The organism is Anaerotignum lactatifermentans DSM 14214 (assembly GCF_900142265.1).
Taxonomy (GTDB): domain Bacteria; phylum Bacillota; class Clostridia; order Lachnospirales; family Anaerotignaceae; genus Anaerotignum; species Anaerotignum lactatifermentans.
In genome coordinates, this window is record NZ_FRAH01000003.1 from 1 (window position 1) to 115,343 (window position 115,343).

Consider the following 115,343-nt stretch of genomic DNA (forward strand, 5'->3'; position numbering starts at 1 on the left):
AACTAACATGTGTATATGATTTGAACAACACTCCGCCTCTACAATATTTACACCTTTCCTTTCACATAATTCTCTTAATATCCTCCCAATATCTGCTTTTAACTTTTTATAAATCACCTGTCTGCGATATTTAGGTGCAAAAACAATATGATATTTGCATCTCCATTTGGAATGTGATAAACTTCTTATGTCATTCATTGACAAAACCTCCTGCTTCTATAATTTTGGTTGCCAGACCATTTTCATTATAACGCAGGAGGTTTCTTTCTTATACTAAAGTATTTTTACCTACCCCCAGTTGAACTGGGGGTTTTGTCATACCTGTTCGGCGTACAATAAAAACAGAGCCTGTGTTTCCACAAACTCTGCTCCGTTCTTTTCGCCCCTCGTCAAAGGCTTGAATGAAATGAGCCTTTGACGAAATTATTTATGATAAGGTTCTTTCCGGTTAATCCGCTCTGCCCGATAAATCTGTTCCAGCAAAATCACCCGCATCATCTGATGGGGAAATGTCATAGCAGAAAAACTCAAAGCAAAGTCTGCCCGTTTCATGACCTCTTTAGACAATCCCAGAGAACCGCCGATAACAAAAGCCATATGGCTGACACCGCCAACGGCTTTCTTTGCCATAAAGTCTGCCAGACCTTCAGAAGTCAATCCTTTTCCCTCAATGGCAAGGGCTACCACAAAAGCGTCGTCCTTGATGGCTTTCAGAATGCGCTCCCCTTCTTTTTTCTTCACTTCTTCTTCCTGTGCCGGACTCATGGTTTCCGGCGCTTTCTCGTCGGGCAGTTCCACGATTTCCAGTTTATGATACCGGCTCAAACGCTTGCTGTATTCCGCGATGGCGTCCTGCCAGTATTTTTCTTTCAGCTTGCCCACGCAAACAATGGTAATCCGCATGGCTTCTCCCTCCTCAAATGGTGACTTTTGCCCCGTTGGAATTTCTGGCAGCCATATCCATTTTCAATGCGCCGCCCAGTTTGATGCGGTTTTGCTCCAGAATTTCCGCCACCGTTTCATAAGCAAGGTAGGGGCTGTTATTTTCTTCGCTCAAATGTCCCAGAAAAATATGTTTCATTTTGCCGCTCATGATTTCTGCGAGAAGTGCGCCTGCGGTACGGTTGGACAGATGCCCTCTTTCCCCCAGAATACGCTGTTTCAGATTCCAGGGATACCGCCCTTTTTTCACCATTTCCTCATCATGGTTGGATTCCAGAAGCAAAATATCGCTGTCGGTAATATTCTCCCGAATGGTATCTGTCACATGTCCAATGTCTGTAGCCACAGTGATTTTCTTTTCTCCCGCAAAAACGCTGTAGCCCACTGGTGCTGCCGCGTCATGGGGAATGGCAAAGGGTTTCACACACAGGTCATTGATGACGCAAGGCTCCCCTTCGTATACAAAACGCTTATTGCGTGGGGCAATCTTGCCCAGACTGCCTTCCATGGCGTCCCACGTTTCCATAGTTGCATAGATAGGCACGTCAAACTTTCTAGAAAATACCCCTGCTCCCTTCACATGGTCGATATGCTCATGAGTGATGAACAGAGCATCAATCTGGTCACCGGTAAGGGACAGTTTTTCCAATCCTTCCAGTATCCGTTTGCCGCTGACGCCTGCATCAATGAGAATTTTCGTATGTTCTGTGCCCATAAAGATGCTGTTGCCGCTGCTGCCGCTGGCAATGGTACAAAAATCCAAGGGATTCCCCTCCTTTCCAAAATATTCCATAAAAACAGCCGCAAAAGTTCCGCCTTCCGCTCCCTCTTACGGCTGTCAAAAAATTTCTTATGCTTTCACACGGGTGATATTTGCGCCCAGTGCATTGAATTTATGTTCGACTTCTTCATAACCTCTGTCGATGTACTTCACGCCGTCAATGACGCTTTCGCCTTCTGCTGCCAGTGCTGCCAGAATCATGGCTGCCCCTGCACGCAAGTCTGTGGCTGTCACATTTGCCCCATGGAAACGGGGAATGCCGTCAATGCGGGCAACTCTGCCGTCGATCTGCACCTGTGCGCCCATCTTCCGCAGTTCGTCGATGTACTGATAACGGTTGTCCCATACGTTTTCTGTAATAACGCTCTGTCCCTGACAAACACTCAGCAGTGCCGCAATCTGGGGCTGCAGGTCTGTGGGGAAACCGGGATAACTCATGGTCTTGACATTTGCGCAGTGCAAAGGTCTGTTTGCTGTGATACGGATGGAATCGTCATGTTCCTCAATGGTCACGTTCATTTCATCCAGCTTTGCTGTCAGAGAATCCATGTGCTTGGGAATGATGTTCTTCACCAGCACATCGCCACCGGTAATGGCTGCTGCGATCATGTATGTTCCTGCCTCAATCTGGTCAGGAATAATGGTATACTGTGCGCCGTGGAGTTTTTCCACACCTTTGATACGGATCACATCTGTACCAGCGCCTTTGATATTGGCCCCCATCATGTTCAGATAGTTTGCGGTATCTACAACATGTGGTTCTTTTGCCGCGTTTTCAATGGTTGTCACGCCTTCTGCCATAGATGCAGCCAGCATGATATTGATGGTAGCGCCTACACTTACCTGGTCCATGTAAATGGATGTGCCCACCAGTCTGTCTGCGTAAGCACGAACCATGCCGTTGCCTTCTTCCACTGTTGCACCCAGGGCACGGAAGCCTTTCAGATGCAGGTCAATGGGTCTGACACCAAAGTTGCAGCCGCCGGGCAATGCAACTTCCGCTTTTTTGTATCTGGCAAGCATCGCTCCCAGGAAATAATAAGAAGCTCTGATCTTCTGTACTTCTTCAAAAGTGGCACAATGGGCTGTTCCCTTATCACAGTCGATTTTCAATGTATGCCCATTATCCAAATAGGTGCATGTGCCACCCAGTTTTTCGATGGTGTGACAGAGATTGTTCACATCCTCAATGCGGGGCAGGTTTTCCAATACACTGACGCCCTCTGCCATGATAGCTGCGGGAATCACTGCAACAGCCGCGTTTTTGGCACCGCTGATGTTGACTTCCCCTACAAGACGTTTACGTCCCTGTACAATCAATTTATCCATAAACAACATTCATCCTTCCAAATCATTCGCCAAAGGACTTTCTAAATTTCGCCCTAACATTCAGATTATATCACGAAACACCCCTACTGCAAAGCTTTTTTTGCTTTGTTTCGGGCTTTTGCGCCTTTAAAATCCTTTGTCCGCCCAAAAAGGACAAATTCATTCCACATAAATCATTCTCTTAGTCATGCCGCCGTCTACCACCAGATTGATGCCGTTGATAAAATCACTTTCTGCTGCTGCCAAAAACAGACATGCCCGCAGAATGTCGGCAGGTTTCCCCACCCGTCCCGAAGGATGCTGTTTATGGTCTGCTTCCGTCAAAGCGTCATAATCTCCCGTTTCAATCCAGCCGGGGCTGATGGCGTTCACTGTCACCGCCGTATCCGACAAAGATACGCAGAGGCTGTTGGTAAGAGAAACCACGCCGCCTTTGGATGCGCCGTAAGCCTCCCATCCCGCTTCGTTCTGATGCCATCTGGTAGATACGATGTTGATGATTCTGCCGTATTCCGCGCTTTCATTGGCACGAAGGAAATTTTGACAGCACAAAAAAGTCCCCCGCAGGTTCGTATGAATCACGTTGTCGAATTCCGCTGCTGTCAATTCCCATGGGGATTTCTGCAAATGACTGATGGCGCCGCAGTTCACCAGCACATCAATGACGCCGTACTTCTGCCGCGCATGTTCAAAAAACTGTTTTATGTCTGTTTCCTGCCGTAAATCCATGGGCAGGTATACGATGTTTTCTCTTGTAAAATCTGCTGTTTCGGGCAAATCCGTGGCAATGACAAAATACCCTGCCGCCGCAAAGCCTTCCGCCAGCGCATGTCCGATGCCGCCTGTGGCTCCCGTAATAACTGCCTGCTTCATGGGAACCCCCTCCTCTCTATTTGGTTTCATTATACAACAAAAGAAAGGCGGCAAAAAGGCAAAATTCTGCCAAAGTGTCTTGGCAAAAATTACACGACAAAAATGCCCGACTTTTCAGAAGCCGAGCATTTGAAAAAATTTATTTTTGTTTTGGATGCCAGATAGCTTTTTCCAGTTCCACCAGAGGCAAAGGTGCCAGTGCAAGGGCTGCTGTCAACAGCCACTGTTCCCCATTCAGGGGCACCACCTGGAAAACACCAGCCAGCGGCGGCATCATAATCACAACGCACTGCAAGGTTGCCCCAACCACAAATGCCATAAGAAGCCACTTATTGGAACAGAAAGGCAGTTTCCCTAAAGAGCCTTCTCCCCGCATATTGAAGGCATGCACCAACTGAGAAAGAGAAAGTACCGCAAAAGCCATGGTACGCCCTACGGCATAGCCATTCTCCTGATCGAAATACACATGCCCAATGCCGAAAGCCAGCAACGCCAAAACGCCAATCATAACCCCTTCTAGCAGGATTCTGCCGCCAAGTCCATCCCCAAACAAACTGCCCGTATTTTTCCGCGGCGGGCGTTCCATGATGTTTTCCTCTGCTGGCTCCATGCCAAGGGCAATGGCAGGCAAGGAGTCCGTCACCAGATTCACCCACAAAAGCTGGATTGGCAAAAGAGGTGCTGCCCAGCCCAAGAGCATTGCCACAAAGATCGTCAAAATCTCCCCGATATTGCTGGAAAGGAGGAAATGGACAGCTTTGCGGATATTGTCGTAAATGCCACGTCCTTCCCGTACCGCTTCCACAATGGTGGCAAAGTTATCGTCTGTCAAAATCAGGTCTGACGCCCCTTTTGCCACTTCCGTGCCGCTTTTGCCCATAGCACAGCCGATGTCTGCCGTTTTCAGAGCCGGTGCATCGTTGACGCCGTCCCCTGTCATGGCAACTACATTTCCTCTTTTCTGAAATGCTTGCACAATGCGAACTTTATGTTCCGGTGCCACTCTGGCAAATACCGTGCAGGTTTCCGCCGCCGTTTCCAGTTCTTTGTCGCTCATTTTGTCTAGTTCCGCCCCTGTGACAGCGCAGTCTCCTTTCTGGTAGATGCCCAATTCCCGACCGATGGCTTCTGCCGTCAGCACATGGTCCCCTGTAATCATGACAGGACGGATGCCTGCCTGTCTGCAAAGATGTACCGCCTCTTTCACTTCCGGTCTGGGCGGGTCTACCATACCTGCCATGCCCGCAAAAACCAGATTCCGCTCCAAGGCTTCTTCTGTCAAAGGTGGTTTTTCCGACCACTGGCGAAACGCCACTGCTACCACTCTAAGTGCCTGTGCCGCCATTTCCCCGTTAACCATCCGTGCCATGCTTTTTCGCCTATCGTCAAAGGGAACCTGTCCACTGCCCTCCATGCAGAAGGCACATTTTTCCAGTAAAATATCCGGCGCACCTTTTGTGACAGAAATCCAGCCATCCTCTGTTTTGTGGAGGGTGGTCATGCGCTTTCTTGCCGAAGAAAAAGGAATTTCTCCCACCCTTGGCATGTCCCGCCGGAGGGCGGCAAAGTCGATACCCGTGCTTTGTGCGTATTCCCCAAGGGCTTTTTCCGTCGGTTCTCCCTGCAAATTCCCATCTGACACATTGCAGTCATTGCAGAGGGCAAAAAGATTTGCAACCGTTTCACGCAAGTCCACATTCTTCGGTTCTCTATGGCTGTAATCTGTCCATGTGGTGACCTGCATACGATTTTGTGTTAATGTGCCTGTTTTGTCAGAACAAATGACTTGTGCACCGCCCAATGTTTCCACTGCCGACAGCCGCCGGACAATGGTATGTTTTTCCGACATACGGGATGTGCCCATAGCCAATACGATGGTCACAATGGCAGGCAGCCCTTCGGGAATGGCTGCCACCGCCAGGCTCACTGCCGTCATAAACATGGAAAAAGGCGGTTTCTCCTGCAAAATCCCCATGCAGAAAATGAGGGCGCAAATTGCCAATGCACCAATACCCAACTGTTTTCCTGTCTGTTCCAGTTTCTTCTGCAAAGGCGTCATGCTGTCAGATGTATGGGAAAGCATAGCGGCAATGCGCCCCATTTCCGTATCCATGCCCGTTGCTGTCACCAGCACTTTTCCTTTGCCATAAACCACATAACCTCCAGCGAGGACCATATTCTTCCGGTCACCTGTTGCCGTTTCTTCAGGCAAGCCGCCTACTGATGTTTTTTCTACAGGCAGCGCTTCCCCTGTCAGGGCGCTTTCTTCTGTTTTCAGACTGCGGCTTTCCACCACACGTCCATCAGCACAAACAGCGTCCCCTGTTTCCAGCAGCAGCAAATCCCCCGGCACCACTTCCGCCGCCGGAATTTCCCGCACAATGCCGTCCCGAATGACACGGGCATGGGGTGCTGCCATTTTCTTCAGGGCTTCCAGTGCCTTTTCCGCTTTGCTTTCCTGAAAAAGCCCCAGTACGGCGTTGAGCACCACGATGCCCAGAATCATCACCGCATCCAGCACATCATTTTCTCCGCTCAACCTAGAAATGACCACAGACACCACTGCCGCTCCCAGCAGCAGCAATATCATAAAGTCATCAAACTGTGCCAGGAACCGCCAGAACAGACTTTTTTTGCCGTCCGTTTCCGCCAGCTCATTCCGACCTTTTTGCGCCAGCCGCTCCGCCGCCATTTGGGAAGTCAATCCCTGTTTCTCGTCTGTTTCCAGACGACGTGCCGCTTCTTTCGTTTCCATTTGCCACCAATTCATATCCTCACCCGTTTCTCTCGTTGTCTTTGGTTGTCCTGCTTTTCCATTCTATGCGCCTATGACCAAAAACATGACTGCGGCATATCATAGCCACAGGAGGTGTTTCCCATGATTCTTTCCTTTCTGCTGGCACTTTCTCTCAGTCTGGACGCACTAGGCGCAGGTATGGCATGTGGACTGAGGCGAATTTCCCTGCCTGTTTTCTCCCGCATCGTTTTGGGGCTGGAAACGGCTGGGCTATTGTTTCTTTTTCTCAAAGCAGGTACCTTTCTGGCTGCCTGTCTGCCGCCCCACTGGGCAGAGCGAGGGGCAGCGTTATTTCTGGTGGGCTTTGGTCTATTTCTCTTGTTTCAAGGATGCCGCAAACAGACAGACAGCCCCTCTCCCCTGAAATTTCTGCGCAGCCCTTCCCAATGTGACACCGACGGTTCCGCAGTGCTGGAAGCAGGCGAAGCTTTGCTGTTAGGGCTGGTGCTTTCTGCAGATGCCTGCGGTGTTGGGCTTAGTGCCGCTGCGGCAGGTTTTTCCGTATATTGGCTGCCTTTTTTCGCTGCTCTTTTACAGACATTTTTCCTTTCCGTGGGCGCAGGGGCAGGAAAACGGCTTATGGAAGCGGCACCCATGGCGGAAAACCGCTATACCCTTTTGTCCGGCGGCATTTTCCTTGCCATGGGGCTGCTGCGGCTGTTCTGGTAGTCAGACATTTGTTCTTTTCATTTTGGAAGAAATATGCTATGATGGAAAAAAGCGTAAGGACGGCAAACAGGAGGCGATGACATGTTCACATCTTTCAACAGCGTGGAACTGATCACAGTTTCTTCACTGGAAGAACAGACCAAGCTGCGGAATCTGCTGACCCAAGGGGGCGTGGAACATATGGTGTCAGTGAAAGATCCCCATCAGACCAGCGGTTTTTTTCCTGTGCCTGATCCCGAAACCATGATGACACAGCTCATGGCTTATACTTTTTATGTGCATAAAAAACAATTGCAGCAGGCAATTTCTCTGCTGGAACAGGAGGGGTTTGTATGATTAACGTATTCAACAGAAAAGAAGTCTGCATCACTTACGACATGGCAGAACAGGCACGTGTAAGAGATATTTTGAAACAAAACAACATTGAGTATGATCTGGACACCAAGCGCATTGAATCTCCGTTGGGTGGACAAAGCCTCATCAGCTCATCCACTTCCCCTCTGGGCGCTCAGGTCAGTGTCAACAGCGACATGAGCAATCGCTGTCTGGAACACAAAGTATATGTCAAAAAATCTGATTACGAACTGGCAAAAAAACTCATTGAAAAGTAAGCATATAAATGCCGGATGTTCCTTTTGGAATATCCGGCATCTTTTATATATAACAGAAAAGCCGAAAATCTCTGCATCAACAGAAATTTTCGGCTCTTTTTTTATTTTCTCAAACAGACTGTGACAGATTAACCGTGGAACAGCTTTTTGGTCTGATAAATGGGTTCACAGGTCAGGTTCACACCCAGTTTCTGGAACACATTTTCATCTACCGCGGAAAGGATAACGGAAGAATGGACTTCGCAGCATTTCAGTTTTTCCAGCTGCTGCATCGCCAGTTCCGCTTTTTCGTCTGTTGCAGCACAGATACACAAAGCAATAAGGATTTCGTCTGTGTGCAGTCTGGGGTTATGGTTGCCCAGATGGGACACTTTCAAATGCTGGATGGGTTCGATGATGGTGGGAGAAATCAGCTTCACATCGTGATCCAGATTTGCCAGTTTCTTCAGTGCGTTCAGCAGCATTGCGGAAGACGCGCCCAAGAGAGAGCTTGTCTTGCCGGTAACGATGGTGCCGTCAGGCAGTTCGATGGCTGCCGCAGGTGCGCCGGTTTCTTCGGCTCTTTTCATGGCTGCTGCCGCTACGGGACGGTTGTCCACGCCAGTGCCTGCCTGTTTCATGAGCAGTTCCAGTTTATAGATGGATTCTTCGCCGCCGTTGCCTTTTCTCTGTTCACACAGGGCTTTGTAATATCGGCGAATGATTTCATTTCTGGAGGCTTCTTTGACAGCTTCATCATCGATGATGCAGTTGCCTACCATATTTACGCCCATATCTGTGGGGGATTTATAGGGAGATTCCCCGTAAATCTTTTCAAACATAGCGTTCAGTACAGGGAATACCTCTACGTCACGGTTATAGTTGACAGTGGTTTCGCCGTAAGCTTCCAGATGGAAGGGGTCGATCATATTCATGTCGTTCAGGTCAACGGTAGCCGCTTCATAAGCCAGGTTCACGGGGTGCTGCAAAGGTACATTCCAGATGGGGAATGTTTCGAATTTCGCATAGCCAGCCTTGATGCCACGTTTGTTTTCATGGTACAGCTGGGACAGACAAACTGCCATTTTGCCGCTGCCGGGACCGGGTGCTGTTACAACCACCAGAGAATGTTCTGTTTCGATATATTCGTTTTTGCCGAAGCCGTCTTCACTAACGATGAGGGGCACATTGCTGGGGTAGCCGGGGATGGTGTAATGACGATACACCTTCAGACCCAGATTTTCCAGTTTCCGCTGATAAGCCACTGCGCTTTCCTGACCGTTAAACTGTGTCAGTACCACGCTGCCCACATACAGGCCGTAGCCGCGGAAAGCGTCGATGAGGCGCAGTACGTCCATGTCGTAGGTAATGCCCAAGTCGCCGCGGACTTTGTTCTTTTCAATATCACCGGCATTGATGACCAGAACGATTTCTACGTCCTCTTTCACCTGCACCAGCATGTTGATCTTACTATCCGGCTTAAAGCCCGGCAGTACCCGGGAAGCGTGATAGTCATCGAAAAGCTTGCCGCCGAACTCCAGATAAAGTTTGCCGCCAAACTGTCCGATTCTTTCTTTGATGCGTGTTGACTGCATCTGCAAATATTTGTCGTTATCAAATCCAATCCGTACCATTTTTTAATCTCCCAAATCTATTGTCACATCCGTTAACTGTTTCATTTACGGTACAAAATTATACTATTTTTTTTCACGATTTACAAAGGAAACCTTGTTTTTTTTCGAAAATCTCCCACTTGCATGAAAACTTTTGTCATTTCTTAGGTTTTTTCTATGGAATTCTGTTCAAAATCCTCCTCTTTGCAGACCACCGATAAGCAGTATATACGAACCTCCGCCGCTCCTGCCCGCAAAAGGGTACGTGTACACTCCTGTAGTGTGGTGCCTGTGGTGAAGATATCATCCAGCAGCAAAACATGTTTTCCTGCAATGACATCTTTCTTTGCCGCACCAAATACGTTCTTCAGGTTTTCCTTTCTCTGTGCCGCCTTCAGACTGTTTTGGGGCAAAGTATCCACAAGTCTTTCCAATACACCGGGCACATGATGCATTCCCGTTTCCTTTGCCAGTCCTTCACAGAGGATTTCCGCCTGATTGAAGCCGCGAAACCGCAGTTTATTGGCATGGAGCGGTACTTCTGTCAGCACATCTGCCCATGTTGCCCAGCCAGGATGCTCCTGCAAAAGATATTCCGCCATCAAATGACTGAGCCGCTCCCCTTCATGGCGATACCCATGAAACTTAAAAGCGGCAATCTCCTCCTGCATGGTTTCATAGGAAAATGCCGCTGTGCCCGCTGTAAAAAGAAAATCCTTATGGCGGCACCGATGGCAAAGAACGTCATTGTCCACAGGTCTGCCGCAGATACGGCATTTTTCTCCTGTGAGAAAAGGCGGATGTGCCAGACAATCGGGGCACAACAGCCGTTCTTCTTTCTCCAAAGGCAAAAGACTGCCGCATACAGCGCATCTTGGCGGAAAGAGAAATTCCTTCAAGGTTTCTTTCACACTTCTCATTCTCCCGCCTCCGCCATAAAGTCATAAAGATTCCGTATGCGCTGGGCAAGACCTGTATACCGTCCCACTTCTCTGTCGTTGTTTACCATGGCGGAAATGGTTTCCTGTATGCCCACCAGCACCACCAATGTTTTGGCACGGGTCACCGCTGTATAAAGCAGATTTCTTGTCATGAGCATAGGCGGACCGCTGTGAACAGGAATGATGACAACAGGATACTCACTGCCCTGAGATTTATGGATGGTGATGGCATAAGCCAGTTCCAGTTCTTCCAGCTGGGAATAATCGTAATCCACCACTTTCCCATCATCGAAAACCACCTGCATGGTTTCGTTTGCATCATCGATCTCTCTTATCATACCCGCATCGCCGTTAAATATGCCTACGCCTTCATCACAGCGTTTTCCCATGGCATTATACATGCGCCAAGCAATATTATAGTTATTTTTGATCTGCATGACCTTGTCCCCTTCCCGGAACACAATCTGACGAAATTCTTTTTCCGCCCGTTCTTCCGAGGGTGGATTCAAAGCCGCCTGCAAAACGGTGTTGAGATTCTGCACACCCAAAACGCCTTTTCGCATAGGTGTCAGCACCTGCATATCTCTAAGACCATCGCAGCCTGTAAACTTCGGCAGACGGGTCAGCACCAAATCCCGAATGGTACGCACCACATCTTCCCCGAAAGCTCTTTTCACAAAAAAGAAATCCGTACCGTTTTCATTGAGGACAGGATCATCCCCTCTGTTGATGCGGTGAGCGTTCATGATGATGGCGCTTTCCTGTGCCTGACGGAAAATATGCTCCAGTCTGACTACCTTCAGCCGTTCACTGCGAATCATGTCTTTCAGTACATTGCCGGGGCCAACGGAAGGCAGCTGGTCCACGTCCCCTACGAAAATCAGACGGGTTCCCGGTGCCACCGCCCGCAGCAGGGCATGCATCAGCATAATATCCACCATGGAGGTTTCGTCAATGATGATGACATCCGCTTCAATGGGATTTTCCTCATTTCGATCAAAGGTCTGTCTGCGGACATCTTCTCCCAAAAAGGTGCTTTCCAGCATACGGTGAATGGTCTGGGCTTCTACACCTGTGGCTTCGCTCATGCGCTTTGCCGCTCGTCCTGTGGGTGCCGCCAGCACTACCTCACAGCCCTCATCTTTTAACAATCGCAGAATGGTATTGATGGTGGTGGTTTTCCCGGTACCGGGACCGCCGGTGATGATGAGCACACCGCAGCTCATGGCTTCCAGCACTGCCGCACGCTGTTCTTCCGCCAAAATGACACCTGTTTTCTTTTCCATGCGGGCAATCTCATTGGCAACGCCTTCCATATTGGTGCACATATACTCCTGGGAAAGTTCCAGCAGCCGTTTTGCCACTGCCATTTCCGCATAAAAATAAGTATTCAGGTATACGCTGTCCATACCGTTCATGGTTTCCTGCCAGATTTGGCTGTCCACCTGCAATTCCCGGATGGCGTTTTCCACATGGTCGGGATGGAGCTGCAACAATTCTTTTGCCTGCTCCATAAGGCTTTCTTTAGGCAGATAGCAATCCCCGTTGGATGCCGCATTGGTGAGGATATATTTCACTGCCGCCTTCACACGATTGGGGTCGTCCGGGGAAATGCCTGCCGATGCTGCCATTTTATCCGCCATACGGAAGCCAATGCCCCAGATGTCGTCTGCCAGCCGATAAGGGTTATGCTTCACCACTTCAAAAGTACGAGATTTATATTTCTTATAAATCCGCATGGCATAGGTAGGGGAAACGTCAAATTCCTGCAAAAACAGCATGGCTTTCCGCAGTTCATGCTGTTCCCGGAAAACCTCGGAAATCCGCTGGGCTTTTTCATAAGTCAGCCCTTTGATTTCCGCCAGCTGTTCCGGTTTTTCCTCAATGACATAAAAAGAAGCTTCTCCAAAACGGTCTACAATTTTCTTTGCAATCTTCGGACCAATGCCTTTGATAAGTCCAGAAGATAAATATTTCTCAATACCGGCACAGGTGGTAGGCATGGATTTTTCATAGCTGGTCACTTGAATCTGTCTGCCATAAAGAGGATGGATAGACCAATGCCCCGTAATCTCCAGACTTTCCCCGGCGTGAATCTGGGGCACAATGCCCACGCAGGTCACCTCGTCATCCTCTGTTTCCAGCGCAAAAACCGTATAGCCGTTGTCGGCATTTTGATAAATGATGCTTTCTACTTCGCCTGTGATACGGATTTCATCCATGTCCTTCCCTCCTTTGCCGCACAATATAAAAAGTATAGCACATTCTCCATAAAAAGAGAACAGCCGTTCCCAAAATTCCCCCGAAGCCTTGACAAAATCCAAAAATCATGTAAAATGAACATTGTTCAACTTGAAAAGAAAAGGAGGGATTTCATGCACCCCAATGTGACTTCCAAAGAAAAACTGCTCCTTGCCGCCAAAGAATTGGCAAAAACAGAGGGGCTTTCCGCTTTGCAGATGCGTTCCCTGGCTTCTGCGGCAGGCGTTGCCGTTGGTTCCGTTTATAATTATTTTCCCAACAAAAACGCCCTGCTGACGGCAGTGGTTGCCAGCATCTGGTTTGATATGTTCCATAACGACACAACAGAAAACACCAGAAACATGGGCTTTTGCGATGCTGTTTCCCATTTGTTTGCACAAATACAGAAAGGCATTGCCGCTTATCCGGACTTTTTTGCCGTCCATCGGGTGATTTTCGATGAGGGAGAAAAAGAAAACGCCCTGAAGCTGCGGGAAAACACTTTCTCTCATATTGAAAAAAATCTGCTGAACGCGCTGGAAACCGACCCACGTATTCGTCCCGATGCCTTTGACGGCAGTCTGACACAAAAAGCGCTGGTATCCTTCACATTCACCCACCTGCTGGCATTGTGGAACAGCGGCGCAAAAGACTGCGACACCCTCATCGCCATTCTTTCCAAGATACTTTACAGCGCATAGGAGGTGCGTCCATGATACCCAAAAAATACTTATTGCTGCTGGCTGGGCTTGTCTGGGGTGCGGCTGGTTTCAACATCCTGCGGCTTGGGCTGCTGGCTTATGTTGGGCTAGTCAAACCCTTGTATCTGCTCCTGTCTGTCGCCGTTTTCGTGATTTTTCAGAAAATGGTATTCGGTAAACTGGTACAAAAACACACTGCCCGCATCCTTGCTTATGACGCACCAAAAGTCTGGTTCTGGCACTTTTTCGACAGGAAATCCTTCCTCATCATGGCATTTATGATGACCGTGGGTATTTCCCTGCGGAAATTTTCACTGGTGCCCATGGACTTCATTGCTTTTTTCTACACTGGTCTGGGGGCATCCCTGCTGCTGGCCGGGATACTGTTTCTGCGGCAGTTTTTCCTGACACTGACTGACAACACAAAGGAGGTTATTCATATGGATTTTCAAAAACTCATTTCTTCTTCCTTCCATTATGCCATTGCCGGGCTGACATGCGGCGTATTTTACCGTGAATTTACAAAGTTTAACGCTTTTACAGGCAAAACCACACTGGCATTCACCCATCTGCACCTGCTCGTCATGGGTACACTGCTGTTTCTGATTCTGGCAGCCATTGCTCTTCATACAGATTTGGCGGAACAGGCGCGTTTCCAGCAGTTCCGCAAGGTCTATGCCGTTGCCCTGCCTTTTATGGTTGTGATGTTCTTTGTCCGCGGCATCCTGCAGGTATTGCAGACACCCCTTTCCACAGGGGCAAACGCTGCCATTTCCGGCATTGCGGGTATTTCCCATATCCTTATGACAGCCGCGCTGGTGCTGCTGTTCCTGGCTCTGCGTCGCTGCACACCGAAAAAGGCATAAGCATTTCTAAAAAGTACAAAAAGCCCACTTCCAACAAAGTGGGTTCCTTTTGAAAGTAACTTGAACGATGTTCATATTCATGAACAGGAGGTTTTTATGCAGGCAATTATGGAAACTTTGTTCGATATATTTTATCTCACCAGCGTGATCATGCTAGGCATTCTCATGGCAAGCAAGAAACAAACCCAGAAGCAATATCGCCTCTTTGGCATCATGGCAATTTTACTGGGCTTTGGTGATGCCTTCCATCTCATTCCCAGAGCCTTTGCCCTTTGGACAACGGGGCTGGAAAACCACGCCTTTTCTCTGGGCATGGGCAAACTGATTACATCCATCACCATGACCATCTTTTATGTGATTCTCTACCATGTCTGGCGGATGCGCTACCACATTACAGAGCAAAAAGGGCTGACTGCCATCATTTATATTTTGGCGTTTCTCCGCATTATCCTCTGTCTTTGCCCTCAGAACGCTTGGACAAGCCCCGCTGCCCCCTTATCTTGGGGCATTTACCGAAACATCCCTTTCACCATCATGGGGATTCTCATGATCATCCTCTTCTACAAAAGCACCCGTCAGCACCATGACAGTTCCTTCAAAAACATGTGGCTGACCATACTGCTCAGTTTTGGATTTTATATTCCTGTGGTGTTATTTGCCGATACCATTCCGCTCATGGGTATGCTGATGATTCCTAAGACGCTGGCATACCTTTGGACTGTCTGGATTGGATATCAGGCTATGAAAACAAATATGTAATTTTTTCACAGCCCATTTTCTCTGGGCTGTTTTTTCATTTCAATTGTAAACCATTATTATTAAATATTGTTGACAATAGATTTTCCCAGTGCTATATTGAAACACAAAATTTGCAAAGGCGGTGTTTCTTTGACTCTCACAAAAACAAAAACACAAATCCTCTGCGCCCTTTTTGCGGCGCTCATTGCCATTGGGGCGTTTCTTCGGGTGCCAGTGCCGCTGGTACCCTTTACCCTGCAATTTCTTTTCACCACATTGGCAGGGCTTCTATTAGGAAAAAAAGCCGGCAGTGCTGCCGTATGGCTTTATGTACTGCTGGGGCTTGTGGGACTGCCCATATTTGCCGAAGGCGGCGGCATTTCCTACATCTTCAAGCCTACCTTCGGCTATCTCATCGGCTTTGGGCTGGGGGCTTATGTGACAGGCTTTCTCACCGAACAAAATACCTCCTATAAACAGCTCATTCTGGCAAACTTTGCTGGACTTTTGGTGGTATACCTCTGCGGCATGGCTTATTACGCCGCCATCAGTGCTTTTTACCTCCACAACCCCATTGGATTATTCCCCTTGTTCCTCTACTGCTTTTTACTGGCAGTGCCCGGGGACATTGTCCTTTGCGTTGTTGCGGCAATACTGGCAAAGCGGCTCATTCCCATTTTCAGATACGACAGGAGATGAATTTCATGGATACATTGGAAACATTGACACAACAGGTCATGGGCGGACACAAAGTCACCAAAGAAGAAGCCCTCTGGCTCTCCACGCAGCCCTTAGAACCTCTGTGCAGACAGGCAGACAAGATTCGCCGTCATTTCTGTCAAAACACCTTCGACCTATGCACCATCATCAACGGCAAAAGCGGCAGATGCAGTGAAAACTGCAAATTCTGCGCCCAATCTGCCCACAATCACACAGACGCAGACACTTACCCCCTGCTTTCCAAAGAAGAAATCCTCGCAGACGCCAAAAAACAGGCGGCGCAAGGGGTTTTGCGGTACTCCATCGTCACTGCTGGAAAAGCTCTTTCTGACGAAGAAATCGACAGCATGTGCGACACTATCCGGCAAATCCGACAGGAAACCACCCTCTCCATCTGTGTTTCCTTTGGACTTTTGACAGAACCACAGTTTCGCAGACTGAAAGAGGCAGGTGTAAGCCGTGTACACAACAATCTGGAAACATCGGAAAAACATTTCCCCAATATCTGCACCACCCATACTTTTGCCGACAAAGTATCCGCCATACAGGCAGCACAACGGGCAGGGCTGACCGTATGCAGCGGCGGCATCATGGGTATGGGTGAAACCATGGCAGACCGCATCGACATGGCACTTTCTCTGCGGGAATTGGGTATCACCAGCGTTCCCGTTAACGTGTTGAATCCCATCCCCGGCACGCCTTTTGGAGAATATCCCACTTTGTCAGAAGAAGAAGTTCTGCGGATTCTTGCCCTTTACCGTTTCCTTTTGCCTGCCGCTTCCATCCGTATGGCTGGAGGACGTGGTCTTTTACCGGACGGCGGAAGAAGCTGTTTCCTTTCCGGCGCAAACGCCGCCATCACAGGAGATATGCTCACCACCGCAGGCATTACGGTACAAACAGATTTACAAATGCTCACAGAACTTGGATACGAGGTGAAACTAGATGAAACAGCTGATGATCATCGGCACTGACACGGACGTAGGTAAAACTTATGTCAGCGGGCTGATATTGAAAAAACTCCACGAAAACGGCAAAAAAGCCGCTTATTTCAAAGCAGCCATGAGTGGCAATATCCGTCTTTCTGATGGTTCCCTTTTGCCCGGTGACGCGGACTTTGTGAAAACCACTTCTGGCATTTCCCAGTCCCTTGCTGACATGTGTCCCTATGTATACGAAACCGCTGTTTCCCCTCATCTGGCGGCGCAGATAGAAGGAAATCCCATCGAATGGGAAACGATACAAGAAGCATACGATACCCTTTGCGGCACATACGACTTCGTCACTGTGGAAGGCTCCGGCGGCATCCTCTGTCCCCTGCGTCATGACGAAACTACTTCTTTTTCTCTGGCGGACTTTGTCCTGTCCCAGCATCTTTCCTGTCTTTTGGTGGCAGACGCAGGACTGGGCACGCTGAACTATGTGGGCTTGACGGCGGCGTATCTGAAAAGCCAAAACATCCCCTTGCAGGGCATCATCCTGAACCGCTTCCAGACAGGAAATCTTTTGCATGAGGACAACAAGCGCATGTGCGAAATCCTGACAGGCGTTCCCGTCATTGCCTGTCTCCCAGAAGGTGCTGCAGACCTGCCCATTTCCATCGAAACCCTAGTATCCCTTTATACAGAAAGGAAGGAAAACCCATGCTCTGGTATCCCTACACACAAATGAAAATCATGGAGGAACCCATTGAGATTCTGGATGCCAAAGGCGTCTGGCTTTATACGAAAGAAGGAAAACTCATTGACTCCATTTCCTCCTGGTGGAGCGTCATCCATGGCTACAGCCACCCGAAGCTAAACGAAGCCATTCTGTCACAGGTACCTCATTTTTCCCATATCATGCTGGGTGGCTTGACCCACAAGCCCGTGCAGGAACTTTCGGAAAAACTGGCAAGCTGGCTTCCCGGCAGTCTGAACCACTGCTTTTTCTCCGACTCCGGCAGTGTTGCAGTAGAAGTTGCTCTAAAGATGGCATTGCAGTATTACATCAATCAGGGCAATACCCAACGCACCATGGTCTTGGCACTGGAACACGCCTACCACGGGGACACCTTCAAAACCATGGAGATAGGCGATGACCCGGATTATCACTTTGTGCTGAACGCCTACGGCAAAAGCCCCCATGTGGTACATATCCCAACCACTATAGGCGCACTGGAACAGGCTTTTGCAAAATATCATCAAAAACTGAACTGCATGATTGTAGAACCTCTTTTGCAGGGTGCCGGCGGTATGCGCATGTATGATATTTCTTTTCTGGAACGTGCCAGAGAGCTTTGTGACCAGTATGGTGTGCTTCTCATTTTTGACGAAGTTGCCACAGGCTTTGGCAGGACAGGACACCGCTTTGTTGCTGATGTGGTAGAGCCGGACATTTTGGTGCTGGGAAAAGCATTGACTGGCGGTTATCTGGGACACGCTGTCACCGTTGCCAACGACCGTGTTTTCACCGCTTTTTATGACGATAATCCCGACCATGCCCTTATGCATGGGCCAACATTTATGGGAAACGCTCTGGCTTGTCGCGTAGCATTGGCTTCTATTTCCTTATTTGAGGAAGAACATACCATGGAGAAAATCCATCGCATTGAGGAAATCACCCGCCTTGAAATGGCGGGCTTCACAGACCCTCGCATCCGTGAAATCCGCATCCTAGGCGGCTGTGTGTGCATCGAAGTCTATGACCCTGCTGTTTTGAAGGGCTATGCCGCTTTTGCCCGTGAGCGCGGTGTATTCAGCAGACCTTTTCTTTCTTATCTTTATGCCATGGTGCCTTACATCATTTCTGAAGCAGAACTGGTGCAGGTGTTAGACACCATGAAAGCATGGTTTCAAAAAGACTGACTCTACGCTGCGGCGGTTGACCTCTCCTGCCTTTCTGGTATCATATAGGACAGGAGGTGCATCCAATATGGACAGGGAAAAAATCGGCGCACTGCTGCGGCAGCTGCGTCTGGAGAGAGGCATGACACAAAAAGAAGCGGCTCACAGGCTGCAAATCAGCGACAAGACCATTTCCAAGTGGGAACGCGGGGTTTCACTTAGATAAAGATACCACACCATTCCCACGCTGACTTTTGCTCAACCGATACAGCCGGAGGGCTGGATAACAAGAAAAGGCGGTATGCGCCCCGTGGAGGGGTAGCGTACCGCCTTTCCTTGTGGGGGTTTCCAAAGGGGGCAACGCCCCCATTTGGCACACGACTTTGCGAAGCAAAGTGTAGTGTGTTATACGCTCTGTCGGCGTTGTCGTGAAAATGCCGTTGCCGCCGGGGAGGGCAAGGGCATTTGAAGCGGCAAGATTTGAAGCGGCAAGAAAACAGGGCTGTGCTTGCGTGGCGTGGAGCCGCAAGCGCAGGTCTGGTTTCATCAGCAGACAGGGCGTATATGAAAGCCCCCGTCCCTCGTCCTACGCTCCGACTTGTGGACAAAGTGTCCCGAAGTTGTGGCCACACTCCCGGAAAAGTAGCAGGACAGCGGGCAACCGTCAAGGCTGAAATGAACGGGGTTACACCCGGCCTTGACCGCCGCCCGCCGCCCCGCTGGATGGGTGGACAAGGCGGCCAATCCCTCAAAGTGCTTGGCCGCGCTCTTTCTGATTTTGAGGTATTCAGTTTTTCAAAATTGAATAATCAAAATAAATTTTTTCGATTGAAAAAATTTTATTTGTTATCATCTTCAATGCCATATTTTTTCTTTTGCCGAATCACATAATTACTGATTTTTTCATCATATAGTGGATACTGGTAATCCAACTGGCATGCCACTTCTGACGAAACCTCCCGGAACAATGCCATACATTGTTCAAAGGATTCCCACATATGGGGATAGGAATCCATATTATAAGTAGACATAAGTCGTTCCCACAATTCCTCTGGGACATATTGCTTCATAAATTTATAGTTTTTTCCCAAACTGAAATGAAATCCCTGTTTGATACCAATCAGCCAGGAAATCATGCGAAGCAATTCTTTTCGTACTATATCATTCATATGGTCAATAGCAAAAAGAATTTCTTTGCGGCATAAGCCCTTTACTACATATGTTGTAGTATTCCAAAATTCATTACAGCAATCGTCAAACATTCTTTGAGTAGGCTTCTGCAAGTGGTAGTCTATATCCGTTGGTATTGGCGGCTTTACGATACGGTTGTCTTTATCCAACAGTAACTTTACCAGTTTATCCCATGTAAAATACTCGTCTATCAGTTCCAGCGGCAGCAAAGTTAAATCTATCTTAACATCATCAGTAAACAGCATTAAATATGAAAATCCCTTTTCTACAGCTGGAAATAATTCCATATCTTCCGGCTTTTGCAGAATCAACCTTTCACCAAATATATCTAGCCATTTATCATCACTTGTGAAGCTGTCCATATCCGTAACAAAAAAAGTAATATCAAAATCCTGAAAATCATCAGGCGGAATATTTGTATTTGTTCTAGATCCTTCCAAAGTAACCATGCGAATGCGTTTGTCTGTTTTTGCAAAATTCAAAACAATATCATAAACTTCCTTTTCTGATCTCATTTTTATCTCCTCCAATTATTGAAATAGGTGTGAAGCCATTTTAGGGCTTTCCCGCCTTGATTACCCTTTAGCAAAGACGGGCGGGACTGTCAACGGCGGCGCATGAAATGCGCCGTTCATCTTGACCGTTGACTGGCTCGGCTGGCTTTGCTATTTTCTCGATGAAAAACAATTTATTCGTATTTATTTCCATCATTGTCATAGTAAGCCACATGAATGGAATACTCTTTTTCTGGGTTTTTAATTGAGATAATATCCATATCATCTGTGTTGTATCTCAATGTATCTTGCACTTGTCCATTTATTGTATAAGTGATTTCAGCATACTCTGTTTTAGCACCATTAAACCAAATTAAATCATACCATTCTCCGTTTATTGCAACGCCACCGACAATAATCTCATCACTATTTCGGTTTGTTGATGTACTAAATTTGTAGTCTCCATTTCCTGTTGGTTCAAAGATAGCAAGTGTAGATTTATTATCTGTACTGTATGCTCCACTCACGATATAACCGCCAAGTTCCAGTTCTTTTGCGATAGTCCATTCATTCCCTTTTGAAATTGCGGTGTTCAATATGCTTTCTCTGCTGGTAATGGTATCTCCTTTGGGAGTTAAACTAAAGAAATATAAAAAAGCGGCAGCAACGCAAATAACAGTCGCTGAAATTATCAGTAACCACTTTTTCATAACCAATACCTCCATATAATCTGATTTATTATTCTCTTACTTGCGTCCCCGCTGCGGCTTTGGATTTTTCAGCAAATCCGATTTCTGTGCAATCTTTTTCAACCACTTCTTTTCTTCCTCTGACAGTTTCCCATAGTTCAGCTTGAGCCGCTTACAGATAAATGCCATAGCCGCCTGCTCCGGGTCGCTGTCCTCTCTGGTGGTTTCCTCTGCGGTCTGCAAAAAATCTTCCAGAGGATTGTCCTCCGGGACGCTGAAAAAATCGTCCTTGTGGGCTTCCCGCAGGTCGAAGGCTATCTTGTTTATGTCCTGCTGTATCACATAGCGACAAAAGCTGTCATCGTCAATATGGGCGGCGATAAGCTGTCGCAGCTGTGGGTCAGTCAAGCCGGGATTGTGTTGTTTCATAATCGTTGCACTCACAGCGTCCACAATGGCGTTTGCGCTCTGCACCTGCTTTCCCGCTACGCCGTTCACATAGATTTCAAGGTCGGCCATGAGCCGGGGAAAATCCGGGTGGGTCGCCAGTTCACACAAGAGGGAATTGTCCACCCGCCCGCTTTTCAATAGTTCAATCATATCGTCGCTCAAACGCAGGTCTGCAAGATCGGCGTTTGGGTGATTTTTTGTTTGGGAACGGCCCAGCAGATAATCAACAGTCACTTCGTAAAACTTTGCTAACTCAATAAGGGCATAGTGGCTGATGTCCTTATACTCGTCCGCTTCATAGCTGCCAAGCGCAGATTTGGAGAGGTGCGTCTGTTCCGCAAGCTGTTCCAGCGTCAAGCCACGCTCCACACGCAGGTCTTTTAGTCGTTCTTGAATAGTTAGGGCCATACTCTCCCCCCCTCTGTCCTCTGTTCTAAAATATCATCCAATCTTACCACGACTTTTTGATTTCTCTTAATAAAGCAACCGTAATATCTTTGGCAATACTTGATGCTTTTGCACAGTTTCCGTCAAAATTATCAACTCCGCTGTGTTTTTCAGTATCGGTCACACACCGAATGGCGATAAACGGTATGTCATTTGCATAGCAGACATGAGCGATACTGGCAGTTTCCATGTCAACCGTCAAGGGAGCAAATTCATCGTTTATTTTTTGCCGGCTCTCATCGGTTATAAACGATTCTCCCGTTACCATACGGCCCCAAACTACCTTTCCAGAAGTTGAAAGCTTGTCAACAGCAGACTTTGACATATCTATCAGCTTTGGGTCTGCCACAAAAAACACAGAATTCATCCACGGATGAAATTCCGTTAAAATGTCTGGCGCTACATCGTGGTAACAAACTTCTGTGGAGATAACTGTATCGAATATTTCAAGTTCTGGCTCCATACCGCCCGCTGTCCCTGAATTGATAATTATATCCACGCAAAATACATCTATCAAAAGCTGAGCGGCTATGGCGGCATTTACTTTGCACACGCCGGAAAACAGGGCGACAACTTCTACACTATCAATCTGTCCAGCATGGAATTTCAGCATAGCTTTTTCCGTTATCTTACAGTTGCTTATCAAGGGCAAAAATGGGGCGAGTTCTTCGTCACCCGCACATAAAATTCCGATTTTCATAGATTATTGTCCTCCTATGGCTTGAAAGCCAATTTTTATGTTTATTTTACCATAATTCCGAGAGCACGGAAATAGCCTGTTTTTTAAGCCGATTTCCTACCTTTCGGATATACGGGACGGGCGGTCATTTAGGTGTAGACTTAGGGTAGTTCATCGATGGACAGCACCTTGAAAACAGAATGACCGTCCAAAAAGGAATACCCCGGCTGGGGAAGCACTGCAAGGAGCCAGCTTCTGGACACTTTGTCCAGAGGTCACTTCGGGACAAGTTGTCCCGAAGTTGCGGGGAGCGTGCCTCGTCGCCGCAAGCTGCGTATCATTCGCTTCCGCCAGAGGGCGAAAGCTCACTCGCTCCGCTGCGGCTCCTCTCCCCACAAAGTCTGACGACTTTGCGGGGGCCCCTGTTGGGAACACGCCGCAGGCATGGGGCAAGAAACCTTTTCGGGGAGAACGGCAACGGAAAGCAAAATGGAGGGAACGCATGAGAGATAACCCCTATAAAGACTTGCCGCCGCTGGAACGCAGGCCGGACGGTTCCCTTTACCGCATGACACCGGCGCAAAGGAAACAGGCGGCCAGCCTGATACGCCAGGAGTGCTGTTGCTGTGAGGACGGCAACTGCATTGTCCTTGATGATGGGGACACCTGCACCTGCCCGCAGACAGTTTCTTTCTCGGTCTGCTGTAAGTGGTTCCGCTGGGCGGTCTTGCCGCTGGACGGGACGCTGGAAGCGGAGATTTTCCGGGATAAGGACTTGAAACGCTGTGTGGTCTGCGGCGGTGTGTTCGTCCCCAAATCCAACCGGGCAAAATACTGCCCCGGCTGTGCCGCCAGAGTTCACAGGCGGCAGAAAACAGAAAGTGAACGGAAAAGGAGGTCTGCTGTGGACAGTTAGGAGCGAAAAAAGCCTTGATTTATTAGGCTCCGCAAGCCCCAAACCGGGGCAGGTGGTATAAAGTATCGCCCGCCCCGGAAAACGGGCTTCTAACCGTCCACAAAACACGATATGACAAACACGATTTACATTCATCAGCCGGAAAAGGCGTTCAGCTTCACCCGGCTCCCGAATTTTCTCTTTGAAGCCCCCACATTCAAGCCCCTGTCTAACGAGGCAAAGGTTCTGTACACCTTTATCCTGCGCCGGACAGAGTTATCCCGCAAGAATGGGTGGGCGGATGACTGCGGACGGATTTTCCTGTATTACCCTATCTGCGAAGTGGTTGACCTGCTCCACTGTGGGCGGCAGAAAGCGGTGAACACCCTGCGGGAACTGCAATACGCCGGACTGGTGGAGATCCAGAAGCAGGGCTGTGGAAAACCCAACCGCATTTTTCCAAAATCCTATGAAGCGGTTCCAAACACCGACTTCAAGAAATCCCGTTCTGGTACGCCGGAGGACTGAAAACCGTACCCTTGAAGTACGGAAACCGCCCCCCTAAAGTACGAAAACCGGACGGTATATAGAAATACAAAGATTAAAATGATTTATTTATATCCATTCCATTCCTATCGTATCAGAGATAATTCTGGCAGGATTTTCCCTGTGGAAAACCCAGGATAGGAAAGGAATGGGGAAAGGAGCAGAATGGCACAACACGCAATTTTGCGGTTTGAGAAGCACAAGGGCAACCCGGCAAGGCCGCTGGAAGCCCATCACGAAAGGCAGAAAGAACAATACGCCAGTAACCCCGACATTGACACAAGCCGGAGCAAATACAACTTCCATATCGTCAAGCCGGAGGGACGCTATTACCACTTCATTCAGAGCCGTATCGAGCAGGTCGGATGCCGGACAAGGAAAGACAGTACACGGTTTGTCGATACGCTGATAACCGCCAGCCCGGAGTTTTTTAAGGGGAAATCCCCAAAGGAGATACAGGCGTTCTTCCAAAGGGCGGCAGACTTCCTCATTGGCCGGGTAGGACGGGAAAATATCGTGTCGGCGGTGGTACACATGGACGAGAAAACGCCCCACCTGCATTTGACCTTTGTTCCGCTGACAAAGGACAACCGCCTGTGCGCTAAAGAGATTATCGGCAACCGGGCAAACCTGACGAAGTGGCAGGACGATTTTCACGCCTATATGGTGGTGAAATATCCCGACTTGGAGCGTGGGGAGAGTGCCAGCAAGACAGGCCGGAAGCATATCCCCACCCGGCTTTTCAAACAGGCGGTTTCCCTCTCCAAACAGGCCAGAGCCATTGAAGCCGCCCTTGACGGCATTAACCCGCTGAACGCCGGAAAGAAAAAAGAGGAAGCCCTCTCCATGCTGAAAAAGTGGTTCCCGCAGATGGAGAACTTCTCCGGGCAGTTGAAAAAGTACAAGGTCACAATCAATGACCTGCTGGAAGAAAACAAAAAGCTGGAAGCAAGGGCAAAGGCCAGTGAGCAAGGCAAGATGAAAGACCGCATGGAACGGGCAACGCTGGAAAGCGAATTACACAATCTCCGCAATTTCGTTGACCGTATCCCGCCGGAAGTGCTGGCGCAGGTGAAACGGCAGCAGCGGCACACAGTAAAGGAAAGGTGATAGATATAAGCAGAAATTTTCGCCGCCCCTGTGCGGCATTGTACCTTGAAAACTGAATATGGAGGACACTGGATGGCAAAAAGCGAAAGCGATATTTTTACGCCCCGGACAGGGCAGGTCATACAAACAGAGAACGGCACGCAGTATTTTGTATGTGGGAACAACCGTATAAAAATCTCCGAACACTTCGCCGCAGGCGGGAAGCCCCTCGGTGATCTGATTGTAGATGTGGTGCGGCATACCGCAGAAAAAGCCGCTTCAACCTGATAGCCCATCATTGATAACACGCCCACGCTTATGATATAATTGCCATAGAGCAAAAGTATTGTAAGCGTGGGTTGTTTCTTTAAGAAGGAGGATTTTTAACGGTGAAACAACCTTACAATACTACGATTTACAACACGGCGCTTTATATGAGATTAAGCCGGGACGATGAAAACTATGGTGACAGCGTAAGCATTGAAACACAGCGGACAATCCTGCAACAGTACGCAAAGGAACAGGGACTTCATGTAGTCGGTGAGTATGTGGACGATGGCTGGTCGGGGACGAACTTTGAACGCCCGGATTTTCAGCGCATGATGGACGATGTGGAAGCCGGAAAAGTAAACTGCATTGTCACGAAAGACCTTTCCCGTTTCGGGCGGGAACATGTGATGATGGACTACTATCTGGAATTTCTGTTCCCGGAAAAACGGGTGCGCTACATCGCCGTTGCGGAGAATGAGGACACAGAGAAAGGGCTTTCCGATTTTGTCCCGTTCAAAAACCTGTTTAAGAACATAAGCTGTTTGGGAAGGGTGTTCTGCTGAATCACTCTTTTTCGACAAAACGATGCGGTTCAATCGCAAACCGTTTTCATAGAATGTTGTCAGGTGTATGCCCGGACTGCGGATGCAGCCGGGTCTTTTCTTTTTCCCATTATACCACACCAACAAAGCGGTAAAAGATTTTAATGTCCTGACGGCGCTGACCGTCTATAACGGAGCGTTCTCCGATCTCGATGTGGTCAATCAGTTCCTCAACGATTTCCCGGTCAAGCTCCTGCACATTCAGGTAGCGGCGGACGATGCCTGCCCACTGTCGGATATTTTCAACCTCCTGCCGGGCTTTTCGTTCCTCTGCCAGAAGAACCTCCAGACGCTCTGCCTTTTGGATGCGTTCCTGTTCACTTTTTTGAATCAGGACAGCAAAGGTGTCGTTGTTGATTATGCCGCTGACCTTATCTTCATAAAGTTTAGCGGTCATGTGTTCCAGCTCTCCGATACGCCGCCGCAACCGGCTGATTTCCAGTTTGGAATCCTCCTGTCTGGCTGCGCTTTCGGAAAGTATCTGCTGTTTCAGCTTGTCCAGCACGGCATTTTCATCCTGTGCTACCGCCCGGCTGTGCGCCCTGATTTCATTCAGCACCAGCGTTTTCAGCGAGATTTCATAAATCCGATGCCAGGAACAGGCGCTGCGTCCGGTGGTGGCAAAGTGGGAGCAGATATAGGAAACATATCGCTTGGATGTCCCATTTTTTCTGCGCTGGGTCTCGCGGGTGGCTGCCAGAGGATGCCCACAATCGGCACAGACCAGTTTGCCGGTGAACAGGGCGGGCAGAGGGGCGGCATGATTTGCCACCTGCTGTTTGACTGCCCGGTTCTTTTCCTGAACCGCCTCCCACAGTTCCCGGTCAACGATTGCTTCGTGGGCATCCTCGTGGCAAATCCATTCCGTTTCCGGCTTCTGTATCATGGTTTTGTCCTTGTAGGAATGGGAGCCGGTGCGGTTCTGTGTGACTATGCCGAGATAAACAGTATCGTTCAGGATGTTTTTTACCGTGGCATAGGTCCAAAGTTTGGAGTATTTGCAGCTGCCCTTTTTTCCGTAGTGCAGTTCCCAATGCCAGCGGGGAGAAAGGATGCTTTTCTCGTTCAGTGCCGCCGCAATCTTGCCGTAGGCCATGCCGGAGCAGCGCATCCGGTAGATTTCCCGCACCACAGCGGCGGCTTCTTCATCCACCACCAGCCGGTGTTTGTCCTCATCGCTCTTGCGGTATCCGTAAGGAGCGTAGGCGGTCAAGTATTGGCCGCTTTTCTTTTTGGCGTACAGCACCGATTTGATTTTTCCCGACAGGTCTTTCAGATGGTAGTCGTTCATCAAACTGCGGAAGTGCAGCATATCGGTGTTGTCGCCCTCGCTGTCCAGACAGTCCAGCACAGATACAAACCGGCAGCCCAGGGACGGGAAAATCACATCCGTATAGCGGCCCACCTTCACAAAGTCACGCCCCAGGCGGGACAGGTCTTTAACCAGAATCAGGTTAATCAGGCCGTGGCGGGCGTCCTCCAGCATTTCCAAAAATCCGGGCCGCTGAAAATTCCCGCCGCTGTACCCATCGTCCCGATAGGTCTTGACCTCGATCCAGCCGTTGAGCATGACAAATTTGGAGAGAATTTCGTACTGATTTTCTATGCTGGCCGATTCATCGCCGGGGATATAGTTCTTTGCCTTTGCGGAATTGGAGGCATCGTCCACGCTCAGGCGGCAGTAGATGCCGACCTTATATTGCTTCTTCAAGTGGCTGCCTCCTTTCCTCCTGTGACAGCGCCGCGTCCACATTGCCCACATAGCGGTAGTAAACACGGAGGTCACAAATCCGCTGTCCGCCCAGTTTTCGAGTTTCTCCAACCTCAATGCGGTCCACCAGTTCAAAGAGGATGGATTCGTCCAGCTCCGTAATCTCTGTGTACCGGCGGATAACGGTCAGCCAGCGATTTGCGTCCGTGCGGTTCTCCAGGTAGCTTTTGACCTTGCGCTCCAGTTCCGGGATGGCTTCGGACTTTTCCGCCCGTTCCGCTTCGTATTTGTGCATTAAGGTCTGAAAAACGGTCTGCGGAATGGTTCCGGCACATTTATCCTCGTAGAGATTCTGCATCAGCCGTTCCAGTTCGGAAAGCCGCGCCGTATATGTTTTCAGCTCCTGCTCGCAGGAGGAAAGGCGGCTTTTGGCTTCCTTATCCTTCAGGCGGATAATCTGCTGCACCAGTTGTTCTGGGTCATATTCCGCAAAACGGGCCTTTTCCCGAATGTCCTCCAACACCAGCTGGGTCAGCACATTTTCATAGATGGTGTGAATTGTGCAGGCTCCCTTTCCGCTGCGGGAGTAGTTCCCGCAAATAAAGGAGCTGTACCGCCCCGGTGTCCCGTCCTTATAGGTGAATCGCTCCACCTGATTCCGCATTTTGAAACCGCAGTCCGCACAGTACACAAGGCCGGTGAAGATACTCTTATAGCCATCAGCGGAAGAAGATTTCCGTACCTTCTTTTTGTCAATGCTGACCACGGTATCCCACAGCTCCTGTGAGATAATCGGTTCATGGGTCCCTTCCACACGAATCCATTCTTCCTCCGGTTTGCCCACGAGTTTGCGTGACTTATACGACAGCGTTCCGGTCTTTCCCTGGACCATGTTGCCGATATAAACCTCGCTGCGGACGATGTTTTTCACCGTCTGGTCTGCCCATTTGTGGTTGACCCGGCGCGGATCGCTCTGTCCCTTGCGCTGGTAGTACAATACACCGGGGGACGGGATGCCTTCCTCGTTCAGCATAACGGCGATGGCGTGAAACCCTGTTCCGGCTGCCCGCATCTCAAAGATACGGCGCACAATCGGGGCGGTGTCCTCATCAATCACCAGGTGGTGCTTATCCGCCGGGTCCCGCTTGTAGCCGTAGGCAGGGTAGGTTCCCATGAATTTGCCGCTTTCAGCACAGGCTTTTTTGACCGCCTTGACCTTCTTGCTTGTGTCGCGGCTATAAAATTCGTTAAATAAATTCAAAAAGCACATGACATCGGTGCTGCCATTGGCGCTTTCCGTGTCAATGCCGTTGTTCAGAGCGATAAACCGACAGCCCAGGGACGGAAACAGGTAGTCTGTGTACTGTCCAAATTCGATGTAGTTACGGCCAAAACGGGACAGGTCTTTGACCAGGATCACATTGATCCGCTTGGCCTTGGCGTCCTCAATCAAACGCTTGACCCCAGGACGGTCAAAATTCGTACCTGAATAGCCATCGTCGATATAGGTATCAATTTCATTCCAGCCCCGCTGCCGTACATAGTTCTGAAGCAGCAGCTTCTGGTTCTCAATACTGACGGATTCGCCGTCGCGTTCATCGTCGTTACTTAAACGGCAGTAGATGCCGACGTTGTATGTTTTTGTAGTCATCTTTATTTTCCCTCCCGACAATTCAGATTCCATACCTCGTGCGGCGTGATGGCTCCACAGGGAATCTCCCTGTATGAACATCGTAGCGGAGAATCCATCGCCGCGCAAGGATGCGGCAAGGCCGGGAGGATAGTGTAACTATGTAGCCGTGTGTGCGGAGCAGCCGACAGATGTGGAAACCTCCGACATGGCGCGCCGGACAGCCAGCTGCTCCAAAGTCTTTCCCAGCTCCTTTTCGCCCGAAAAAAAGCTGGTCACACGGTAAATGGTTTTCCCAATTTTCACCTCTTTGTAGGAGGTTGTAGGGGGATTCTTCTGATCCATACTGACGCACCTCCAGTCAAAAACTGCTTCTTCATAAGATATGAGGAAACATTTTGTCTCAATTCATATAAAAAAGCAGCCGTACCGATAAAGTTGAGGGGATATGCTAACCAGTCAATCGGTACGGCTGCTGTATGATAGTTTGGTTATTGCTCGCCACATTTGCCACGCACCCCTGACGATGGGGACACTTCTGGTCTCCGCTGGCGCGGCTGTCATAACTCCGCAGCGTCGTTTTACTCGTGCGCCGCAGGGTTCCTCCCAAGTCTTTAGGAGGCCGTGAGGAAGTATCTTTAAGCCCCCATGCAGTCACCGCGCCCTGAAGTGCCACCTTCAGGTTCCAAGCTTACGTTGATCGCTCAGGACAGCCGATTCATCACCTCCTTGGCTTGTCCTTCTTGGCGGCGCGCCTGATTCGCTCATACATGGGTTATGTACCAGAAATGCCGTCTATTCAGTTGTCAATGTGCCAATGAAGGGGAAGAATTGTCCTTCTAATTACGCTGACAAAAAAGCCGCAAAACGGGCGCGTGTAAGAAGGACTTATCAAAAAAGTTTAGCAAGGTGTTTCAACCCCCGGCGAATGCTATCTCGGACACGGCTGACATCCACTCCCTCAGCCTTAGCAATTTCAGTTGGCGTCATGCCCAGGTAGAACCGGGCATAGATCCGCTTGGCCTGCTTGTCCGGCAGCGCCATCACCGCAGCGTAGAGCTGTTCCCGCCGTTGTTTGTCCTCCAAGATTTCCTCCGGGGTCAGTGGGCGATTTATTACGGTATTTTCAATGCCATTGTCATGGTCCAGAGAATAGTATGCCTTATAGCGATACATCTGGCGCTCATAGGCAGCGTCAGCTCGTTTGTCTGCCAAAAACACAGCGTGTACTTCATCGGTCACTTCCAAAAAAACGTCTGTTTTATATAGATCGGGATACAGATCCCGAAGATTGATTTTCTGCATTATGTACCTCCATTTCGGTTCACAGGTCCAGTTGACGAGCGAGCCGAAATGAGGTGGAGAACGGCAATGGTAAGGTCCAGGCCGCTTTTCTAAAAAAGCGCAAACAAAAGCGCCAGTCTCCCGCAAAAGGAAATTGGCGCAGCAAAATACACTATGATAATGCCGAAAATACTGCCATGATAATGCCGGTGGAGGGGCATGATGTATCCAGGCAAAACTCAGGCTTTTTTTGACAAGATGGGTCTTGTCGTTTTGTGTTGAAACACTTTATAGTGCATGGCGGCATCCTCCTATTGCCGCCGTGTAAGATTGCAAGGTGTAGGGTCGTCGTTACCCTTTGGGCAAAAAGAAGCGGCGGCTCAAATTAGAGCCGCCACAAAGTAAAATAGGCGTATGAATACAACTGCTATGCAACGGCTTTTTTTCTTTACCGCCGCATGGCAGTTGATCCAAATACTATTATTTTTTTATTCTAAAACTGAATTGTTGCAGAATTGTCCTAACGCCCACTTCTTTCGACAGAAAAACAGCCCGAATTGCTTCACTTTTGTAGCAATTCAAAATTTATTGCATTTCAGACCGCAAAATAACCCGTTTGAGCAGGAACATGGTTGCGCCAAAATAGTCAGGTATATGGCACAGAACATTCAAAAAAGCCGATAACCACAAGGAAATCGGACCTTGTGAGTTATCGGCTCTGCGGCTGTGCGTCTGGCGCTTTGATAACAGTTATATGAAATTGTTCAATATCAATCAGACACTCGCTTTTGCATTTAGGACAAAAGAGAGGAAAGTTTTTTAGGATGGTATCCTCCCGAATTTTGTCCCGTGTTTTATTTCCACAAATGGGACAGCGGATGAACTCGGTTTTCTCCATATCGGTCATTTTGCATCCCGATCCTTATCTTTTTGCTTCTTTTCCTCTCGATACTTACGGATCAGCTTGTTGCGGACGGGAATACCGACACCAATCAGAAGAACTACCGCTAAAATTGTGAAATCCATATTGCTCACCTCACATTTCTTTGTTTTCCATGATCCGAATGGAGAACCAGATCGACACAGCATACATGACAACGACGAGTACAAGCACAAGACCGATCAGCAGCACCGGGGAACTTACAACCGTAGTCACAATGGGATTGTCTGCGGGCATCTTGGGCAGGAAAAACAAGGTCGCCAAAAATCCGGCCACAGGAATATACATGAACACACGGCCTTTAATGGCTCCATATTTGTAATAGCCCGGAATTTGAAATACGGTATAAAGGGCGAACAGGAACAGGCCGCCGATGGCCGCGCTGATCATATCAAATGCTCCAACACGTTCACCCATTGCCCGCAGCACAATCGGCTGTGTGATAAGAGAAACCACCAGAGCTATCGCGCCCAGCGCAAGAACAAAGAGATACCGGCCTGTCACCATTTCGCTTTTCTTGATGGGTAAAATCCCATACAAACGCTCCATGCTGTTTTTCTCCGTTACCGAGAAAGTGTAGCCTGTGGTCATGGCGATAAAGCACATGGCAAAGGAAACGCCGGTCAGGATGGAACGGTTAATGGCTGCAAAAGCGATAGGAAGAAGCATGGTAAACCCGATCACCTTGATATAGGGCTTTACCAGCGAAAAGTCCAATTTTGTTACTTTTAATGTATTACTCATAATCGTCACCTTTCTTGCTCGTGAATACAACGATTTCATCAATGGTCGCCGGTTCAATACTCAAAGAGGAAAAAGCGACCGTATCTTCGGTCTTGACCAGAGCCTCAAAGCCTGTGGGGAATGTGCGGACACCGACCGCTTTTTCCTTCAGGTCAGCAGACAGTTCTTCTGTTCCTCCTTTGACAATGCGGAACAGATCGACAAATTCATCCTTGCTGCCGCTGAAAAACAATTCTCCATAGCTGATATAAGTGATATAGTCAGCAGCGCGTTCCAGATCGCCGGTGATATGGGTAGAGAACAGTACACTGTGTTCTCCATCCTCAATATACTCCGAGAGAATTTGCAGCAGTTCATCTCTGGAAACCGGATCGAGGCCGCTGGTGGGTTCGTCCAGGATCAGCAGCTTTGCGTCGTAAGAGAACGCACAGGCCAGCATCAACTTCATCTGCATACCCTTTGAGAGTTCTTTCACTTTCTTGGTGGGAGCGATGTGGAACTTCCGCAGCATCTCGGCAAACCGTTCCGACTTCCAGTTGGGATAGAAAACGGAGATGGATTTCTCTACCTGCGTTACCTGCCAATCATCGCTGAAATAGTTGGTATCAAATACAACACCGAGTTCCGCTTTTGCTTTCTGCTCGTCAGCGATATTATCCAGCCCCATGATCTTGATTTCGCCGCCGTTGCGCCCCAGCATATTCAGAATGAGTTTGATGGTGGTTGTCTTGCCGGAGCCGTTTGGCCCGATCAGCCCCATAATATATCCCTTCGGCAAGGTGAAGCTGATATTGTGAAGCTGGAAACTGTCAAAGGATTTCGAGAGGTTTTTCACCTCTAAATAGTTAGTCATCTGTATTCGCCTCCAATAAAATATCTAAAAGACGGTGCAGTTCTTCGCTGGGAAGATTTGCGATTCTTGCCGCCTTGATTGCGTCGGTCAACCCATTTTCCACTTTGCAGATAAGCTGCTCTCTCATCAGTTCAGAGCCACGGTCCATGACAAAGCAGCCGCGTCCCTGAACATTTTTGACAAATCCCTCTTGCTCTAATTCTGTATAGGCCCTTGTAACGGTTAGGACGCTGATTTTCAAATCTTTTGCCAGCGTTCTGAGGGAAGGTAAGGCTTCGTCCTCTTTCAGTTCTCCAGATAGGATTGCCGCCTTGACCTGCTGCTTAATTTGCTCATAGATGGGTACGCCTGATACATTTGAAATAATTAGTTTCAATCCATCTCACCTTCTTGCTGTTTTAACTGTTATGTTATTATATATAACACTATAACACGAGATGAGTAAAAAGACAATATAGTTTAAGAAAATTTACAAATAGCAAAAACTGGTCGGAATAATTTTGCCATTTCGATTAGCCATTCTCTCAATCATTCTGCGGCAATTCAAAACAATCCATTTTATCTATTTTTAAGGAGTGTTTTCCTTTCCCATTTTCTATTTATAAAATAGAGTAAGCCTACAATAGCTGGTAAGATCGGAGAAAGTGCCTGGCCGTAATAAATTCCTATAAATCCCATATTGAGTGAAAAGGCCAAGAACCAGCTCATAATCAAACGCACAATAACTGCGTCCAGTAAAGCGTTAATCATAGCGACATTTGCCGCACCGACACCAATAGCAAAGGAATCCAAAGTATACATAATGGCATAAATCAAACTGTTTATACTGCAACAGACACGCAGATAGTAAACTCCATCGTTTACTGCTTCCGGGTTGGTACTACCAAAAAGCAAAATCAATGGTTCGGCAAAAAGCTGTACGCTTATTACGACAACGAATGTTACGGCAACATTCATCACCAAACTAATTTTCACTACCTTTCGGGCACGGTCGATTTGTCCAGCCCCCATACACTGGCCTACCATTGCCGTTACTGCCTGTCCAATAGCCCAACAGGGCATACCAGCAAAGGTATTGATTTGTAAACCTACATTTGATCCAGCGGACACTGCAGTTCCAAATTGATTAAGCATTCCCGTAACAAGCAGATAGGCGGTGTTGACTACGACCATCTGGATCGCTGTAGGTAGGCCGACTTTTACTATGGCGATTAGCTTATCCCATTGAAGCGTAAACTTTCTGTGATCCTCCATAGATAAAAATATCCTGTGTCGCTTCAAATAGAATAGGGAAATCACAAAGGAAATTCCCTGTGCGGTAATCGTTGCGTAAGCTGCTCCTGCTGTTCCTATTCCTAACGGACCTACCAAAACAATGTCTAAAATGATATTGATAATGGTAGCAACTCCTACAAAGTAGAGGGGGGATTTGGAATCCCCCAACCCTTTCAGTACAGAGCAGACAGCATTATATCCAAAGACAAATACCGTTCCACAGCAAAAGATTTTCATATAGTTGCAGGCTTCTGGATATGCGTCTGCTGGAACGTTTACCATTTTGAATAGTGGCTGGTAGGTTGCCAAACTCACAACCGTCACAAGCAAAGAGGATACCAGAGAGAGTAGAGCCAACATTTGAAAGGATTCTGCCTGCCCTCTTTTATCGTCTGCCCCTTTATACTGAGCAATTAACACTGCTCCCCCCATCGTCATACCAATACAAATTGAATTGATGATATAACACAGTTTAGAGGCATTGCCAATGGCCGCAAGACCTGTATCACCTACAATTTGGCCGACCACAAGCATATCTACTACATTGTAAAACGATTGCAGTAGATTTGCTGAAAGTAATGGGAAAGCGAAAGAGGCCAGTTTTTTCGGCACACTCCCGGTCAACAAACTATGTTCTTCAGTCATATCTATTCCTCCAAAAAGAAAAAGGGACACACTACATCGTGCGCCCTTTGCATAGTCACTTATATAAGCATAACAAAAGGCCACAAACAAAACATCGTCTGTGGCCTAAACAATCAATTATCTATTGTTGATCTGATAAAAAGGGTATAAAAACCAAAGGCAGTCCACTCTGCCTTGACCTTTTCATTTTATAGATCAACTTTCCGAAAAGGCTCCGCACAATGTTTTGTGGTATAAACTTGTGTGGAGCCGAAGTCAATACAAAATTTTCCGAACAACATCGTACTCACCTCTCGTTACATAACGAATCATTTTTAGTATAGCTAAATCACTGTTAATTGTCAATCAAACTGTGGAAAAATTGAATATGCCAAAATAGCAAAAAGAATGGCCGGAACAGAAATTTTCTGTCCCGACCAATTTTCTTCTTGAAAGTCAGTGTTTATTCCGCCCTCAGATTTTCAATCAGACTTGTTTTTTCGATTGAACGACAGATGCAATAGCTGACAAGAATCTGTAACCCAATCAGTACAGCAGCAAACAAGAGAACAGGTAATGGATCAATGGCGAAGATAACGAATTTCAGAGCCATCACCTTATTTGCCAAATAGCACAGAAGTCCACCAATCGTAATACCAAAAGCCGCTGCCAATAGTGCCGACTTGATGCTGACACTCATACCCTCCCGGTAGAGCATTTTTCGCAGCTGCCGGTTTGTCATCCCGACAGCTTGTAGCAAAGCAAACTCCCGCTTGCGGATGATGGCGCTGTTAATCAGCATATTTATCATATTGAGCAATCCAAATATCACGACAAAGGCAGATACAGCATACAGGCTACTCATTGTCACATTGATAAACCCTGCAATCATAGAATATTCTTCCGAATATACTTTGAGCCGCAGATTTGGATTTCCGCTGATAAGAGATGCCAGTCTGTCCTTTACAGGCTCCGTATAGTTTTTATCACAAAAGATAGAGATGTGTGTTGTATTATTATACGGGGAAATCTGCTCGATTGCTTCTTGAGTGCAATAGAATAATCCCGTCGAAGGAAAATAGGCAATACCTGCAACAGTAAACGTTTCTTCTATGATCTGTCCACCGACTTCAAAACGGAATGTCAAAGAATCTCCAACTTGCAAATCGCCATAGTTGAGTTCACTTCGATCTGTGCGGTATTTATTGATTACAATTTCATTCGTACCTAAATCATCATAGCTAACAGTTCCACTTGCGATTTCGCTGACATTGGCAATCAGTTCTGGTGACAAGCTATTCAGCAGTTCCAAGTTATCTTCGGGCGAGGTATAATTTACAGCCGATTCAACCAAACGGCCTATAACACACTCGTCGAGAACGATTTTCTGGACACCAGGAATATCTGTGATTTGTCCCATCAGTTCACCGGATAATGGATTGTTCTGAATAATTGTCGGGAAGCGTTCGTAGAAATTGTCCATTTGGATGCCAATTTGAAAATCTTCATCCATAGGATAGCTTTGCCGTATCATTGCCGGAAGATTGATAGAGGACACAAGAATGGCTAATGCGATCATCAATGTTCCACTGATACTTAGCGAAATAATTGACATTCGATTTTTCTTCCGATTTGTGTGCAGATTGCTTTTTGCTAAAGAATCAGGGGTGATTTGCTTTAGTGCCTTGTGAGAACCAGCGGTTTCCCCATCCCTGAATTTCATAGCTTCAATGGGTGAAGCATTTGCCAAAAGTTTTGCGGGTTTCCTCAGTGCAAATTTAATAACGACATAAATCAGCAGGATCGCAAATAAAGTAATGAGAGCATCATACAGAAGCCATTGTACTCCAGAGATTAAGACAATGAGCAAAATAGAAATCAATGCTCCAAGCGGTATAAATCTCACTGCCAACATATTGCCTTGCGTATTTAAGAATCGGCGCAGTTGCTTTTGTGTTGTGCCCAATGAGATCAGTTGGGCATACATTGGCATGGAATTTACGATGGAAATATAAAAAATGCTGTATATCACAAAGCTGCTGGCAAACATCAGGAATATGGTGAAAAAGATGACAGCAGCGATCACAGTTCCATCAAAGTAAACTCCATCAATGTAACTCTCATTTATAATAACATCAAAGCTGGGGATGCCCGCAGACTCGCCTTTGCTTTTCAAAAAGTCTTTTTGGGTATCGGAACCTGTACTGGAATAATCCGAATTGAGTAAAACAAGTACATCAACCGTGGCAGCGGTTTCTGTGCTGAAATCCGAAGTTATTTGACTGTATTGTTGGGCATATTTCATTCGGAAACTGTTTGATGTTACAACATAAAACTGCTCTCCACGTTCTTGTTCCTTGTTTTGAATCGTACCACATACAGTAAATTCTTCTTCTCTTTCTTCATTGGTCAAGCTGTCAACATAAGCAAACCGGAAAGTATCTCCTACCGACAAAGCACGATTCTTTAAGTAGGTTTCGGACACAAGCACCTCATTTTCACTGTCCGGGATTACGCCATCTACAAGCCGGAACCCCATAAAGGCCAGCGTCTGCTCGTCCATATATGCCAGATCGGTACGGCCATCACGGTCAACCTGATTTCCAAAAGATTTGTAGATGCCTACGGCTTCAAAATCTTTATCCGATTGAAGTGTGGTTTTGGTATCTTCGTTTACTGCCCGATACATAGCATGGTATGGAGCCTGATTCGCTTGATCCAACGCATCATTCACCAAAACCGAAAAAATAGTTGCCATCAGGCAGGTAGCCAGAATAATAATGATTGCAGTTAAAAATGTTTTTAATTTGTGTGTTTTCAGATCAGCTTTCGCAAGACCATGTATTATTCTGCGCGTATCATTTTCAAATGGTAATGTCATATCCGCCACCTCCTTACGCCTTGATTTTTCCGTCCTCAATGCGCACAATACGGTCGGCAAGCTGGGCAATCTCGTTGTTATGGGTAATCATCACAAGCGTCTGGTTAAACTCCCGGCTGGTGCGCTGGAGCAAGCCCAGCACATCGGCGCTGGTCTTACTGTCCAGGTTGCCAGTGGGTTCATCGGCCAGGACAATAGCCGGTTTGGATACCAGGGCGCGGGCAATCGCCACACGCTGCTGCTGGCCGCCGGAAAGGTTGTTGGGCATATTCTGGAGTTTGTCCTGAAGGCCCAGCATCTTTACGACTTCATCCATGAATTTCTGATCCACGGTGTCGCCATCCAGTTCCACGGGCAGGACGATGTTCTCATACACATTCAGGATCGGCACCAGATTGTAGTTCTGGAACACAAAGCCGATGTTGCGGCGGCGGAAGATGGTAAGCTGCTCATCGTTCATCTTCGCCAGTTCTTTATCCCGAACCACCACACTGCCGGAAGTGGGGGTGTCCAGGCCGCCCATCATGTGCAGCAGGGTGGATTTGCCGGAGCCGGAGGTGCCGACCACCGCCACAAACTCGCCTTCCTCCACGGAGAAGGTCACGCCGTCCAGGGCGCGGGTAATGTTCGGCTCAGTGCCGTAATATTTTTTCAGATCAGTTGTCTGCAAGATACTCATAAGAATACCGCCTTTCTATATTTTCAATATGAATGTAGTCTAAAACTGAATTGTTGCAGAAATGTCCTAAACGCCCTTTGGTTTTGGACTGAATTGCTTCAATTTTGAGATATTTCCATTTTGGGTAATTACACAGTTTCGTCCTTTAGGACTTCAACCACAATGTCTTTCCGAATCTGTCGGGACGCAAAGGCATAAATCCCACTGATAAGCAGAAGGGTGAGGACAATAAATGCCAGCAGCCCCCACAGGGAGAAAACTCCCAAAAACTCACCAAAAGTGACATCCTGCATCCACAACACAGCGCCAATGATAAAGAGCAGAACCGGCAGGCCGAACAAAATTGGCTTAGACGCAAGCAAAAACCCCTCAATGGACAGCAGACGGTGAAGCCCTTTCTTATCCAGGCCCACAGAGCGCAGCATGGCAAAGTCTTTCCGCCTTTGGTACAAGCTGTTCAGAATCGCTGATGTTGCAGAGGAAATTCCGACGATTCCAAAGAGTGCGGTCAGGCTATACACGACAAGCATGGTAGCGTTCGTCAGCTGATCGCGGGTGATTGCCCGTTCTGTTTTGCTTGAAGTATAAAAGTCATCGGAACTTAAATAGGCGCTGCATATTTGATCCGCGTCCTTTTGGATTTGGGCATCTAATCCATCTTCTATCGCAAGGTTCATGTAAGTGCGGTAGTTGTAGACTGCCCGATCTTCCGAATAATTCCCAATAATGCGGTAATACTCATCCATAGGAACGAGGATGGGGAGCGTATAGAACGCCGTGTGCAATCCAATGTCAGGCAATTCTTGGATCGTCGTACCCACATTCAGGTCAAATGTGTAATTGCCTTGAATGGAGTCTAAAAACTTCTCTGTGATATTCAAGGACTGCCCCGTTTCCAAATTGAGATAAGAGGTCATTTCTTTTTTGGCTTCATAACCTCTGGAATCGGGGTTCTTTACAACAGAATTTACTACGATTGCCGTCCCGTTTTCCAACGGCTCCATGCCTGCTTTTGCAAGGCAGGCATCATAGGAATCCTGTTCCAGTCCAATCAGCACGCAGGGGATTCTGTATTGCCCGTCACGATTTACGACATACTCGCCAGCCGCCTTTGTACCAAATCCACCGGAGGTGACAAACTCGCTGGACAGGTCATCATCCGATACCCAAATCGCGCAGTTTGCCATTGTATAAGTGGCTTCATTTGTGACATGGGGAAGTGCTTTTAATTCCTGAATCAGCGCCTGATCCACCTGCTGACCCGGTTCCATTGTGATATTCACATCAAAGTGATTATCCTGCTCCGCTTTGGTATTGTTCACATCAGAAATTGCAAAAACAGCCAGGAAGCTGAACATCAATACCAGACACAGGCAGAGCGTAGCCGTACAAGTACGGAACAGCTTTCGATTCGCAGCAATCGAGTTTGCTGATAGTTTTCCAATAAAACCAAACCATTTTTTCAGCAAAGTATGTTTTTTCGATTTTTTGAGTGTCGTGAGATTCCAGCTTTCTTTCACTGCTTCAATCGGCCGGAACTTCCCCACCTGTTTTGCAGGGCCTGAAGCTGCCAGCAAAACCGTCAGGAACGATAACACCATCGAACCGAGCGCAACCCACGGCGAAAAGGACACAGTAATCGGATGCTCCATTGCATCGCCTACCAGCGCAGAATAACCAGAAAGCACACCATAAGAAAACAAGTATCCCAGCCCCACAGAGAGCAAAATTGGAAGAAAAGCTAATTGCCGGGCTTCATAAAAAACCATCCGTTGAACCTGTTTTGAAGTCATACCAATCGACTTTAATATCCCAAGTTCTTTCATTTTCCGCTTGGCAGAAATAGAAAAGGCACCACGGATAATATAAGAGAACACCGTCATGGAGGCCAATGCGACCAGGACAACAGCAAGAAACAGCTTTGGCAAATCGCTGTTCCAAAAATGTCCCGGCTCATAGATTCCATACAGCCCCAACAGAGCCGTGTGATAGCGATAAGGATAGTCGCCGTATTCGTCTGCTTTCATTTCAATCGTCTGTGCAATTTGAGGAATGGTATCAAAGATCGCAGAGGGATTTTTGACCTGAAGGTATGCTACAAGGTCGGTATCCCCAGGCAGCACAGAGGGATCAAGCCAGCCGTATGCCGGATAGCCGTTATATGCAGAAGAAACCGTCATATCAATTTCGCCAACAATAGTGTATTGAGCTTCTGCTACTTTCTCAAATGTTTCCCCGCTTTGTGTGGGTGACAGAAAATCGACTGGTTCCGAACTGACTTTTCGTTCTCCCAAAACCACGGAAACGGTGTCCCCAATCTGATAGGATGGATTTTGTTCAAAAAAACTCTTGCCTACCACGATTTCACCGGGCGCCTGCGGCACACGCCCGTGAATCATCAGGTTTTTTTCGTGCATGGAATCCCAATATTGGGCATCACAGTTTTGAACCAGTAAAAACGGCAATTCTGTTCCATCAGGCAACTGCGCGGTTTGATTATTTCCTTTCGCCATGATTTTCTGAACATTGTCGTTCCCTTGGATTTCCGCCAGTTGTCCTGCCTGAATGTCCAAAAGCTGTGCATCCCAATCACCAGCTTGATAGATTTCCTGCTGGATGCTTTGATTCCAATAACTTTGAACAAAGGTAAACAAGGCACATAGAAAGGTGGACGCAATGAGAATCGCCACCATAATAGAAATAGAAGTGCGTTTGTTCGCCTTGATGTCCTGTTTTGCCAGCTTCTTTACTACTCGGCTGGTATCGTTTTCAAAAGGTAACGTCATACCCACCAACTCCTTTCCATCGTAGTCTAAAACGGAATTGTTGCAGAAATGTCCTAAACGCCCTCTAATTTAGCGGCGAATTGCTTCAATTTTAGGACAATTCATGTTTGGCCGTATTTTTTGTAAAGCCAAACGGAAAGCAAGCCGGTAATTGCCAGTTGAATCACCAAAAAGAACAGCACAAGCCAGATGCTCTCATAATAGAATAGCTGTGTCTGAAAGACAGCAGCATCAATCAATGCCACTATTCCAGCTGCCCATCGGATATGCTGGACAAAGAAGAACTTGAAAACACCCAGAACAATTATAGGCGGCAGGCAGAGCAGAATCGCATTGAAAATCAATGTTCTTGTGATAGCCATGTGACTTTCTCCTCTCATCGTTTGAGAAAAGCCTACCTCCCAAATGTTGCAGAAATGTCCTAAAATCCAAATAGCATAAAAATTTTTTGAAAAAAGCGGCAGCCTGCACAGGCCGCCGCTTGATTACTCTTGTGGCAGGAACACCGAAAAGGTGGAACCTTTTCCAACTTCGGAAGTCATCAGAATATACCCGCCCTGCATGGTGATGATCTCACGGGCCAGATACAAGCCAATGCCGATGCCATCCACCTCATGCACCGCTTCTTCCCGGTAAAACCGCTTGAAGATCGTGGCCTGTTCCTGTTCCGGGATGCCCCGGCCTGTGTCGGTCACATCAATTTTCCAGTACATTTCCCAATTCTGAACGGACACATGGATGCTGCCGCCAGCAGGCGTGTACTTCACCGCATTGTCCAGCAGATTGAACAGAGCCTCGGAAGTCCAGCGGCTGTCATGGGAAATGGTCAGTCCTTCCGGGCAATCTACGGTCAGTTCAATGTTCTTCTTCTCCATCGGAGCCAGAATCCCGTTGATGGCGTTCACCAGCGTTTCCTCAATTAAAGCATCCTTTTTCTCCAGTGTAATCACACCGGCCTCCAGCCGGGAAGTTTTCACCATTGCCTGAATCAGAAAGTCCAGCTTGTCAAGCTGGCTGCCGGTTGCCTGCAAAAACTCCCGCCGCTGTTCCTCCGAGATCGGACGGGTCAACATGGTTTCATTGAGCATTTTCAGATTGGCAATGGGGGTCTTGGTCTGGTGGGAAATGTCCGACAGCAGAGATTGGAGATCGGCCTTTTCCTTTGCGACCGTGTTCCGGTCTTTCTGCATGATGTTGTAGAGCCGTTCCAGGCGGTGGCTGATCCTCGCCAGCAGCGTTTCCGCTTCATAGTCCATTTCCGGCCGTGCGGCGCTGTCCATCATGTCGTCCAGCGTCCGGCACAGGCTGTCGGTGAACAGGGTCAGTTTCTTTTGAAAGTAGTGCAGGAAGATCCCGCCCCATACCAGAAACACAGCGGTCAGCAGCCCGCCGTACAAAACCACCCGCAGGTTTTTCGTAACCAGAAACAAGCCCAGCAGCACCAGGAAAGAGGTGGCCAGCAGGCCAACCGTAATGAGCCGCAGAAACTTTTTGACAGATAAATTTTCCAGCTTCATGCCTGCTCACCGCCGATCCACTGATAGCCCATGCCATAGGCTGTCTTGATATACTTATGTTCGTCTGTTTCGATTTTTTTGCGGATACGGCTAATGATGGTGGTCAGGGTATGCTCGTCCACAAAATCTCCGTCAATGTCCCACAGCTTCTCTAAAATCTGCCGCTTGGTCAGGATAATCCGGGGGTTCTTCACGAACAGGAACAGGGTGCGGTATTCCTTTGGAGTGAAGTCCAGCGGCTCTCCGGCAAGGGACGCCCGCTGCTCGGAAAAGTCGATTTTCAGAAAGCCATCGTCAAACAGATCGTGCCGGGGCGTGCGTAGTTCCAGATTGGCAAAGACCGCCGCCACCTTCCTGCACAGCACTGTCACCGAAAAAGGCTTCGTCACATAGTCCGCGCCGCCTGCTTCATAGCCTTTGAGCATATCGCTTTCCTTGTCGTTGGCAGTGATGAAAATAATGTAGGTGTGCTGGCCTCGCTCCCGGATTTCTTCGCAAAGGTCAAGACCGCTGCCATCCGGCAGATTGATGTCCAGGAGCGCAACATCAAACTCGGTTTCCTTCAAATGGGAAACAGCGTCCTTGTGGTTATAGGCCGCTGTGATTTCATATCCATCAGACGCCAGATTGTATCCCAGCGTCCGGTTCAGGAGAATGTCGTCCTCCACGATCAGTATCTTTCTCATGCGTTCACTTCCTCTCTTTTTCGTCTGTATCACTTATCTTAAAACTGAAATGTTGCAGAAATGTCCTAAGAATCAAAAAAGTTTTTCATTTTCTCCTCATATTAAGATACTTACCACTTTATCATACCTTATTCTTTTGCCTGCAACAAGTATATAAAGCTGTCTCCCTATCAAAAATCGGCATAATCATACCTATTTACCGGCAATATAAGGTTATTCCTTAAATGAATCCGGAACGATACAATATTATTGAGGTGAATGATAATGCCGATTGATGAATTAACCATATTGGGGGATATGCTTCGAGCTGCACGAAAAGAAAAAAATTTCACACAGCAGCAACTGGCAGATGAATCGCATATTTCAATTAAAGAAATTGCCGATATTGAGAAAGGCAGAAGAAATCCATCCTACCTGATTATGAAAACATTAGCGAAGGTTCTGCACTTTTCTCTCGACTCTCTTATCAGGCCGGAGCTGACACCAGATGAAGCTGGGCAAAATGAGATGAAGCTGCTCTATCTGAACTGTCCGCCAGAGATGCGGGAAACCTTGTTGAGCCATACTCGTGGATTTGCGGAGGAACTAAAGGAAATTTCTAAGAAACTTGAAAAAGAATAGGCCAGTGAGTGAAACTTGGAAGTTTCTCTCGCTGGCTGTTTTTGTATCAGCAAGAAAGTGGCAAGCAATGCCGGTGTTAATACACTCGGCCCGCAGAGGGAAAAATCCTGCCGTGATTTTCCCCTCCGCTTTGCTTGTTGAGGGCAGCGCCCCCAAACCCCTTTGAACACAGAAATTCATTCTGTGGCTGCGCGTTCTGCGAACGCTTTGGACCATGACCGGCTCACCGCTGGCCGTGGTCTTTTTCCTGTTCCTTTTTCTGTTCCTCGTCCATTTTCAGCAGCCGGTCCACATTCGCTTTGGCCGTCAAAAGCTCCCGCATTTCTTCACGGGAACGCCGGTACTCGGCGTAGGTTTTCTTCTTTTCCTCCAGCAGTTTGGCATACTCAGCTTGCAAGTCCTTAACCTTGGGCAACTTCTTCACACCCATCTCGTCAAAGGCATTTTTGGCTGCCTGATGGAGCAGGATTTCCTGCTCATGTTCCTCGCGGAATTTCTTGGAGTAACCAGCTTTCCGGTAGGCTACATAGGTCTCGCGGGTCTTGGCATAGTTGATGATATGAGTTCGCAGGACGGCGATCTCCGCTATGCGTTTCTCCGCCGCCTTGATCTGCGCCGACAGTTCGTTGTGGTGGGCGGTAGCTGCCGCCGCTTTTTCTGCCAACTCCGCATAGTCCAGCAGCTGATGTTCGGTAAGAAAATTTACAGTCTGCGCCATCTGTTTCAGGTTAAAAACCTTGGCCCAGCGTGCATACCCAGAGCCTTTCCCAGCCTGTAATTTTGCCTGAATGTCCACCAGCAGATTGACCCTGGGCGGCTCCGGCTGCACGGTGGATTTTTTACGAGGTGTATGCTGTTTTTCTCCGGCCAGCACCGCACGGATTTCTGCTTCACTGTACCCGGCCCCCAGCTTGTCATCCATGCGGGCTACATTCTTCCAGCCGGGTGCTTTGAGCCGGATCGCTTTCCCGCGCCGGGATACTTCACAGCCCATTTCCGAAAGCAGCTTCAGCAGCGCATCAAAGTCCGCCGGTTTCTGCTCCAGCGCACGGTCAATCATCACCCGCAGCTGCTCCCGATGGGAGGGCTTGGCCTGATCGCCCAGCCATTTGTTGTAGCTTTTTCCGTGGGGTTTCGGGTCCTCCACAATGGACAATCCGTTCTCGATACAGATGGTATCGCTCAAGCGTCGGACGGCTCTGGTGCTGCCCCAAAAGTTGCGGAATTTTCGGTCACAATCCGTATTGACCGCCGACCAGATGATGTGATTATAGATGTGCGATTTGTCTATGTGAGTGCAGACCACAAAGGCGTGATTGCCCTTGGTGAACCGCTTGGCAAATTCCACGCCCAGGCGGTTGGCTTCCTCCGGGGTAATCTCACCGGGTTTGAACGATTGGCGCACATGGTAAGCGATCACATCGTCCGCACCGCGCACCCGCCCGGTGGCGGCGATGTACTGCCGCTTTGCCAGCAGAAACTCTGCATCGGCGGTCCGGCTGTCACAGCCATAGCCGGTAATTAGTTTTCCGTTGTCGGTCTTTTGCGGATTTGCCACATAATCAATAATGTCGCTGATTGCCTGACTTTCGGTGCGGCCCTTGCCGATATGCAGCGGCATGATGCGTGTGGTTGCCACAGAGGGAACCTCCTTTCCAAAAGAAAAGGACAGCTGTGTGAGCTGTCCTTTGGTTAATCTAAATTTTTGGCTGCTGTGCTTTTAAGACTGCAATCCGTTTGGTATCCACAAAATGAGTTGCATACCATTTCTCAATTTCCAGATTTCCGCTTTTGCTGAACCGCAGCGGAATCACCGGCTTATGTCCCTGCCCATTTTTCTTTTTTACACCCCACTGCTTGTAGTAACAGAAGGAGGGTTTTAAGCCAGTTTTCTGTGCGTACACCCGCATCTGGTGCATGATGAATGAGAGTTTGCGCAGATTGACAGTACATACCCGTTCCAGATAATCAACCCGCCCAAACCGCCAGTCCTCATATTTCTGTTTTGGTAAGACACCGACCTCCATCAGTACATCTACCGGAGTCGCATAACCACGGCGCTGGCATTGATGATAGACCGCTGAATGTACTTTTCCAATCAGTTCTTTTTCAGTCATGGCAGTTATCTTTCTTTTCGTGCCAGTTTTTCAAGACAGCCTCTACCTGAGCAATCAGCTGTTCCTTGTCCGGCATATAGAGAACATACCGGGATGCGAAGATATTGTTGGACAGACCGCCCAAGGCATATTCCGCCGCGATGCTGTCTTTTTCCGTACAGAGGATAATACCGATAGGCGGGTTATCGTCAGGGTCGTTGACTTCTGCCGCATAGTAGTTTAAGTACATATTGAGCTGACCGGCAGCCTCTGGTGTCAGTTTTTTCGTTTTCAGTTCAATCAGTACATAAGCACGGAGAATTTTGTTGTAAAATACCATGTCCACATAGTAGTGGGTATTGTTCAGGGTCACGCGCTGCTGGGTTCCAACAAACATGAAGCCCCGTCCAAGTTCCAAAAGAAACTTTTCAATCTGTACGACAAGAGCTTTTTCCAAATCGCTTTCCAATATGGGTTTGTTCTCCGGCACACCCAAAAACTCAAACACATAGGGATCACGGATGATGTCAGCTGGCTGATTGATTTCAATCCCTTTCTGCGCCAGAGAGAGGACCTTTTCTTTATTCACATCTCCGCTGGAAAGTAGCAGCCGTTCATACAGCGAGCTGTCAATCTGCCGTTTCAGCTCCCGAACTGACCAGCCCGAATTGATAGATTCTTTCTCGTAAAAGCTGCGTTTGTTCTCATCCGTAATACTCAAAAGTTCACAGTAATGAGACCAGGACAATTTGCCAGACACTGTCTGGCATTTTTCATAAGCAAGATAAAATGCCCGCATATTTTGCAAATTAGAACGAGAAAAACCTTTTCCAAATTCCCGTGTCAGCTCTTTGGAAAGTTCCCTTAATGTTTGTTTTCCATAATCTGCGCGAATCTGATTTTGCTGTTCATACTCCACGATAATCCGGCCAATGTTCCAATAGGTTGTCAAAAGCTGCGTATTAACCTGTTGTGCAACATTTTTTCTGGCATTCTCCAGCAGCTCTCGGATTTCCAAAATCATGGAGTTGTTTGGCGTTAATTGATTTTCCATACACGCCCTCCTTTATCTAAAACTATCCGCACTCGGCGGCAGAATATATTCTTATATAGTATATCCTATTTTTTAGGGAAAGTAAAATAACATCAGTGGCATATTTTATCCATAAACCAAATCCTGAATGGCAAACTTCAAGTCCTGTACCTTGCCCAGCAGCCAGATAGCAGCCATTGGCAGACCAAACGGACTGATAAGAAATGCCATCACCAGCAGGATAATGCCGTTTTGCAGGGAACAGGTCAGCAGAACCGCCACGCCCAGCAGGGCGATTACCATGCTGATAAGCCCCAGCACCAGACCGGAGACATAGACGATCCCTACACAAATCCAAACGAACAGGGTCAGCGCCAGAATCACCGGAGCCGCTAAAATTTTCAACAGCAGTTTCAGAATGAACCAGATCGCCCTCATGTTTCTTCCTCCTCCCATTGTTTCCGAAAGCTCTGGCAAAGAAGTTCCGCCTGCCTTTCATCTTCTTCCGTTACTTCCCGGCGGCCTTTGGTCCGCTTCATCACCTCGTAGCCGCTATAATCGGAAAGCAGCACTTCAAACAGCTCATCCGGTGTCCGGCTGAGAAGTCCGTCCACACAATAGCGGGAATCCCCATTCCATGTTACGCGGAGATACCCATTCCTGCAAGGGAGGACTTCTTCTTCCAGATCACAGTCCAGATAATCCCGAAATATCTCCAACACTTTTTCAAAGGTTTTCATCTATTCTCAACTCCTTTGCGGCAATCTGTTTTCTATCCATATTATCCTGCCGGTACAGCCAAAAGGCAAGGATACGGGCAAAAGAAAAAACGGAGGAAGGCGCGGCGAAAAGAACGCCGTTCCTCCCTCCGCAGATGGGGTATTTGTCCCGGTTACGAAAGTTTGGAGAGCCGGGTCAGTATCTCCTTAACGCCGTCCCATAACTGTTCCTGCCGCTGGGATATATCCTCCAGGTCGGCATCATAAATCCGCCCAGTCTCATGTACCTTGCGTGTCAGCTGGTTTAAGTTGTTGCTGCTCCGGCTCAACAGGGATACCAGTTCTTTCAGTTCCGGCAAATCCAGCTGCACCACATAGCCGTCCACAGCCATTTTCCGCAGATAGGCGCTCAGGTTTTTTGTCCCAAACTGCGCCATTTTCTGTTGAATCAACTCCATTTCATCAGCGGATACCCAAAACAGAACCGGCACATCCCGCTTGCGCTTTTGGCTGCTCATCGCTCCGGCTCCCGTTTCTTCGGGGCGGCAGGCTTGCGGACAGGCGGTTCCTGTCTGAGTTTTTGCAGGACAGAGCTTTTCTGCTGTTCCTGCATAGTTTTTCTGGCCTGCCTGATAAACAGATCGGTCAGACCGGGATTGACCCCATCCACAACCAGATAGGCACAGTGGCGGGAAGCGCCGCTGTCCTCCGGCATGGGAATGGTTTTTGCCCAGGCTTTATTGTCCTGAGAGATACGCCCATCGTGGTTTTTATGCTGGATGGTGCTGGCAAGAATAAACTGTACCCGTTCCGTCCCGAACTTTTCCAGCACATCTTTGACCGCCGCCTCCGTATCCAGCCGGTTCTCTGCATAGTGAGCGCTGATGGCCTGTTCAATGGCTTCTTTGCAGGCGCTGTTTGCCTGATAAGAACGGTTATATTGTGCCATCTCTCCATGCTCGGACGCATAGGCGGCAGAATGGGGGTAGAGAGGGGCAGTCCGTAATTCTTCCTGCGCCCTGCACACATCATCCGCCCGGTTTTCAATGCTGTCCCGGATCACATCCATGTAGCCGGTCTCCAGCTTTTCAAAATAGCGGTACACATCTGCCAGCGGCGAGGGAGAATCCAAAAGCGCCTGGGCCTGTGCGTCGGTCAGTTCCAGCTGCTCCATCGCCATCACGATGTCCTCCCGGACCGTGTACTCATAGGTATGGTGCAGGATTTCCTCCGGGGGCTGGCTTTTCAGCCAGTCCCGGTAGTTGTCCTGTTCAGCGGTCATCTTTTCATAGAGAGCCGTATTCAGATCGTTGGTATTCATGTTATCGTACCTCCTCGTGTTGTTTCGGTTTCTTTTCAGGGCTGCGGGGCGGCACCGGGCGCTTCAAGCTGTCCAGCACCGAAGGCCGCGTGCTTTTGGCAACTACGGTTTCCGGCGTAGATTGTCCTTTGCCGTCAATGTTCAGCAGCGTGTCCAGTTCCACCAGACGGGCGGACTTGACCCGCAGATCGTCCTCAAAGGGGAAAGGCTTTCCTACTTCCTCCTTGGCTGCGGCCTGCTGCTGGTAAAGGTTCTCCAGCTGGTTTTTGACCGCTTCCAGACGCTGGGGCATTTGCGCCAGTGCATTGTCGATACGGGTTAGGTTGCCGCGTGGGTCTGTACCCAGGGTTGCCCGATGGGTCATTTGCCCTTTCAGCAGGAGCGTATATTCCTGTTTCCACGCTTGAAATTCCACCGACATAGTGAATCCCCGGTAACTGCCGATCTGCACCGGATCGGAGGTTTTGACCTCCTTACAGGCATCCAGCAGGGCTGCACCGGCATTTTCTTTGTCGGTCAGCACATCGCCCCGGATCTCCATACCGGCAAAGCTGTCCTCTGGGTGTGGGTGGGCAGCCAGTGTTTCCAAATCGGCTTCAAAGCCCTGGATATACCCCTTGTTGGTTTCAATTTCCTGCGGGAAGTATTTGAGCAGCTGGTCCTCCAGACGGTACTGCTTGCTCTGGTGGTCGGCTTTCATCAGCTTCAGCTTGGCAACCTCCACATCCAAATCCATGCGCTCCTTGATACGGGGGTCTCCGGCACACAGGGCCTTAATCTCGGCAAAGGAAAGCGCCGTTTCGTCCACATCATCGCAGGAACGAACCGGGCTTTTGCTGGTCATAATCTGGCTGATGAATTTCTGTTTGTTCTCCACCGTCTGCCAGAGATAAGCGTCAAAAGTTCCCTCCGTGACATAGCGGTACACATGGACCAAGGGGTTTTTGTTGCCCTGTCGCTCAATGCGTCCTTTTCGCTGGGCAAGGTCTCCGGGCCGCCACGGGCAGTCCAAATCATGGAGCGCCACAAGGCGGTCCTGCACATTGGTTCCAGCGCCCATTTTGGCAGTGCTTCCTAATAGGACACGCACCTGCCCGGTGCGGACCTTGGAGAACAGTTCCTTTTTCCGTACCTCTGTATTGGCTTCGTGGATAAAGGCGATCTGCTCGGCAGGCATCCCCTGGGCGATGAGCTTCTGGCGGATGTCCTCATAGATGGTAAAAGCAGGCTCCGGCTCATCCAGTGGGATTGCTTCTTCCAACCCGTGAAGCAGCGGATTGTCCAGCTGTTTGGCTGCCTTTTTGGATGGGGCTGCCTGGGGCGTGGAAATGTCGCAGAACACCAGCTGGGTCAATTTATCCGCGTCCCCATCCTGCCAGATCTGCATGATGTTGTCCACGCACTGATTGACCTTGGTTCCCGGTTCATCGGGGAGCAGTTGGTTGATGATACGCTGGTCCAGTCCCAGCTTGCGACCATCCGAGGTGATTTTGAGCATATTATCTACCGACGGGTCCACACTGCCTCTGTGTACTTCGGAAGCGCGCTCGGAGAGTGCTTTCACCATCTCTTTCTGGTGTTCGGTAGGCTGGGCCACAATGTTGTGATATTCTACCTCCGGGGTGGGCAGGTTCAGCTGGTCGGCGGTTTTGATGTCCGCCACCTCTTTGAACAGGTTCATCAGCTCCGGCAGGTTAAAGAACTTGGAAAACCGTGTCCTTGCCCGGTAGCCTGTTCCTTCCGGAGCCAGTTCTAGCGCCGTGACGGTTTCTCCGAAACGGCTGGCCCAGCAATCGAAATGGGTCATGTTCAGTTCTTGCAGGCGGTCATACTGGAGATACCGCTGCATGGTGTAAAGCTCAGTCATGGAGTTGCTGACCGGAGTGCCGGTGGCAAAGATAACCCCTCGGTTGCCGGTGATCTCGTCCATATAGCGACACTTCGCAAACATATCGCTGGACTTTTGGGCATCGCTGGTGGAGAGACCTGCCACATTCCGCATTTTGGTGTATAAAAACAAGTTTTTGTAGTTGTGTGCCTCGTCCACGAACAGCCGATCAACGCCCAGCTGCTCGAATGTCACCACATCGTCCTTGCGGCTCTCGGCCTGCAATTTCTCCAGCCGGGCTTCCAGGGACTTCTTGGTGCGTTCCAACTGCTTGACCGTGAAACGCTCACCGCCGCTGTACTTCACCTCGGCAATGCCCTCGGTGATCTCGTCGATCTGCTCCTGAAGGAGCCGTTCCTGACGCTCTCGGCTGATGGGGATTTTCTCGAACTGGGAAGGGCCCATGATGATAGCGTCATAGTCACCGGTGGCAATCCGGGCACAGAACTTCTTGCGGTTGTGGGTCTCAAAGTCCTTTTTGGTGGTGACAAGGATATTGGCGGAGGGATAGAGCCGCAGAAACTCCGAAGCCCACTGCTCGGTCAGGTGATTCGGCACAACAAAGAGGGATTTCTGGCACAGCCCCAGACGCTTACTCTCCATAGCGGCAGCCACCATTTCAAATGTTTTGCCCGCGCCTACCTCGTGTGCCAGCAGCGTATTGCCGCCGTACATCACATGGGCGATAGCGTTCAGCTGATGTTCCCGCAGGGTAATGGACGGGTTCATGCCGCCAAAAACAATATGGCTGCCGTCATACTCACGGGGGCGGGTGGAGTTCATTTCCTCGTTGTACTGGCGTACCAGAGCTTGACGGCGTTCCGGGTCTTTCCAAATCCAGTCTTTGAAAGCGTCCCGGATGGTCTGCTGTTTTTGGGCTGCCAGGGTGGTCTCCTTGGCGTTCAGCACCCGGCGCTCTTTGCCGTCCGCGTCCTCCACAGTGTCATAGATACGGACATCCCGCAGGTTTAAGGAATCCTCCAAAATCTTGTAGGCATTGGCGCGGCTGGTTCCGTAGGTGGTATAGGCTGCCACATTGTTCTGGCTTACAGAGCTTTTGCCGGTAATCTGCCACTCTGCTGTAAACGGGGTGTAGTTGACCTGGATATTCCGCTGCATATAAAACGGGGTATCAAAGGTCTCGTACATAAACTGCTGGATGTACTCTTTGTCGATCCAGGTTGCGCCCAGACGCACCTCAATTTCCGAAGCGTCCAGGTCTTTGGGCTGGGCAGCGGTAAGGGCTTCCACATTGGCGGCAAAGGACGGGTCCTGCTGTGCTGCCCGCTGTGCCTGACGCAGCTTGCGCCGCACATTGCCGGACAGGTATTCGTCGGCTGTTACATAATGTGGTGTGCCGTCTTTCTCCAACTGTCCCGGCACACGGAAGATCACGCCTTGCAGCTCGGCGGCCAGTTCGTCGCTGGTCTTGCCAGTCAGCTCCGACATATACGCCATATCCACACAGGCTTTCTCCGCGATGGAGACGGCAAGGGCTTCACTGGCGGTATCCACGGTTTCCACCGCCTTGTGTGGCTTGATGGTACACTTGGTGAACATATCCGCCTTGCGCTCCAGCTTTCCGTCCTCGTCAATGACTTCCAGCGCGCAGAGCAGATAGTAGCTGGAATCATCGGCAAAGGCCAGTCGGTTCGCCCGGTCATTGATAAGACCATATTTTGCGGAAAAGCTGTCATAGAGCCGGTTCAGTTCAGCCTGTTTATCCCGGATGGCGCTGTCCGGTGTGGCAGCGTCCATTTGCAGGTCAATGAGCTGCTGGACACATTCCCGCAGACCCACCAGCCCTTTCACACGGACTTCGGCGGTGGCATTCAGGTCAGGCCGTACCATGCGGCTGTTTTCACGGTAATACACATCGCCGTCCACAACGGTGTAGGAGTAATTTTTCACATTGGGGTCAGCAGGGATAGAAGTGTCGATGGCCTCGCCCTCGCCCAGCTCCGGCAGCTCGGCCTCCTGGTAGGTGCCGTGAATGTACTTCACGGCATCATGCAGCTGATCGGCAAGCTCCAGCCCCTCGATGGGATTCACGGTGTAGTCCATGCCATGAGCGGTGCTTTCCGGTTCCTGTCGGCCCAGCACCATTTCCGGGTGGTCCAGGAAGTAGCGGTTAATGGCAAATCCATCCTGCGTCTGTCCGGTCTGCGTCCATTCCGGTACGATGTCCAGTGGACGGTCACGCTTTTGCAGGAAAATGATGTCTGAAACCACCTCGGCACCAGCGTTTTTCTTGAAAGCGTCATTGGGCAGACGGATGGCTCCCAGCAGCTCGGCGCGCTGGGCAAGATACCGGCGCACAGTGGAATCCTTGGCATCCATCGTGTAGCGGCTGGTGACAAAGGCCACCACGCCGCCCGGACGCACCTGGTCCAGCGCCTTGGCAAAAAAGTAGTTGTGGATGTTAAAATTCAGCTTATCATAGGCTTTGTCCCGAACCTGATACTGACCAAACGGAACATTACCCACCGCCAGATCGTAGAAATCCCGCCTGTCGGTGGTTTCAAACCCGGCCACGGTGATGTCGGCCTTGGGATAGAGCTGTTTTGCAATACGCCCGCTGATGGAATCCAGCTCCACGCCGTACAGACGGCTGTTTCGCATTTTCTCCGGCAGCATACCGAAGAAATTGCCCACACCGCAGGACGGCTCCAGAATGTTGCCGGTCTCAAATCCCATGCGTCCTACGGCTTCATAAATTGCTTTGATGACCGTAGGGCTGGTGTAATGGGCATTGAGAGTGGAACCTCTGGCGGCAGCGTATTCCGACCGGGTCAGCAGCTCCTTCAGCTGAGCATATTCCGCAGCCCATGCGGGTTTCTCCGGGTCAAAGGCATCGGCAAGACCGCCCCAGCCTACATACCGGGATAGGATTTTCTGCTGTTCCGGTGTTGCCTGCCCGGTGGTTTCCTCCAAATATTTCAGCAGCTTGATTGCCGTGATGTTGGCCTGAAACTTGGCTTTCGGACCGCCTTCGCCCAGGTGATCGTCGGTAATAAGGAAATTCTCAGTGGTGCGGCGCAGGTTGGCCTTGTATTCCTCATAAGAGGCTTCCTCGGCAGCTTTGACATTGGGGAAGGTCTGCCACTCGCCGTTTACCTGAATGGAAACGGGGTGTTCGTCCAGCACTTCATCCAGAGTTTTTTCTGGCTCTGTGGTAGGCGTGGGCGGCTCTGGTTCCTGCTCCAAATGCTGACGGATTACTGAAATCGGTTCCACCCGGAAGATGGGGAATCCCACCGCATTTGCAAAGGTCACATCTTGAAGTTCCACCCGGCCAACATCCGGCTCCAGCTTGCTGACCCGGAAAGTGCGCCCATCCAATGCAAAGGTGGTCTCGCCGGGAATTAGGTTGTGACGGGCATACTCAGCATCGGAAAGCGGTTGGTTCGACTGCTCCTGTTCTTCAGCGGCAATCTGCTCCACATCCGCCATCACGCGCTGAATGAATGGGTCATTGTCCAGCTTTTCTTCGTCCACCAGCTCGCCATTCACAATGCCGCGCTCGGCCAGCGCCTCCCGGATGGCGATGGGGTCGATGTTGTCAAACCGGTCCTGTTCCGCTTCGGTGTAGAACCGATCCTCCTTGATGAGCTGGGCAATCCTGCGCTGCACCTTGGGCCAGGGCAGCTCAATTCCCTCCGGACTTCCGGCGCGGATCACAAACAGGCTCTTGCTGTCACTGCCGCTGTATTCCTGAGCCAGCCATGCGGCGGTATCTTTTTCCCGTCCATGCTTTTCCATGTAGCGGACAACAGCGTGTTTGCTCTGAATATCACCATTCCATGCACGGATGGCATCATCAATATCATCCTGTGAGAGAGGACGCAGCATTTCATGGAGCCGTGGATAGGTCTCGTCAATAATTTCCCGGTGCAGGCGCTGACGGAACACCAGCACATCGGAATAGAGCCGAATCAGCTCCAAATCACTGGAGCCAAGGATGGCACGACGAATCGCGGCATTGCCCTCAATCACAGCATTTTCGCGGTCGCTGTGACCGCAGGCGTTGCGGTATGGTACATCCTCCATAACGGCGGCAAGTACAATGGGCTTGTATTTCTCATGCAACTCCCGGATCGTAGGGGCTGCTGCTTCGGTCTCCTGGAACACTCTGATTCCGTCTGCGCCAAACTCCGCTTCCTGAGCGTCGATGGCCTGTTCCGCCTCATGGTCGATGGAGGGCATGGAATATTCCTGACGCTCCCTACCGCCCTCCGGGACAGCGGAAATGGTCACATCATGCCGATCCCGCAGCTGTTCCACAACCTGTTCCAGCCGGTTTGCCGGAAAGCCGCACATTTCCACACGGCCACCGCCGGGAATCGCGCGGGTCGTGAGATTGAGGCCCAGTTCCGCAGCAGCAGTTTTGGCGTCTTCACCGTACAGCTCAAAGAAATCGCCCATTTGATACAAAACCATATCATCCGGGTGACGCTCCTTGACCCCGTTGTATTCCCATATCTCCGGGGGCGGCTGCTGGGCTTGCAGGGCATCTTCTTCCGCCAGGGCCTTTTCTTCCTGGATTTTGTCGTACTCCGCCTGTTCCTGTTCGGTGAGATAGCGGCCCTTTTGAATCAGATCGGTAATCCGCTTGGCGACTTTCTCCCATGTGAAATGCACATCCGGGCAGCCATCCTTTTTGTAGTGCAGACCTTTTCCATCGTGATCTTCCCAGCTGCCCCCAGCGCCGGACAGGGCGTGAGAGTGGCCGCCAGTGCCGTACTCATTCTTGAGAAAATCCACCTTTTCTTTGTCCGTATGGGGGTTCTGGAAAAAGGTGAAAATCCGGCCTTTACCACTTTCAAATCCGCTGCCTCTGGTCATGGCTGCGTCGATCTCGTCCTCTGTGATGAACTGCTTGACCGCAGGTACTTCCATCAGCTGAGAGGTAAAGGCAGTGCGGGGCAGGGACAGGTCTTTCAGGTTTTCCCAAATCTCTCTCGGTTTGTGGTAGTGGAAGCGCAGCAACTCCCGGTCCTGCTGGTAGGCCGTCCAGAAGGCGGCGTATTCTTCCGCAAGGGTCTGGCGAAACTCCGGGCGGTTCAGCTGTTCGGCAAGCCATGCGGATTCCTCCGGGAAACCACGACCCGGATTACCTGCGAGGCTGGGCAGATACCCGGCTTCTCTGGCTTCCTCGCTGAAATCGTGGTACAGATTCCAGAACTTTTCCGCAAGGAGGGAGCGTTCATAGCCTGCCGCCTCGGTCAGCTCCACCTTGGCGGCAAACTGGCCATCCTGCAAAAGCTGGCCGATACGCTCGGCGGCGCTCTCCCAGGAAATGACCTGGGCGGACTTGTCGTAACGGGCTGTTTTGCCGTGGGAAAGATGGATGCCGTCCTCGGCATACCATGCGGTGACGCTGCCGATCCCGTTGCCGCCGTGATACAGATTTTTCAGAATGTCTGCGATTTCGGCGGTGGTTTTCTGCTTTTCAAAGGCTGCAACCACACGCTCCCTCTGGCGGTCCGTGTTGCCGCCCAGCCGCAGCACATGGTCAATATCCGCCTGGGCAAAAGAAAAAGCAGAGGATGTTTTCACATTCTCTGCTTCGTCTATGATTCGGATTTGTTCGTTTTCGGAGAGGAAGAAACTCAGCTGTGAATAAGCTCCGCCATCAGAATCTCCTCGGCCTGTGCCTTGCAGGTGTTCATCAGGCCCACCCACTTCATGGGGTCGCTGGCTTTCAGCTGCTCCGTCGCGCCCGCGTCTTTCGCCAGCTGGGGCATCATCTGCTCCAGACGGCTCTGTGCGGTCTCGTCGATCTCGATGAGGTGCGGGTACAGCTTCTCGCTCATCAGCAGCTGGTTGTAGAGGATGGGACGGTGTTCCTTCAGGTATGCTTTCCGCATCCTGCCGTACTTGCCCAGGGGCTTCGTCGGCTGTTCGCTCAGCTTCAGGTCGGGAATCAGGTAATCGCCGTTCTGGATGTAGTTCATGGGATTCTTCATGGTGATTGCTCCTTTCCGCGAGTTGTTCGCGCTCATAATTTCGGATGGTAACGCCGATCTGCCGCAGCACCTGTTGATTGATCTGGCTGACCGCCGTTCCCAGCGCACCGATGGTGGCCGGGGTGTTGAAGTCGAAAATCGCCATAAAGTCCTCGTGGGTAAAATAGCGTTCCGGCTTCAATCCGCAGCGGGACATCAGGGCGTAGGAAATGCTGACGGTAGCGGCTGCCTTAAACTGTACTTCGATGTTAAATTCATCATATTCCTCTAAAAAGGAATCGTCAACGATATAGAGCAAGTCCTGACGATGCTCGTTCCAGTATTCGCCCGCCAGCTTGTGAGCCACTGCCTCCAGCTGCTGGGCAAGATTATCGCCGCTGACCTCGTAGTTACGCTCCAGCATGGCAGACACAGGCTCCTGATACGCTTCCTTCATCTTCCACAGCCAGGGAGTGCGGGAATGTTCGCGGGTCCCGGTGTCAGAAACGTCAAACACATAGCGCAGCCGGGGCCTGTCACCGGAATCGTCCACCAGGGCGATACCCTTGGAGCCACGGCGCACATAGCGGCCCATTTTTTCATTCCATAAATCATACTCCGCACAGGCGGTAGCGTCGGGGCGTTGGGCATAGATCAGCAGCTGTTCATGGAATGGATACTTGTAAAGGCGGGCAGCGGTGGTCAGAAACCCCGCCCACTCCTGCCAGCTGCCGGTGAGCTGGGTTGCCACATGGTCGGCCATCTGCCGGTAAAATTCTGTTTTGGATGGCATGGTTGTTGTCCTCCCTTCGTGTTAAATGGAAATGGGGCGGCATTTTGCGCCGCCCCGTTGGGTGTTTATGAAATGCTTATTCATCAAAATCCGGGTACAGTTCCAGCTGGGCAAACTCGGCATCGCTCATAGCCTGGAGCTTCATCAGGGCGCTGTCCGTCAATTCTCGCAGTTCCGTTTCCTCCGGCGAAAGTTCGCCGCGCATCTCGGTCAGAGCCTCCATCAGTCCGGTGCGGCTGTCGGTGTTGTAAATGCACATCAGGTTCATTTCTTCAAAAGTAAAGTTTCCCATATCAAAGCTCCCTTTCCGCGCTCTTTTTAGGCGCTGTCTTTTTGTGTTCCGTCCGGGGCTGGCTTTTCAGCTGCTCCATGACGGACTTTTTCTTGTCCCGTTCCTCCCGGTGGACAGCTTCCGCTAAATCCATGAGGGAAATAGGCTGGCCGCTGCGGGCCTGCTGTTCCAGCTGCGCCACGGTCGGCTCTTTTGGGCCGTTGTTGATGATGCCGTCGATCATGCCGTAGTCATCCTCCAGCATCATTTCCGCATTTTTCAGCGGATTGTCCGGCAGGAATCCGGGAATCTCGGTGAAACCAACGCTGTCGCAGTAATGACAGGATACCTTACCGTCCTGCTTGATGGCAACAATGTCACTGACGCTCAGGGACGGGCTGTGAAAATCCACCGGCTTTTGCAGGTTGAACTGTTCATACAGCGTTTCCAACTGCTCCATAGTGCTGCCGGAACCGTTCAGCGGGGCAGTGTAGATTAAGTCATAATTGTTTCGATCCACGGCCAGATTGTGCGATTGCAGCCAGTCCAGATTCATAAACCGCACATTCTGCGGATCATCCCGGCTCACCTGATAAATGGCAAAGCAGCTGCCCTCATGGGAGAGAAACGCCTGCTCCCGTTCCAGCTGCCGGTCCTGCCGTTCCAGCACCTTTTCATGGAACGCCGGACTTTGCTCCCATTCCTCGTGTTCCACGCCGAAAAGTCCGCCATGCTCCATGATTTCCTCGGTGTCAAACACCATGCTTTCCGTGTTATCTTCATGGAGGATATAGACGGTCAACCCGGCAGCGTCCAGTTCCAGCGCCCGTTCTCTGGTGACAGGCAGCATCCCATCGTAAAAGTAGCCGTATCCCTGCATATCCGAAACAGATACTTCGCTGTCGGGCATGGGGTACTCATCCAAAGACTGTTCCTGAGCATCCGGCAGCTGGGTGTCGGCAGTTTCTGCGGTCTGCTGGCTGACCTGTTCCTGCATCTGCTGACAGGCTGCATCCTGCAAGGTCTCAATCATAGACAGCGGGGCATCCTGAACAGACGGATTTTCCAGTTCCAGCCCCTCACAAATCTGCCGGACAGCGGCGGAACGGGACAGTTCCGGGGTATCCAGCTGGCCGCCGTCCAGTTCTTTCATGGTTTCTTTGTCATAGAGGGTATAGTCCCAGCCGGTATCGCACGGCTGAATGTGCAGATAGGTGGCATCGTTCAGAAGAAACAGAGCCTCGGCGGGTTCTGACAGTTCCTGCGGGGAATGTTCCGCATTGGCGGAAATCTCCTGATACTCTGTGCGATAGAGAGACGCAAGCTGTGCGGAAAGATGTTCCGGGTCCACAAAATTGCTGTTATCGGCATCCGGGGCAGCGCCATTGTCCAGAGCCATCTCCATTTCTTCGTCCCGTTCCCATTTTGCCTGTTTCTGTTCCTCCAAAAAGAGAACCATATCCGCGATGTCATGGTGCAGGATTTTATCCGTGTATTGGGTAATTTGCGCCTGAATCTCTGTTTCTGAAAGGGTTTCGACACGAATTGCCTGTGCATACAAGACATATTCGCGGGCAAAGGACTCTGCCTGTTCTCTTGCTGGCGGCAGAACCACCGGAACAGTTTCTTTTTTCTGGGCGTTCAGGTCAATGCCGCGCTCCTTGCAGATTTCCTTGTAGTTGCGCTCGATGTCGTTAATCAGCTCGCAGGAAGTCTTGTTGATGGTCTCCAGACTGGCCCGTAATTCTTTCAGGTCCTTGTCCTTGCTCCAGGAAGCGATATAACCGAAACTGTTCTCGCCGGTCTGGATGCCAAAATACTGGCAGACTGCATAGGAAATACTTTCTGCTTCAACTTCTTCTGTGTTGCGGTCTTTGGGTTTTGGCTGGTCAGAAGCATTGTCTCCGGCAGCGGAAGTTTCCTGTATCTTTTGCCGGTCATGGAGCTTGCTGTGTGCAACCTCGTGAACAGTAGCAGAAACGGTCTGCACCTCGCTCATGCCTTCCCGGATGGCGATGCGCTGGCGGTCGGGTGAAAAATAGCCGTCCGTGTTGGCGGCCATCGCCTCAAACTCGATGGGAACCGAGGCAGAGCGCCGCACTGCCTCCAGAAACGCTTCATAGTGCGGAACCGTCCCGGACAGGGAAGAAGCCAGTTCCGGCAGGGGCTTGCCGTCCGTCTGGCTCACATCAAACACCTTGACCGGGCGAAACATGGGGATTTCGATTTCCTTTTCCTCCATAACTGCCTTGCCGTCTGCATCCAGAATGAGGGCATGGGTGTCCGGGTCTCGCTTCATTTCCTCGATTTTCTTTTTGTAGGGCGTGGGGGCGATGATGGTGATGCCATGCTCACCCTTTTTCACATGGCGCTCAAACTGGTTTTTCCACTTGTTGAACCCGGCCACCAGCGTAGCTTCCGGCTTCTGCATATAGATGAGCATGGTGTTGTTGACCGAATAACGGTGGAACTTGGACATAACGGACAGATAGCGTATATACTTTTCGCTCTCGAACAGCTCCTTGATGCCCTGTTCGATACCCGCCGTGATTTCCTGCAACCGTTCCCGGTTGGTGGGCTTATCAGCCATGATGTTCACTCTCCTCTCTAAATTAGCGATTGTTGATTGATGTTCAGCGATCCACAGCTTTTGTTCCTCTGGGCTGTCCTCCAGAAAAGAATCCAGCAGATAGCCGATATAATCCTTTTGCTGCACCGCCTCTAAAAAACGGGGGTGCATGGGTTCCACCGGTGTTTTGGGTGTGTAGCCCGTTTCCCACTTACGGAGCAGATGGAAATAGTCCGCCAAAACCCGAAAGGCATGGTCCCGGCTCTCCTGAAACTTCTGCGCCTCGGTTTTCTGCCGGACATAGTTCCGCCGGGGAGGGGCCTGACTGTCATAGATAAGGCCAAAATCCTGCGCCAGCTTCTCGGCGGCTTCCTTTGGGGACAGGTTGTAGATCCGGGCGGTCAGGTCTATCACATCGCCGGTGGCTCCGCAGCCGAAACAGTAGAAATATTCCTCGTTCAGCTTCATGCTGGGATTTTTGTCATCGTGAAAGGGGCAGCAGGCCATGCTGTTCCGTCTGACCTCAATCCCATATCGTTCTGCGGCTTCCCGAATGGTGACAGACTGCTTGACCGTCTCAAATACATTTGCGCCCATCGTCAATCAGATTTCGATTTGGGGATGGGCGGCCTGTACCCGGCAGCCTTGGCCCGTTCACTGGCAGCCTTGCGGCGCTCGGCGCTGTATGGCTCCCGGACGGACACACAGCGTTTGGGAACTGTAAAATTGTGCTTATCCTTTTTACAAACCTGTTCCGGGTGCTTTTGGGAAAGGCGGGTCAGCTTCACCATCAGTTTCCGGTCATGGGTATAAACTTCGGCGGTGTCCTCGGCCTGGTTGTAGAGGAGAATGGTTTCCTGTTCATAAAGGGAGAGCTTCATTTTGCACCGCCTTTCTGCCGGTCAAATTCCAGCTTGAAGTTGGCGTACCGCCCATCGTCCTCCAGAACCACTGTGGCATCATAGGTCTTGCCGGTCTTTTCGGAATAGCAGCCGGTGATCCTTGTACGGCCATCCTTGAGCAGTGCTGTCACCAGTGCCTTGGTAGGCTGCTTTTTCTTGGCTGCCCACCATTTGTTGTTTTTCCAGATGGCAAATTTGCAGGATTCTGTCTGGCAGAAGAACCCTTTTTGCAGTTCCGCCACATCACCGCCGCAGCGGGGGCATTTGCCCACCACTTCGCGGGGCGGCGTGAACAGGTACTCAGTCCCCTTGATGACCTGATAGGTTCTCACCAACTCCCGGAGCATGGCACAGATCCCGCCCATGAAGTCCTCCGGGGACAGCTCGCCGCGCTCGATCTCGCTTAAACGGTGTTCCCATTCAGCGGTCAGCAGGGGCGATTGCAGCTGTTCCGGCAGAACGGTAATCAGGGACACCGCATCTTTGGATGGCATGAGCTGCACAGCTTTCTTACTCTTTTTTCGCTCCAAAAAGCCGGTGGACACCAGCTTTTCCAGAATCCCGGCGCGGGTGGCCGGGGTTCCTAAACCCTGACGCTCCGCATCCTCCGGCATATCGTCTTTCCCGGCAGTTTCCATCGCGGAAAGCAGCGTATCCTCGGTGAAGTGTTTGGGCGGGCTGGTTTTGCCCTCCTTGACGGTAGCGCCGGAAAGGTGCAGCGTCTGACCCTCGGACAGTTCTGGCAGACGGCCTCCGTCCGGCAGGGCCTTGTCCTCGGTTTCCTTGTCCGGCTCCGCATTTTTCAGCGCAGCACGGTAGGCAGCGTCCAGCGCCCGCCAGCCGGGGCGCTTCACCGTTTTGCCCTTGGTGGTAAACTCCGCACCGGCACACTCCACGGTGACAGCAGTTTCTGAGTAAGTATGCGGTTCCGCCACCGCGCACAGCAGGCGCAAGGCTACAAGTTCCAAAATCATCCGTTCACCCACCGGCAGACTGGACAGGTCGGCGTTTTGGAGATTGCGGGTGGGGATCACTGCATGGTGGTCGGTCACTTTTTTGTCGTTGATGACCGCACCGGCATCACAGGAAATGGCGATCCCTTTGCGAAACGGCATGGCGTTGGCAACCAGATTGACCAGCACCGGCAATCCCTCCGCCATATCCGAAGTCAGATAGCGGCTGTCTGTGCGGGGATAGGTGCAGAGCTTCTTTTCATACAGGTTTTGCAGATAATCAAGCGTTTGCTGGGCCGTATATCCCAACAATCGGTTGGCATCCCGTTGGAGGGTAGTCAGGTCATAGAGGGCGGGCGGCTTCTCGGATTTGTCCTTGCGCTCCACCTTTTTGACCGTCACATCCGCACCCTGACAGGCAGTTTTCAGCTGCTCGGCGGCAGCCTTATCCGCCATGCGTTCCCCGGAAACGGAAAACTCAGGTAGCTCCAGGACTATCGTGTAAAACGGAACCGGCTTGAAGGTGTCGATCTCGGCTTCCCGCTGAACGATGAGGGCCAGCGTCGGGGACATGACGCGCCCAATATTCAAAGTGCGGTGGTACAGCACCGAAAACAGTCTTGTGGCGTTGATACCAACCAGCCAGTCTGCCTTGGCGCGGCAGAGGGCCGCCTGATGCAGACCGTCATAGTCCGCACCGGGGCGCAGGTTCGCAAAGCCCTCCCGGATGGCGGAGTCCTCCATTGAGGAAATCCAGAGCCGCTTCATGGGTTTTTGGCATCCCGCCAGCTCATAGACGCTGCGGAAAATTAACTCACCCTCGCGTCCGGCATCGCAGGCGTTTACCACCTCGGTCACGTCCGGGGCGTTCATCAGCTGTTTCAGGACAGCAAACTGTTTCTTTTTGTCTTTGCCCACCACCATCTGCCAATGCTCCGGTAGGATGGGCAGATCGTCATAGCGCCACTTGGCATAGTCCGGGTTATATACATCGGCATCGGCCAACCCAGCCAGATGCCCCACGCACCAGCTGACCCGCCAGCCGTTTCCTTCCAGATAGCCGTCCTTGCGGACAGTCGCGCCGATCACGGTGGCCAGACTTTGGGCAACAGACGGTTTTTCAGCGATTACCAGCTTCATGGTTTGTTTTCCTCCTTTTCTTGAGCCATCGTTCCATCTCACGATGGCAGACTCCCACGCAGGGCTGCCCATAATTCCCACAGCCATAACAGGGGTGGCTTTTGGGTAAAGAGAGAGGACGGGAAGTGTCCTTCCCGCCCTCCGGCCTGCGTGTCATCATGCGTTCATAGGGGCTGTCGGTAAACCGGGTCATGGGGTCTCATCCTCACTTTCTTCACCGCCGCCCCTGTCAGAGTCCAGCTCGTCCGATTCCTCGTCCTCCAGTTCGATGTCTTCCTCGTCCGGCAGTTCCTCGCCGTCCTCATAGTCATAATCGTCTGGATTGCTGCTGTTTTTGTGGTTGGCTTTACCCTTAATAAATTTGAAGTAGGCAAAGGCAGCGCCGCCCATCACAGCCAGCACCAGCAGCAGGACAGCCGGGTTTAGTCCTGCGGATTCTTTTTTCTCAGGCTTCGCAGGTTCCTCCGGTGTTTCCGGCTCCGGTTCCTTGCCGGTACAGCCGGTCATGTCCGTACTGCACACCTCGCATTTGGTGTTGACTGCACCGGCTTCACATTTTTCCGTGCAGTTGCAGACAGCGGGCGGTTTCTCGGCGGATTGCCCGTCCTCCATCAGCGCCATCAGGTCGGCCTCGTCCACCTGATTTAAGAAATGGACGGCGGTTTCCTTGTCCTCGTTGGCCCGGTCAATGAGGATATAAAAATAGTTGCCCGCCTTGGTGGTGACGGTAATGAGCTGCTTGTTGCCGCCGAAATCGTCCACCAGGGCAACGTTGCCCTCCGGGGTCAGGGCAGGGCTGTCCTCGGTTTCCTCCACCACCACATCTTCATCGTTGGTGGCATCCTCTGCCGGGGGCTGCTCCGTTCCCTGGGCAAAAGCGGTGACAGAAAAACCGCCCATCAGCACCAGTGCGGCGCAGAGGGCGGAAAGGGTCTTAAAAATTCTCTTATTCTTCATGGGCGGTGTCCTCCCGTTCGTCATGGACAGCCATACCGGGGTGCGTGCCGCCGGACAGCATGGCGCTTAACTGCTCAGGGGTCATACGCATAGCGCGCACCATCTGGACGATCTCCAGATTTTCCGCTTCAGTTTTCTGCGCTTCCAGCGTTTTCAGCTTTTCCTGATACTCTGCGATCTTCTCACGGGTTTTCGCAATTTCCCGGTCAATGCGTTCAATTTTCGTAGCCATAATCAATCACTCCTATCAAAAGATTTGTCACCAGTTCATCAGGCCGTAGCCCTTGATGCACTCGTAGTTCACATCGTAACTTCTGATTTTGCAGGCATCGCCGCTGTTTCCCTCTACGGTATAGACCCGGCTGCCGTCTGTGCCGATGACGATGCCCACATGGTCGGCGCTGCCGTCCAGGTCCCAATCGAAGAAGATGGCATCGCCGGGGGCCAGATTGTCATAGCCCCGCGCGCCCCATTGTCCATGAGATTGGAACCAGGGAACCCCTTGGGACTGGCAGCCTGCAAAGCGCGGTTCAGACAGACCCATCTGGCCGTAGCACCAGGACACGAAGCAGGCGCACCATTCCACACGGGAATTGAAGCCGTACCAGCTCCAGTAGGGCTGCCCGCCCACATTGCCCACCTGACGTTTGGCCAGTTCCACCAGCTCCGGGTTGCCGGGGCGTGTACCGTTGATAAACTCCACACCCTCCAAACTCTCGGAATCGCTGGTATTTGTGGAACCGCCGCCGAAGATCAGCGGCTTGTTGCCCAGGGTGGTCCGGTACACCTGATACATTTCCAGCTGGTCCGGGGTCAAAAGCTCCGTGGCAACGGAGGAAATGGGTTTGCTGGTAAGCGTTACATTCAAAATGTAGTAGTTATAGGGAACCTCAACGGTATAGCTGTTGCCCTCGCTGTCCGTCCGGGTTTCCGTCCGGTAGCGCACCTCGACTTCCTCGGTAAGCGTCAGCTGATACTGTGCGTTGAATACGCGCTCCAGCTCCGCCTGTGCGCTCTGTCGGGTGTAGCCCTGCAACACGGCAGACAGGTATGCCGCAAGCTCATGGGGGTCATGTCCGATCATATCCAGGTCATAACGGTATTCGTCATATCCCAGATAGCTGCTCTCAATGTTGTCGATCTCGGCTTGCAGCGCCGCTTCCTTGGCGGCGTAATCGGCCTCCACCGCAACAAGTTCCGGGTCATCCGACGGATAGGTAGAACCGGAAATGGCAGAACCAATGCTCTGCGCCATCATGGAGCAGGAGGACATGGTATTGAGCAGCAGGCAGATGAGCAGAAAAATCGCGCCCACAAGCAAGAAGCCTTTTTTGTGACGCATAACAAATGCTCCGGCCTGCTGTGCCTTTTCCTTGACCGTCTTGGCGGCTTTGCCGGTCTTTTTTGCGGTGTTGGCGGTGTTTCCGGCAGCTTGACCGGCGCGCTTGGCGGCGGCGTATTCCTTTTTAATGGCCTGTTTCTGCTGCCAGCGTGAAAACGGATTGCTGGTAAGCTGGGGATTTTCCCGCAAAGACTTCTGGTACAGGGCGTTCACATTGGCCTTTTCCAGCTTTTGTTCCGCCTGTGCCGCCTTGCGGTATGGCTTCAGCTTGTGACTGCGGTAGCCTTCCTGGACCAGCCGCGCACCGGTTTCAACAGCTTCCTCAGACTTGTGGGCGCTCTCCACGCCCACATTGTCCTGTTCCGTTTTACGGATTTCCTTGTGAAGTTTCCCCAGCGCCGCATCTCCCGGAGCATCCCGGACCGCCTGGGACAGCTTGGAGGGCGGCTTTTTCTTATCCTCCAGCACCAGTTTGGTGGTCACTTTGCCGGTCTTAGGGTCCACCGTTTTTTGCCGCACCTGCTTTTTGGGGATTTTCGCCTGCGCTCTGTCTGCTTTGGCGGCGGCCCGGTCTGCTTTACGGATGGGCTTTTCCAGCGCCGGGTCAGCGCGTTCCTCGTCTGTAAAGTGCAGGCGCGGTTCCTTACGCATACCAGCCACCCGCCATCAGGTCATCCAGCAGCACACAGGTTTCCGCATATACTGGAATCTGAATGGTTTCTGCCGGAAAAACCGTTGTGGACAGGAAAAGCGCCATCAGGGTTCCTCTTGCCATGTCCCGATCCTGAATTGGGCTGCCAATAAACAGCTTGGGAACATCCGGTATGCCCTCTGTCCAGATATGGTGAATCCGGGTAAATCCGGCATAGCCCTTGGGCGTGAGATTTTTTGCTGTCTTTTCCTGCTCATAGCAGTAATGGACGGCGGCGCGAAGCAGTTCCACCATCTGCTCACAGCCGCTGACAGCGGCCAGAAGCAGACCTGCGCCTTTTTCAATTTCTTTCTTTGTCATGCTGTTCATCCTCCTTTTTTAAGTCCAACGGTTTGGTGGTCATGATACGGTACAGTTCCGTATTCTTGGGGAAGTGGTCCACAAACGGCAGGATCGTGGAACCGTAGAACAAAAGCCCTTCGCCCTCACCGGAGTGGGTCACATAAGATAGCTGGTGTGTAGAAATACCCAGCTGCTTGGCGAGAATCTGCCGGTCTCCGCCCGCCTGGTTGAGCATATACACGAAGTCGGAGTTTTCAAAGATGTTCTCAACCTCGCGGCTGCTCAAAAGGTCTTTGACGTTCTGCGTGATACCGGTCGGGATGCCGCCCCATTTACGGAATCGCTTCCAAATCTCCACCGTATAGGCGGCGGTCTGTTCCTCTTTCAGCAGCAGGTGCATCTCGTCGATGTAGTAACGGGTGGACTTGTGGGCGGCGCGGTTGATGGTGACGCGGTTCCACACCTGGTCCTGCACCACCAGCATCCCGATTTTCTTCAGCTGCTTGCCCAGTTCCTTAATGTCATAACAGACAATGCGGTTGTTGATGTCTACATTGGTCCGGTGATTGAACACATTGAGGGAGCCGGTCACATAGATTTCCAGCGCCGTGGCGATGTACTGTGCCTCTTTTTCCTCCTGCGCCCGCAAGAGATTATACAAATCCTCCAGAATGGGCATATTCTCTGGGCGCGGGTCGTTGAGATAGTCCTGATAGACCAGCCGCACACAACGGTCGATGATGGTTTTCTGCACCGGCTGCAAGCCCTCCTTGCCGCCCACGATCAGCTCGCACAAGCTGAGAATGAAGTCAGATTTGAGTGACAGCGGGCTTTCATCGTCCGAGTAGTCCAGGTTCAAGTCCATTGGGTTAAGATAGTTGGTGGAGGTGGGCGAAATTTTGATAACCTGCCCATGCAGACGCACCACCAGAGGGGCATATTCCGCTTCCGGGTCCAGGATTTCCACCTCGTCGGAAGTCAGCAGGAAGCAGTTGGCGATCTCACGCTTGGCGCTGAAAGATTTACCGGAACCCGGTGTGCCGAGAATCAGCCCATTAGGGTTTTTCAGCAGCTTGCGGTCCACCATGATAAGGTTGTTGGACAGGGCGTTGATGCCATAGTACAGAGCTTCTTTGCCGTTCTGGAATAATTCCTGGGTGGTAAACGGCACAAAGATTGCCGTGGAACTGGTGGTCAGTCCGCGCTGAATCTCAATCTGGTTGATGCCCAGGGGCAGGCAGCTCATCAGCCCTTCCTCCTGCTGGAAGTCCAGCCTTGTCAGCTGGCAGTTGTATTTCTGTGCAATGGAACTGGCCTGGAACACATTGTTGTCCAGCTGGCGGGGGTTATCCGCCGTGTTCAGCACCAGAAATGTCACAAGGAACATTCGCTCGTTGCGGCTCTGCAAATCCTGCAAGAGCTTTTTGGCCTCAACACCATAAGTGGCAAGGTCGGAAGGAATGATGTCCATGTCATATCCGGCACGGACAGCCTTTTTCTGTTCCTCAATTTTGCTGCGGTCCAGATCGGTGATTTTTCGCTTGACCGTCTTGATGGCCTTGATCTGATCCACCGACTGGATATGCAGGCTGACAATCAGGTTGGATTCCATATCCAGAAAATCAGCCAGCATCCGGTCATTCAGTTCCGGGGCGAGAATCTGCACGAAAGAAACCGCCCCGTACTTTTTACCCATGCGGAACTGCTTGCCGGTGCGGAACTCAAAGGAGCTGGGTGCGATAAAGTCCTTGGTGGACAGGCCGCTGATGGGGAGCCAGTCCCACTCAAACCGGAACGGCAGCTGCTCGTCCATGTGGAAGATACCATGCAGCTGGGCAAGCCGCGCCTTTCCGTCCAGCGTTTCCGCCACCACGCCCAGCCGCTTGAAGTTGTTGAGAATGTCGGTCTCAATGCGCTCCAGACGGGGCTTGGCCGCCTTGATGCTGTCTGCGTCAATACCAAAGGTGAGATACTTGGTTTTAATCAGGCCGTTGTTGCCCTTTGCCAGCTGGTTTTGCAGCATGGTCATGTACTCGATACGGATGCTGTCAAAATCGTCCCCCTGGAGAGGGATGTTGATGGCGCGGGCAAAGGTTTCCTCCGATGCTGCAAGGTTCAAAAAAGACAGCTCAAACTGAATCGAGCTGTCGAAGTAGTTGAGGAAATCGCACCAGCCCTCGAAAATCGCGGTTTTATCCTCGTTCTGTGAAAGCTGATAGTTGATGTCCTGAAATTGAATGGTTTTTGTGTAGTGACCGTCTGATACCCGGCAGATACCGTCCGGCCACATTCGTTCATAAGGGATACTGTCCTGCGCCGATTTTTCCTTTTTGTCCGTGCGGTTGGCACGGGCAATCGCAGCTTCAATCTGCTTTCTGTCGGCGCGGGACAGCTTTTTCTTTGTTTTGACCGGCTGCACAGCTTTTTCCTCGTTTTTTCCGAACAGCCGGTGCAGCCAGTTTTTGATTGCCGTAAACAATGTGTGACACCTCCTCGTCGAGATTTGCCTGCCGCTGCAACACGGCATAGAAGTTATTGGTGCGGTAGGGGCGCTGCCTGGGGCGGATCACCGTGACGCGGATGATATTGCCCACAATCTTTTCCAACGGCTGACCATGCTTTTCATACATCGCCAGCAGGAAGAAGGGCAGCATCACGAACATCATGCACAGGGCTGCCGTACTGTTTCCGGCAGAGCCACGGAGCAGAAAGAACAGCGGTACGCCCAAAAGCGCCCCTCCGCCGAAGCAGACTAACTGCCGCTTGGTTAAGTTGAAAGCAACCTTGGTTTTGACTTTCGTCAGGTCTTTGGGTACAGGTACATAGGCCATAGAAACTCCCTCCTTCTTAATGAGCCTGGAATACAGCTTTTGCAAGGCTTCCGGTCTTAAAGAGGGTAAAACACAGTAAAACCGTATAGCCCACACAGCTCCAAATCGCCATAATCACATCTTCCTCGGTAGCGATGTCCTGTACCAGTACAGCATAAATCGCCACACAGACAATGATGAGAAATGCCTGGAATCCCAGCGCCAACAGGGAGCGCAGATAGTTCTGGCCCATGCCGCCCCATTCCTTGCCCATCATGGCAGCCATAGGGATGGGCGCAACGGATGTCACAAGGTAAATTTCAATCATACGGCCATAAATCACGATGAAGATGCAGATATACAGCGCCCACATGGTAACGCCGATAAACATACTCTGGAACCAAAGCCCGAACAACGGACCCAAATCCATTTCCATCAGCCGAGGTTCCATGTCCGTAAGGACAGAGGAAATATCAATGGCTGCATCCGAAGAAATGATCCCGGATGCCTGTGCCACCACACTCTGCGCCATATCAAACACGCCCATGACGATATTCCATGTATTCGTGACAAGGAGTATGGCTGCGGCTGACTTGAACACCCATTTGAAAATCATCCAGGTGTCCACATCATGCAGGTTGTTTTTGTCGGTAATCATCTGGATCAGTTCCAGCGTCATTACAATCGCCAGAATCACACCGGCGATGGGAACCATGATGGAGTTGGAGAGGCTCTGGATCATGCTGAAAATGCCGCCGTTCCAGCCCTGCGGCGTTTGCCCAACCTGCACGGATATATCTCCGACCTGCTGGTTTACAGAATCGAACATCCCGGACAGGTTGCCCATAATGCCGCCTACAAGCATTTCCTTGAGCCACTCAGTAAGCGCGTCCAGCAGAAAATCCATACAGTGTGACCTCCTTTCAGCCCCTCCCGATTATTACGGGAGGGGCAAGGATTTTTCAGGGACAGTTTAGACGGCAAACAGGCCGGAAAGCAGAGGTACGAGGATCAGGCCGACCACAGCCACACCAGCGCCCGCCATGAGCTGCTTCATACCCTGGCTCTTTGCACCAGGGTTGTCGTTTCCGTAACCTTCCAGCAGGTTGATAACGCCCCATACGCCAAGACCAGCACCAAGGGCAATCACGAGGGTCTGCAACACATTGATCGCTTCATTGAAAAATTCCATAAATCATTGTTAGCCGGAATCGTTTTGATAAAGTTTCAGTCGTTCATAGGCATACAAAAGCCGGACAATCCGCCGCCCGGTTTCCGGGGGGTGATTCCGGCTGTCCTCCTTTTTTCATTGTTTTTTGGTGATTGTCCGCCTTGTACGCCAATGGCCCCAAAAGGGCAGTTGCGGCGAATAGATAAGACCACTCCTTTCATAGCGGAACAGATTTAAGCGCCCTGAGTATCTACTTCGTACACGTCGCAGACCTCATTGGGCTTGAGTTTCAGCCGGGTGGACAGGAACGCTTCAATGTCAAAAGTGTTCTTGTCGCTTGCGTCGGCTGTGTATTTGAAATTGGGGTGCTTGGTGATGTCGTACTTATCCGAAAGGAAAGGACGCACACCGCGCAGCTGGAGGATGCACTTGCCGCCGTCCATAACGGCAAGTTCGTCCTGGCTCATCAGCTCTTTCCCCAATTTTTGATAGTTGAACGAGTGGGAAGTTTCCCGCCCACGGCTCTCTCCGGTGTTGTAGGTGTCAATGGTTTCCTTGCCCAGCACGGCGGCCAACTCCTTGAGGGTAGTCGGCTCCTTGCCGCCCAGGAAAATGGAGGTATCCATATTGCCGATGATGGTATCGGCGTTGTCCTTGTAGATGGCTTTCAGCTGGCTTTGCGCCTGCAAGACCAGACAGGCGGAGATCTCACGGCTTCGGATGGTGGCCACCAGCTTTTCCAGTTTGGGAATCTGGCCGATGTTGGCGCACTCGTCGATAAGGCAGCGCACATGGACCGGCAGCCGCCCGCCGTACACATCGTCGGCTTTTTCGCAGAGCAGATTGAACAGCTGGGTGTAGCACATAGAAATCAGAAAGTTAAAGGAATCGTCCGTATCGCTCATAATGAGGAACAGGGCAGTTTTCCGATCTCCCAGAGTGTCCAGCTCCAGCTCATCGTAGGAAGTGACCTCCCGAAGCTCGGCAATATCGAACACGGCAAGGCGCGCACCGCAGGAAATCAGGATTGATTTTGCAGTTTTGCCAGCCGCCAGCTTGTATTTTTTATATTGGCGGACGGCAAAATGATTGGGCTTTTCCGCTTCCAGTGCGTCAAACATCAGGTCCACCGGATTCTTGAACTCCTCGTCGTCCTCCCGGACTTCCATCGCGTTGATGAACTCGATGAGAGTGGCAAAGTTTTGTTCTTCCACCGGGGCCTCGTAGTGGATATATCCGATGAGGGCGCAGTACAAAAGCGTTTCTGCCTTGACCCAGAAATCGTCCCCGGCTTTGCCTTCTCCCTTGGTGTTCGCTATTAAAGTCGTGACCAGCTTCAAAATATCTTTTTCGCTGTGCAGATAGGCAAAAGGATTATAGTGCATGGACTTCTTGAAGTTGATGGTATTGAGAACCTTAATTCGATACGGCTCATAGACCACTTTGCCGTTTTTGTCCTTTACGGTCTCATAAACCGGATTGCCATGCCGGTCCCTTATTGGCTGATGGTCCTTGCCCAGCTTGGGACGCATTTTCGGCGTACCGCGCTGGAGCATCTTGCCGCACTCCACCAAAATCGTACCTTTGGGGTCTGTCACCACATAGGAGCTGTGCATCTGCATCAGGTTGGGTTTCAGCCAAAACCGTGTTTTACCGGAACCGGAGCCGCCGATCACCAGCACATTTTTATTTCGCGCCGTCTTGGGGTCCTTGGGGCGGCTGTTCATGGTCAGGCTCTCGGTTTTCGTCAGAATCACATTGTTCTGGAAAACCGGGTCCACATAAGGGGCGATGTCCTCGTGTGTTCCCCAGCGGGCGGAACCATACTCCATGCCGTGGCGGTATTTCTTCGCATTTTTGCTTTTCAGATATACCGCCAGCCGCAGACCACCACCGCAGCAGATTCCCACCAACAGGTCCAACGGGTGCAGGCTGGGCCACCAGCTTGCCAGCGCCACCGGCAAGACAGAAATCAGGGAGAGCGCCTTTTGAGAAGCGTCCGCGCCCTGCGCCATCCGCCATGCTTCCCCGAAGTTGGTGGCAAACAAGCCCATCAGGATATAGGGCAGGTTCAAAATCAGGAGCTTTTTGATGTCAAGCTGCTTTTTCATCGTTCCAGCTCCTTTCGCCTGGTGCGGTCCACCACGGCATTTTTGACCAGCTCTTTGAACTGATTCAGCTTTGCCAGCACAGACGGACGTTCTGTTTTCTCTGCTTTTTTCACTTTTTTGCCGGTGTACTCGGTAAAAGCGGCGGTCAGCGCATCCGCATCCCGTGCCTTGAAAAAGATCAGGTACTTGGGCGGGGAGGTACTGCGGTCTTTTTTTACCGCATAATCCACACCGTATTTCCGGGCAATCTTTTCAAATTCCTTGATGGAAGGATCGGTGATTTCGATATTGGAAACGCCTTGGTTCTGACCAATGAGCTGCTTGACCGTCTGCTTACCCTGGGGCTTCACAGGCGCGTCCCGGCTTCTCTGCTTTTGCAGCTTCTTTTCCTTGCAGTGGGCAAGGTATTTACAAATGGCGGCCTTAAACAGCCGCCCGGTGAACTTTGTGCCGTTGACTACCAGCGTCAAAGTCCTGTTTTCCACTTCTTCCTGCATGGGGTAACGCCTCCTTCCTGTGAAAATTTGCAGGGGTGGTGCATTTTACTAAGGCGGGACCACCAGCCGCCGCAAAAGATACCGGGTAATCATATCATCAGCAGGATGCTGTCCCGCAGCTGGGCAAAATACAGCTTGCCCTGGGGCGTTACCAGCGTATAGGAGCCGGTATGCCCGTGGTTGCAGTAGTCCTTGACGGTGAACAGGCCATCATTGGCGGGCTTTGCATAAGGCAGTACATTCCCGGACGGGGCGCGGTACACAAACCGCTGTTCCAGCAGGAAGCGGACAAACCGGCGCTCCGGCACAACCAGTTCCTTGGCGGTGGTACGGAGATTGGTGCTGTGCTTGAGGTCAATGAACAGGTCATAAAAGGCTGCCTTGCCCTCCAGCATGGCGTTTTCCTCCCGCAGCGCCGCATTTTCCTCCCGTTCTGCCAGCAGGTCGGAACAGAGTTTCATCATGGCTTCCGGGGAAGTGGCAACCTCCCACAGCTTTTCTCTGGTGATGTAGGCCCCGTGCTTGCGGATAGAGGGCAGCACCTCATCAAACACCCAGCGTTCAAATCGTTCCGCAGAGGGCAGTTTGCTGTGAACGATCAAGCGGTATAGATTTCCTTCCGAAATAAACCGGGTTTGCTGGGTTCTGCCCACGTTGTCGATGAGTGGGTAAAACGCCCACCCATCGGAAGTACAGTGCGCTTTCAGTGCTTTAGCCGAATCTTTGTAACCGAGTGCGGCAGTAACATCCAAACCGCAGAACAGGTATTTGCCATTTTCTTCGATGACCCGAACAGAACCAAACTCCGGGTTTTTGAAAATTTCCATCTGGTTCATAGCGTAACCTCCTGTAAAAGTCGTTGTTGTGGGATGAAAAAAGACGGCCTTACCAGCCGCCTGCGTTCATATCATGATTAACCTGTGAAGTGTAGTGGTTGCTGATGGTGGTGGGTGCGTTAAACAGCACCGTCAGCAGGTACTGCTTCATGTTGCGGACCTCGGTGGTGTTTTTCTGCAAGCTGTCCATGACAAACCGGATATGTTCGCTGTCCAGCTTCAAAAAACGGGAGCGCACCACCTCATGGGGGAAGTCGCTGCCTGCAATCCGGGTGGTTTTGCGTCTGGCACAGACGGTTTCCACCATCAGCTCCACGATCTCGTCCAAATCCTCCCGATAGGTGGCAAACTCCCTGCACAGGTAGTCATACTCGATGTTCTCTAAAATCAAATCCCGATAACTTTCTATCTCGGAGACAGACATCGCATCCCTTCCTTTCCGTTCCGGCGGTCTTGCCGCCGTTTTCTCCCGGAAGGGAATGGAATCGGTACTTGATCCATGAGTAATTGATTTTTGAGTATTTGATTTCTCTATATTTAATTCTGCGGGCTTTTCCGTATCCGGTTTGTCCATATCCGGTTTTCCCGTATCTGGTGAAGCCGTATCCGGCTGTGGCGTATCCGGGTTCTTCGGCTGTGGCTGTTCGTAGATGACATACTCGGTATCACTGATCCGACCCTGCCTATCTCGTAGCTGATGACGGACAATGTACCCGGCAGTTTCCAGCTCCCGCAGCGCGCCGCCGATAGCGTCCACGCCCTCTTTGCAGATGGCGGCAAGCCCTCTGGTGGTATAGTTCCAGTCCTCCGGTAAGGACAGCATCATGGAAAGCAGCCCCTTGGCTTTCAGGGACAGTTTCCCGTTGCGTAAATGGTGATTGCTCATTACGGTATAATCTCTGGTTCGTTCAATGCGAAATACGGCCATTGACCTCACTCCTTCCAAATTTCTCAGGATATGAAAAAAGCCACAATCCTGTAAAAAGAATTGTGGCAGTCAGCTGTTTTGTTCACTTTTTCTGCGCCGGTAGGGGCGTTTGGGAATGGGCGGTTTATCCAACAGGTCATTTCCCTGAGAGAATGGCAGAGTTTGCAGAACACGGTCAATCTCCATAGATTCCATATCATGCTGGGAATGGCAATCCTCCCGGATTGCTTCCCGGATTTCCTTTACAGTACACATTTCAATCCTTTCCTTTCGCAGTAATGATTTGTTTATGAGTGGCGGCGGCGCTTGTCCGGCTTAAAATCGAGGATATGTCCCTCAATCACACGGGCATACCGCTTGATTTTGATTTCCCGATGCTGCTGGCTCAGGAGGGCAGCCTGATAGCCGTCCTCCGTAAGAAACAGCCGCGTTTCATCACCGGGACTGCCGTAGGCACAGGAACGCAGGACAGAAAACTCGATCATTCGGCGGGTGTTGTCCTGAAAACGCTCCACGGCAAGAATGTTGTGTCCTTTCAACTCACGGGCTGAAATATCCCTCATAGGCGCTCCTTTCTCAGCGTTCATGTTGCTGTTGGCGTTTTTTCTGCCACTGTTCCAACAGCTTGATAATGGTTTCCTGCATCCTTGCCGGAGTATAGCTCTTGGGAAAATACTTCCGCAGGGTGTCTGAGGTGAATGTCACCTTGTCCAGATCGCTTTTCTTTTCCTCGCCCATAATGGCCCGCATCACATCAATGGATAAATGCCCCTCTTGGCTGAATTTCTTGAGCCGCTGAGCCTGGGAGAGAGAAGGTGTGGCCTGTTCGCTGTCCATCGCGTCCAAAAGCTGCACCTGTTCCTCTTTTTTCAGGAACGACAGCTCATAGGCCGGATTAAAGGCGATTTTCTTTTCATCTACCATATCCAGCAGTTTGGGAATCAGCTCCGTTAGACGGATATATCGCTTAATCTGCGACTTGCTATCCGGGCTGTTCTCTGCGATTTTTTCTGCCGCAGTCAACTTCGGCCCAACTTGGGCCGAAGTTAAATCTGTTCTGGCTCCTTGGTGTTTTACAGCCTCCAGTTTCATCTTGTAGGCAAAAGCTCTTTCGCTGGGTAGCAGGCTTTCACGCTGCAAGTTGCTGTCCACCATGATGATGGTGGCAGCGTCATCGTCCAAATCCCGGACAATGACCGGCATGGTTTCTTTCTCAGCCAGTTCACTGGCTCTGTGCCGCCTGTGTCCGGCTACCAGTTCATAGCCGCCCTCCGGGTCAGGTCTTGCAATCGCCGGAACCAGCACACCATACTGTCGGATACTGTCCGCAGTTTCCATCATGGATTCATCATCCTTGACTTTGAACGGATGGTTCTTAAAAGGGTGCAGCTCAGACAGCGGGATTTCCAGCACCCGTTCCCGCTGTGCGTCGGCACGGCTTTCCTCGGTGGAAAACAGGTCATCTACCGATGCCAGCTCTACTTTTTTCGCGCTGCTTTTCAAGTTTCGTCACCTCCTGCGTCAGATTTTTGTACCCCTCGGCCACCTTGCCATTGGGGTCATGGGCAAAAATGCTCTTGCCCTCGGCGCTGATTTCCTTTGCCCGGACCGAATGGGGAATCTCGGTGGCGAACACCTTGATTTTGCTGCCGTAGGTCTCCCGCAGTAAGGCGGCGATCTCCTTGGCGAAGTTGGTGCGGTTGTCCACCATCGTCAGCAGGATGCCGTCAATCTGGAGCTTGGGGTTAATCTGCCTCTTTACCTTATTTACTGTTTGGAGCAGCTGTTCCAAACCCTTGGCGGGCAGATATTCCGCCTGGACGGGGATTATGACTCTGTTGGCGGCTGCCAGGGCATTGACCGTAAGCATCCCCAGGGAGGGCTGGCAATCAATCAGGATATGGGAATACTGTCCCTTTACGGTGTCCAGATACTGCCGCAGGATGGTCTCACGGCTCATGGCATTTACCAGGGAAACCTCCATGCCGGAAAGCTGGATGTCCGCAGGCATCAGGTCAACGCCTTCCGGGTGGTGCAGGATGCCCTCGCCGGGTTTGAGTGGTTCATCCATCAGAATACGGCCCATAGCGTCAGACAGGGTAAAGGGCAGCTTGTCCGGTTGGGGATGACCCAGGCTGATGGTCAGGCTGCCTTGCGGGTCCCCATCAATCAGCAGCACTTTCTTTCCAGCCTGTGCCAATCCAATCCCCAGGTTGGCACAGGTCGTTGTCTTACCAACGCCGCCTTTCTGGTTGGCGATGGTGATAATTTGTGTGTTCACTTTGCAATCACCTCGTTTCTGGAATAAAAAAAGGGAGAATGTGACATAAATCAACATTCTCCCTGAGAAACGATATGCGATTGTATTGCTGCTTGTCTTATTTGTGTTCAGCTTTTGGGGAGCCATCCCGCCGCAAACCCGCATGAATACTGGATTTCTGCTTGTTTGTCTTTCCCTTTCCCGAATAACCTCTGTTCAATGAATGGTTTGCGAAAGATACGAGCCGCAAGGTAAAGGCCGCTTTCAAAGCGAAGTTTGCCACAGGACAGCGTATCGGTGCCTATGCTCCCATCGGGTACAGGAAACACCCGGAAATCAAAAACAAGCTGATAATCGACGAGGAAACCCGCTGGATAGTGGAGAAGATTTTTGACCTTGCCATTCATGGCAGAGGGGCGGCCAGTATCACAAGAATACTGATTATGGAAAAGGTTCCCACACCGGGATTTATCAATTTCCAGCGTGACGGGACTTTTGCAAACATCTATGCGGGTGCGCCAGAGGAAAAAAGCTACGCATGGACGATAGCCCAGGTCAAGAGCATTATGAAAGACGAAACCTATATCGGCCATACCATCCACTACCGGGAAACAAACATTTCCTTTAAGAACAAGCGGAGGATACGCAAGCCCCAAAGTGAATGGGTGCGGGTAGAGAACACGCAGGAGCCGATTATCAGCGAACAGGTTTTCCGGCAGGTACAGGAGCAGATAGCAAACCGCCGCAGAAAGTGCAAGGATGGTACGACGCAGATTTTTTCCGGATTGGTAAAATGTGCGGATTGCGGCTGGTCGCTGTCCTATGGGGAGAACAGGCAGAACAGCAAGCCTTACGGCCATTATCATTGTAGCAAGTACGGACAGGGCACACGCCAATGCTCCATGCATTATATCCGCTATGATGTGCTTTACGCCTATGTCCTCTCCCGTCTGCAATACTGGTCGAGGCTGGTACAGCATGATGAAGAACGGCTTTTGAAGCGGCTGTTAAATGCCAATGACAAGGGACAGGCCGCCGCAAGAAAGAAGCAAGCCGCAGAGTTGAACAAAGCGGAGAAGCGGAAAGCCGAAGTCGATACCCTGTTTGCCCGGATGTATGAGGACTGGGCGGCGGGGCGTATCACAGAATACAACTTCTCTATGCTGTCCGGGAAGTACCAGAGCGAACAGGCTGAACTGGACACAAAGATTGAACAGCTTCAATCCGCTATCGCCACTGAAAGCCAGAACGCCGCAGACGCAGAAAAATGGATTGCCTTGATGAAAGAGTGCGTCAATCCAACAGAACTGACCGCCGAACTTTTGAATACGCTGATTGAAAAAATCGTTGTCCATGAAGCGGTCAAAGGTGAGGACGGAAGCCGGGAACAGGAGGTAGAAATCTTCTACCGCTTTATCGGCAAAATTGATTAAATGACACCAATATCTTTAACTATGTGATACCGGGCTGGGATGTCCGGACATTTCCATGCTGCCGTCCCTTTCCGCACTGTTTGGGGTACCCATCGAAAAACTGCTGGCAGGCAATCTGCCAACATCATTTCTGGAGGGAAACATGAAAAAATCGAAATATTTTATCTGTCCCCACTGCGGCAATCTGACTTTAACCACAGGGGACGCTTCCATTACCTGCTGCGGACGCAGTCTGGAACCCATGACAGCCAAAAAGGCTGAGGAAAGTGAAAAATTCCATGTAGAAGTCATTGAAAACGACTGGTTCCTCACCACAGACCATCCCATGGAAAAAGAAAACTACATCTCTTTTGTGGCATTTGCAACGGGAGATAAAGTGCAGCTCTACAAGCAATATCCCGAATGGGACTTGCAGCTGCGGATTCCCAAACGTGGGCATGGCACCTTATTCTGGTACAGCACTACAAAGGGATTTTTCTATCAATATCTTTAAAAGAAAAACAGCTGGAATCTATACAAAGGATATGGATTCCAGCTGTTTTCATTTCATCAGAATGACCACAGTATTCCGTTTTTATGACATTATGCATCCAATATACAGTCTTTTTTCTGTACATATTTCTTTCATATTGTAAAATCAAAGATTTTTCCCTTTCTTTTTGTCCCTTCGCACTTCAAAATATACACCTTTAAAGAATCTTAAACAAAAATTACGACTTCATAAATAGGAAAAATAGAAAAACTATATTATATTAGTGTCCAGTTAATATTTGCCATTACGGAAACAAGAAAATAAAAAAGGTGGGAATCTCATGGAATATATTTTACAAACAATCTGTCGAAAGTATATGGAACAAAAACAGTCTTAAATGATGTCAGCATTCATGTGCCAAAGGGCTCTATTTACGGTCTGGTGAGAAAAAACGGCGCAGGGAAAACGACGCTGATGCGTATCATCTGCGGTCTGACACAGCAAAGCGCAGGCAATTACACATTATTGGGAAAATCAAATGATGATTCTGCACGCAACCGCATGGGGATGCTCATTGAAAAACCTGGTATCTACGAACACATGACAGCAACAGAAAACCTTCGTTACTTCTCTCTGCTCTTTGGCATTCCTTCTCCTGATTATAACAAAATTTTGAAAATGGTGGGCTTGCAAAACGCAGGCAAAAAGAAAGCCCGTACATTTTCTCTTGGTATGAAGCAGCGTCTGGGCATTGCCATTGCGCTGTTAGCAATCCTGACTTCCTGATTCTGGACGAGCCTATCAACGGTCTGGATCCGGAAGGCGTATACGAAATGCGTAAAATGCTGGAGGAATTAAATCAGAAGCACGGATCACCATTCTCATTGCCAGCCACATTTTAAGCGAACTGTATAAGCTGGCAACAAACTACGCCATCATTGACGGCGGACGTCTGATCGATGAATTCAGTAAAGAAACATTGGAAGACGCATGCAGCAGCAGTGTCCAGATTTCCGTAGAACCTGACTATCTGCAGGACGCAAAGACATTGATCGCGTCCCGTTATCCTGATGTGCGCTGTGAAGTCCTTTCCAATCACAGCCTGCGTCTCCATGAAAAAATGAATCTGGCTGATCTGAACCAGTATCTGGTGGAAAATAAAGTGCGTGTGTGCGGTTTGGGCGCAAACGATGAAGATATGGAAAAATTCTTTGTAGAAAAACTTTCAAGGGGAAAGCTGTATGACAAATTTAATTCGCGGACATATTTATCAATTGAAAAAGGATCGCTTCTTTTACGGATGCCTTGGGATCGGGCTGATTTTTCTGGCTGTCTCCATCCGGATTTTCCTGCTGGGCTTTACGTCTGACACGGGAATGACCCGTATGATGCAGACATTCCTTGGCGGCGACATGGTTCTTTATGCATTTATGGTACTGGCAGCCAATATCATTGCAGAGGTTTATCGTTCCGGCGCCATGAAGAACATCGTCGGACGAGGCATTTCAAAGAAGAGCTACTATTTATCTATGGTCTTTACTATTTCCGGCGCATACGTACTGGTGATGCTGGTGCTTTCCATTTTTATGGGCATATTCGCCATGAGCAAATACGGTATGGGGACCCTTGAATACCCTGCATATTTTGCTCTTTCCCTCGTAGCAAAAATTCTTTTTGTCATGGCACATATCAGTTTTGCCGTTACCATGGCTGTTCTGACACAGAATGTTATCACCGGCGCCATTTTCGGTTTCCTTGTGCCCTATATCCCGCAGGCTGTGGAAATGGTCCTTGGCATCTTTAAGATTCATATCAGCCTGGACTTTATCAAGCTTTCTGCACACATGCCTTCTGTTTATGAAGCATCCAATCAATTATCCACATTTCTGCCCTGCTTCCTTGTAGCAGGCGGTTATCTGATTTTGTCTTTCCTCATTGGTTTCCAGCGTTTGAAAGGACAGGATATCAAATAATCAAAGCCAAAAAGGCTTGTTGACTGTATATTACAGTCAACAAGCCTTTTTTATGTATCATGCCAAATCCTGTATCAATTTCGTCAATGCCGCCAAATCATCTTCATTGGGGTGCGCCAGTGCTTTCTGGAAATTTTCCAGCATCATATCCCGTTTGGGAGAGGGCTCCATAGCCGCATAACGTTCCCGCACCACATCAGGCATTTTCCCCTGACACATGAATGTACCGATAATCTCACAGGATGCAGGCACATTTGTCCGTACCCGTTCCAAAATCTGTGTAAAGTACGCCGCACTGCCGCCAAAACCAGCGGTGCCGAAAAGGAATACCTTTTTGTTTTCCAGTGTCTGCAAAAATTCACCCATCTGGCTGTCACAGGTACCTTTATCTGTCCAGAATCCCGCAAAAATCACATCTGCGGAATTTGCTGCAACATGAGGCGCGCCGCAGTAAACACAATCCAATGTGGGCAGTGTCTGACGAATGGCTTCTGCCAGTTTTCCTGTATTTCCTGTTCTGCTGCTGTAACAAATGGCATATTTCATATCATTTTCCGCCTTTCTCATAAATACAATGGGTACCTTCATGGCGCATCATGCCGCCCAGACAATCTTTATTGCAGCGGACACACCGTCTGATTTCTTTTTCTCGTCCTGATAAAACTTTTTCCGTCCACTGGGGGTCTGCCAGAAGCTGACGGCTCATGGCAGCACAGTCGATTCTGCCTGTTTTCAGCTGTTCTTCCACAAAAGCCGGACTGGTCAATCCGCCTACGCCGCAGACAGGCAGGTTTGTATACTGTTTCACGGTATCGCAGAACCCCAGAAAACAGCCTTCTTCATGAAAATATGGGTGGTTTGCAGGAGGAATGGTATCAGACAAAGAAGCGTGGTTTGCCAGTGATACATGGAAACTGTCTGCCCCTGCCTTCTCCAGCATGGGAACCACTGTTTTCAATTCATCCTCTGTAAATCCTGCTTTGCCGTATTGTGGCTGTTCCATACGGACTGCCAGTTTCACATCAATGGGCATATCCGGCACTGCTTTCCGCACGGCTTCTACAGCTTCCAGCAGGAATCTTGCTCTGTTTTCCAGAGAGTCGCCGTAGCTATCTGTCCGCTTGTTAAACAGGGGAGAGGCAAAACTGCCGCACATTCTATCCCCATGGACCTGCATCACATCAAATCCAGCCTTTTTCGCCAGCACCGCCGCATCCCCAAACGCATTGATGATGCTGTGTACCTTTTCCACAGGCATATTAGTAACATAAGGACCTACAAGGTCATTGATCATCTGCCGCAAATCATCCTGAGTGAGTTTCCCTGCCTTCACCTGAGGCGCATACTGCCGCAGTGTTCCAAGATCTGTATCATCCTGATGGAGCTGGGCACAGATTTTACAGCCATACTTATGGGCTGTTTCTGCCAGTTTCTCATAAAAAGCAAAGCCACTTTCTGTATAAAGGTTATTGCCAAAGGGCATGGACTGCACCGGCACATCACCGATGATAATCATGCCGCAGCCGCCGGCAGCAATCTTTTCGATTCGTTCCAAATACGCATCATTAGGCACTCCCAATGTGGTAGGTGCAAAAACAATGCGGTTTTTCAAAGTCACATTCCCCAAATTCACAGGGCTTCCAATGGTTTCATACATGACGCATCTGCCTCCTTTCGGCAGCGATTTTTTTCATGGTTCCCATGAGCTCCGCTTTCTGGGACGGTGTCAAATCTTTCAGGACTTCTTTGTCCCACTGTGCAAAAAGGTCATAGCTGGCATGGAATACCTTTTCCCCTTCTTCTGTAAGCGTCACCATTCTGGCTCTGCGGTCAGCAGGATTTTTCTCCTGCACCAGAAAACCTTTTTCCTCCAGCTTTGCCAACGTTCTGGCGCAATAGCCCGCATCCATATGAAGGGCTTCCGTCAGCTCTTTGGGAGAACACTGGGGATGTTTTCCCGCATACAGAATAAAAAACAGCAATCCCTGTGTCAGACCCATTTCCTGCAATTTTTCGTTGCAGAATTCCGTGAAGTCTTTCCGCAGAGAAGTGATGAGATATGCAAATGTATCAAACATACAAACACTCCTTTCATTTACTTGACTTTGTCAAGCATATGTTATTTATCTGACTTTGTCAAGTATTTTGCCATAAAAAAACTGAAACTCCCTTTTTCGGAAAGTTTCCGTCTGTTTTTTATCCAAAATAATATCCAATGGCAAGAAGGTCTGCATCATCTGCTTCCACTTTCTGAATGGCTTCCACATAGGAACCATTTCCAGCATCACCGCTGCCCGTTTTGCAGTAAACATCTCCAGTACTTTTTTCCACCAGAATATAGGGCAGATTTTCCATGCCTTCAAACAGGTAATATCCCGCAATGACATCTTCTGACACATGCAGCGCGTCAATTTCTGCCGCCAGTTTCTTGGTGATTTTCGGGTCAACAAGCGTATCCTCATGGACATAACCCTGTTCCTGCTGGGCTTCCAGACAGGATGTGAGGACTTCTTTCGCCTTTTCCAGCGCTTCTTCCTCTGTCAATTCTGTTCCCCGGAAATCTACACTGATCAGGGGATTCTCCAAAGGCATAACACCTTTTCGCATATATGTCACTTCTGCCCCCAACGCCTCGGAAACATCCCGGAGGGGCAGCATTTTACTGGTATCCAATGTGCTTTCCTTACTGCTGACTGTCAGCTTCTGATTGCCTCTAACCAGCAAAAGTCCGTTGCCTTCTTCCCGCAGTTCAAAGCCCATATCGTTGATGAGCACCCACAGAGGCACATATGCCGTATCCTTTGCAATGAGTACAGGCGCATCCACATATTTTCCATCACACAGAAGGAAAACATGCTTCTCCCCTTCTTTCAAATAAAAGAGGGGTTCTTCTTCCACAGTGAAGCCATACTTCCAATCACCGGATGCATAATCTTCGTCCGTATTGTCTATGGTGCATCTATATTCCGGCGGAGAAAGTTCTTCCTGCTCCGCCCCAAAAACAGGAGTCTGCCAAAGCATGATACAGGACAATAAAGCCGCAAAGCATCTTTTCTTTTTCATGGGGCATCCTCCTTTCCTTGTATTTTCGCACAATATCCTAGTATCATTTTCTCTTTTTCAGGCGAAAAAAACAAGGCGAATCCCATGAAATATATTGACATTTCTTTTAACTTTTTATTACAAAAGTTCATAAATAGAAAAAACCTGCGCAAAAAAGCAAATTCCCCTTAAGAATACATTGGGTTTCCTTTTTCTTGATTTCTTAAGGGGAATTGCGACGGCTATCTTCAGAAGAAAACATATCAAATAAAAGCTTATAAAAATAAGCAAGCTGGAATCCTCTATATCATAAGGATTTCAGCTTGCTTTGTTGTCTTATGAAGATGCCCCTAACACAGGCTCTTTTTTTCTTTGCGTATTTTTCAAAATCAGATCTGGAATACGTCTGTTTTGTCTGTCTTTTCCCAAGGCAGATCCAGGTCTGTTCTGCCGAAGTGACCATAAGCCGCAACCTGTTTGTAGATAGGTCTCAGCAGGTCGAAGTTCTTGATGATCGCAGCGGGACGCAGGTCGAAGTTGCGCTGTACCAGTTCTGTGATCTTATCATCGGAGATTTTGCCTGTACCGAATGTATTTACCAGAATGGAAACAGGTTTTGCAACGCCGATAGCGTAAGCCAGCTGTACTTCACATTTGCTTGCGATGCCGCTTGCAACGATGTTCTTTGCAACGTATCTTGCTGCGTAGCATGCGGAACGGTCTACCTTTGTGGGGTCTTTGCCGCTGAATGCGCCGCCGCCGTGAGCAGCGTAACCGCCGTAGGTGTCAACGATAATCTTTCTGCCTGTCAGACCGCTGTCACCCTGAGGGCCGCCGATAACGAATCTGCCTGTGGGGTTGATGTAGTATTTTGTGTTTTCATCCAGCAGGTTTGCATCGATAACTTTCTTTACAACGTGTTCGATGATGTCTGCACGAATCTGTTCCTGTGTTGCTTCGGGGTCATGCTGTGTGGAAACAACGACTGTGTCAACACGAACGGGTATGTCGTCTACATATTCTACTGTTACCTGTGCTTTACCATCGGGACGCAGATAAGACAGTGTACCGTTTTTACGTACTTCTGCCAGTCTTTTTGTCAGTCTGTGGCTCAGAGAGATGGGCAGGGGCATCAGTTCTTCTGTTTCGTCACAAGCAAAACCGAACATCATACCCTGGTCGCCAGCACCTGTATCAAATTCGCTGTCGTCTTCGCCTGTTTTGTTTTCCAGGGCTTTGTCTACACCCAGAGCGATGTCAGGAGACTGACCGTGGATGGATGTGATCACGGAGCATGTGTCGCAGTCAAAACCATATTTTGCACGGTCGTAACCGATCTGACGCAGAGTATCGCGAACGATGCCTTCTACATCAACATAAGCGCTTGTGGTGATTTCACCCATTACGAAAATGATACCTGTTGTGGTGCATGTTTCGCAGGCAACTCTTGCCTTAGGGTCTTTTGCCAGAATTGTGTCCAGAATGGCGTCGGAGATCTGGTCACAGATCTTGTCGGGATGTCCTTCTGTTACGGACTCAGATGTGAATAATCTTCTGCTCATAATTTCCTCCAGTTTGTTTTTTTGTATTATCAAGTTTCAGTCGTTCTTTGGGACGCTGTAAAAGGCATAAAAAAAAAGCCGCAGGGCTTTCTCGTTTTTACTCATCTTCCGCAAAATATGCGGGGGAATTGGCACCGATGCGTTTCCGCCGGTTGCCGGGTGTCACAGGGCCCTGTCCCTCAACCACTCTTGATAAGTTTCCTTATTGACTTCTGTGGTATTGTAGCAGGTTCTGCCCTGTCTGTCAATGTTTTTGGCGCAAAAATCCCAGTAAAATCGTACACTTTTCCGATATTGTATAACTTTTCCCGAAATTCCGCGCCCTTTCCATGCAAAACGCCCATAGGGTTAGCCCAGATATGGCTCCATAGCTTCCCGCCATGCTTCTTCCAAACGGCTCAAAGACCATGCCGCATTGGCAGGGCTGGTGGAAGGCAGTTTCACAGCAGAGATACCTGTCTTTGGAAAAAGGTATTTCCGATATAATTTTTCCGCTGTTGCGCCATTGGCAAAAATGGGGATATTCCCTGTTTGCTCCAAAATGGGTGTCAAATCCACAGGCACTACATCTTTGATGGAGCTGTCACTGCTGCCAACGATGGTGCATCTCTCCACCACATCATAAAGGGCAATGCCGTGGCGCAGGAGCATTTCTGTTTTTTCTTCCTTTGTCACAGGGGTTTTCTCGCCGCAAAGGATGGCAATGAGTTTCCAGAAACGATTCTGAGGATGACCATAATAAAAGTCGTTTTCTCTGGATTTCACAGAAGGCACTGTGCCCAGAATGAGCAAACGGCTGTTTTTGTCGAAAATAGGCGAAAAGGTATGCTGTACAGTGATGGGTTCCATGGATGATTCTCCTTTGCTTACTTTTGCTTTATGATACGGCTTTTCCTATGAAAAGGCAAGCAAAAAGAACGTTGCCAAAATCCCCATAAAAACAGGGCAGTCAGAACCCTTTGATTCCAACTGCCCTTCTTTTCTATAAGATAGGCTCATTATTTTCCTTTCACAGGAAGTTCATTGAACCACAGACCACCTTCTACCACAGTGGTATCGGTATAGCCGAAATATTTCAATCTCTGCTGCAGCATATAAGCACGTTTGCTCTTTGTGCAGATGATCATCAGTTTTTCGTCTTTGTCTACATCTTCCAAAGGTCCGTGTACCTGTGCCACATCCACAAATTTTGCATTGGGAATAGATGGTGCCTGTGCCGCATCCAGCACGCGGTATCCTTCGCCTCTGTTTTCCATATATTCCGCAGGAGTCATGGATTCCAGATCCCCATTCATTTTGTTCAGCAGGATATTCACTGCCGCTACAAAGGGATGGATGGCTGTGGAGAAAGGAGGCGCATAAGCCAAATCCAGATTTTCCAGCTGATCCAGTGTCGCACCCAAGGAAATGGCTGTCACACCGATATCCACCATTTTATCTACAGCGCCGGGACCCATAACCTGAATGCCCAGCAGTTTCTTTGTATTCTTGTCCACAATGAGTTTTGTGATGAAGTTATCCGCACCGGGATAGTAATGGGCTTTATCGTCATTGACTGCCACAACGGTTTCCACATCATAACCTGCTGCTCTGGCTGCCGCCTCATTGAGCCCTGTTCTGGCTGCGTTCAGTCCGGGCAGTTTCACAACAGCTGTCCCCAGCACGCCAGCAAATTCTTTTTCTCTGCCAGCCAGCACTTCTGCCAGCACACGTCCTTCCATATTTGCCGCGGAGCCCATGGGCGCCCACGCCATTTCACCTGTCAAACGGTTGGTTACCACTGCACAGTCCCCAGCGGCGTAAACATCCGGCAGATTTGTCCGCAGAGATTTATCTACCAGAATGGCGCCGTTTTTGGCAAATTCCAGACCAGTTTCTTTCAAAAATGCAGTGTTTGGACGGATGCCCAGAGAAAGTACCACCACATCCGCAGGGATAAGTCCCTTGTCTGTCTGTACACCTTCTGCTTTTTCACTGCCTGTGATACCTTCCATTTTTGTGGAAGTGGAAACATGGATACCGACCTTTTCCAGATGTCTTGTGCCATAAGCGGCAAATTCCGGGTCAAAACCGGGCATCACCTGAGGTGCCATATCCATAACAGTTACATCTAAGCCCTGTTCCAGCAGGTTTTCCGCTACTTCCAGACCGATGAAACCGCCGCCGGCAACAACAGCTGTTTTTGCGCCGCTGGCTTTCACATAGTTTTTCAGACCTTCCGCATCATCAGGAGTGCGCATGGTAAATACGCCTTTCAGATTGACCCCCTGCAAAGGTGGAACGATGGAGGAAGCCCCTGTGGAGATGACACATGCGTCATAAGGATAAACTTCTTCTTCGCCTGTTGCCAGATTTTTCGCTGTTACAGTCTTTCCCGCCGCATCCAGTTTCACCGCTTCTCTGCCTGTCAAAACCTTTGCCCCTGTGAGGGTCGCGAATTTTTCCGGTGTATTGACAATAATCTTTTCCCGATCTGTGATGACATTCCCTACATAATAAGGAATACCACAGCCAGCATAAGAAATATCCGCATCTTTGGTGAGGATCAGCACTTCCGCGTCAAAGCGCAGACGTTTCAGTTTCGCCGCTACCTTTGTACCTGCTGCCACACCGCCTAAAATCAAAACACGCATCATAATCCATTCCTCCAATCCCATTGATCTGTCGTTTTCTTGGATTCAGTATAGTCCTTTTCCCACCATTCCTTCCGTAACTAAGTCACAGGAAATAACCGCAAATTTTCGCCCATATGGCACGAAATATGCATAAAATGATTTTTTCCGTACTGAAAATCATATTTTTTCTTTGGCAAAAACCCTGGATTTACGGGCTTTTTTCCCATTGTTCACGTTATTTTTTCGATTTTTCAAAAATTTTTTCAAAAACTTTGGAACTTTTCAAAAAAAGCTCCCGTCTGAATAAGCGTAACAAACAATCAACAAAAAAAACAACGCAAAAAACGAAACATACATTTTTTGATTAACAGGAGGAATTCACTATGAAAAAGAATCTGAACAAAGTATTGGCACTGACACTGGCATTCACTGTTGTAGGCAGCACAGCTGCATACGCAGAAGTGATGAAAGGCGAAACAACAGCAACACCTGTTCCCATCAGCACAGAAGCTGACGATCAGGCAGAAGCATCCGCTTATATCAGCAACACAGGCAAAATCACAGAAGTAGCTGACACAGAAGACGGCAACAAAGTATTCACCATGGACAACGAAAACGGCGGTCTGCGTTTTGTAGTATCTCCCACAACAACCATCGTTGACAGAGAAACAGGCAGCGTGATCACAGCTGACAAACTGACAGAAGGTATGGAAGTTGCAGTCATCTACGGCGCAATGGCACCCATGGGCATGAGCATGCCTCCTTACATGGGTCAGGTAACAGCAGTGGTTGCAAACGCTGACAAAGGCTCCATCTCCGTTGGTCACTTCAACGATGACCTGCTCAACGAAAAAGACCTGCTGCAGCTGAACATTTCCGAAGATACTACCATCCTGACAACTCTGGGTACAAAAAGCATCCTGAGCGCTGACGATGTAAAAGGCAAAGATGCTGTTGTATTCTACGACATCACAACAAGAAGCATCCCCGCACAGACAAATCCTTCTCTGGTACTGCTGCTGGAAGAAAGAGAAGCTGCAACAGAAGATACTGAAGAAGCTGCTGTTGATACAAAATCCGTAGAAGCACCTGAAATGGTAGCACTGCGTGACGCAGCAGAAGCAAAAGGCTACAGCGTAAAATGGCAGGGCAAAACAGCTCCCGTTGTACTGGAAAAAGACGGTATGACCGCACAGATCACACTGGGCAGCACAACATATGTTGTAGAAGGCGACATGGCAATGACATCTTCCGCTGCTGCTGAACTGACAGACGGCGTACTGTACGTATCCGCTGACGTTGTGGAAAACCTGAAATAATGACCCCTCCTCCCATTGGGAGATGTAAAGAAGCCATACTTCCTTTAGGGAGGTATGGCTTCTTTTTGCGTCATGGAAATTTGTTTCGAAAAATAATGAAAAACTTTAATAAATTCGCAAAACTATCCACACAAAAATATGATATGATAATACTATCTTAAAAAAACATCAATACCGATCGGGGAGGTTATTTATATGGTTTTTTATTTTTCCGGCACCGGAAATTCCTATCATGTAGCGAAAAAACTAGCAGAAGGTCTTGGCGAGAAAATGATCGACATGGCAAGAGCCACAAGAGAAGATGCTTACGAATATACCCTGAAAAAAGGGGAAAAACTGGGCTTTGTGTTCCCTGTTCACGCTTGGGCGCCACCCCAGATGGTGGAGCAGTTCGTTCAGCGTCTGGAACTGTATTATGAAGAAGATGTTTACACCTACGCTGTCTGCACCTGCGGGCAGTCTGCCGGGGAAACCATGTCCATTCTGGAGGCTTCTCTGGAGGCAAACGATCTTTCTCTGGACAGCGGCTATTCCGTGATCATGCCCGATAACTATGCCGTATTGTTCAAAGCGCCTTCACCGGAAACCCAAAGACAGATGCTCCGTCAGGCAGACGAAATCGTACAGCTCATCCTGCGGGCAGTCAAACTGGAACGGAAAGACTTCTTCCGTGTGAAAAAAGGCAAAGGCGGCACATTCCTCAGCAATGTGGTGAATCCTCTGTTCCGCCGTTTCGCCACCAAAACAAAACCCTTCTATCCCACTGTGGACTGCATCGGCTGCGGCATCTGCGCCTATGTTTGTCCTTCCGGCTGCATCAAAATGACAGCAGGGGTTCCCGTTTGGGAGGAAGACCATTGCTACATGTGCATGTCCTGTTTGCAGCACTGTCCCAGACAGGCCATCCAGTATGGCAGAGGCACCGCAAACAAAGGACGTTATCTGCACCCCGATTACCGCAAAAAGGAGTGATCCCATGAAAAAAAATAGATTTCTGGCAGCTTTCACTGCCTGCACACTGCTGGCACTGACTGCTTTTGGTTCCTTTACGGAAGCCGCCGCTGCGGACAGCCGCACAGCAGCCCTGACCACTCAGGCAGAAAGCTACTTCAATTTCCATAAGGATACCCAGCACTGGGGCGAAGCAAAGACATACGTCAGCGCAAAAGAACCTTTTTCCTATGCTGTGCAGTATCCTGTGACAAATCAGGCGGCTTTGGATGAGCAAATCATCAAAACCCTGAAAACAAAGGCCGATGCTTTTGAAACCGCCTACACCAAAGCGGCAGAAGAAAAAGCCGAGGAAAAAACGCCCAGCAAATACACAGGCACCCTCATCATTGGCTATGATTCCTACATCACCAAAGACAACATTGCCAGTGTATCGTTTCTGGAAACACGGAAAATCGACGGCGCCTACACAGAACCGGCATCCTGGAGCACATATCTGTTTGATGCCGCTACAGGCAAAGCTTTGACGGCTGCGGATATTTTCCGGGATTCCTACCGTGAGAAAGCATCCGCTTATGCCTTAGATTATTTCCAGAAACACGAAACCTACGGCAAGCAGCTTTTCGGCAATTACAAAGCCCTTCTGGCGCCGGAAAGCGATGTGTTCAGCACATTTGCTCTGACTGACGACAGCGTGATTTTCTACATTGACAAATATGAGATTCTTCCCGGCAAATACGGTGCCATCCGCCTGGAAATCCCCAGAGAGGTGTTCAAAGGTTCCTTCCTGACAGACCCTGAGGAAGTTCCACCCGTTGTGGAAGAACCTGCCCAGCCTGAGGGAACCACAGAAGAAACCGGACGGGTCATTGACCCCAACAAGCCCATGGTGGCATTGACTTATGACGACGGTCCTTCTCCTACAGCCACCAACGCCATTCTGGATGTGCTGGAAAAATACAACGCAGTGGCTACCTTCTATGATGTAGGCTATCGTGTGGCACAGTATCCCGATGTGGTGAAACGGGAAGCAGCCCTGGGCTGTGAAGTAGGTAGTCATTCCTATGACCACAAGGATTTCAAAAAACTTTCTGCATCCCAGATTCAGGCAGATGTGAAACAGGTCAATGCAGCCTTCGCCAAAGCAGGCGTGAAACCTACTTCCTTCCGTCCTCCTTACGGCAACACAAACGCCACCGTACAGGCAAATGTTCCCCTGCCCATCGTCACATGGTCTGTGGATACACTGGACTGGAAGACACGGAATGTGGACAGCATCCTGAAAGAAGTGAAAGCAGCAGGCAATCTGGACGGCAAAGTCATCCTGATGCACGGCATCTATGACACCACCGCACAGGCAACGGCAAAACTGGTTCCTATGTTACAGGAACAGGGCTATCAGCTGGTAACCGTTTCCGAGCTGATTCAATACAAACACAACGAAACACCAAAAGCTGGAAAAGTTTACGGCTATTCTTATTTCCAGTAAATCTACATAAAAAAGCGTTCTGCGGAAATTCTCCACGGAACGCTTTTTCTGCTTTAAGATTCTTTTTGTTTGATTTCGTCCAGACTTTCCTGATGATGGCGCTTCATGCAGGCGAAGGTTTCCTCGCTGATGATATGCTCCATCCGGCAAGCATCTTCCAGGGCTGTTTTTTCCGAAACGCCGATGCGCATGAGGGACGCAGCAATGACACAGTGCCGTTCATAGGTGGCTTCTGCCACTTTTCTGCCTGCTTCTGTCAAGGCGATTTTGCTGCGGTCTGTGACGGTGATATAACCTTCTGCCCGCAGTTTCTTCATGGCATTGCTGACACTGGGCTTGCTGAATCCCAATTCTGTGGCAATGTCGATGGCGCGGACGTAGCCTGTTTTCTGCTGTAAAATATATATGGTTTCCAGGTAATTTTCCATAGATTCTCTTGTTTTAATCATTTTCTCACCCCAAAGTTAAACTTGTTTCTATGGTAACAGAGTTTTCCCAAAGATACAACTGCAAATACAAAACTTTCCGTTTTCACAAAAAATTTTACACTTTCCATTGACAATTTACGGAAAATATTGCATCATAAAGATACGTATACAGGCATCATACACCTGTATATCAAAAATGCTTGTTTCTGCGCAATATCGTCCTCTCCTGACGGTTTTGCGTATTGAATCAAACTTTTCATCTCTTCATGTCATTGTCCCTCCGTACATGGAAAACTCCCCCCAATTCCGTTTTTCATGTATTGACAATGACAGCCCTTTCAAAGGAGACGGCAGTTTCCCCCCAAAACAAACTGCCGTCTTTTTTGTTGTCTGAAAATGCATTATTGAACCAAAATTTTACATATTTATAGAAACAGGAAGTGATTTTATGCAAGCGATGCCGGAGCGCTGGACACCGGAAACCTACAACGATTTTCTTGCGGAATTGAAACAGGAGGCAGATGAAGCCTACCGTCTGTTTAACGAAAAACTGCTGGCTTCTGAACTGCCCACTCTGGGACTGCGACTGCCTTTTCTGCGCAAAACGGCAAAAGCCATTGCCAAAGGCGACCCCAATGGATTTCTGGCTGTCTGCGGCAAAACATATCACGAAGAACGGCTTCTTTACGGGCTGGTAGCTGCGGAACTGCCCTATGCGGACTTTCTGCCTCACAGCGACAAAATGGCAAAATTCCTTGTGGAAAACTGGGCAATCTGCGATACCTTCTGTTCTTCTCTGAAAAAGGTACTGTCCCATAAAGCAGACAAAGCCCACTATTTCCGCTACATCTCCGTGTATCTGTCTTCCCTGAATCCATGGACAGTACGGGTATGGCTCATTGTCATGCTCCACCATTATCTGACACCCACCACCATCAATACGGTTCTGACTCGTACGCTGGCAGTGGACTCAGACTTCTATTATGTCCGCATGGCGCAGGCATGGCTGATGGCAGAAGCATGGGTGAAATTCCCCGAAGAAACAAAGAAAGCTGTCCTTGCCGCCAATTTAGACCCTTGGGTATTCCGTAAATTCGTACAAAAAGCACGGGAATCCAGACGGGTTTCTGATGAGGACAAGGAGTATCTGAAAAGTCTGCTTTCCTAAAAACAAAAAGCCTGTATTTTCAGCTCATTGCCGAAAATATGGGCTTTTTTTGATACACTTTTCCCATTGACAGCCATGGTATCTGCCATTAGTTCCCATGATACAATACAGATAAAAAAATAGCCGGAAAACCTTTTGGGAATTCCGGCTATCTTTTTCTTCTTCATGAAGATGTTCTAGTAAAGTCTTCTAATTTCAGAATACTTTTTTACTGAATATCTACCACTTCGTAGCCTGCATCTGTGACAGTCTGCACCAGTGTTTCATCGCTGACATCTTTGGACAGTGTCACCGTTGCGCTTTTGCCTTCCAGACTTACTTCCGCTGTTACGCCTTCCAGATCGTTCAGGGCTTTTTCCACTCTGCCTGTGCAATGATTACACATCATACCTTCAATTTTCAATACTTTTTTCATACCAATTTCCTCCTTATGATTTGATTCTTTCTGTATATTTTCTTTCGGCAAAGCCGTTGTTGTCTTCGCGTATTTCGGGCGGAAGAGCCGCAGTCTAAGGGCGTTCCCCACCACAAAAGCAGAGCTGAAACTCATTGCCGCCGCCGCAAACATGGGATTCAGTTTCCATTCCAGCAGAGGATAGAAGACCCCAGCCGCCAGAGGGATACCGCAGGCATTGTAGAAAAATGCCCAGAACAGATTTTCTTTGATGTTGCGGATGGTAGCGTGGCTCAGTTCAATGGCTGTCACCGCATCCATGAGGTCGCTTTTCATTAAGATAATATCCGCGGATTCCATGGCAACATCTGTACCTGCACCAATGGCAACACCTACGTCCGCACGCATGAGGGCAGGAGCGTCGTTGATGCCGTCTCCAATCATAGCAACTTTTTTGCCCTGTTCCTGCAAACGGCGCACTTCCCGTTCCTTATCCTGAGGCAAAACTTCCGCAATGACCTGAATATCTAATTCCTTGGCAATGGCTTCTGCTGTCCGTTTGTTATCCCCTGTGAGCATGACCACTTCAATGCCCATCTGATGGAACGCGTCCACAGCGGCTTTGCTGGTAGGCTTCAAGGTATCTGCCAATGCCACAATGCCCAGAAATGTTTCATTTTCTGCAAAGAACAGAGGCGTTTTTCCCGCTTCTGCCAGATCCACGGCTTTTGCTTCCCATTCTCCCAGCTGGATGCCTCTTTCCTGCATCATTTTCAGATTCCCAGCCAGAATATGTTTTCCTGCCACATCGGCTTCCACGCCTTGACCTGCTGTTGCGGTGAGGTTTTCCGCCTTTTCAAAAAAGACTTCCTTTTCTTTGGCATAGGCAACAATGGCTTCTGCCAAGGGATGTTCCGAAAGGGCTTCCACTGCCGCCGCCTGTTTCAGCAGACGGTTTCGCAGAATACCTTTTGCCAGCACCACATCAGTGACAACGGGCTTGCCTTCTGTCAAAGTGCCTGTTTTGTCCAGCACCACAGTCTGCACCTGATGGGCAATTTCCAGACTTTCGGCGGATTTTACCAGAATACCGTATTCTGCGCCTTTACCTGTGCCCACCATGATAGCGGTAGGTGTTGCCAGACCCAAAGCACAGGGGCAGGAAATGACAAGCACCGCAATACCGATGGACAACGCAAAGGAGAAAGGCTGATTTCCAGCCACAAACCAGATGACTGCCGCCAGAACAGCAATGGTAATAACCACGGGCACAAATACACCGCTGACTTTATCTGCCATTTTGGCGATGGGTGCTTTGGATGCCCCTGCTTCTTCCACCAGCGCGATGATCTGGGACAAAGTGGTATCTTTGCCGACTCTTGTAGCCGTCATGCGGAAATAACCGCTTTTGTTGACAGTCGCACCGATAACTGTATCGCCCACCTGTTTTTCCACAGGGATACTTTCGCCAGTGATGGCGCTTTCATCCACAGCGGAAAAGCCTTCCATGATTTTACCGTCTACGGGAATCCGCTGTCCCGGTTTTACGATGATGGTATCCCCTGTCACCACTTCTTCCACAGGGATTTCCTGTTCCACACCATTTCGCAGGACCGTGGCTGTTTTGGGTGCCAAGTCCATGAGTTTGCTGATGGCTTCAGAAGTTTTCCCTTTGGAACGGGTTTCCATATATTTCCCCACAGTGATGAGGGTCAAAATCATAGCCGCGGATTCAAAATACAGCTCCATACCGTAATGATGGGCTGTCATCAAATCCCCATGCCCCATTGCGTAAGCCATGGAATAAATAGCAAACACACTGTAAACCACTGACGCCGCAGAACCCAGCGCAATGAGGGAATCCATGTTAGGCGCGCGATTCCACAAAGCTTTGAAGCCTACCACATAATATTTCTTGTTGATGATGAGTACGGGAATGGTCAAGAACAGCTGTGTCAAAGCGAAAATCATGACATTTTCGTCCCCCAGCAAAATGGCAGGCAATGGTGCTCCCATCATGTGCCCCATGGAAATATAGAACAGGGGAATCAAGAAACAAAAGGATGCGATAAGCCGCCGTTTCATATGGTGCATTTCTTCCGCTGCCACATTTTTCGGCGCTTCCTGCGTTTTGGTTTCTCCCTGTACCGATGCGCCATAACCGCCGCTTTCCACCGCATGGATAATATCCGTCGTACCAAGGGCATTGTCGTCATACTCCACCACCATACTGTTCTGGAGCAGGTTTACGTTGACACACTGGACACCTTCCAGCTTGCTGACGCTTTTCTCCACATGGGCAGAGCAGGCAGAACAGGTCATACCCGTCACGTCAAATTTTTGTTTCATGGCATTTCCTCCTTATTTCAGTATTTTGCCCAGCATAGCCACCAGTTCATCTACCTTTTCTTCCTTTTCGGCATCGGTGGTGGCTGCTACCACACAACCCTTTAAATGGGCTGTCAAAATTTCCTTGTTTGCTTTATTGAGAATGGCTTCCACTGCCATGAGCTGCTGGGAAATATCCATACAATAGCGGTCATCCTCCACCATTTTCAAAATCCCATCCAGCTGTCCTCTGGCTGTTTTCAGCAATTTCGTAATCTTATCTTTATCTGCACGCATGGTAACACACCTTTCCCTCTTTATACCCTCCCCCCTAGGGGGGTATCCTTTCTGAGGACAGTATATCATACCAAAATGGTAGGTGCAATACCTTTTTGATATTTTTCTTTCTTTTTTCCCATACAGTTGTATAATGGATAGAAAAAGGAGGTAATACATATGTCTACACAAAACACACCTTTACGCAGAAAAGACCGCTTGAGAACACAGGAAGAAGCCAGAGCCATTATGGAAAGCTGTGACTTTGCCGTATTATCCACCACAGACAATGAAAACATGCCTTATGGCGTACCTGTTTCCGTAGTTCTGGAGGAAAATCACCTCTATTTCCACTGTGCCAAAGCCGGTCGAAAACTGGAAAATATCCAGCAAAATCCCCATGTTTGCCTGACTTTTGCCAAATTACGTCTGGTAGATGGCGAAAATTTCACCACACGTTATGAAAGCGTCATTGCCGAAGGCACCGCTGCCATTATAGAGGAAGAAACAGAAAAACGCCATGCCCTCCAGCTTCTCTGCCGCCGTTACACCCAGCACAGCGACGAAGAAATCGACGCATACATCCAGCATTACTTTGCCCAGACAGGGGTCGTGCGGATAGATTTGGAAAGCATTTCAGCAAAAGCAAACATTTAACATTTTCGAAGGCTGAAAAATCAAGGATTTAACATTTCATCGCAACATATTTTCCACAGATTTCTTATAGATTTTACATAGATTTAACAGAAATAAAGTAGCAGACTTAACAAATCAAAGGCAAAATAATAGTGAAAAAAGTAGAAAACGAGGGGAATTTAATTTGTACGCAGTTATTGACATTGGCTCCAACACCATCCGTTTGGTGCTTTATAAAATCGAAAACAATCAAATCAAATCATTGCTCAACAAAAAAAGCCCTGCCGGTCTGGCAGGTTATATCAATAAAGACCGCTGCCTGAAAAAAAGCGGTATTCGTAAGGCTGTTGCAGTCCTTTCCGAATTTAAGGAAATTCTGGATCATATGACCATTCAGGAAGTTTTTCCCTTTGCCACCGCTTCCCTGCGCAACATCAACAACGCACCGGAAGTGCTGGAAGCCATTCGGGAAAACTGCGGCTTTGAAGTGCGCATCCTTTCCGGCGAAGAAGAAGCTATCTTCGACTATTACGGCGCACTGCAGGCCATGGAAATGGACAAAGGTCTGCTGACCGACATCGGCGGCGGCAGTACCGAGCTGGTATTCTATCAGGATCACGCCATCCAGCGGGCAACTTCTCTGCCTATGGGCTCTTTGAACCTGTACCAGCAGTATGTAAAAAATCACCTCATTGCGAAAAAATCCGAATTACAGCAGATTCAGAAAGAAGTGCGCAAAAAATTACAGGAATTACCGCCTCAGAAAGCGGTCATTTCCGACCTGTGCGCCATCGGCGGTTCTGCCCGTGCGGCCATGCAGATGGTGCAGGCTGTTTCCAAAAAGAAGAAGGAACAGCCCCTTCCTTATTACGATCCTGCCTGTCTGAAAGCCATTCTGGACAGTGCATGTGATACACCTGATATTTTTATCAAACAACTACTGAAAACCGCGCCTGACCGTATCCATACGTTCCTGCCCGGTATTACAGTTTTATATACCATTGCTGAGTTTTACAACATCTCCCGCATTACCACCATCAACTATGGTGTCCGGGAAGGTTATTTGTACTATTTGTTAGAACAGAGGGGGAAAATCCATGGGCACTAAAAAATATCCGTTCACTCAAAACCGTGAACTTTCTTGGCTGCGGTTCAATGACCGTGTCCTTAGTGAAGCCATGGATGAAACCCTGCCTTTGCTGGAAAGATTGAAGTTTATCTCCATCTTCACCAGCAATTTGGATGAATTTTTCATGATCCGTGTGGGCAGCCTTTTTGACATGATGCATGTCAAAGCCCATGCCATCGACAACAAATCCGGTATGACCCCCAAAGAACAGCTGGAACACATTTACCGCGCTGTGCATCCCCTTTGCGAAAAGCGGGATAAACTCTTTGGCAGTATTCAATTGCAGCTTCGCGCCCATGGCGTTTCTCACCTTGCCTATGAAGAACTGGAATCTGTGGAACAGAAATATGTGAAGCAGTACTTCAAATCTTCCGTCTTGCCTATCTTATCTCCGCAGATTGTGGATACCCACCATCCGTTTCCACATCTGCAAAATAAAGTCATCCATGTATGCGCGATGCTGAAATTCAAAAGCAAACAGGTCTTTGCCGTTATTCCTGTGCCTCAGGCACTGCCTGAAGTTTTGTTCCTGCCGGGAATCGACGTGCGTTACATCCGTATGGAAGACATCATACTGGAATTTATGGACCAGGTTTTCGATAACTACACCGTCGATGAAAAGGTTTGTATCTGCATCACCAGAAACGCGGATATCAACCCCGACGATGAAGCCTTTGACGTAGGCAGCGACTTTCGGAAAAAAATGAAGAAAGTGCTGGGACAGCGGCGGCGACTGGCGCCTGTGCGTATGGAGATCTCCCATTCTATCAGCGAACATTTCATCTCCTATCTTTGTGAACATCTGACACTGACGCCTGCCATGATTTACACCACATCCGCCCCTATGACCATGGGATATGTATTCTCCCTGGCGGATAAGCTCACCGACACCAAGCGGAAAGCGTTGACCTACCCTGTTTTTAAACCACAGTATCCTGCCCGCATCCACAAAAACGAAAGCATTTTGCGGCAGGTGCAGAAAAAAGACATCCTGCTTTCCTATCCCTTTGAAAGTATGGAGCCTTTCCTGCAAATGATCAAGGAAGCATCCAATGACCCTACAGTCATTTCCATTAAAATTACCATTTACCGTCTGGCAAGAAAGACCAAACTGGTGGAATATCTCTGCAACGCGGCGGAAAACGGTAAGGACGTTACCGTCCTCATCGAGCTGCGGGCACGTTTTGACGAGCAGAACAACATCGACTGGTCAGAACGTCTGGAGGAAGCCGGATGCACCATCATTTACGGCTTCGAGGATTACAAAGTTCATTCCAAACTCTGCCTCATCACCAAAAAAGAGCGGGGCGAAATCCAGTACATCACCCAGATTGGTACCGGCAACTACAACGAGAAAACAGCAGAAATGTACACAGACCTTTCTCTGCTGACAGCCAATCAGGAAATCGGTCAGGATGCCAATATTTTCTTCCAGAACATGGGCATCGGCAACCTCATGGGCAGCTACAAAAACCTGCTGGTTGCCCCTGTGAGCCTGAAAACCTCTGTCATGCGCCTCATTGACAAGGAAATCGCCAAAGGAAATGACGGACGCATTTTCCTGAAGCTCAATTCCCTGACAGATATCGACATCATTGAAAAGCTGAAAGAAGCCTCCTGTGCAGGGGTGCAGATTCAGATGATGATCCGCGGCATCTGCTGCTTACTGCCGCAGGTTCCCGGCATGACAGAAAACATCCGTGTGTTCAACGTGGTAGGACGTTATCTGGAACACTCCCGTATCTACTGCTTCGGCAGCGGCAAAAACGAGAAAATGTATATTTCCTCCGCCGACTTTATGACCAGAAACACGGAACGCCGTGTGGAAGTGGCAGCACCCGTTTATGACCCGGACATCCAAGCACAGATCCACAACGTCATGGATGCAGCCAAATCCGATAACGTGAAAGCGCGTATCCTCTGTGCCGACGGGGAATACATCAAGAAACCCTTTACTGGCACTGCCGTTGACAGCCAGCAGCTTTTGATGCAGCAGGCACAACAGCAAGCGACAACTCCATCCGAACTGCCGCAGAAAGAAGGCTTTTTCTCCCGTCTGCGCCATCGGATTTTCAAATAGACAACATCTCCCTATCTTCGGGCAATGTGTTTTCATCGCTGCGCATTGCCGTATATACCAAAAAAAGACGTGAACTTGAGGAATCTCTTGTCCACGTCTTTTCTTATTTCTTTTTATATTGCTTATTTGCCTGCCAGATATGCACGCAGCAGTTCTTCCATGGCTTCATAGCTTTCCATGAAATTCATTTTGCCCCGCAGTTCAGAAGCGCCGGGCAGTCCTTTCATATACCAAGCCATGTGCTTGCGCATTTCTCTAACGCCGATATACTCCCCTTTGTAGTCAACGAGCATACGGGCGTGACGCAGGGCTTTTTCCACCCTTTCTTCTGCTGTAGGCTCCGGCAGAAGCTCTCCTGTTTCCAGATAATGAATGATGCGCTTAAACAGCCAAGGGTTCCCCTGAGCGCCTCTGCCTACCATAATGGCATCACAGCCGGTGTAATCCAGCAGAGCCTTGGCATCCTGTGGCGTAAACACATCCCCATTGCCAATAACGGGAATAGAAACGGCTTCTTTCACCTGACGGATAATATCCCAGTCGGCTTTGCCGCTGTAATACTGTTCTCTGGTGCGTCCATGGACTGCTACTGCTGCCGCGCCGTTGGCTTCGGCAATTTTCGCCACTTCCACAGCGTTGATATGGTCGTCGTCAAAGCCTTTACGGAATTTGATGGTAACAGGCTTCTTCTGGCTTTCCACCAGAGATTTTACAATCTGCCCAACCAGTTCCGGTGTTTTTGTGATGGCGCTGCCTTCCCCGTTTTTGACGATTTTGGGTGCAGGACAGCCCATATTCACATCAATGATATCAAAGGGGTAAGGCTCGATTTTCTTGCCCATTTCCCCCAGAATTTTCGGGTCAGAACCGAAAAGCTGAATGGCTGTGGGGCGTTCTGCCGCCTCCACCTGCAACAGTTCTGTGGTGTTTTTGTTGTTATATAAAATGCCTTTTGCGCTGACCATTTCGGAATACACCAGACCGCAGCCCATTTCCTTGCAGAGCAGACGGAAAGGCAGGTCTGTGACCCCAGCCATGGGCGCCAGAAAAACATTGTTGTCCAATGTTACATTTCCAATTTTCATTTTCTTCCTCCAACATGCGATTTCTGCCCGTTTTCCGGGCTTTTCCTATCCTATCATATCAGAAAAAAACAGGCAAGACCTGAAAACAAAATTTCTGTCTGCCTGTTTTGGATTTACTTGTTTTTGTGATACAGAATCTTCAGACCTTTCAGTGTCAGAACAGGGTCAAGAACATCGAAAATCTTACGGTCAGGGTCGATGACTCTTGCCAGACCGCCTGTGGCAATGACCTTCATATCCGGCATATTCAGCTCTTTTTTCAGCTGGTCAATGATATAAATGGTCTGTCCAATATGCCCCAGCACCAGACCTGCCTGAATACTGCCCACTGTGTTTTTCACAATGATGGACTTTGGCTTTTTGATCTCAATCTTCGGCAGCTGTGCCGCACGCTGTGTCAATGCATCTGCGCAGACAGAAATACCTGGTGTAATGAGACCTGTGATAAATTCGGATTTTTCATTCAATACGTCAAAGGTATTGGCTGTGCCGTAGTCGATGACCACCGCAGGACCGCCATAAATTTCATTGACTGCCACCAGATTAACGATACGGTCTGCCCCAACGCCTTTGGGGTTGTCACGTTTAACAGAAATGCCTGTTTTCATGCCTGCACTGACAATCATAGGCTCAATATGGAAATATTTCCGAATGCCCTGTGTCAGAGAATACATGATATCCGGCACAACAGAAGAAATGATGACCGCGTCAATGCTGCTTGCCTTTACATCGGAAGCGTCAAAGAGGGAATGGATAAAGATACCCGTTTCGTCTGCAGTTCTGACACCGGCTGTTGCCATACGCCAGCACTTAATGAGTTTATCCCCGCGGTATACCCCCAAAACATAGTTGGTATTCCCTACATCAATTACCAAAAGCATGTATATTTCCTCCTAAAAATCATCTTCTGTTCCGATTCTTTTCATAAAGCAGGCGCAAGCCCTGCAATGCCAGAACCGGGTCGTATACATCGAAGATTTCTTCGTTTTCATCAATGACTTTCGCCAGACCGCCTGTAGCGATGACTTTCATATTCGGCAGATTCAATTTGTCCTTAATCTGCTGGATGATATAAATGGTTTCGCCAATATGTCCCAACACCAAACCAGCCTGAATACTGTCCACTGTATTTTTCGTAATCAGTGTTTCAGGACGTTTGATTTCAATCTTCGGCAGCTGTGCAGCTCTTCTTGTCAGAGCGTCTGCGCAAATCTGCACGCCGGGTGCAGTGATGCCTGTGAGAAATTCGCCTTTTTCACTGACAACGTCAAAAGTTGTGGCTGTGCTGTAATCCACCACAATGGCAGGACCGCCGTAGAGTTCATAAGCTGCCACCAGATTGACGATACGGTCTGTCCCCATTTCCTTGGGGTTTTCCATCCGCAGATTGATGCCTGTTTTCATGCCGGCACGAACCACCATAGGCTCTCTCTGCAAATATTTTCGAATGCCGCTCAACAGGGAATACATTACGTTTGGCACTACGGAAGATACCACAACGGCGTCGATTTCAGAAATATCCATACCGGAGTGGACAAACAGCATCCGCAGCAGCATACCTGTTTCATCGGAAGTACGGCTGCTGAGGGTGGAAAGCCGCCAGTTTGCCACCAGCTTGTCCCCGTCAAAGACGCCCAATGTGCTGTTGGTATTGCTTACATCAATGACTAAAATCATGCTTGATCTCCTCTGCTCAAAAAAATACCTTTCTCAAAAAACGGCACGGGAACCCGTTCCCGCGCCGTAAAAACATCATTTCTATTTCTTTCTCTTAAGCCCGTTTTTTATGTACGGCTTTGCTCAGAGCCTTGGAAACGATACCGCCTGCAACACAGCTTGCGGGCATTTCCAACGCACCGTTAACACCTACGAACAGTACCACAAATACCAGAGGGTTTACATTGCCGAAAGTCTGGTTCAGACCCTGGATGTAATCTGTGTTCCAGAACAGCAGAACCAGTGTGCCCATGAAGAACAGGGTGTTCAGGAATGCTGCCAGGAAACCGCCTGCAAAATAACTGAAGGTATTGGTACGATCTACTTTATGGATCAGCTGGAACAAAACACCGGTAAGCCAGCCCATGAGTGCACGGGTAGGTACACATACCAAGAAGGTGTACAGGGGGCTGATGCTGAACAATGCGCTGGTGAAAGCGCTGGGTGCTGTCAGTACCTGATAAAAGCTGGTTGCGCCAAAGACAAGTCCCAGCCACAGCCCTGCTTTAGGACCGATGATCATGGCACCGATGGCTACAGGGATCATCATCAGGGAAATGGAAAGCCCCAATGTACGGAAGTATCCCAAAGGTGTAAAGGACATGACAATCAGAATCGCTGTCATCAGACCAATGCTGGTCAGTTCGCCAACAGACATCTTGCTTTTGGCTACGGGTTTGTTTACAACTGTTTCGCTCATATGTATTTGCTCCTTTCATTCTCATTCTTATAAGATATAAGATGATATGGAAAATAGTAACCGTTCCGCGTTTCAGCACAGACGCAGTATATTTGCCCTCCTATGGGACATAACATCTTCGGCTGTTTTCCTGCCGTTTCGCATAACCACCATACATTATAACAGCAAATGAAAGGATTGCAACGTTTTTTTGCAATTTTTTGTTATTTTTTATACAAACTATTTATTTCCAGTTTCTTTTTCTGCCTTTTTCAGCAATTCTTCCTTAATCTTTTCCCCTTCTTCTGTGAAATATACCGCATACCACAGTTCCAGCGCTTTCAAAAGTTCCTTTTTTTCCCGCTGAAGGCGTTTGATTTCCAATTCCGCACCAATATCGTCAAAATCGAAATCGTCCTCCTGCTTCACGGTTTCAAAATACAGTTCCCCGTCTTCATTGAATCCCATCAAAAAGGTACAGCCCAGTTTCTGCGCCAATACCACACAAATGACCCGCACTTCTTCCTGAATGCTCTCGGGGAGCGCCTGAAACTCCGGCTCCAAAAAATATTTCTGTTCTGCATAACTGGCTGCTGCCAATACTTTTCTTTCCATTAAATCACTCCTCGAATGGACACTTCTCCTGAAAATACCACTTCTTCTTTCCCGTTATCCGCCCGACGCACCAGCAGTTCTCCTTCTGGTGTAATGTCTAAAGCTTCAGCGAAAAACGGCTCTCTGCCCAGCACATGGACTTCCTTGCCCAATGTGATGCAGTGTTTCCGATAATCCTCCAGTATGGCATCAAAACCGCCTGTCCGCAGGAAGGTTTCATAATGCTCCTCCAGCCGTTCCAGCACCCTATGCACCAGACGGCGGCGGGAAACGGTCTTACCGCATTCCAAATACAGACTTGTGGCAATTTCCGCGATTTCCGGCGGAAAAGATGCTGTGTTCACATTGATGCCGATACCGGGAATGACAAAATGCACCTCGCTCATTTCGCAGTCCATTTCCGTCAAAATCCCTACGGCTTTTTTTCCATTGATGAGAATATCATTGGGCCATTTGATACCAGCAGAAAGACCTGTTTCCGCCTCGATAGCCTCTGCCGTTGCCAGCCCGCACAAAAGAGTCAGCACAGATGCCTCCGTCGGTGCAATCTGGGGACGCAGCACCAGACTCATCCAAATACCTGTACCCAAAGGGGATTCCCACACTTTTCCCCGTCTGCCGCGGCCTGCTGTCTGTTTTTCCGCCACCACCAAGGTGCCTTCTGACGCACCTTCCAGTGCCAATTCTCTGGCACGGTTGTTTGTGGTGTCTGTTTCTTCATAGAAATAAATGGTCTGTCCCATGGTCTTTGTTTTCAGTCCCTGTTCCAGTTCCCGTTTGTTGTACATGGTTTCAGGATTGGTGAGTCGGTATCCCCGATTTGTCACCGCCTCGATTTCGTAGCCTTCCTCCCGGAGCTTCTTAATGCCTTTCCACACTGCCGCACGGGTGATGGAAAGCTCTCTGCCGATGTCCTCTCCCGAAAGGAACCCTTCCTGTCGCCGGAGCAATTCCAAAATGCGATACATATCCATGCCTCCTTTCCGACTGTAAAATTGCCGTAACTGCAAACGTCAGGAGGGGGTTCCTCCTGACGTTTTTATGTCGCTTTGTTTTTATCCGCAGCTTCTTATTTTTTTCCTTTTTCGTTTACACGGCTCAGGAATTTTTTCAGGTCGATGATGGCACGGCCATGTGTACCTTCACAGATTTTGTCTACTTCGTCATAAGCTTTTACAGCGAATGTCAGCAGTTTGCCGTTTACTTCTGTCAGTTCTGTAACCACACGTACTTTCATGCCTACAGGTGTTGCTGCCAGATGTTTGAAATCAAAAGTTGTACCAACTGTTTCCCAGCCATCGGGCAGGAAAGGTGCGACTGTGCCGATTGCTGTGCCTTCGATCCAGCTCAGCAGCTTGGGAGAAGCGAATACGGGCACTTTGTCATTGCCGAAATGAGAAGCTGTATCGCTTTCTTCCACGATGTATTCTCTTTCATAGGTCATGCCGGGTACGATGTTGTTAAATTCCATTGTAAAAATCCCCTTTCTTACGCTTGTGTGGTTGTATCTTCCTCTGCCGCAGCAGATGTAGTTTCTGTGGTTTCTGTTGCTTCTGTAGTTTCTGTTGCTTCCCCTTCAACGGGTTCTTCTGTCTGGTTTGCCAGACCCAGAATTTCCGCTCTCACATCCGCATCAAAGAGTTTGCGGAATTCGTCGCCGGTCACTTTTTCTTTTTCTACCAGCAGTTTTGCGGATGCATGAAGCACTTCCATGTTTTCCTGCAGGATGCGGATGGCTTCGTTATAAGCCCCCATGACGATGCGTTTCACTTCTTCGTCGATGGTGGTTGCAACGGCTTCGCCATAGTTGCGGGTGTGACCCCAATCTCTGCCGATGAACACTTCGTTGCTGTCTTCCCCAAACTGGATAGGGCCCAGAATCTCACTCATACCATAACGGGTTACCATGCCTCTTGCCATGGCTGTGGCACGTTCGATATCGTTGGAAGCGCCTGTGGTGATGTCTTTGATGACCAGCGCCTCTGCCGCACGTCCGCCCAGCAGGCTGATGATTTCCTGTTCCATATACAGCTTTGTCATATACATCTTATCCTCACCGGGCAGTGGCATGGTGTAACCGCCAGCCATACCTGTAGGGATGATGGAAATGCTGTGAACAGGGTCCAGTTCGCTGAGAACTTCAAACAGAATCGCATGACCGCTTTCGTGGTATGCGGTGATATATTTTTCCTTGTCGGAAATGACTCTTGTTTTCTTTTCGGTCCCCACACCGATTTTGATGAGGGCTTTCTGCAAGGATTCCATGTCGATGGCTTTCTTGCCGTCTCTTGCAGAAAGGAGCGCCGCTTCATTCAAAAGGTTTGCCAGATCCGCACCGGTAAAGCCTGCTGTGGTCTGTGCCACAACTTTCAGGTCAACTTCAGGTGCCAGCGGTTTGCCTTTGGAATGTACACGCAAAATGGCTTCTCTGCCCTTTACGTCGGGACGGCCAACATAAACCTGACGGTCGAAACGACCGGGACGCAGCAGCGCAGGGTCCAGAATATCTGCACGGTTGGTTGCTGCAATGATGATAACGCTTTCGTTGATGCCGAAACCGTCCATTTCAACCAGCAGCTGGTTCAATGTCTGTTCTCTTTCGTCGTGACCGCCGCCAAGACCTGCGCCTCTGCGACGACCCACGGCGTCGATTTCGTCGATGAATACGATACTGGGTGCATTTTTCTTTGCCTGATCGAACAGGTCACGAACACGGGATGCACCTACGCCGACGAACATTTCTACGAAGTCGGAACCGGAAATGGAGAAGAAAGGCACGCCCGCTTCCCCTGCCACTGCTTTTGCCAGCAGTGTTTTACCAGTACCCGGAGGGCCCACCAGCAAAACGCCTTTGGGGATTCTTGCACCCAGGTCTGTAAATTTCTTAGGGTTGCGGAGGAACTGCACCAGTTCTTCCAGTTCGGCTTTTTCTTCGTCACAACCAGCAACATTATCGAATGTCACTTTGTTTTTGTCGTCTACACCGCTCATTTTGGCTTTGCTCTTGCCGAAGGAGGCCATTTTGCCGCCGCCTCCCTGCATTCTGCCCATGAGCACCACAAAGAGCACGACCATGACAATCATCATGATCAAAGAAGGCAGGATTGCAGAAAGCATATTGCTAGGTGCATTGGGTGTCACAATCTGGATGTCGCTGCCCTCTGCAGGCATCTGGCTCACTTCTTCCATGAGCACATCCACGCTGGGCACGTTCACTGTCATTTTGGTACCGTCATCCAGCACAGCTGTAGCAATGCCATAGTTAGATACTTCTTTGCTCTTAGTAACTTCAATGGTTTTGACATTATCCTGATCCAGTTCACTGATCAGATCACTGTAATTATAGACCTTCGTTTCTTCCGCAGGCTGCATCAATCCTTTGCCGCTGAAGGCCAAAGCAGCTAAGATGATTACAAAAATCAACACATATAAGCCTGCTGACTGCCAATATTTTTTCAAAGGCTTCCCTCCTAAAATGCTTAATTTTTTTGTTGACGCTGTCCAAATGAGCCAGCATATCAATTTATAATTCTAGCACATCTTCCGCCAAAAGGCAATGTCCCTTTTGGGAAAGAATTCGTAAAAAAAGCTGATTTTTCCTATGCCTGTCCAAAATCTGCCTTTTCTTAAAATTCCATGAGAAACGGCTCTTTCCTGCCAAATAGAAAAGCACGGAATTTCCGCCGTTCTGACAGAAAAATCCGCGCTTTTTATTTTTTGATTATTCTTCTTCGAAATGTACCACGCCTACGTAGTCCAGGTTTCTGTATTTCTGTGCATAGTCCAGACCATAGCCCACAACGAAAGCATCGGGGATGGTGAAGCCTACATAATCCACAGGCACTTCTGTCACACGACGGTCAGGTTTGTCCAGCAGTGTGCAGAGTTTCAGTTTCTTAGGATTTCTCTGGATCAGCAGTGTGCGCAGTTTGCTCAGTGTTCTGCCGCTGTCGATGATGTCTTCTACCAGCAGTACGTTTTTGCCTGTGATGTCTTCATCCAGGTCGCGCAGGATTTTGATATGACCGCTGCTTTCTGTACCGTCGCCGTAGCTGGATACATCCATAAAGTTCATGGTAACAGGCATTTTCATTTTCTTAGCCAGTTCTACCAGTGTCACAACGCCGCCTTTGAGGACGCATACCATTTCCACCTGTTCATCGCCGAATTCTTCGTACACTTCCTGGGCGATTTCTTCCAGACGTTTGGTGATTTCTTCCGCTGTGAACATGACTTCAATTCTTTCTTTCATTGTGATGAGCCTCCGTAATTCGAATCCATACATATTGTGTCGTTTGGGCGTCGGGAGCAAATTTTGCCGATGTCCGTCCGCCATAAATCCAGACGATGTCCCTGCCGCAGGCAATGAGAGGGATGCTGCCCCTTTCCTCCGCCGGGATCTTCTCGTCGATGAAAAACGATTTCAGTTTTTTGGTGCCGCCGGGCAAAGTGATCTGATCCCCTGCTTTTCGGGTACGGCAGCACAAGTCCTGTGTTATTTTATCATAATCAAAGACGTTCGTACAGCCATCCAGGGGAATTTCTTCCCTTTTTCCTGAAAAAACGCCGCTTTCCACCAAAAGCTCCGCCTCCTGCACAAAAACGTCCGTCCCCAAAGGGATAGCATAGGAAAATCCTGCCTGCATCTTTTCCGCTCTGCCAAAAATCAGCCTGTCATACTGCCGAGATACCACAAGTCCCCCTGCTGTTTTCACGGAAGTGCCGCTCTGTTTTGTCAGCAGGCTTTCCACATCCTGCAAATGCACATGGGAAATATTTTTGCTGCTGCCCAGCATATCCGCCATGGCGTACCGCAGGACACGCATCCGCAAAGCAGGGTGGAGGGCTGAAAGTTTCTCGCAGGATAATGCGATAGGGTTTTCATTCAGTTTTGTTTCTGCATAAGCTGCCTTTGCCGCCTGTTCCAGAAAATCACTGTCCGCTGCCAGAAGTGCTGCTGTTTCCGCCAGATGCGCCGTACTGCCGCCATGGACTTCCTCCAGCAAAGGCAATACCTCATGGCGGATTTTATTCCGAGTATATGCCGTGTCTTTGTTGGTGCTGTCCTCCTGATACATGAGCCCGTTTTCTTTGCAGTAGGCTTCGATTTCCTTCCGGCTGCAAAAAAGCAACGGACGGATAATGTTTCCTCGTACCGGAGCCATACCTGTTAAACCCAGCAGTCCCGTACCTCTGCAAAGACGCATGAGCAAGGTTTCCGCTTGGTCGTTGGCATGATGGGCAACGGCAATTTGCCCATTTTCTCCTGCCAGCTTCGCAAAGGTCTCATACCGCAGGATTCTGCCCATTTCTTCGGTGTTTCTGCCCTGTTTTCTGGCTTCTGCTGCCATATCAAAGGAAACCACCTGACAAGATACGCCAAGGGATTGAGCAAAGTTCATAGCAAAAGCCGCATCTCTATCTGCTTCTGCGCCTCGCAGACCATGATGAATGTGAACCGCCTGCAACTCCCATCCATAGTGAGGTGCTAACCGCCGCAATATATGGAGCAGGCACACGGAGTCCGCACCGCCGGACAGCCCTACAATAACTCTGCCGCCTTTTGCCATATGATATTCTTCAATGGTACGCCGCACCTGTTCCAGCATATTCCTCGCCGCCTTTCTGTGAAAACTTTACACGAAAACCGCCCTGCCGTCAATGAAAATCCAAAAAGGCGCAAAACCACAGCCTGTGATTCCACGCCTTTTCTCACGCAATTTTCTTCCAGAATCTTGCCGCCTGCACCGTCATGTCGTCCGGCTCTTTCTGGCAGTGTTCCTGTGCCGCCTGTAATATAAAATCCGCCGCATCCTGGGGATTCGCAAAGCCTTGGGGCAAAAATTTCTCCTCCAGCCATTGGGCTGTCTGCCGCTCTCCTCCAAAAGCATCGGTGATGCCGTCTGTCAAAAGGAGAATCAAGTCCCCATCCTTCAGACGCATGTCGTTTTTCTCCACACGCACCTGTTCCAGTATCCCCGCAGGCAAAGTATGGGCATAAACGGAAATGACCCGATTTCCCCGGCAAATAAAAGAAGCCACCGCTCCCAGCTTGATGAACTCCGCCTGTCCGTCGTAGAGGTCCACACTGCAAATATCCAGTGTGGCATAGTTTTCCTCTGCTCGCCGCAAAAGCAAAGCGGAATTGATGAGCTGTACCGCCAATTCTCTGGAAAATCCTGCCGCCGCAAACTGTTCCAAAAGTTCAATGGCAGCCTTGCTTTCTGCCGCCGCTTTTTCTCCTGTGCCCATGCCATCAGACACTGCCAAAAGGGCAGTCCCTCTTTCACTTTCCAGAAAAGAAGATGCGTCGCCGCAGGGCTTGCCCATTTCTCCTGCCGCAAAAGCCGTTGCCGCCGTCAAAGCAAAAACAGGGGCTTCCACAAAAGTCAGCACACAGCCTTCCCCTTCCAGATGGCACACATTTTCGTCCACCTGTTCCATCTGCCGCCCCAGCGTCTTTCGCACCACAGGCAGGATAGCTTCCCGACAAATACCTCTGCCGTTGCATCCCCGCACCACCAGCCGCACCTGTTTTCCTCTGCCGCCTTTCTCCTCGGTGACCTGTACTTCCCGTACACGGATGCCTGCTTTCCGCAGGGCAAGGGTGAGGCTTTCCTGTAAATTTTCCAGAATGATACATCCTGTATCCATCTGTCCCGTCAGTTCCTCCAGAATACCGCCTACGGCATCCAACTGCTGCCCCACCAGATTCCGGCACTCCTGCAATCTGCCTGCCCAGACCAAGTCTTGGCGGTACCGTTCATAGACAGTGCATACCGTTTGGGCAAAGGCTTCTTTTCGGGGGCATAACTCCTGAAACCACGCCGGAAGCTGTTCCGTAGTGACCCGTCCTGCCCCATCACAGCAGGACAAGGCGGAAAACGTCATGCTGTAAGTACGATACACTTCTTCATCCCAGCAATAGTGCGCCATGCCGCAACTTTGGCAGACCTTCTCTGCCACCGTATCCACCAAGGCGGAAATCTCCTGTTTTCTCGTTTCTTCTTCGCCGCCGAATACCTTCGCCAGACCGTGAAAGGCTTTCCCGAAGCCTCGCAAGCGTTCCTCCGCCATTTCCCGCATCTGGGTATACCGGTCTTTTGCCTGATTTGCCTGCCAAAGTCCCCCAGCCCCTGCCAGTATCTTTTTCGGCAGAAACAAAAACACCAAAGCACCAGCTCCCAGCCAAAGAAGCTGTTCCTTATTTTCAAATACAGGCTCGCCGTAAAAACTGAACAGCACCGCCGTCATCCAGAAAGCCAGCCCAGCGAACAGCCTTCCAACATCTTTCAGGCATCCAGCCAACAATCCACCTAACGCCAGCACCGCAAAAAGTGGCAGATTCCCGACACCGCAGACAAAAAGCAGAAAACCCATAAGGGCACCTGCCGCCGCGCCGCCGCCAACACCTTCCCGCCATGCGGCAATGAGCAAAAACAACGCCGTCAGCACCGGAAAGAGCCTGTCCTGCAAAAAAGGCAGTTCCATCTGTGCCGCACCCGTCAACGCGCCGCCCAGTATCAAAAGTACCGATAAAGTTTCCTCCCGGCTCCACACCGCCGTTCTCTTGGGGGCAAAAAGCACCCCTGACCCCTTCTGCACCAGCAGGGAAATGCCCAATACCATAGCACTTTCCACCCCTGCCACCACAAAATAGAATGTCAGTCCACCCTGCCCCACGGCGTAAAAACATCCGCCCAGCGCCATGGCAAAGGCACCCAGCAGGGCTTTTTTCAGGGTTTCTTCTGCTGTGACAAAACGACCCAATGTCAAATGGATGAGTGTTGCCGCCAAAAGCACCGCTCCATGCTTCAATGCCACACCATTTCCCATGCCGCCTAGTGCCGCCGCTGACAGTGCCAGCCAAAATACCCGACCACTGCCGAGAAACACCGTCAATATGCTCATGGCAAGGGGATGTAAAATCTGCAATACTTCGCCGCCGCTCCAAAGATACACCATTGCCCATAAGGCGCCATATCGTCCTGCCTGTGCCAGAGAAGTTTTCTGTTTCGCCTTAGGTGTAGGCGCAGGACGCAGGGCTTTCCCCAAAGGGGGCAATTTCTGTTCCGTTTCCAGTAAAATTTCCGTTTTTTCCATGTCTCTTTCCCTCCATAGCCATAGTTTACGGAAATATGCCTGTTTTTTTTGGCGAAACCTGTCTTTATCGTATTGTTTTTTCCGACAAAAAAAGCCGTCCTTATTTCCTAAGAACGACTTTCTGTTATCTTTCCGGGTATGGGTGGTCTTTCCAGTACCACCATTTCAATTTTTCCGGGTCTTTCTCCTCATTTTCCGCATAGTAGACCGCCAGCCGCCATACGTACAGGGCGCAGGGGTCCACCCGAAAGCCCTTAGCGGCGCAATCTTTTTCATAAATTTCCTGCGGGTCTTTTCCTTTCAGGTCTGCAATGGTATGGATGCCCTGCTGTTCCAGATAGGACGCCATTTTCGGTCCCACGCCGGGAATCTGGCACAACTCGTTTTTCATGGCAATCCCTCACTTTCGGAATTTCTTCACCACACGAATATCATCCCCGAAGAATTTCAGCACTTTATATTCCCGCAAACGGGAAGTGATACGGTCTGAATACTGATTGGTGATGTCCTCGGGATTGAGGTTTGTGGAAATGATAACGGATTTATTCTTCAATTTCCGGTCATTGATGAGACGGAACAGTTCCGACGCTGTAAAGAGGGTAGCAAACTCTGTGCCCAAGTCGTCGATGATGAGCAGGTCTGCCTCCAGCAATTCCTTGTCCCATTCTTCTTTCTCCGCGTCTTCATCCTTGGAAAAGCGGATTTCTTCCAGTTTGCGGAACAGCTGCCCTGCCGTCAGGTACAGCACCACATAGCCCTGATCCAGCAGTTCTTTGGCGATACAGCTGCACAGGAATGTTTTTCCTAAGCCCGTTGCGCCGTAAAGGAGGAGGTTCTGTCCCCCATCGGCAAAGTTTTCCACAAAAGCCAGCGCCTGCCGCAAAATCTGCATGGCGTTTTCTCTGGGAGAAATACCTTCTTTTTTGGAAACCTGCTCGCTGTAAAGGCGCACATCAAAATGGTCGAAGTTTTCCACTTTCACAATATCCCGCACATTGGACTGGTCATAGAGCTTGTCCATAACTTTCTGTTTCAGGCAGGTACAGGGCACGTTATCCACATAGCCTGTATCTTTGCAGGTTTCGCAGACGTATTCCAGCTCCATATCTGCCGGAGTCAAGCCGATGCTTTCCAATAACATCCGCCGTTCTGTCTGCAATTCTTTCTGCTTTGCCCGCATTTCCACCAGGGCATCCTGCATATCGCCGGGCTTCAAAAGCACCAGTTTTGCGGTCTGTACCCCCAGCATGGAAAGGGTCTCGTCGATTTCCCGCACACGGGGCAAACGGCGGTAGATTTCTTCTTTCCGCTGACGGAGCTTTGCTGCCTGTTCTGTCCGCAGAGCGTCATATTCCCGCAGGATTTCTTTATAAATCTGTGTTCTGGTTGCCAAAATTTCTCACCTGCCTTACCATTCTCGTTGTTTTTCCCGTTCCAATCGTTCCAGTTCGTTATAGTCCCATTCCCGCTGGGTGTAGTTGATGAAACGATTCTGTCTTTGAGGCGCTGTCTGTCTGGGCTGCTCGGAAGCCTTCTGCTGGGCGCGTTTTGCTGCAAAGGCTTCATCCAGCTTGGCAATATCCGCCTGACTTTTCACCCCTGCCTGATGCCACTCACGCAAAATCTTATCCGCATAGGCAAAGCTGACGCCGCCGGTACGCATGATGGTACGCTCGCAAGCCGTCACCACCACATCCAAGGGTAGTTTATACTCTCGCAGCCATTTTTTTATATACGTTTCTTCTTCCGGCGCAGGCAGACGTTTTCCCTGACCGAAAGCACGCATGATGGCGCCATAGCCTTCCTTTCGCATCTGCAAATATTCCTCCACGGCTTCCAGAGAATCCAAACCTTCCTCTGCCCAGCCCATGGCTACTTTTTCGATATAATGCATCCCCCGTTTGCCACGGGAAACACAATAAGTCAAGAGCAGATCAATGACTTCCAAAGGCAGTCCCAGCCAGTCATAAAAACTGAACAATGTCGCCATATCGCCGCTGGAAAGGGTCTTGCCCAATTTCTGCTGAGCAGACTGAAACAGACGTTTCACATCCTCCCGTTTCAGATAACAGGACAATTCCGCAGGGGAATACTGGGGACGT

The 115,343-nt window shown here is 49.6% G+C and carries 112 protein-coding genes, 2 pseudogenes and 1 riboswitch (1 of these 115 running past the window's edge); of the genes and pseudogenes, 31 read left to right on the forward strand and 83 right to left on the reverse strand.

What is annotated here, in order from left to right:
* The 6 genes from tnpA to BUB35_RS00040 all read right to left on the reverse strand — a co-directional run.
* Positions 1 to 198, reverse strand: a 198-nt coding sequence (gene tnpA, locus BUB35_RS00015; RefSeq protein WP_072847942.1) for an IS200/IS605 family transposase, incomplete at its 3' end; no start/stop codon positions are given.
* 225 nt (positions 199 to 423) lie between these two features.
* Positions 424 to 903 (reverse strand): 23S rRNA (pseudouridine(1915)-N(3))-methyltransferase RlmH, encoded by a 480-nt coding sequence (rlmH, locus tag BUB35_RS00020; RefSeq protein WP_022364248.1) that lies wholly within the window; start codon positions 901 to 903, stop codon positions 424 to 426.
* A gap of 13 nt (positions 904 to 916) precedes the next feature.
* The gene (locus tag BUB35_RS00025; RefSeq protein ID WP_072847943.1) at positions 917 to 1,705 is read right to left on the reverse strand and encodes an MBL fold metallo-hydrolase; all 789 of its coding nucleotides are present in this window, start codon (positions 1,703 to 1,705) and stop codon (positions 917 to 919) included.
* 87 nt (positions 1,706 to 1,792) lie between these two features.
* Complete coding sequence (locus tag BUB35_RS00030; protein ID WP_072847944.1) at positions 1,793 to 3,052, reverse strand: UDP-N-acetylglucosamine 1-carboxyvinyltransferase; 1,260 nt, start codon at positions 3,050 to 3,052, stop codon at positions 1,793 to 1,795.
* 159 nt (positions 3,053 to 3,211) lie between these two features.
* Entirely contained in the window at positions 3,212 to 3,925 is a 714-nt protein-coding gene (locus tag BUB35_RS00035; protein ID WP_072847945.1) for an SDR family NAD(P)-dependent oxidoreductase, read from the reverse strand.
* A gap of 139 nt (positions 3,926 to 4,064) precedes the next feature.
* On the reverse strand, positions 4,065 to 6,695 hold the full coding sequence (locus BUB35_RS00040; protein WP_200777555.1) for a calcium-translocating P-type ATPase, PMCA-type: 2,631 nt from the start codon (positions 6,693 to 6,695) through the stop codon (positions 4,065 to 4,067).
* 108 nt (positions 6,696 to 6,803) lie between these two features.
* On the opposite strand from BUB35_RS00040, the gene BUB35_RS00045 reads away from it, so the two are divergent.
* The 3 genes from BUB35_RS00045 to BUB35_RS00055 all read left to right on the forward strand — a co-directional run bounded on the left by BUB35_RS00045 (position 6,804) and on the right by BUB35_RS00055 (position 8,002).
* Positions 6,804 to 7,391: an MntP/YtaF family protein gene (locus tag BUB35_RS00045; protein WP_072847947.1), complete on the forward strand. Its 588-nt coding sequence runs from the start codon at positions 6,804 to 6,806 to the stop codon at positions 7,389 to 7,391.
* 81 nt (positions 7,392 to 7,472) lie between these two features.
* Positions 7,473 to 7,727 carry a hypothetical protein gene (locus tag BUB35_RS00050; protein ID WP_072847948.1) on the forward strand — a complete coding sequence of 85 codons (255 nt, stop codon included), beginning with the start codon at positions 7,473 to 7,475 and terminating at the stop codon, positions 7,725 to 7,727.
* Complete coding sequence (locus BUB35_RS00055) at positions 7,724 to 8,002, forward strand: hypothetical protein (protein ID WP_022364254.1); 279 nt, start codon at positions 7,724 to 7,726, stop codon at positions 8,000 to 8,002. The genes BUB35_RS00050 and BUB35_RS00055 overlap by 4 nt, the downstream gene beginning before the upstream one ends.
* A 128-nt stretch (positions 8,003 to 8,130) precedes the next feature.
* Here BUB35_RS00055 and BUB35_RS00060 read toward each other — a convergent pair whose 3' ends face one another.
* The 3 genes from BUB35_RS00060 to recD2 form a co-directional block, all read right to left on the reverse strand.
* Entirely contained in the window at positions 8,131 to 9,615 is a 1,485-nt protein-coding gene (locus BUB35_RS00060; protein WP_072847949.1) for a DUF1846 domain-containing protein, read from the reverse strand.
* A 143-nt stretch (positions 9,616 to 9,758) separates the two neighbouring features.
* Positions 9,759 to 10,514 (reverse strand): ComF family protein, encoded by a 756-nt coding sequence (locus BUB35_RS00065; RefSeq protein ID WP_072847950.1) that lies wholly within the window; start codon positions 10,512 to 10,514, stop codon positions 9,759 to 9,761.
* A complete protein-coding gene (gene recD2, locus BUB35_RS00070; RefSeq protein WP_072847951.1) occupies positions 10,511 to 12,757 on the reverse strand; it encodes an SF1B family DNA helicase RecD2 in 2,247 nt (748 codons plus the stop codon). The genes BUB35_RS00065 and recD2 overlap by 4 nt, the downstream gene beginning before the upstream one ends.
* Before the next feature lie 153 nt (positions 12,758 to 12,910).
* On the opposite strand from recD2, the gene BUB35_RS00075 reads away from it, so the two are divergent.
* The 9 genes from BUB35_RS00075 to BUB35_RS00120 all read left to right on the forward strand — a co-directional run bounded on the left by BUB35_RS00075 (position 12,911) and on the right by BUB35_RS00120 (position 19,517).
* The gene (locus BUB35_RS00075) at positions 12,911 to 13,477 is read left to right on the forward strand and encodes a TetR/AcrR family transcriptional regulator (protein ID WP_072847952.1); all 567 of its coding nucleotides are present in this window, start codon (positions 12,911 to 12,913) and stop codon (positions 13,475 to 13,477) included.
* An 11-nt stretch (positions 13,478 to 13,488) separates the two neighbouring features.
* Positions 13,489 to 14,343 (forward strand): DUF2871 domain-containing protein, encoded by an 855-nt coding sequence (locus tag BUB35_RS19840; RefSeq protein ID WP_072847953.1) that lies wholly within the window; start codon positions 13,489 to 13,491, stop codon positions 14,341 to 14,343.
* Between the two features lie 96 nt (positions 14,344 to 14,439).
* Positions 14,440 to 15,102 carry a hypothetical protein gene (locus BUB35_RS00085; protein WP_072847954.1) on the forward strand — a complete coding sequence of 221 codons (663 nt, stop codon included), beginning with the start codon at positions 14,440 to 14,442 and terminating at the stop codon, positions 15,100 to 15,102.
* A 129-nt stretch (positions 15,103 to 15,231) separates the two neighbouring features.
* On the forward strand, positions 15,232 to 15,780 hold the full coding sequence (locus BUB35_RS00090) for a biotin transporter BioY (protein ID WP_072847955.1): 549 nt from the start codon (positions 15,232 to 15,234) through the stop codon (positions 15,778 to 15,780).
* A 5-nt stretch (positions 15,781 to 15,785) separates the two neighbouring features.
* Positions 15,786 to 16,775, forward strand: a complete 990-nt coding sequence (bioB, locus tag BUB35_RS00095) for a biotin synthase BioB (RefSeq protein WP_072847956.1) — start codon at positions 15,786 to 15,788, stop codon at positions 16,773 to 16,775.
* A complete protein-coding gene (gene bioD, locus BUB35_RS00100; protein WP_072847957.1) occupies positions 16,747 to 17,472 on the forward strand; it encodes a dethiobiotin synthase in 726 nt (241 codons plus the stop codon). The genes bioB and bioD overlap by 29 nt, the downstream gene beginning before the upstream one ends.
* Complete coding sequence (bioA, locus tag BUB35_RS00105) at positions 17,445 to 18,647, forward strand: adenosylmethionine--8-amino-7-oxononanoate transaminase (protein ID WP_072847958.1); 1,203 nt, start codon at positions 17,445 to 17,447, stop codon at positions 18,645 to 18,647. The genes bioD and bioA overlap by 28 nt, the downstream gene beginning before the upstream one ends.
* 67 nt (positions 18,648 to 18,714) lie before the next feature.
* On the forward strand, positions 18,715 to 18,852 hold the full coding sequence (locus tag BUB35_RS00110; RefSeq protein ID WP_084730484.1) for a helix-turn-helix domain-containing protein: 138 nt from the start codon (positions 18,715 to 18,717) through the stop codon (positions 18,850 to 18,852).
* 239 nt (positions 18,853 to 19,091) lie between these two features.
* The gene (locus tag BUB35_RS00120; protein WP_032548332.1) at positions 19,092 to 19,517 is read left to right on the forward strand and encodes a hypothetical protein; all 426 of its coding nucleotides are present in this window, start codon (positions 19,092 to 19,094) and stop codon (positions 19,515 to 19,517) included.
* Here BUB35_RS00120 and BUB35_RS00125 read toward each other — a convergent pair.
* From BUB35_RS00125 to mtnN, 4 genes are all read right to left on the reverse strand, one after another.
* Entirely contained in the window at positions 19,466 to 20,332 is an 867-nt protein-coding gene (locus BUB35_RS00125; RefSeq protein WP_001255868.1) for an aminoglycoside 6-adenylyltransferase AadE, read from the reverse strand. The two genes, BUB35_RS00120 and BUB35_RS00125, sit on opposite strands and share 52 nt — an antisense overlap.
* A gap of 173 nt (positions 20,333 to 20,505) precedes the next feature.
* Positions 20,506 to 21,021 carry a hypothetical protein gene (locus BUB35_RS00130; RefSeq protein WP_015573183.1) on the reverse strand — a complete coding sequence of 172 codons (516 nt, stop codon included), beginning with the start codon at positions 21,019 to 21,021 and terminating at the stop codon, positions 20,506 to 20,508.
* A 36-nt stretch (positions 21,022 to 21,057) separates the two neighbouring features.
* A complete protein-coding gene (locus BUB35_RS00135) occupies positions 21,058 to 21,858 on the reverse strand; it encodes a helix-turn-helix domain-containing protein (protein WP_008395979.1) in 801 nt (266 codons plus the stop codon).
* Between the two features lie 43 nt (positions 21,859 to 21,901).
* Entirely contained in the window at positions 21,902 to 22,597 is a 696-nt protein-coding gene (mtnN, locus tag BUB35_RS00140; protein ID WP_008395978.1) for a 5'-methylthioadenosine/S-adenosylhomocysteine nucleosidase, read from the reverse strand.
* 481 nt (positions 22,598 to 23,078) lie between these two features.
* Between mtnN and BUB35_RS00150 the strand changes: the two genes are divergently transcribed.
* The 5 genes and pseudogenes from BUB35_RS00150 to BUB35_RS00170 all read left to right on the forward strand — a co-directional run.
* Positions 23,079 to 23,492 (forward strand): cysteine-rich VLP domain-containing protein, encoded by a 414-nt coding sequence (locus tag BUB35_RS00150; RefSeq protein WP_044930679.1) that lies wholly within the window; start codon positions 23,079 to 23,081, stop codon positions 23,490 to 23,492.
* 111 nt (positions 23,493 to 23,603) lie between these two features.
* Complete coding sequence (locus tag BUB35_RS00155) at positions 23,604 to 23,999, forward strand: replication initiator protein A (RefSeq protein ID WP_008395976.1); 396 nt, start codon at positions 23,604 to 23,606, stop codon at positions 23,997 to 23,999.
* Between the two features lie 183 nt (positions 24,000 to 24,182).
* Entirely contained in the window at positions 24,183 to 25,127 is a 945-nt protein-coding gene (gene mobV / locus BUB35_RS00160) for a MobV family relaxase (protein WP_072847962.1), read from the forward strand.
* Positions 25,128 to 25,199: 72 nt separating this feature from the next.
* Positions 25,200 to 25,394: a hypothetical protein gene (locus BUB35_RS00165; RefSeq protein WP_015536347.1), complete on the forward strand. Its 195-nt coding sequence runs from the start codon at positions 25,200 to 25,202 to the stop codon at positions 25,392 to 25,394.
* 146 nt (positions 25,395 to 25,540) lie between these two features.
* Positions 25,541 to 25,903: pseudogene (locus BUB35_RS00170) on the forward strand (recombinase family protein); the annotation flags it as partial.
* A gap of 145 nt (positions 25,904 to 26,048) precedes the next feature.
* On the opposite strand, the gene BUB35_RS00175 reads toward BUB35_RS00170, so the two are convergent.
* The 16 genes from BUB35_RS00175 to BUB35_RS00250 all read right to left on the reverse strand — a co-directional run bounded on the left by BUB35_RS00175 (position 26,049) and on the right by BUB35_RS00250 (position 43,588).
* On the reverse strand, positions 26,049 to 27,689 hold the full coding sequence (locus tag BUB35_RS00175) for a recombinase family protein (protein ID WP_016147284.1): 1,641 nt from the start codon (positions 27,687 to 27,689) through the stop codon (positions 26,049 to 26,051).
* Positions 27,673 to 29,340 carry a recombinase family protein gene (locus BUB35_RS00180; RefSeq protein ID WP_016147283.1) on the reverse strand — a complete coding sequence of 556 codons (1,668 nt, stop codon included), beginning with the start codon at positions 29,338 to 29,340 and terminating at the stop codon, positions 27,673 to 27,675. Before BUB35_RS00180 ends, BUB35_RS00175 begins: the two co-directional genes overlap by 17 nt.
* 138 nt (positions 29,341 to 29,478) lie before the next feature.
* A complete protein-coding gene (locus BUB35_RS00185) occupies positions 29,479 to 29,664 on the reverse strand; it encodes a hypothetical protein (RefSeq protein WP_016147282.1) in 186 nt (61 codons plus the stop codon).
* A gap of 546 nt (positions 29,665 to 30,210) precedes the next feature.
* The gene (locus BUB35_RS00195) at positions 30,211 to 30,624 is read right to left on the reverse strand and encodes a sigma-70 family RNA polymerase sigma factor (protein ID WP_016147281.1); all 414 of its coding nucleotides are present in this window, start codon (positions 30,622 to 30,624) and stop codon (positions 30,211 to 30,213) included.
* A 688-nt stretch (positions 30,625 to 31,312) separates the two neighbouring features.
* Positions 31,313 to 31,501 carry a cysteine-rich KTR domain-containing protein gene (locus tag BUB35_RS00200; RefSeq protein WP_040332740.1) on the reverse strand — a complete coding sequence of 63 codons (189 nt, stop codon included), beginning with the start codon at positions 31,499 to 31,501 and terminating at the stop codon, positions 31,313 to 31,315.
* 5 nt (positions 31,502 to 31,506) lie between these two features.
* Positions 31,507 to 31,629, reverse strand: a complete 123-nt coding sequence (locus BUB35_RS19755) for a hypothetical protein (RefSeq protein ID WP_016147279.1) — start codon at positions 31,627 to 31,629, stop codon at positions 31,507 to 31,509.
* 10 nt (positions 31,630 to 31,639) lie between these two features.
* Complete coding sequence (locus tag BUB35_RS00205; protein ID WP_072847963.1) at positions 31,640 to 32,287, reverse strand: ABC-2 transporter permease; 648 nt, start codon at positions 32,285 to 32,287, stop codon at positions 31,640 to 31,642.
* Entirely contained in the window at positions 32,280 to 33,140 is an 861-nt protein-coding gene (locus BUB35_RS00210) for an ABC transporter ATP-binding protein (protein WP_016147277.1), read from the reverse strand. The genes BUB35_RS00205 and BUB35_RS00210 overlap by 8 nt, the downstream gene beginning before the upstream one ends.
* On the reverse strand, positions 33,133 to 33,516 hold the full coding sequence (locus tag BUB35_RS00215) for a GntR family transcriptional regulator (RefSeq protein ID WP_016147276.1): 384 nt from the start codon (positions 33,514 to 33,516) through the stop codon (positions 33,133 to 33,135). Before BUB35_RS00215 ends, BUB35_RS00210 begins: the two co-directional genes overlap by 8 nt.
* 182 nt (positions 33,517 to 33,698) lie before the next feature.
* The gene (locus BUB35_RS00220) at positions 33,699 to 35,060 is read right to left on the reverse strand and encodes an MATE family efflux transporter (protein WP_016147275.1); all 1,362 of its coding nucleotides are present in this window, start codon (positions 35,058 to 35,060) and stop codon (positions 33,699 to 33,701) included.
* Between the two features lie 442 nt (positions 35,061 to 35,502).
* Complete coding sequence (locus tag BUB35_RS00225) at positions 35,503 to 37,920, reverse strand: ABC transporter permease (protein WP_016147274.1); 2,418 nt, start codon at positions 37,918 to 37,920, stop codon at positions 35,503 to 35,505.
* Between the two features lie 13 nt (positions 37,921 to 37,933).
* Complete coding sequence (locus BUB35_RS00230) at positions 37,934 to 38,599, reverse strand: ABC transporter ATP-binding protein (RefSeq protein WP_016147273.1); 666 nt, start codon at positions 38,597 to 38,599, stop codon at positions 37,934 to 37,936.
* Positions 38,600 to 38,727: 128 nt separating this feature from the next.
* A complete protein-coding gene (locus BUB35_RS00235; RefSeq protein ID WP_072847964.1) occupies positions 38,728 to 41,385 on the reverse strand; it encodes an ABC transporter permease in 2,658 nt (885 codons plus the stop codon).
* Positions 41,386 to 41,486: 101 nt separating this feature from the next.
* Positions 41,487 to 41,747, reverse strand: coding sequence for a hypothetical protein (locus BUB35_RS00240; RefSeq protein WP_016147271.1), 261 nt, complete (start codon positions 41,745 to 41,747; stop codon positions 41,487 to 41,489).
* Between the two features lie 123 nt (positions 41,748 to 41,870).
* Positions 41,871 to 42,902, reverse strand: a complete 1,032-nt coding sequence (locus tag BUB35_RS00245; RefSeq protein WP_072847965.1) for a sensor histidine kinase — start codon at positions 42,900 to 42,902, stop codon at positions 41,871 to 41,873.
* Positions 42,899 to 43,588: a response regulator transcription factor gene (locus tag BUB35_RS00250; protein ID WP_016147269.1), complete on the reverse strand. Its 690-nt coding sequence runs from the start codon at positions 43,586 to 43,588 to the stop codon at positions 42,899 to 42,901. The genes BUB35_RS00245 and BUB35_RS00250 overlap by 4 nt, the downstream gene beginning before the upstream one ends.
* A gap of 264 nt (positions 43,589 to 43,852) precedes the next feature.
* Here BUB35_RS00250 and BUB35_RS00255 point away from each other — a divergent pair, with 264 nt between their 5' ends.
* A complete protein-coding gene (locus tag BUB35_RS00255) occupies positions 43,853 to 44,209 on the forward strand; it encodes a helix-turn-helix domain-containing protein (protein ID WP_016147268.1) in 357 nt (118 codons plus the stop codon).
* Positions 44,210 to 44,432: 223 nt separating this feature from the next.
* On the opposite strand, the gene BUB35_RS00265 is transcribed toward BUB35_RS00255, so the two are convergent.
* The 9 genes from BUB35_RS00265 to BUB35_RS19400 all read right to left on the reverse strand — a co-directional run bounded on the left by BUB35_RS00265 (position 44,433) and on the right by BUB35_RS19400 (position 57,223).
* A complete protein-coding gene (locus tag BUB35_RS00265) occupies positions 44,433 to 45,848 on the reverse strand; it encodes a relaxase/mobilization nuclease domain-containing protein (protein WP_200777556.1) in 1,416 nt (471 codons plus the stop codon).
* 58 nt (positions 45,849 to 45,906) lie between these two features.
* A complete protein-coding gene (locus BUB35_RS00270; RefSeq protein ID WP_002586590.1) occupies positions 45,907 to 46,326 on the reverse strand; it encodes a hypothetical protein in 420 nt (139 codons plus the stop codon).
* Positions 46,319 to 47,359: a PDDEXK nuclease domain-containing protein gene (locus tag BUB35_RS00275; RefSeq protein ID WP_016147266.1), complete on the reverse strand. Its 1,041-nt coding sequence runs from the start codon at positions 47,357 to 47,359 to the stop codon at positions 46,319 to 46,321. Before BUB35_RS00275 ends, BUB35_RS00270 begins: the two co-directional genes overlap by 8 nt.
* Positions 47,360 to 47,464: 105 nt before the next feature.
* On the reverse strand, positions 47,465 to 47,776 hold the full coding sequence (locus tag BUB35_RS00280) for a CD1845 family protein (RefSeq protein ID WP_016147265.1): 312 nt from the start codon (positions 47,774 to 47,776) through the stop codon (positions 47,465 to 47,467).
* A complete protein-coding gene (locus BUB35_RS00285) occupies positions 47,773 to 48,078 on the reverse strand; it encodes a hypothetical protein (protein ID WP_016147264.1) in 306 nt (101 codons plus the stop codon). Before BUB35_RS00285 ends, BUB35_RS00280 begins: the two co-directional genes overlap by 4 nt.
* Before the next feature lie 152 nt (positions 48,079 to 48,230).
* Entirely contained in the window at positions 48,231 to 48,575 is a 345-nt protein-coding gene (locus BUB35_RS00290; RefSeq protein ID WP_016147263.1) for a plasmid mobilization protein, read from the reverse strand.
* Positions 48,572 to 49,378: a DUF3848 domain-containing protein gene (locus BUB35_RS00295; RefSeq protein ID WP_016147262.1), complete on the reverse strand. Its 807-nt coding sequence runs from the start codon at positions 49,376 to 49,378 to the stop codon at positions 48,572 to 48,574. Before BUB35_RS00295 ends, BUB35_RS00290 begins: the two co-directional genes overlap by 4 nt.
* 1 nt (position 49,379) lies before the next feature.
* Positions 49,380 to 56,165, reverse strand: coding sequence for a MutS N-terminal domain-containing protein (locus tag BUB35_RS00300; protein ID WP_330391021.1), 6,786 nt, complete (start codon positions 56,163 to 56,165; stop codon positions 49,380 to 49,382).
* A gap of 713 nt (positions 56,166 to 56,878) precedes the next feature.
* Positions 56,879 to 57,223 (reverse strand): TnpV protein, encoded by a 345-nt coding sequence (locus BUB35_RS19400; protein WP_330366610.1) that lies wholly within the window; start codon positions 57,221 to 57,223, stop codon positions 56,879 to 56,881.
* On the opposite strand from BUB35_RS19400, the gene BUB35_RS19405 reads away from it, so the two are divergent.
* Entirely contained in the window at positions 57,222 to 57,506 is a 285-nt protein-coding gene (locus BUB35_RS19405; protein WP_173877572.1) for a hypothetical protein, read from the forward strand. The two genes, BUB35_RS19400 and BUB35_RS19405, sit on opposite strands and share 2 nt — an antisense overlap.
* Positions 57,507 to 58,083: 577 nt before the next feature.
* On the opposite strand, the gene BUB35_RS00305 is transcribed toward BUB35_RS19405, so the two are convergent.
* The 21 genes from BUB35_RS00305 to BUB35_RS00410 all read right to left on the reverse strand — a co-directional run bounded on the left by BUB35_RS00305 (position 58,084) and on the right by BUB35_RS00410 (position 77,769).
* Positions 58,084 to 58,299 (reverse strand): transposon-transfer assisting family protein, encoded by a 216-nt coding sequence (locus tag BUB35_RS00305; RefSeq protein ID WP_002586548.1) that lies wholly within the window; start codon positions 58,297 to 58,299, stop codon positions 58,084 to 58,086.
* A gap of 1 nt (position 58,300) precedes the next feature.
* Entirely contained in the window at positions 58,301 to 61,444 is a 3,144-nt protein-coding gene (locus BUB35_RS00310) for a YodL domain-containing protein (protein ID WP_072847968.1), read from the reverse strand.
* Between the two features lie 2 nt (positions 61,445 to 61,446).
* On the reverse strand, positions 61,447 to 61,728 hold the full coding sequence (locus BUB35_RS00315) for a hypothetical protein (RefSeq protein WP_002586546.1): 282 nt from the start codon (positions 61,726 to 61,728) through the stop codon (positions 61,447 to 61,449).
* Entirely contained in the window at positions 61,725 to 63,842 is a 2,118-nt protein-coding gene (locus tag BUB35_RS00320; protein ID WP_016147259.1) for a type IA DNA topoisomerase, read from the reverse strand. The genes BUB35_RS00315 and BUB35_RS00320 overlap by 4 nt, the downstream gene beginning before the upstream one ends.
* On the reverse strand, positions 63,823 to 64,035 hold the full coding sequence (locus BUB35_RS00325; RefSeq protein ID WP_002586544.1) for a hypothetical protein: 213 nt from the start codon (positions 64,033 to 64,035) through the stop codon (positions 63,823 to 63,825). The genes BUB35_RS00320 and BUB35_RS00325 overlap by 20 nt, the downstream gene beginning before the upstream one ends.
* The gene (locus BUB35_RS00330) at positions 64,032 to 64,799 is read right to left on the reverse strand and encodes a DUF4366 domain-containing protein (protein WP_016147258.1); all 768 of its coding nucleotides are present in this window, start codon (positions 64,797 to 64,799) and stop codon (positions 64,032 to 64,034) included. The genes BUB35_RS00325 and BUB35_RS00330 overlap by 4 nt, the downstream gene beginning before the upstream one ends.
* Positions 64,789 to 65,031, reverse strand: coding sequence for a DUF4315 family protein (locus BUB35_RS00335; protein ID WP_002586542.1), 243 nt, complete (start codon positions 65,029 to 65,031; stop codon positions 64,789 to 64,791). Before BUB35_RS00335 ends, BUB35_RS00330 begins: the two co-directional genes overlap by 11 nt.
* Before the next feature lie 27 nt (positions 65,032 to 65,058).
* Positions 65,059 to 66,792, reverse strand: coding sequence for a C40 family peptidase (locus tag BUB35_RS00340; protein WP_016147257.1), 1,734 nt, complete (start codon positions 66,790 to 66,792; stop codon positions 65,059 to 65,061).
* A complete protein-coding gene (locus tag BUB35_RS00345; RefSeq protein WP_002578873.1) occupies positions 66,785 to 67,153 on the reverse strand; it encodes a hypothetical protein in 369 nt (122 codons plus the stop codon). Before BUB35_RS00345 ends, BUB35_RS00340 begins: the two co-directional genes overlap by 8 nt.
* On the reverse strand, positions 67,134 to 69,554 hold the full coding sequence (locus BUB35_RS00350; RefSeq protein ID WP_016147256.1) for a VirB4-like conjugal transfer ATPase, CD1110 family: 2,421 nt from the start codon (positions 69,552 to 69,554) through the stop codon (positions 67,134 to 67,136). Before BUB35_RS00350 ends, BUB35_RS00345 begins: the two co-directional genes overlap by 20 nt.
* Positions 69,499 to 69,966, reverse strand: coding sequence for a PrgI family protein (locus BUB35_RS00355; protein WP_016147255.1), 468 nt, complete (start codon positions 69,964 to 69,966; stop codon positions 69,499 to 69,501). Before BUB35_RS00355 ends, BUB35_RS00350 begins: the two co-directional genes overlap by 56 nt.
* Before the next feature lie 16 nt (positions 69,967 to 69,982).
* Positions 69,983 to 70,852: a VirB6/TrbL-like conjugal transfer protein, CD1112 family gene (locus tag BUB35_RS00360; protein ID WP_016147254.1), complete on the reverse strand. Its 870-nt coding sequence runs from the start codon at positions 70,850 to 70,852 to the stop codon at positions 69,983 to 69,985.
* A 66-nt stretch (positions 70,853 to 70,918) separates the two neighbouring features.
* On the reverse strand, positions 70,919 to 71,137 hold the full coding sequence (locus tag BUB35_RS00365; protein WP_002578868.1) for a Maff2 family mobile element protein: 219 nt from the start codon (positions 71,135 to 71,137) through the stop codon (positions 70,919 to 70,921).
* Positions 71,138 to 71,349: 212 nt separating this feature from the next.
* Positions 71,350 to 73,227 carry a VirD4-like conjugal transfer protein, CD1115 family gene (locus BUB35_RS00375; RefSeq protein WP_002586534.1) on the reverse strand — a complete coding sequence of 626 codons (1,878 nt, stop codon included), beginning with the start codon at positions 73,225 to 73,227 and terminating at the stop codon, positions 71,350 to 71,352.
* Positions 73,224 to 73,724 (reverse strand): PcfB family protein, encoded by a 501-nt coding sequence (locus tag BUB35_RS00380; protein WP_002586533.1) that lies wholly within the window; start codon positions 73,722 to 73,724, stop codon positions 73,224 to 73,226. The genes BUB35_RS00375 and BUB35_RS00380 overlap by 4 nt, the downstream gene beginning before the upstream one ends.
* Positions 73,725 to 73,813: 89 nt before the next feature.
* Complete coding sequence (locus tag BUB35_RS00385) at positions 73,814 to 74,560, reverse strand: BRO family protein (RefSeq protein WP_002586532.1); 747 nt, start codon at positions 74,558 to 74,560, stop codon at positions 73,814 to 73,816.
* Between the two features lie 49 nt (positions 74,561 to 74,609).
* Complete coding sequence (locus BUB35_RS00390; RefSeq protein WP_002586531.1) at positions 74,610 to 75,488, reverse strand: DUF6017 domain-containing protein; 879 nt, start codon at positions 75,486 to 75,488, stop codon at positions 74,610 to 74,612.
* A 69-nt stretch (positions 75,489 to 75,557) separates the two neighbouring features.
* Positions 75,558 to 75,749, reverse strand: a complete 192-nt coding sequence (locus tag BUB35_RS00395; RefSeq protein WP_438266588.1) for a hypothetical protein — start codon at positions 75,747 to 75,749, stop codon at positions 75,558 to 75,560.
* Between the two features lie 26 nt (positions 75,750 to 75,775).
* Positions 75,776 to 76,051: a DUF5720 family protein gene (locus BUB35_RS00400; RefSeq protein WP_016147253.1), complete on the reverse strand. Its 276-nt coding sequence runs from the start codon at positions 76,049 to 76,051 to the stop codon at positions 75,776 to 75,778.
* 13 nt (positions 76,052 to 76,064) lie between these two features.
* Positions 76,065 to 76,991, reverse strand: coding sequence for a ParB/RepB/Spo0J family partition protein (locus BUB35_RS00405; RefSeq protein ID WP_002586529.1), 927 nt, complete (start codon positions 76,989 to 76,991; stop codon positions 76,065 to 76,067).
* A complete protein-coding gene (locus tag BUB35_RS00410; RefSeq protein ID WP_016147252.1) occupies positions 76,948 to 77,769 on the reverse strand; it encodes a ParA family protein in 822 nt (273 codons plus the stop codon). The genes BUB35_RS00405 and BUB35_RS00410 overlap by 44 nt, the downstream gene beginning before the upstream one ends.
* Before the next feature lie 191 nt (positions 77,770 to 77,960).
* On the opposite strand from BUB35_RS00410, the pseudogene BUB35_RS00415 reads away from it, so the two are divergent.
* From BUB35_RS00415 to BUB35_RS00435, 5 genes and pseudogenes are all read left to right on the forward strand, one after another.
* Positions 77,961 to 79,181, forward strand: a pseudogene (locus tag BUB35_RS00415) (DUF4368 domain-containing protein); the annotation flags it as partial.
* A 142-nt stretch (positions 79,182 to 79,323) separates the two neighbouring features.
* A complete protein-coding gene (locus BUB35_RS00420; RefSeq protein WP_143158911.1) occupies positions 79,324 to 79,674 on the forward strand; it encodes a hypothetical protein in 351 nt (116 codons plus the stop codon).
* 342 nt (positions 79,675 to 80,016) lie between these two features.
* On the forward strand, positions 80,017 to 80,439 hold the full coding sequence (locus BUB35_RS18645; RefSeq protein ID WP_276326366.1) for an ATP-binding cassette domain-containing protein: 423 nt from the start codon (positions 80,017 to 80,019) through the stop codon (positions 80,437 to 80,439).
* Between the two features lie 193 nt (positions 80,440 to 80,632).
* A complete protein-coding gene (locus BUB35_RS18650; RefSeq protein ID WP_072847971.1) occupies positions 80,633 to 81,022 on the forward strand; it encodes a hypothetical protein in 390 nt (129 codons plus the stop codon).
* Between the two features lie 16 nt (positions 81,023 to 81,038).
* Positions 81,039 to 81,626 (forward strand): hypothetical protein, encoded by a 588-nt coding sequence (locus tag BUB35_RS00435; RefSeq protein ID WP_072847972.1) that lies wholly within the window; start codon positions 81,039 to 81,041, stop codon positions 81,624 to 81,626.
* Positions 81,627 to 81,683: 57 nt separating this feature from the next.
* On the opposite strand, the gene bilS is transcribed toward BUB35_RS00435, so the two are convergent.
* From bilS to BUB35_RS00470, 7 genes are all read right to left on the reverse strand, one after another.
* Positions 81,684 to 82,172 (reverse strand): flavodoxin family protein BilS, encoded by a 489-nt coding sequence (bilS, locus tag BUB35_RS00440; protein ID WP_072847973.1) that lies wholly within the window; start codon positions 82,170 to 82,172, stop codon positions 81,684 to 81,686.
* 1 nt (position 82,173) lies between these two features.
* Positions 82,174 to 83,283: a bilirubin reductase gene (gene bilR, locus BUB35_RS00445; protein WP_072847974.1), complete on the reverse strand. Its 1,110-nt coding sequence runs from the start codon at positions 83,281 to 83,283 to the stop codon at positions 82,174 to 82,176.
* Positions 83,276 to 83,704, reverse strand: coding sequence for a bilirubin utilization transcriptional regulator BilQ (gene bilQ / locus BUB35_RS00450; RefSeq protein WP_072847975.1), 429 nt, complete (start codon positions 83,702 to 83,704; stop codon positions 83,276 to 83,278). The genes bilR and bilQ overlap by 8 nt, the downstream gene beginning before the upstream one ends.
* Before the next feature lie 118 nt (positions 83,705 to 83,822).
* Positions 83,823 to 84,689 (reverse strand): hypothetical protein, encoded by an 867-nt coding sequence (locus BUB35_RS00455; protein ID WP_072847976.1) that lies wholly within the window; start codon positions 84,687 to 84,689, stop codon positions 83,823 to 83,825.
* A gap of 368 nt (positions 84,690 to 85,057) precedes the next feature.
* Positions 85,058 to 86,230, reverse strand: coding sequence for a methionine adenosyltransferase (gene metK, locus BUB35_RS00460; protein ID WP_072847977.1), 1,173 nt, complete (start codon positions 86,228 to 86,230; stop codon positions 85,058 to 85,060).
* A gap of 98 nt (positions 86,231 to 86,328) precedes the next feature.
* A riboswitch (SAM riboswitch) is annotated at positions 86,329 to 86,429 on the reverse strand.
* A 149-nt stretch (positions 86,430 to 86,578) separates the two neighbouring features.
* Positions 86,579 to 87,079 carry a DNA-deoxyinosine glycosylase gene (locus BUB35_RS00465; RefSeq protein WP_072847978.1) on the reverse strand — a complete coding sequence of 167 codons (501 nt, stop codon included), beginning with the start codon at positions 87,077 to 87,079 and terminating at the stop codon, positions 86,579 to 86,581.
* 149 nt (positions 87,080 to 87,228) lie between these two features.
* Positions 87,229 to 88,866, reverse strand: a complete 1,638-nt coding sequence (locus BUB35_RS00470) for an FAD-dependent oxidoreductase (RefSeq protein WP_330391014.1) — start codon at positions 88,864 to 88,866, stop codon at positions 87,229 to 87,231.
* 362 nt (positions 88,867 to 89,228) lie between these two features.
* Between BUB35_RS00470 and BUB35_RS00480 the strand changes: the two genes are divergently transcribed.
* From BUB35_RS00480 to BUB35_RS00490, 3 genes are all read left to right on the forward strand, one after another.
* Complete coding sequence (locus BUB35_RS00480) at positions 89,229 to 90,164, forward strand: copper amine oxidase N-terminal domain-containing protein (RefSeq protein ID WP_072847980.1); 936 nt, start codon at positions 89,229 to 89,231, stop codon at positions 90,162 to 90,164.
* A 195-nt stretch (positions 90,165 to 90,359) separates the two neighbouring features.
* Positions 90,360 to 91,136: an EFR1 family ferrodoxin gene (locus tag BUB35_RS00485; RefSeq protein ID WP_072847981.1), complete on the forward strand. Its 777-nt coding sequence runs from the start codon at positions 90,360 to 90,362 to the stop codon at positions 91,134 to 91,136.
* A gap of 4 nt (positions 91,137 to 91,140) precedes the next feature.
* Positions 91,141 to 92,604 (forward strand): polysaccharide deacetylase family protein, encoded by a 1,464-nt coding sequence (locus BUB35_RS00490; RefSeq protein WP_072847982.1) that lies wholly within the window; start codon positions 91,141 to 91,143, stop codon positions 92,602 to 92,604.
* A 53-nt stretch (positions 92,605 to 92,657) separates the two neighbouring features.
* Here BUB35_RS00490 and BUB35_RS00495 read toward each other — a convergent pair whose 3' ends face one another.
* Positions 92,658 to 93,050: a metal-dependent transcriptional regulator gene (locus BUB35_RS00495; protein ID WP_072848075.1), complete on the reverse strand. Its 393-nt coding sequence runs from the start codon at positions 93,048 to 93,050 to the stop codon at positions 92,658 to 92,660.
* Positions 93,051 to 93,480: 430 nt separating this feature from the next.
* Here BUB35_RS00495 and BUB35_RS00500 point away from each other — a divergent pair, with 430 nt between their 5' ends.
* Complete coding sequence (locus BUB35_RS00500; protein WP_072847983.1) at positions 93,481 to 94,200, forward strand: DNA alkylation repair protein; 720 nt, start codon at positions 93,481 to 93,483, stop codon at positions 94,198 to 94,200.
* Positions 94,201 to 94,408: 208 nt separating this feature from the next.
* On the opposite strand, the gene BUB35_RS00505 is transcribed toward BUB35_RS00500, so the two are convergent.
* The gene (locus BUB35_RS00505; RefSeq protein ID WP_072847984.1) at positions 94,409 to 96,943 is read right to left on the reverse strand and encodes a heavy metal translocating P-type ATPase; all 2,535 of its coding nucleotides are present in this window, start codon (positions 96,941 to 96,943) and stop codon (positions 94,409 to 94,411) included.
* A 12-nt stretch (positions 96,944 to 96,955) separates the two neighbouring features.
* Positions 96,956 to 97,219, reverse strand: a complete 264-nt coding sequence (locus BUB35_RS00510; protein ID WP_072847985.1) for a metal-sensing transcriptional repressor — start codon at positions 97,217 to 97,219, stop codon at positions 96,956 to 96,958.
* A 159-nt stretch (positions 97,220 to 97,378) separates the two neighbouring features.
* Between BUB35_RS00510 and BUB35_RS00515 the strand changes: the two genes are divergently transcribed.
* From BUB35_RS00515 to ppk1, 3 genes are all read left to right on the forward strand, one after another.
* Entirely contained in the window at positions 97,379 to 97,855 is a 477-nt protein-coding gene (locus BUB35_RS00515; protein WP_072847986.1) for a pyridoxamine 5'-phosphate oxidase family protein, read from the forward strand.
* A gap of 163 nt (positions 97,856 to 98,018) precedes the next feature.
* Entirely contained in the window at positions 98,019 to 98,942 is a 924-nt protein-coding gene (locus tag BUB35_RS00520) for a Ppx/GppA phosphatase family protein (protein ID WP_072847987.1), read from the forward strand.
* Complete coding sequence (ppk1, locus tag BUB35_RS00525) at positions 98,932 to 101,043, forward strand: polyphosphate kinase 1 (RefSeq protein WP_072847988.1); 2,112 nt, start codon at positions 98,932 to 98,934, stop codon at positions 101,041 to 101,043. Before BUB35_RS00520 ends, ppk1 begins: the two co-directional genes overlap by 11 nt.
* Before the next feature lie 122 nt (positions 101,044 to 101,165).
* Here ppk1 and dusB read toward each other — a convergent pair whose 3' ends face one another.
* The 14 genes from dusB to BUB35_RS00595 form a co-directional block, all read right to left on the reverse strand.
* The gene (gene dusB, locus BUB35_RS00530; protein WP_072847989.1) at positions 101,166 to 102,128 is read right to left on the reverse strand and encodes a tRNA dihydrouridine synthase DusB; all 963 of its coding nucleotides are present in this window, start codon (positions 102,126 to 102,128) and stop codon (positions 101,166 to 101,168) included.
* A gap of 113 nt (positions 102,129 to 102,241) precedes the next feature.
* The gene (locus BUB35_RS00535; RefSeq protein WP_072847990.1) at positions 102,242 to 103,009 is read right to left on the reverse strand and encodes a type III pantothenate kinase; all 768 of its coding nucleotides are present in this window, start codon (positions 103,007 to 103,009) and stop codon (positions 102,242 to 102,244) included.
* A 19-nt stretch (positions 103,010 to 103,028) separates the two neighbouring features.
* Positions 103,029 to 103,805 carry a type III pantothenate kinase gene (locus tag BUB35_RS00540; protein WP_072847991.1) on the reverse strand — a complete coding sequence of 259 codons (777 nt, stop codon included), beginning with the start codon at positions 103,803 to 103,805 and terminating at the stop codon, positions 103,029 to 103,031.
* 94 nt (positions 103,806 to 103,899) lie between these two features.
* A complete protein-coding gene (locus tag BUB35_RS00545; protein ID WP_084730487.1) occupies positions 103,900 to 104,544 on the reverse strand; it encodes an ECF transporter S component in 645 nt (214 codons plus the stop codon).
* Positions 104,545 to 104,763: 219 nt separating this feature from the next.
* Positions 104,764 to 105,138 (reverse strand): DUF6145 family protein, encoded by a 375-nt coding sequence (locus tag BUB35_RS00550; RefSeq protein WP_072847992.1) that lies wholly within the window; start codon positions 105,136 to 105,138, stop codon positions 104,764 to 104,766.
* Entirely contained in the window at positions 105,138 to 106,106 is a 969-nt protein-coding gene (locus tag BUB35_RS00555) for a biotin--[acetyl-CoA-carboxylase] ligase (protein ID WP_072847993.1), read from the reverse strand. Before BUB35_RS00555 ends, BUB35_RS00550 begins: the two co-directional genes overlap by 1 nt.
* Positions 106,107 to 106,207: 101 nt before the next feature.
* Positions 106,208 to 106,609 carry a thioesterase family protein gene (locus tag BUB35_RS00560; protein ID WP_022254215.1) on the reverse strand — a complete coding sequence of 134 codons (402 nt, stop codon included), beginning with the start codon at positions 106,607 to 106,609 and terminating at the stop codon, positions 106,208 to 106,210.
* A gap of 17 nt (positions 106,610 to 106,626) precedes the next feature.
* Positions 106,627 to 108,597: an ATP-dependent zinc metalloprotease FtsH gene (gene ftsH / locus BUB35_RS00565; RefSeq protein ID WP_072847994.1), complete on the reverse strand. Its 1,971-nt coding sequence runs from the start codon at positions 108,595 to 108,597 to the stop codon at positions 106,627 to 106,629.
* Positions 108,598 to 108,859: 262 nt separating this feature from the next.
* The gene (gene hpt / locus BUB35_RS00570; protein ID WP_054329029.1) at positions 108,860 to 109,390 is read right to left on the reverse strand and encodes a hypoxanthine phosphoribosyltransferase; all 531 of its coding nucleotides are present in this window, start codon (positions 109,388 to 109,390) and stop codon (positions 108,860 to 108,862) included.
* On the reverse strand, positions 109,374 to 110,747 hold the full coding sequence (tilS, locus tag BUB35_RS00575) for a tRNA lysidine(34) synthetase TilS (protein ID WP_072847995.1): 1,374 nt from the start codon (positions 110,745 to 110,747) through the stop codon (positions 109,374 to 109,376). Before tilS ends, hpt begins: the two co-directional genes overlap by 17 nt.
* Positions 110,748 to 110,850: 103 nt before the next feature.
* Positions 110,851 to 113,241 (reverse strand): stage II sporulation protein E, encoded by a 2,391-nt coding sequence (gene spoIIE / locus BUB35_RS00580; RefSeq protein WP_072847996.1) that lies wholly within the window; start codon positions 113,239 to 113,241, stop codon positions 110,851 to 110,853.
* Between the two features lie 124 nt (positions 113,242 to 113,365).
* The gene (locus BUB35_RS00585; RefSeq protein WP_072847997.1) at positions 113,366 to 113,632 is read right to left on the reverse strand and encodes a helix-hairpin-helix domain-containing protein; all 267 of its coding nucleotides are present in this window, start codon (positions 113,630 to 113,632) and stop codon (positions 113,366 to 113,368) included.
* Between the two features lie 9 nt (positions 113,633 to 113,641).
* Entirely contained in the window at positions 113,642 to 114,634 is a 993-nt protein-coding gene (locus BUB35_RS00590) for an ATP-binding protein (protein ID WP_159432842.1), read from the reverse strand.
* Between the two features lie 15 nt (positions 114,635 to 114,649).
* Positions 114,650 to 115,343, reverse strand: partial view of a DnaD domain protein gene (locus tag BUB35_RS00595; protein WP_072847998.1) — the 3' portion only. It continues 245 nt past the right edge of the window; only the last 694 of its 939 coding nucleotides appear in the window; the start codon falls outside the window, past its right edge — the gene reads right to left on this strand; its stop codon occupies positions 114,650 to 114,652.

Coding starts and splice junctions, on each gene's coding strand:
- rlmH (WP_022364248.1), bottom strand. CDS start 903: ATGCGGATTACCATTGTTTGCGTGGGCAAGCTGAAAGAAAAATACTGG.
- BUB35_RS00030 (WP_072847944.1), bottom strand. CDS start 3,052: ATGGATAAATTGATTGTACAGGGACGTAAACGTCTTGTAGGGGAAGTC.
- BUB35_RS00035 (WP_072847945.1), bottom strand. CDS start 3,925: ATGAAGCAGGCAGTTATTACGGGAGCCACAGGCGGCATCGGACATGCG.
- BUB35_RS00040 (WP_200777555.1), bottom strand. CDS start 6,695: ATGAATTGGTGGCAAATGGAAACGAAAGAAGCGGCACGTCGTCTGGAA.
- BUB35_RS00045 (WP_072847947.1), top strand. CDS start 6,804: ATGATTCTTTCCTTTCTGCTGGCACTTTCTCTCAGTCTGGACGCACTA.
- BUB35_RS00050 (WP_072847948.1), top strand. CDS start 7,473: ATGTTCACATCTTTCAACAGCGTGGAACTGATCACAGTTTCTTCACTG.
- BUB35_RS00055 (WP_022364254.1), top strand. CDS start 7,724: ATGATTAACGTATTCAACAGAAAAGAAGTCTGCATCACTTACGACATG.
- BUB35_RS00060 (WP_072847949.1), bottom strand. CDS start 9,615: ATGGTACGGATTGGATTTGATAACGACAAATATTTGCAGATGCAGTCA.
- BUB35_RS00065 (WP_072847950.1), bottom strand. CDS start 10,514: ATGAGAAGTGTGAAAGAAACCTTGAAGGAATTTCTCTTTCCGCCAAGA.
- recD2 (WP_072847951.1), bottom strand. CDS start 12,757: ATGGATGAAATCCGTATCACAGGCGAAGTAGAAAGCATCATTTATCAA.
- BUB35_RS00075 (WP_072847952.1), top strand. CDS start 12,911: ATGCACCCCAATGTGACTTCCAAAGAAAAACTGCTCCTTGCCGCCAAA.
- BUB35_RS19840 (WP_072847953.1), top strand. CDS start 13,489: ATGATACCCAAAAAATACTTATTGCTGCTGGCTGGGCTTGTCTGGGGT.
- BUB35_RS00085 (WP_072847954.1), top strand. CDS start 14,440: ATGCAGGCAATTATGGAAACTTTGTTCGATATATTTTATCTCACCAGC.
- bioB (WP_072847956.1), top strand. CDS start 15,786: ATGGATACATTGGAAACATTGACACAACAGGTCATGGGCGGACACAAA.
- bioD (WP_072847957.1), top strand. CDS start 16,747: ATGAAACAGCTGATGATCATCGGCACTGACACGGACGTAGGTAAAACT.
- bioA (WP_072847958.1), top strand. CDS start 17,445: ATGCTCTGGTATCCCTACACACAAATGAAAATCATGGAGGAACCCATT.
- BUB35_RS00110 (WP_084730484.1), top strand. CDS start 18,715: ATGGACAGGGAAAAAATCGGCGCACTGCTGCGGCAGCTGCGTCTGGAG.
- BUB35_RS00125 (WP_001255868.1), bottom strand. CDS start 20,332: ATGAGATCAGAAAAGGAAGTTTATGATATTGTTTTGAATTTTGCAAAA.
- BUB35_RS00130 (WP_015573183.1), bottom strand. CDS start 21,021: ATGAAAAAGTGGTTACTGATAATTTCAGCGACTGTTATTTGCGTTGCT.
- BUB35_RS00135 (WP_008395979.1), bottom strand. CDS start 21,858: ATGGCCCTAACTATTCAAGAACGACTAAAAGACCTGCGTGTGGAGCGT.
- mtnN (WP_008395978.1), bottom strand. CDS start 22,597: ATGAAAATCGGAATTTTATGTGCGGGTGACGAAGAACTCGCCCCATTT.
- BUB35_RS00150 (WP_044930679.1), top strand. CDS start 23,079: ATGAGAGATAACCCCTATAAAGACTTGCCGCCGCTGGAACGCAGGCCG.
- BUB35_RS00155 (WP_008395976.1), top strand. CDS start 23,604: ATGACAAACACGATTTACATTCATCAGCCGGAAAAGGCGTTCAGCTTC.
- mobV (WP_072847962.1), top strand. CDS start 24,183: ATGGCACAACACGCAATTTTGCGGTTTGAGAAGCACAAGGGCAACCCG.
- BUB35_RS00165 (WP_015536347.1), top strand. CDS start 25,200: ATGGCAAAAAGCGAAAGCGATATTTTTACGCCCCGGACAGGGCAGGTC.
- BUB35_RS00180 (WP_016147283.1), bottom strand. CDS start 29,340: ATGACTACAAAAACATACAACGTCGGCATCTACTGCCGTTTAAGTAAC.
- BUB35_RS00185 (WP_016147282.1), bottom strand. CDS start 29,664: ATGGATCAGAAGAATCCCCCTACAACCTCCTACAAAGAGGTGAAAATT.
- BUB35_RS00195 (WP_016147281.1), bottom strand. CDS start 30,624: ATGCAGAAAATCAATCTTCGGGATCTGTATCCCGATCTATATAAAACA.
- BUB35_RS00200 (WP_040332740.1), bottom strand. CDS start 31,501: ATGGAGAAAACCGAGTTCATCCGCTGTCCCATTTGTGGAAATAAAACA.
- BUB35_RS19755 (WP_016147279.1), bottom strand. CDS start 31,629: ATGGATTTCACAATTTTAGCGGTAGTTCTTCTGATTGGTGTCGGTATT.
- BUB35_RS00205 (WP_072847963.1), bottom strand. CDS start 32,287: ATGAGTAATACATTAAAAGTAACAAAATTGGACTTTTCGCTGGTAAAG.
- BUB35_RS00210 (WP_016147277.1), bottom strand. CDS start 33,140: ATGACTAACTATTTAGAGGTGAAAAACCTCTCGAAATCCTTTGACAGT.
- BUB35_RS00220 (WP_016147275.1), bottom strand. CDS start 35,060: ATGACTGAAGAACATAGTTTGTTGACCGGGAGTGTGCCGAAAAAACTG.
- BUB35_RS00225 (WP_016147274.1), bottom strand. CDS start 37,920: ATGACATTACCATTTGAAAATGATACGCGCAGAATAATACATGGTCTT.
- BUB35_RS00230 (WP_016147273.1), bottom strand. CDS start 38,599: ATGAGTATCTTGCAGACAACTGATCTGAAAAAATATTACGGCACTGAG.
- BUB35_RS00235 (WP_072847964.1), bottom strand. CDS start 41,385: ATGACGTTACCTTTTGAAAACGATACCAGCCGAGTAGTAAAGAAGCTG.
- BUB35_RS00240 (WP_016147271.1), bottom strand. CDS start 41,747: ATGGCTATCACAAGAACATTGATTTTCAATGCGATTCTGCTCTGCCTG.
- BUB35_RS00245 (WP_072847965.1), bottom strand. CDS start 42,902: ATGAAGCTGGAAAATTTATCTGTCAAAAAGTTTCTGCGGCTCATTACG.
- BUB35_RS00250 (WP_016147269.1), bottom strand. CDS start 43,588: ATGAGAAAGATACTGATCGTGGAGGACGACATTCTCCTGAACCGGACG.
- BUB35_RS00255 (WP_016147268.1), top strand. CDS start 43,853: ATGCCGATTGATGAATTAACCATATTGGGGGATATGCTTCGAGCTGCA.
- BUB35_RS00270 (WP_002586590.1), bottom strand. CDS start 46,326: ATGACTGAAAAAGAACTGATTGGAAAAGTACATTCAGCGGTCTATCAT.
- BUB35_RS00275 (WP_016147266.1), bottom strand. CDS start 47,359: ATGGAAAATCAATTAACGCCAAACAACTCCATGATTTTGGAAATCCGA.
- BUB35_RS00280 (WP_016147265.1), bottom strand. CDS start 47,776: ATGAGGGCGATCTGGTTCATTCTGAAACTGCTGTTGAAAATTTTAGCG.
- BUB35_RS00285 (WP_016147264.1), bottom strand. CDS start 48,078: ATGAAAACCTTTGAAAAAGTGTTGGAGATATTTCGGGATTATCTGGAC.
- BUB35_RS00290 (WP_016147263.1), bottom strand. CDS start 48,575: ATGAGCAGCCAAAAGCGCAAGCGGGATGTGCCGGTTCTGTTTTGGGTA.
- BUB35_RS00295 (WP_016147262.1), bottom strand. CDS start 49,378: ATGAATACCAACGATCTGAATACGGCTCTCTATGAAAAGATGACCGCT.
- BUB35_RS00300 (WP_330391021.1), bottom strand. CDS start 56,165: ATGGAAGTACCTGCGGTCAAGCAGTTCATCACAGAGGACGAGATCGAC.
- BUB35_RS19405 (WP_173877572.1), top strand. CDS start 57,222: ATGGGATTCTTCATGGTGATTGCTCCTTTCCGCGAGTTGTTCGCGCTC.
- BUB35_RS19400 (WP_330366610.1), bottom strand. CDS start 57,223: ATGAACTACATCCAGAACGGCGATTACCTGATTCCCGACCTGAAGCTG.
- BUB35_RS00305 (WP_002586548.1), bottom strand. CDS start 58,299: ATGGGAAACTTTACTTTTGAAGAAATGAACCTGATGTGCATTTACAAC.
- BUB35_RS00310 (WP_072847968.1), bottom strand. CDS start 61,444: ATGGGCGCAAATGTATTTGAGACGGTCAAGCAGTCTGTCACCATTCGG.
- BUB35_RS00315 (WP_002586546.1), bottom strand. CDS start 61,728: ATGAAGCTCTCCCTTTATGAACAGGAAACCATTCTCCTCTACAACCAG.
- BUB35_RS00320 (WP_016147259.1), bottom strand. CDS start 63,842: ATGAAGCTGGTAATCGCTGAAAAACCGTCTGTTGCCCAAAGTCTGGCC.
- BUB35_RS00325 (WP_002586544.1), bottom strand. CDS start 64,035: ATGACCCGGTTTACCGACAGCCCCTATGAACGCATGATGACACGCAGG.
- BUB35_RS00330 (WP_016147258.1), bottom strand. CDS start 64,799: ATGAAGAATAAGAGAATTTTTAAGACCCTTTCCGCCCTCTGCGCCGCA.
- BUB35_RS00335 (WP_002586542.1), bottom strand. CDS start 65,031: ATGGCTACGAAAATTGAACGCATTGACCGGGAAATTGCGAAAACCCGT.
- BUB35_RS00340 (WP_016147257.1), bottom strand. CDS start 66,792: ATGCGTAAGGAACCGCGCCTGCACTTTACAGACGAGGAACGCGCTGAC.
- BUB35_RS00345 (WP_002578873.1), bottom strand. CDS start 67,153: ATGACAAAGAAAGAAATTGAAAAAGGCGCAGGTCTGCTTCTGGCCGCT.
- BUB35_RS00355 (WP_016147255.1), bottom strand. CDS start 69,966: ATGGCCTATGTACCTGTACCCAAAGACCTGACGAAAGTCAAAACCAAG.
- BUB35_RS00360 (WP_016147254.1), bottom strand. CDS start 70,852: ATGGATTTTCTGCTGGACGCGCTTACTGAGTGGCTCAAGGAAATGCTT.
- BUB35_RS00365 (WP_002578868.1), bottom strand. CDS start 71,137: ATGGAATTTTTCAATGAAGCGATCAATGTGTTGCAGACCCTCGTGATT.
- BUB35_RS00375 (WP_002586534.1), bottom strand. CDS start 73,227: ATGAAAAAGCAGCTTGACATCAAAAAGCTCCTGATTTTGAACCTGCCC.
- BUB35_RS00380 (WP_002586533.1), bottom strand. CDS start 73,724: ATGCAGGAAGAAGTGGAAAACAGGACTTTGACGCTGGTAGTCAACGGC.
- BUB35_RS00385 (WP_002586532.1), bottom strand. CDS start 74,560: ATGAACCAGATGGAAATTTTCAAAAACCCGGAGTTTGGTTCTGTTCGG.
- BUB35_RS00390 (WP_002586531.1), bottom strand. CDS start 75,488: ATGGCCGTATTTCGCATTGAACGAACCAGAGATTATACCGTAATGAGC.
- BUB35_RS00400 (WP_016147253.1), bottom strand. CDS start 76,051: ATGAGGGATATTTCAGCCCGTGAGTTGAAAGGACACAACATTCTTGCC.
- BUB35_RS00420 (WP_143158911.1), top strand. CDS start 79,324: ATGAAAAAATCGAAATATTTTATCTGTCCCCACTGCGGCAATCTGACT.
- BUB35_RS00435 (WP_072847972.1), top strand. CDS start 81,039: ATGATGCAGACATTCCTTGGCGGCGACATGGTTCTTTATGCATTTATG.
- bilS (WP_072847973.1), bottom strand. CDS start 82,172: ATGAAATATGCCATTTGTTACAGCAGCAGAACAGGAAATACAGGAAAA.
- bilR (WP_072847974.1), bottom strand. CDS start 83,283: ATGTATGAAACCATTGGAAGCCCTGTGAATTTGGGGAATGTGACTTTG.
- bilQ (WP_072847975.1), bottom strand. CDS start 83,704: ATGTTTGATACATTTGCATATCTCATCACTTCTCTGCGGAAAGACTTC.
- BUB35_RS00455 (WP_072847976.1), bottom strand. CDS start 84,689: ATGAAAAAGAAAAGATGCTTTGCGGCTTTATTGTCCTGTATCATGCTT.
- metK (WP_072847977.1), bottom strand. CDS start 86,230: ATGAGCAGAAGATTATTCACATCTGAGTCCGTAACAGAAGGACATCCC.
- BUB35_RS00465 (WP_072847978.1), bottom strand. CDS start 87,079: ATGGAACCCATCACTGTACAGCATACCTTTTCGCCTATTTTCGACAAA.
- BUB35_RS00470 (WP_330391014.1), bottom strand. CDS start 88,866: ATGATGCGTGTTTTGATTTTAGGCGGTGTGGCAGCAGGTACAAAGGTA.
- BUB35_RS00480 (WP_072847980.1), top strand. CDS start 89,229: ATGAAAAAGAATCTGAACAAAGTATTGGCACTGACACTGGCATTCACT.
- BUB35_RS00485 (WP_072847981.1), top strand. CDS start 90,360: ATGGTTTTTTATTTTTCCGGCACCGGAAATTCCTATCATGTAGCGAAA.
- BUB35_RS00490 (WP_072847982.1), top strand. CDS start 91,141: ATGAAAAAAAATAGATTTCTGGCAGCTTTCACTGCCTGCACACTGCTG.
- BUB35_RS00500 (WP_072847983.1), top strand. CDS start 93,481: ATGCAAGCGATGCCGGAGCGCTGGACACCGGAAACCTACAACGATTTT.
- BUB35_RS00505 (WP_072847984.1), bottom strand. CDS start 96,943: ATGAAACAAAAATTTGACGTGACGGGTATGACCTGTTCTGCCTGCTCT.
- BUB35_RS00510 (WP_072847985.1), bottom strand. CDS start 97,219: ATGCGTGCAGATAAAGATAAGATTACGAAATTGCTGAAAACAGCCAGA.
- BUB35_RS00515 (WP_072847986.1), top strand. CDS start 97,379: ATGTCTACACAAAACACACCTTTACGCAGAAAAGACCGCTTGAGAACA.
- ppk1 (WP_072847988.1), top strand. CDS start 98,932: ATGGGCACTAAAAAATATCCGTTCACTCAAAACCGTGAACTTTCTTGG.
- dusB (WP_072847989.1), bottom strand. CDS start 102,128: ATGAAAATTGGAAATGTAACATTGGACAACAATGTTTTTCTGGCGCCC.
- BUB35_RS00535 (WP_072847990.1), bottom strand. CDS start 103,009: ATGCTTTTGGTAATTGATGTAGGGAATACCAACTATGTTTTGGGGGTA.
- BUB35_RS00540 (WP_072847991.1), bottom strand. CDS start 103,805: ATGATTTTAGTCATTGATGTAAGCAATACCAACAGCACATTGGGCGTC.
- BUB35_RS00545 (WP_084730487.1), bottom strand. CDS start 104,544: ATGAGCGAAACAGTTGTAAACAAACCCGTAGCCAAAAGCAAGATGTCT.
- BUB35_RS00550 (WP_072847992.1), bottom strand. CDS start 105,138: ATGGAAAGAAAAGTATTGGCAGCAGCCAGTTATGCAGAACAGAAATAT.
- BUB35_RS00555 (WP_072847993.1), bottom strand. CDS start 106,106: ATGTATCGCATTTTGGAATTGCTCCGGCGACAGGAAGGGTTCCTTTCG.
- BUB35_RS00560 (WP_022254215.1), bottom strand. CDS start 106,609: ATGGAATTTAACAACATCGTACCCGGCATGACCTATGAAAGAGAATAC.
- hpt (WP_054329029.1), bottom strand. CDS start 109,390: ATGAAAGAAAGAATTGAAGTCATGTTCACAGCGGAAGAAATCACCAAA.
- tilS (WP_072847995.1), bottom strand. CDS start 110,747: ATGCTGGAACAGGTGCGGCGTACCATTGAAGAATATCATATGGCAAAA.
- spoIIE (WP_072847996.1), bottom strand. CDS start 113,241: ATGGAAAAAACGGAAATTTTACTGGAAACGGAACAGAAATTGCCCCCT.
- BUB35_RS00585 (WP_072847997.1), bottom strand. CDS start 113,632: ATGAAAAACGAGTTGTGCCAGATTCCCGGCGTGGGACCGAAAATGGCG.